The 115,343-nt window shown below is 43.0% G+C and carries 102 protein-coding genes, 13 tRNA genes and 1 riboswitch (2 of these 116 cut by a window edge); of the genes, 82 read left to right on the top strand and 33 right to left on the bottom strand.

What is annotated here, in order from left to right; translation table 11 throughout:
* Together OCV44_RS13625 and greB are read right to left on the bottom strand one after the other, a co-directional pair.
* A protein-coding gene (locus OCV44_RS13625; protein WP_139684783.1) for a Tex family protein crosses the window boundary here: on the bottom strand, nucleotides 1-654 show its 5' end (the start). It extends 1,677 nt beyond the left edge of the window; only the first 654 of its 2,331 coding nucleotides appear in the window; the start codon lies at nucleotides 652-654; the stop codon falls past the left edge of the window.
* A 673-nt stretch (nucleotides 655-1,327) separates the two neighbouring features.
* The gene (greB, locus tag OCV44_RS13620) at nucleotides 1,328-1,810 is read right to left on the bottom strand and encodes a transcription elongation factor GreB (protein WP_010433615.1); all 483 of its coding nucleotides are present in this window, start codon (nucleotides 1,808-1,810) and stop codon (nucleotides 1,328-1,330) included.
* Between the two features lie 178 nt (nucleotides 1,811-1,988).
* Here greB and ompR point away from each other — a divergent pair, with 178 nt between their 5' ends.
* The 3 genes from ompR (at nucleotide 1,989) to OCV44_RS13605 (ending at nucleotide 5,725) form a co-directional block, all read left to right on the top strand.
* Nucleotides 1,989-2,708: an osmolarity response regulator transcription factor OmpR gene (ompR, locus tag OCV44_RS13615; protein ID WP_009848007.1), complete on the top strand. Its 720-nt coding sequence runs from the start codon at nucleotides 1,989-1,991 to the stop codon at nucleotides 2,706-2,708.
* A gap of 146 nt (nucleotides 2,709-2,854) precedes the next feature.
* Nucleotides 2,855-4,150, top strand: a complete 1,296-nt coding sequence (gene envZ, locus OCV44_RS13610) for a two-component system sensor histidine kinase EnvZ (RefSeq protein ID WP_139684782.1) — start codon at nucleotides 2,855-2,857, stop codon at nucleotides 4,148-4,150.
* 252 nt (nucleotides 4,151-4,402) lie between these two features.
* On the top strand, nucleotides 4,403-5,725 hold the full coding sequence (locus tag OCV44_RS13605; protein WP_261900919.1) for an IS4-like element ISVbsp1 family transposase: 1,323 nt from the start codon (nucleotides 4,403-4,405) through the stop codon (nucleotides 5,723-5,725).
* A 68-nt stretch (nucleotides 5,726-5,793) separates the two neighbouring features.
* On the opposite strand, the gene recG is transcribed toward OCV44_RS13605, so the two are convergent.
* From recG to gmk, 4 genes are all read right to left on the bottom strand, one after another.
* Nucleotides 5,794-7,872 (bottom strand): ATP-dependent DNA helicase RecG, encoded by a 2,079-nt coding sequence (gene recG / locus OCV44_RS13600; RefSeq protein WP_139686183.1) that lies wholly within the window; start codon nucleotides 7,870-7,872, stop codon nucleotides 5,794-5,796.
* Between the two features lie 178 nt (nucleotides 7,873-8,050).
* Nucleotides 8,051-10,177, bottom strand: a complete 2,127-nt coding sequence (gene spoT / locus OCV44_RS13595) for a bifunctional GTP diphosphokinase/guanosine-3',5'-bis pyrophosphate 3'-pyrophosphohydrolase (RefSeq protein ID WP_086050254.1) — start codon at nucleotides 10,175-10,177, stop codon at nucleotides 8,051-8,053.
* Nucleotides 10,178-10,236: 59 nt separating this feature from the next.
* Nucleotides 10,237-10,509 (bottom strand): DNA-directed RNA polymerase subunit omega, encoded by a 273-nt coding sequence (gene rpoZ, locus OCV44_RS13590; RefSeq protein WP_009848003.1) that lies wholly within the window; start codon nucleotides 10,507-10,509, stop codon nucleotides 10,237-10,239.
* A gap of 119 nt (nucleotides 10,510-10,628) precedes the next feature.
* Nucleotides 10,629-11,252 (bottom strand): guanylate kinase, encoded by a 624-nt coding sequence (gmk, locus tag OCV44_RS13585; RefSeq protein WP_139686184.1) that lies wholly within the window; start codon nucleotides 11,250-11,252, stop codon nucleotides 10,629-10,631.
* Nucleotides 11,253-11,575: 323 nt separating this feature from the next.
* Nucleotides 11,576-11,675: riboswitch (purine riboswitch) on the top strand.
* Between the two features lie 58 nt (nucleotides 11,676-11,733).
* Here gmk and OCV44_RS13580 point away from each other — a divergent pair.
* From OCV44_RS13580 to OCV44_RS13565, 4 genes are all read left to right on the top strand, one after another.
* On the top strand, nucleotides 11,734-13,104 hold the full coding sequence (locus tag OCV44_RS13580; RefSeq protein WP_065207346.1) for an NCS2 family permease: 1,371 nt from the start codon (nucleotides 11,734-11,736) through the stop codon (nucleotides 13,102-13,104).
* A gap of 208 nt (nucleotides 13,105-13,312) precedes the next feature.
* Nucleotides 13,313-13,738: a phosphate-starvation-inducible protein PsiE gene (locus tag OCV44_RS13575; RefSeq protein ID WP_017079068.1), complete on the top strand. Its 426-nt coding sequence runs from the start codon at nucleotides 13,313-13,315 to the stop codon at nucleotides 13,736-13,738.
* 308 nt (nucleotides 13,739-14,046) lie between these two features.
* A complete protein-coding gene (gene cspE / locus OCV44_RS13570; protein ID WP_004735656.1) occupies nucleotides 14,047-14,259 on the top strand; it encodes a transcription antiterminator/RNA stability regulator CspE in 213 nt (70 codons plus the stop codon).
* Between the two features lie 340 nt (nucleotides 14,260-14,599).
* Nucleotides 14,600-15,793, top strand: coding sequence for an ISL3 family transposase (locus OCV44_RS13565; RefSeq protein ID WP_139686334.1), 1,194 nt, complete (start codon nucleotides 14,600-14,602; stop codon nucleotides 15,791-15,793).
* 110 nt (nucleotides 15,794-15,903) lie between these two features.
* On the opposite strand, the gene OCV44_RS13560 is transcribed toward OCV44_RS13565, so the two are convergent.
* Nucleotides 15,904-16,770: a YicC/YloC family endoribonuclease gene (locus OCV44_RS13560; protein ID WP_009847984.1), complete on the bottom strand. Its 867-nt coding sequence runs from the start codon at nucleotides 16,768-16,770 to the stop codon at nucleotides 15,904-15,906.
* A 283-nt stretch (nucleotides 16,771-17,053) separates the two neighbouring features.
* On the opposite strand from OCV44_RS13560, the gene rph reads away from it, so the two are divergent.
* On the top strand, nucleotides 17,054-17,770 hold the full coding sequence (gene rph / locus OCV44_RS13555) for a ribonuclease PH (RefSeq protein ID WP_139685888.1): 717 nt from the start codon (nucleotides 17,054-17,056) through the stop codon (nucleotides 17,768-17,770).
* Nucleotides 17,771-18,000: 230 nt separating this feature from the next.
* Nucleotides 18,001-18,642, top strand: coding sequence for an orotate phosphoribosyltransferase (gene pyrE, locus OCV44_RS13550; protein ID WP_004735727.1), 642 nt, complete (start codon nucleotides 18,001-18,003; stop codon nucleotides 18,640-18,642).
* Between the two features lie 133 nt (nucleotides 18,643-18,775).
* Here pyrE and lpxL read toward each other — a convergent pair whose 3' ends face one another.
* The 3 genes from lpxL to coaBC form a co-directional block, all read right to left on the bottom strand.
* On the bottom strand, nucleotides 18,776-19,726 hold the full coding sequence (gene lpxL / locus OCV44_RS13545; protein ID WP_139685887.1) for an LpxL/LpxP family Kdo(2)-lipid IV(A) lauroyl/palmitoleoyl acyltransferase: 951 nt from the start codon (nucleotides 19,724-19,726) through the stop codon (nucleotides 18,776-18,778).
* A 22-nt stretch (nucleotides 19,727-19,748) separates the two neighbouring features.
* Nucleotides 19,749-20,339 (bottom strand): nucleoid occlusion factor SlmA, encoded by a 591-nt coding sequence (gene slmA, locus OCV44_RS13540; protein ID WP_017100198.1) that lies wholly within the window; start codon nucleotides 20,337-20,339, stop codon nucleotides 19,749-19,751.
* Nucleotides 20,340-20,477: 138 nt separating this feature from the next.
* Nucleotides 20,478-21,719 carry a bifunctional phosphopantothenoylcysteine decarboxylase/phosphopantothenate--cysteine ligase CoaBC gene (gene coaBC / locus OCV44_RS13535; protein ID WP_139685886.1) on the bottom strand — a complete coding sequence of 414 codons (1,242 nt, stop codon included), beginning with the start codon at nucleotides 21,717-21,719 and terminating at the stop codon, nucleotides 20,478-20,480.
* A gap of 223 nt (nucleotides 21,720-21,942) precedes the next feature.
* Here coaBC and radC point away from each other — a divergent pair, with 223 nt between their 5' ends.
* From radC to OCV44_RS13485, 10 genes are all read left to right on the top strand, one after another.
* Entirely contained in the window at nucleotides 21,943-22,617 is a 675-nt protein-coding gene (radC, locus tag OCV44_RS13530) for a RadC family protein (RefSeq protein WP_012603038.1), read from the top strand.
* A 292-nt stretch (nucleotides 22,618-22,909) separates the two neighbouring features.
* Nucleotides 22,910-23,146, top strand: a complete 237-nt coding sequence (gene rpmB, locus OCV44_RS13525) for a 50S ribosomal protein L28 (RefSeq protein ID WP_004728407.1) — start codon at nucleotides 22,910-22,912, stop codon at nucleotides 23,144-23,146.
* A 13-nt stretch (nucleotides 23,147-23,159) separates the two neighbouring features.
* A complete protein-coding gene (rpmG, locus tag OCV44_RS13520; protein WP_002535344.1) occupies nucleotides 23,160-23,327 on the top strand; it encodes a 50S ribosomal protein L33 in 168 nt (55 codons plus the stop codon).
* A gap of 203 nt (nucleotides 23,328-23,530) precedes the next feature.
* On the top strand, nucleotides 23,531-24,091 hold the full coding sequence (locus tag OCV44_RS13515; RefSeq protein WP_139685885.1) for a hypothetical protein: 561 nt from the start codon (nucleotides 23,531-23,533) through the stop codon (nucleotides 24,089-24,091).
* A gap of 2 nt (nucleotides 24,092-24,093) precedes the next feature.
* A complete protein-coding gene (gene mutM / locus OCV44_RS13510; RefSeq protein ID WP_139685884.1) occupies nucleotides 24,094-24,903 on the top strand; it encodes a bifunctional DNA-formamidopyrimidine glycosylase/DNA-(apurinic or apyrimidinic site) lyase in 810 nt (269 codons plus the stop codon).
* Between the two features lie 208 nt (nucleotides 24,904-25,111).
* On the top strand, nucleotides 25,112-26,062 hold the full coding sequence (locus tag OCV44_RS13505) for a glycosyl transferase family 90 (protein ID WP_139685883.1): 951 nt from the start codon (nucleotides 25,112-25,114) through the stop codon (nucleotides 26,060-26,062).
* The gene (waaF, locus tag OCV44_RS13500; RefSeq protein ID WP_139685882.1) at nucleotides 26,059-27,114 is read left to right on the top strand and encodes a lipopolysaccharide heptosyltransferase II; all 1,056 of its coding nucleotides are present in this window, start codon (nucleotides 26,059-26,061) and stop codon (nucleotides 27,112-27,114) included. The genes OCV44_RS13505 and waaF overlap by 4 nt, the downstream gene beginning before the upstream one ends.
* Nucleotides 27,115-27,127: 13 nt before the next feature.
* On the top strand, nucleotides 27,128-28,447 hold the full coding sequence (gene waaA, locus OCV44_RS13495) for a lipid IV(A) 3-deoxy-D-manno-octulosonic acid transferase (RefSeq protein ID WP_139685881.1): 1,320 nt from the start codon (nucleotides 27,128-27,130) through the stop codon (nucleotides 28,445-28,447).
* Nucleotides 28,444-29,184 carry a glycosyltransferase family 25 protein gene (locus OCV44_RS13490; RefSeq protein ID WP_139685880.1) on the top strand — a complete coding sequence of 247 codons (741 nt, stop codon included), beginning with the start codon at nucleotides 28,444-28,446 and terminating at the stop codon, nucleotides 29,182-29,184. The genes waaA and OCV44_RS13490 overlap by 4 nt, the downstream gene beginning before the upstream one ends.
* A 3-nt stretch (nucleotides 29,185-29,187) precedes the next feature.
* Nucleotides 29,188-30,081 (top strand): hypothetical protein, encoded by an 894-nt coding sequence (locus OCV44_RS13485; RefSeq protein WP_139685879.1) that lies wholly within the window; start codon nucleotides 29,188-29,190, stop codon nucleotides 30,079-30,081.
* Between the two features lies 1 nt (nucleotide 30,082).
* On the opposite strand, the gene OCV44_RS13480 is transcribed toward OCV44_RS13485, so the two are convergent.
* On the bottom strand, nucleotides 30,083-30,805 hold the full coding sequence (locus OCV44_RS13480) for a 3-deoxy-D-manno-octulosonic acid kinase (RefSeq protein ID WP_139685878.1): 723 nt from the start codon (nucleotides 30,803-30,805) through the stop codon (nucleotides 30,083-30,085).
* A gap of 71 nt (nucleotides 30,806-30,876) precedes the next feature.
* Between OCV44_RS13480 and OCV44_RS13475 the strand changes: the two genes are divergently transcribed.
* From OCV44_RS13475 to OCV44_RS13445, 7 genes are read left to right on the top strand one after another with little or no spacing between them, the layout of a single operon-like run.
* Entirely contained in the window at nucleotides 30,877-31,977 is a 1,101-nt protein-coding gene (locus tag OCV44_RS13475; protein ID WP_065678235.1) for a glycosyltransferase family 9 protein, read from the top strand.
* Nucleotides 31,970-33,034 (top strand): glycosyltransferase family 9 protein, encoded by a 1,065-nt coding sequence (locus tag OCV44_RS13470; RefSeq protein ID WP_139685877.1) that lies wholly within the window; start codon nucleotides 31,970-31,972, stop codon nucleotides 33,032-33,034. The genes OCV44_RS13475 and OCV44_RS13470 overlap by 8 nt, the downstream gene beginning before the upstream one ends.
* Nucleotides 33,035-33,043: 9 nt before the next feature.
* Entirely contained in the window at nucleotides 33,044-33,532 is a 489-nt protein-coding gene (gene coaD, locus OCV44_RS13465) for a pantetheine-phosphate adenylyltransferase (protein WP_139685876.1), read from the top strand.
* 18 nt (nucleotides 33,533-33,550) lie between these two features.
* Entirely contained in the window at nucleotides 33,551-34,507 is a 957-nt protein-coding gene (locus OCV44_RS13460; RefSeq protein ID WP_211349774.1) for a glycosyltransferase, read from the top strand.
* Complete coding sequence (locus OCV44_RS13455) at nucleotides 34,497-35,033, top strand: hypothetical protein (protein ID WP_246091817.1); 537 nt, start codon at nucleotides 34,497-34,499, stop codon at nucleotides 35,031-35,033. Before OCV44_RS13460 ends, OCV44_RS13455 begins: the two co-directional genes overlap by 11 nt.
* Entirely contained in the window at nucleotides 34,963-35,388 is a 426-nt protein-coding gene (locus OCV44_RS13450; RefSeq protein ID WP_246091815.1) for a hypothetical protein, read from the top strand. Before OCV44_RS13455 ends, OCV44_RS13450 begins: the two co-directional genes overlap by 71 nt.
* 7 nt (nucleotides 35,389-35,395) lie before the next feature.
* The gene (locus OCV44_RS13445) at nucleotides 35,396-36,070 is read left to right on the top strand and encodes a CatB-related O-acetyltransferase (protein ID WP_139685875.1); all 675 of its coding nucleotides are present in this window, start codon (nucleotides 35,396-35,398) and stop codon (nucleotides 36,068-36,070) included.
* A gap of 61 nt (nucleotides 36,071-36,131) precedes the next feature.
* Here the strand turns inward: OCV44_RS13445 and lpxM are convergent, their stop codons facing one another.
* Together lpxM and rfaD are read right to left on the bottom strand one after the other, a co-directional pair.
* On the bottom strand, nucleotides 36,132-37,085 hold the full coding sequence (gene lpxM / locus OCV44_RS13440; protein ID WP_012603053.1) for a lauroyl-Kdo(2)-lipid IV(A) myristoyltransferase: 954 nt from the start codon (nucleotides 37,083-37,085) through the stop codon (nucleotides 36,132-36,134).
* Between the two features lie 75 nt (nucleotides 37,086-37,160).
* Entirely contained in the window at nucleotides 37,161-38,102 is a 942-nt protein-coding gene (gene rfaD / locus OCV44_RS13435) for an ADP-glyceromanno-heptose 6-epimerase (protein WP_139685874.1), read from the bottom strand.
* Nucleotides 38,103-38,323: 221 nt separating this feature from the next.
* On the opposite strand from rfaD, the gene OCV44_RS13430 reads away from it, so the two are divergent.
* Entirely contained in the window at nucleotides 38,324-38,962 is a 639-nt protein-coding gene (locus tag OCV44_RS13430) for a TetR/AcrR family transcriptional regulator (RefSeq protein WP_086050227.1), read from the top strand.
* A 269-nt stretch (nucleotides 38,963-39,231) separates the two neighbouring features.
* On the opposite strand, the gene OCV44_RS13425 is transcribed toward OCV44_RS13430, so the two are convergent.
* From OCV44_RS13425 to OCV44_RS13405, 5 genes are all read right to left on the bottom strand, one after another.
* Complete coding sequence (locus tag OCV44_RS13425; RefSeq protein ID WP_261900924.1) at nucleotides 39,232-40,383, bottom strand: murein hydrolase activator EnvC family protein; 1,152 nt, start codon at nucleotides 40,381-40,383, stop codon at nucleotides 39,232-39,234.
* A 73-nt stretch (nucleotides 40,384-40,456) separates the two neighbouring features.
* On the bottom strand, nucleotides 40,457-41,278 hold the full coding sequence (cysE, locus tag OCV44_RS13420) for a serine O-acetyltransferase (protein WP_009847961.1): 822 nt from the start codon (nucleotides 41,276-41,278) through the stop codon (nucleotides 40,457-40,459).
* Between the two features lie 262 nt (nucleotides 41,279-41,540).
* A complete protein-coding gene (gpsA, locus tag OCV44_RS13415; RefSeq protein WP_139685872.1) occupies nucleotides 41,541-42,587 on the bottom strand; it encodes an NAD(P)H-dependent glycerol-3-phosphate dehydrogenase in 1,047 nt (348 codons plus the stop codon).
* Between the two features lie 178 nt (nucleotides 42,588-42,765).
* Nucleotides 42,766-43,233 carry a protein-export chaperone SecB gene (gene secB / locus OCV44_RS13410; RefSeq protein ID WP_009847959.1) on the bottom strand — a complete coding sequence of 156 codons (468 nt, stop codon included), beginning with the start codon at nucleotides 43,231-43,233 and terminating at the stop codon, nucleotides 42,766-42,768.
* 99 nt (nucleotides 43,234-43,332) lie between these two features.
* Complete coding sequence (locus tag OCV44_RS13405; protein WP_048612491.1) at nucleotides 43,333-43,767, bottom strand: rhodanese-like domain-containing protein; 435 nt, start codon at nucleotides 43,765-43,767, stop codon at nucleotides 43,333-43,335.
* A gap of 260 nt (nucleotides 43,768-44,027) precedes the next feature.
* Here OCV44_RS13405 and OCV44_RS13400 point away from each other — a divergent pair, with 260 nt between their 5' ends.
* The 22 genes from OCV44_RS13400 (at nucleotide 44,028) to gpmM (ending at nucleotide 71,338) form a co-directional block, all read left to right on the top strand.
* Complete coding sequence (locus OCV44_RS13400) at nucleotides 44,028-44,273, top strand: hypothetical protein (RefSeq protein ID WP_016784037.1); 246 nt, start codon at nucleotides 44,028-44,030, stop codon at nucleotides 44,271-44,273.
* A gap of 131 nt (nucleotides 44,274-44,404) precedes the next feature.
* Nucleotides 44,405-45,109 (top strand): YjbF family lipoprotein, encoded by a 705-nt coding sequence (locus OCV44_RS13395; protein WP_139685871.1) that lies wholly within the window; start codon nucleotides 44,405-44,407, stop codon nucleotides 45,107-45,109.
* Nucleotides 45,110-45,130: 21 nt separating this feature from the next.
* On the top strand, nucleotides 45,131-45,994 hold the full coding sequence (locus OCV44_RS13390; protein ID WP_139685870.1) for a capsule biosynthesis GfcC family protein: 864 nt from the start codon (nucleotides 45,131-45,133) through the stop codon (nucleotides 45,992-45,994).
* Nucleotides 45,994-48,276, top strand: a complete 2,283-nt coding sequence (locus OCV44_RS13385; RefSeq protein WP_139685869.1) for a YjbH domain-containing protein — start codon at nucleotides 45,994-45,996, stop codon at nucleotides 48,274-48,276. The genes OCV44_RS13390 and OCV44_RS13385 overlap by 1 nt, the downstream gene beginning before the upstream one ends.
* Before the next feature lie 450 nt (nucleotides 48,277-48,726).
* Entirely contained in the window at nucleotides 48,727-49,863 is a 1,137-nt protein-coding gene (locus OCV44_RS13380) for a polysaccharide export protein (RefSeq protein WP_139685868.1), read from the top strand.
* A gap of 135 nt (nucleotides 49,864-49,998) precedes the next feature.
* On the top strand, nucleotides 49,999-50,439 hold the full coding sequence (locus OCV44_RS13375; protein ID WP_139685867.1) for a low molecular weight protein-tyrosine-phosphatase: 441 nt from the start codon (nucleotides 49,999-50,001) through the stop codon (nucleotides 50,437-50,439).
* Nucleotides 50,440-50,571: 132 nt separating this feature from the next.
* Nucleotides 50,572-52,752, top strand: coding sequence for a polysaccharide biosynthesis tyrosine autokinase (locus OCV44_RS13370; RefSeq protein ID WP_139685866.1), 2,181 nt, complete (start codon nucleotides 50,572-50,574; stop codon nucleotides 52,750-52,752).
* A gap of 1,943 nt (nucleotides 52,753-54,695) precedes the next feature.
* Nucleotides 54,696-55,916, top strand: a complete 1,221-nt coding sequence (locus OCV44_RS13365) for a lipopolysaccharide biosynthesis protein (RefSeq protein ID WP_139685740.1) — start codon at nucleotides 54,696-54,698, stop codon at nucleotides 55,914-55,916.
* A 1-nt stretch (nucleotide 55,917) separates the two neighbouring features.
* Nucleotides 55,918-57,708: a hypothetical protein gene (locus OCV44_RS13360; RefSeq protein WP_139685739.1), complete on the top strand. Its 1,791-nt coding sequence runs from the start codon at nucleotides 55,918-55,920 to the stop codon at nucleotides 57,706-57,708.
* Entirely contained in the window at nucleotides 57,708-58,922 is a 1,215-nt protein-coding gene (locus tag OCV44_RS13355) for an O-antigen polymerase (protein WP_139685738.1), read from the top strand. Before OCV44_RS13360 ends, OCV44_RS13355 begins: the two co-directional genes overlap by 1 nt.
* Nucleotides 58,916-59,668: a glycosyltransferase family 2 protein gene (locus tag OCV44_RS13350; RefSeq protein ID WP_139685737.1), complete on the top strand. Its 753-nt coding sequence runs from the start codon at nucleotides 58,916-58,918 to the stop codon at nucleotides 59,666-59,668. The genes OCV44_RS13355 and OCV44_RS13350 overlap by 7 nt, the downstream gene beginning before the upstream one ends.
* Nucleotides 59,665-60,249: a DapH/DapD/GlmU-related protein gene (locus tag OCV44_RS13345; protein WP_139685736.1), complete on the top strand. Its 585-nt coding sequence runs from the start codon at nucleotides 59,665-59,667 to the stop codon at nucleotides 60,247-60,249. The genes OCV44_RS13350 and OCV44_RS13345 overlap by 4 nt, the downstream gene beginning before the upstream one ends.
* Entirely contained in the window at nucleotides 60,234-61,355 is a 1,122-nt protein-coding gene (locus tag OCV44_RS13340; RefSeq protein ID WP_139685735.1) for a glycosyltransferase, read from the top strand. Before OCV44_RS13345 ends, OCV44_RS13340 begins: the two co-directional genes overlap by 16 nt.
* A 188-nt stretch (nucleotides 61,356-61,543) precedes the next feature.
* A complete protein-coding gene (gene rfbB, locus OCV44_RS13335) occupies nucleotides 61,544-62,641 on the top strand; it encodes a dTDP-glucose 4,6-dehydratase (protein ID WP_139685734.1) in 1,098 nt (365 codons plus the stop codon).
* The gene (gene rfbA, locus OCV44_RS13330; RefSeq protein ID WP_139685733.1) at nucleotides 62,641-63,528 is read left to right on the top strand and encodes a glucose-1-phosphate thymidylyltransferase RfbA; all 888 of its coding nucleotides are present in this window, start codon (nucleotides 62,641-62,643) and stop codon (nucleotides 63,526-63,528) included. The genes rfbB and rfbA overlap by 1 nt, the downstream gene beginning before the upstream one ends.
* Nucleotides 63,528-64,409, top strand: a complete 882-nt coding sequence (rfbD, locus tag OCV44_RS13325; protein WP_139685732.1) for a dTDP-4-dehydrorhamnose reductase — start codon at nucleotides 63,528-63,530, stop codon at nucleotides 64,407-64,409. The genes rfbA and rfbD overlap by 1 nt, the downstream gene beginning before the upstream one ends.
* Nucleotides 64,410-64,413: 4 nt before the next feature.
* Nucleotides 64,414-64,962 carry a dTDP-4-dehydrorhamnose 3,5-epimerase gene (gene rfbC / locus OCV44_RS13320; protein ID WP_139685731.1) on the top strand — a complete coding sequence of 183 codons (549 nt, stop codon included), beginning with the start codon at nucleotides 64,414-64,416 and terminating at the stop codon, nucleotides 64,960-64,962.
* Nucleotides 64,962-65,873, top strand: coding sequence for a glycosyltransferase (locus tag OCV44_RS13315; protein ID WP_139685730.1), 912 nt, complete (start codon nucleotides 64,962-64,964; stop codon nucleotides 65,871-65,873). Before rfbC ends, OCV44_RS13315 begins: the two co-directional genes overlap by 1 nt.
* Nucleotides 65,866-66,759: an NAD-dependent epimerase/dehydratase family protein gene (locus OCV44_RS13310; protein WP_139685729.1), complete on the top strand. Its 894-nt coding sequence runs from the start codon at nucleotides 65,866-65,868 to the stop codon at nucleotides 66,757-66,759. The genes OCV44_RS13315 and OCV44_RS13310 overlap by 8 nt, the downstream gene beginning before the upstream one ends.
* A gap of 17 nt (nucleotides 66,760-66,776) precedes the next feature.
* Nucleotides 66,777-67,328: a sugar transferase gene (locus tag OCV44_RS13305; protein ID WP_139685728.1), complete on the top strand. Its 552-nt coding sequence runs from the start codon at nucleotides 66,777-66,779 to the stop codon at nucleotides 67,326-67,328.
* A 300-nt stretch (nucleotides 67,329-67,628) separates the two neighbouring features.
* A complete protein-coding gene (locus OCV44_RS13300; RefSeq protein WP_139685727.1) occupies nucleotides 67,629-69,560 on the top strand; it encodes a polysaccharide biosynthesis protein in 1,932 nt (643 codons plus the stop codon).
* Between the two features lie 245 nt (nucleotides 69,561-69,805).
* Entirely contained in the window at nucleotides 69,806-71,338 is a 1,533-nt protein-coding gene (gpmM, locus tag OCV44_RS13295) for a 2,3-bisphosphoglycerate-independent phosphoglycerate mutase (RefSeq protein ID WP_139685726.1), read from the top strand.
* Between the two features lie 306 nt (nucleotides 71,339-71,644).
* Here the strand turns inward: gpmM and OCV44_RS13290 are convergent, their stop codons facing one another.
* Nucleotides 71,645-72,979, bottom strand: a complete 1,335-nt coding sequence (locus tag OCV44_RS13290; RefSeq protein WP_139685725.1) for an MATE family efflux transporter — start codon at nucleotides 72,977-72,979, stop codon at nucleotides 71,645-71,647.
* A 157-nt stretch (nucleotides 72,980-73,136) separates the two neighbouring features.
* On the opposite strand from OCV44_RS13290, the gene OCV44_RS13285 reads away from it, so the two are divergent.
* The 5 genes from OCV44_RS13285 to OCV44_RS13265 all read left to right on the top strand — a co-directional run bounded on the left by OCV44_RS13285 (nucleotide 73,137) and on the right by OCV44_RS13265 (nucleotide 79,123).
* Nucleotides 73,137-74,261: an LPS O-antigen chain length determinant protein WzzB gene (locus OCV44_RS13285; protein ID WP_139685724.1), complete on the top strand. Its 1,125-nt coding sequence runs from the start codon at nucleotides 73,137-73,139 to the stop codon at nucleotides 74,259-74,261.
* Nucleotides 74,262-74,443: 182 nt separating this feature from the next.
* Nucleotides 74,444-74,734 (top strand): co-chaperone GroES, encoded by a 291-nt coding sequence (locus tag OCV44_RS13280; RefSeq protein WP_017097235.1) that lies wholly within the window; start codon nucleotides 74,444-74,446, stop codon nucleotides 74,732-74,734.
* 51 nt (nucleotides 74,735-74,785) lie between these two features.
* On the top strand, nucleotides 74,786-76,432 hold the full coding sequence (groL, locus tag OCV44_RS13275) for a chaperonin GroEL (protein ID WP_017081617.1): 1,647 nt from the start codon (nucleotides 74,786-74,788) through the stop codon (nucleotides 76,430-76,432).
* 426 nt (nucleotides 76,433-76,858) lie between these two features.
* The gene (locus tag OCV44_RS13270) at nucleotides 76,859-77,416 is read left to right on the top strand and encodes a VC2662 family protein (RefSeq protein ID WP_009847923.1); all 558 of its coding nucleotides are present in this window, start codon (nucleotides 76,859-76,861) and stop codon (nucleotides 77,414-77,416) included.
* A gap of 273 nt (nucleotides 77,417-77,689) precedes the next feature.
* The gene (locus OCV44_RS13265; protein WP_139685741.1) at nucleotides 77,690-79,123 is read left to right on the top strand and encodes a sensor domain-containing diguanylate cyclase; all 1,434 of its coding nucleotides are present in this window, start codon (nucleotides 77,690-77,692) and stop codon (nucleotides 79,121-79,123) included.
* A gap of 127 nt (nucleotides 79,124-79,250) precedes the next feature.
* On the opposite strand, the gene OCV44_RS13260 is transcribed toward OCV44_RS13265, so the two are convergent.
* The gene (locus OCV44_RS13260; RefSeq protein WP_139685723.1) at nucleotides 79,251-79,739 is read right to left on the bottom strand and encodes an MgtC/SapB family protein; all 489 of its coding nucleotides are present in this window, start codon (nucleotides 79,737-79,739) and stop codon (nucleotides 79,251-79,253) included.
* A gap of 143 nt (nucleotides 79,740-79,882) precedes the next feature.
* Nucleotides 79,883-80,905: an EF-P beta-lysylation protein EpmB gene (gene epmB / locus OCV44_RS13255; protein WP_139685722.1), complete on the bottom strand. Its 1,023-nt coding sequence runs from the start codon at nucleotides 80,903-80,905 to the stop codon at nucleotides 79,883-79,885.
* 33 nt (nucleotides 80,906-80,938) lie between these two features.
* On the opposite strand from epmB, the gene efp reads away from it, so the two are divergent.
* Nucleotides 80,939-81,505, top strand: a complete 567-nt coding sequence (gene efp / locus OCV44_RS13250) for an elongation factor P (protein WP_009847919.1) — start codon at nucleotides 80,939-80,941, stop codon at nucleotides 81,503-81,505.
* Nucleotides 81,506-81,727: 222 nt separating this feature from the next.
* Here the strand turns inward: efp and frdD are convergent, their stop codons facing one another.
* From frdD to frdA, 4 genes are read right to left on the bottom strand one after another with little or no spacing between them, the layout of a single operon-like run.
* On the bottom strand, nucleotides 81,728-82,105 hold the full coding sequence (gene frdD, locus OCV44_RS13245) for a fumarate reductase subunit FrdD (protein ID WP_009847918.1): 378 nt from the start codon (nucleotides 82,103-82,105) through the stop codon (nucleotides 81,728-81,730).
* 11 nt (nucleotides 82,106-82,116) lie between these two features.
* Entirely contained in the window at nucleotides 82,117-82,500 is a 384-nt protein-coding gene (gene frdC / locus OCV44_RS13240; protein ID WP_017108667.1) for a fumarate reductase subunit FrdC, read from the bottom strand.
* A 1-nt stretch (nucleotide 82,501) separates the two neighbouring features.
* A complete protein-coding gene (locus OCV44_RS13235) occupies nucleotides 82,502-83,266 on the bottom strand; it encodes a succinate dehydrogenase/fumarate reductase iron-sulfur subunit (RefSeq protein ID WP_009847917.1) in 765 nt (254 codons plus the stop codon).
* The gene (frdA, locus tag OCV44_RS13230; protein ID WP_012603097.1) at nucleotides 83,266-85,089 is read right to left on the bottom strand and encodes a fumarate reductase (quinol) flavoprotein subunit; all 1,824 of its coding nucleotides are present in this window, start codon (nucleotides 85,087-85,089) and stop codon (nucleotides 83,266-83,268) included. The genes OCV44_RS13235 and frdA overlap by 1 nt, the downstream gene beginning before the upstream one ends.
* Before the next feature lie 501 nt (nucleotides 85,090-85,590).
* Here frdA and epmA point away from each other — a divergent pair.
* Nucleotides 85,591-86,562 (top strand): elongation factor P--(R)-beta-lysine ligase, encoded by a 972-nt coding sequence (gene epmA / locus OCV44_RS13225; RefSeq protein ID WP_012603098.1) that lies wholly within the window; start codon nucleotides 85,591-85,593, stop codon nucleotides 86,560-86,562.
* A gap of 121 nt (nucleotides 86,563-86,683) precedes the next feature.
* On the opposite strand, the gene OCV44_RS13220 is transcribed toward epmA, so the two are convergent.
* The 5 genes from OCV44_RS13220 to rsgA form a co-directional block, all read right to left on the bottom strand.
* Nucleotides 86,684-87,571 carry a DMT family transporter gene (locus OCV44_RS13220; RefSeq protein WP_139685721.1) on the bottom strand — a complete coding sequence of 296 codons (888 nt, stop codon included), beginning with the start codon at nucleotides 87,569-87,571 and terminating at the stop codon, nucleotides 86,684-86,686.
* A 161-nt stretch (nucleotides 87,572-87,732) separates the two neighbouring features.
* On the bottom strand, nucleotides 87,733-89,613 hold the full coding sequence (locus OCV44_RS13215) for a methyl-accepting chemotaxis protein (RefSeq protein ID WP_139685720.1): 1,881 nt from the start codon (nucleotides 89,611-89,613) through the stop codon (nucleotides 87,733-87,735).
* 291 nt (nucleotides 89,614-89,904) lie between these two features.
* Complete coding sequence (locus OCV44_RS13210) at nucleotides 89,905-91,320, bottom strand: SLC13 family permease (protein ID WP_139685719.1); 1,416 nt, start codon at nucleotides 91,318-91,320, stop codon at nucleotides 89,905-89,907.
* A 321-nt stretch (nucleotides 91,321-91,641) separates the two neighbouring features.
* Entirely contained in the window at nucleotides 91,642-92,553 is a 912-nt protein-coding gene (gene asd / locus OCV44_RS13205; RefSeq protein WP_065113243.1) for an archaetidylserine decarboxylase, read from the bottom strand.
* Nucleotides 92,554-92,678: 125 nt separating this feature from the next.
* Nucleotides 92,679-93,734, bottom strand: coding sequence for a small ribosomal subunit biogenesis GTPase RsgA (gene rsgA, locus OCV44_RS13200; RefSeq protein WP_135383110.1), 1,056 nt, complete (start codon nucleotides 93,732-93,734; stop codon nucleotides 92,679-92,681).
* 150 nt (nucleotides 93,735-93,884) lie between these two features.
* On the opposite strand from rsgA, the gene orn reads away from it, so the two are divergent.
* The 14 genes from orn to OCV44_RS13130 all read left to right on the top strand — a co-directional run bounded on the left by orn (nucleotide 93,885) and on the right by OCV44_RS13130 (nucleotide 96,251).
* Nucleotides 93,885-94,430: an oligoribonuclease gene (gene orn, locus OCV44_RS13195; protein WP_012603103.1), complete on the top strand. Its 546-nt coding sequence runs from the start codon at nucleotides 93,885-93,887 to the stop codon at nucleotides 94,428-94,430.
* 179 nt (nucleotides 94,431-94,609) lie between these two features.
* Nucleotides 94,610-94,685: transfer RNA gene (locus tag OCV44_RS13190), tRNA-Gly, on the top strand.
* Nucleotides 94,686-94,746: 61 nt separating this feature from the next.
* A tRNA-Met gene (locus OCV44_RS13185) sits at nucleotides 94,747-94,823 on the top strand.
* 58 nt (nucleotides 94,824-94,881) lie between these two features.
* A tRNA-Gly gene (locus OCV44_RS13180) sits at nucleotides 94,882-94,957 on the top strand.
* A gap of 85 nt (nucleotides 94,958-95,042) precedes the next feature.
* Nucleotides 95,043-95,119 (top strand) — tRNA-Met (locus OCV44_RS13175).
* A gap of 56 nt (nucleotides 95,120-95,175) precedes the next feature.
* Nucleotides 95,176-95,251, top strand: a tRNA-Gly gene (locus OCV44_RS13170).
* Between the two features lie 36 nt (nucleotides 95,252-95,287).
* Nucleotides 95,288-95,364, top strand: a tRNA-Met gene (locus OCV44_RS13165).
* A 56-nt stretch (nucleotides 95,365-95,420) separates the two neighbouring features.
* A tRNA-Gly gene (locus tag OCV44_RS13160) sits at nucleotides 95,421-95,496 on the top strand.
* A gap of 36 nt (nucleotides 95,497-95,532) precedes the next feature.
* Nucleotides 95,533-95,609: transfer RNA gene (locus OCV44_RS13155), tRNA-Met, on the top strand.
* Nucleotides 95,610-95,667: 58 nt separating this feature from the next.
* Nucleotides 95,668-95,743: transfer RNA gene (locus tag OCV44_RS13150), tRNA-Gly, on the top strand.
* Nucleotides 95,744-95,779: 36 nt separating this feature from the next.
* Nucleotides 95,780-95,856: transfer RNA gene (locus OCV44_RS13145), tRNA-Met, on the top strand.
* A 59-nt stretch (nucleotides 95,857-95,915) separates the two neighbouring features.
* Nucleotides 95,916-95,991: transfer RNA gene (locus OCV44_RS13140), tRNA-Gly, on the top strand.
* A 51-nt stretch (nucleotides 95,992-96,042) separates the two neighbouring features.
* A tRNA-Met gene (locus OCV44_RS13135) sits at nucleotides 96,043-96,119 on the top strand.
* 56 nt (nucleotides 96,120-96,175) lie between these two features.
* Nucleotides 96,176-96,251 (top strand) — tRNA-Gly (locus tag OCV44_RS13130).
* A 632-nt stretch (nucleotides 96,252-96,883) separates the two neighbouring features.
* On the opposite strand, the gene queG is transcribed toward OCV44_RS13130, so the two are convergent.
* Entirely contained in the window at nucleotides 96,884-98,062 is a 1,179-nt protein-coding gene (gene queG, locus OCV44_RS13125) for a tRNA epoxyqueuosine(34) reductase QueG (RefSeq protein ID WP_139685851.1), read from the bottom strand.
* A 247-nt stretch (nucleotides 98,063-98,309) separates the two neighbouring features.
* Between queG and tsaE the strand changes: the two genes are divergently transcribed.
* From tsaE to hflC, 8 genes are all read left to right on the top strand, one after another.
* Nucleotides 98,310-98,774: a tRNA (adenosine(37)-N6)-threonylcarbamoyltransferase complex ATPase subunit type 1 TsaE gene (gene tsaE, locus OCV44_RS13120; RefSeq protein ID WP_004735870.1), complete on the top strand. Its 465-nt coding sequence runs from the start codon at nucleotides 98,310-98,312 to the stop codon at nucleotides 98,772-98,774.
* A complete protein-coding gene (locus OCV44_RS13115; protein ID WP_139685852.1) occupies nucleotides 98,768-100,483 on the top strand; it encodes an N-acetylmuramoyl-L-alanine amidase in 1,716 nt (571 codons plus the stop codon). The genes tsaE and OCV44_RS13115 overlap by 7 nt, the downstream gene beginning before the upstream one ends.
* Before the next feature lie 89 nt (nucleotides 100,484-100,572).
* Nucleotides 100,573-102,780, top strand: coding sequence for a DNA mismatch repair endonuclease MutL (mutL, locus tag OCV44_RS13110; RefSeq protein ID WP_139685853.1), 2,208 nt, complete (start codon nucleotides 100,573-100,575; stop codon nucleotides 102,778-102,780).
* 167 nt (nucleotides 102,781-102,947) lie between these two features.
* A complete protein-coding gene (gene miaA, locus OCV44_RS13105; protein WP_009847880.1) occupies nucleotides 102,948-103,880 on the top strand; it encodes a tRNA (adenosine(37)-N6)-dimethylallyltransferase MiaA in 933 nt (310 codons plus the stop codon).
* A gap of 192 nt (nucleotides 103,881-104,072) precedes the next feature.
* Nucleotides 104,073-104,339, top strand: coding sequence for an RNA chaperone Hfq (gene hfq, locus OCV44_RS13100; RefSeq protein WP_004735866.1), 267 nt, complete (start codon nucleotides 104,073-104,075; stop codon nucleotides 104,337-104,339).
* Nucleotides 104,340-104,383: 44 nt separating this feature from the next.
* Nucleotides 104,384-105,691: a ribosome rescue GTPase HflX gene (hflX, locus tag OCV44_RS13095; protein ID WP_139685854.1), complete on the top strand. Its 1,308-nt coding sequence runs from the start codon at nucleotides 104,384-104,386 to the stop codon at nucleotides 105,689-105,691.
* Between the two features lie 27 nt (nucleotides 105,692-105,718).
* Entirely contained in the window at nucleotides 105,719-106,921 is a 1,203-nt protein-coding gene (hflK, locus tag OCV44_RS13090; protein WP_017103358.1) for an FtsH protease activity modulator HflK, read from the top strand.
* 2 nt (nucleotides 106,922-106,923) lie between these two features.
* On the top strand, nucleotides 106,924-107,901 hold the full coding sequence (hflC, locus tag OCV44_RS13085; protein WP_086050184.1) for a protease modulator HflC: 978 nt from the start codon (nucleotides 106,924-106,926) through the stop codon (nucleotides 107,899-107,901).
* A gap of 151 nt (nucleotides 107,902-108,052) precedes the next feature.
* On the opposite strand, the gene OCV44_RS13080 is transcribed toward hflC, so the two are convergent.
* Nucleotides 108,053-108,241, bottom strand: a complete 189-nt coding sequence (locus OCV44_RS13080) for a DUF2065 domain-containing protein (protein WP_139685855.1) — start codon at nucleotides 108,239-108,241, stop codon at nucleotides 108,053-108,055.
* Nucleotides 108,242-108,413: 172 nt separating this feature from the next.
* Between OCV44_RS13080 and OCV44_RS13075 the strand changes: the two genes are divergently transcribed.
* Together OCV44_RS13075 and motX are read left to right on the top strand one after the other, a co-directional pair.
* On the top strand, nucleotides 108,414-109,730 hold the full coding sequence (locus OCV44_RS13075; protein WP_086050183.1) for an adenylosuccinate synthase: 1,317 nt from the start codon (nucleotides 108,414-108,416) through the stop codon (nucleotides 109,728-109,730).
* A 300-nt stretch (nucleotides 109,731-110,030) separates the two neighbouring features.
* Nucleotides 110,031-110,666 carry a flagellar protein MotX gene (gene motX / locus OCV44_RS13070; protein ID WP_009847886.1) on the top strand — a complete coding sequence of 212 codons (636 nt, stop codon included), beginning with the start codon at nucleotides 110,031-110,033 and terminating at the stop codon, nucleotides 110,664-110,666.
* 153 nt (nucleotides 110,667-110,819) lie between these two features.
* Here motX and OCV44_RS13065 read toward each other — a convergent pair whose 3' ends face one another.
* A complete protein-coding gene (locus tag OCV44_RS13065; RefSeq protein WP_139685856.1) occupies nucleotides 110,820-112,229 on the bottom strand; it encodes an amidohydrolase in 1,410 nt (469 codons plus the stop codon).
* 249 nt (nucleotides 112,230-112,478) lie between these two features.
* On the opposite strand from OCV44_RS13065, the gene rnr reads away from it, so the two are divergent.
* Nucleotides 112,479-114,980: a ribonuclease R gene (rnr, locus tag OCV44_RS13060; RefSeq protein ID WP_139685857.1), complete on the top strand. Its 2,502-nt coding sequence runs from the start codon at nucleotides 112,479-112,481 to the stop codon at nucleotides 114,978-114,980.
* A 159-nt stretch (nucleotides 114,981-115,139) separates the two neighbouring features.
* Nucleotides 115,140-115,343 carry the 5' portion of a 23S rRNA (guanosine(2251)-2'-O)-methyltransferase RlmB gene (rlmB, locus tag OCV44_RS13055; RefSeq protein WP_009847889.1) on the top strand. Its footprint extends 537 nt past the window's final position, so only the first 204 of its 741 coding nucleotides appear in the window; it begins with the start codon at nucleotides 115,140-115,142; its stop codon lies off the right edge, out of view.

Here is a 115,343-nt window from a genome sequence, read left to right as displayed (position 1 = left end):
AGGCACTTTGTTTAGCGTTTCGTTGTGTTCGAAGTAGTCTTTGAACTTTTCGCCAGCTTGCTCTTTACCTGCCACGACACGTGAAACGAGCTCAGAGTTGCGTGTTAGATGTTGGCGAATCTTTTCAAGTAGGTTTGCGTCTTCTGCAATACGCTCCATCACGATTGCACGTGCCCCATCGAGTGCGGCTTTAGTATCAGCAATGCCTTTATCGCTGCTGATGAAGTTAGCTGCTTCGGTTTCAGGATCGTGCTGTGGTTCATTCCATAGTGTATCGGCAAGTGGCTCTAAGCCTGCTTCGATTGCGATTTGACCTTTGGTACGACGCTTTGGTTTGTATGGCAGGTATAAATCTTCAAGGCGCGTCTTGCTGTCGGCTTGAGTGATATCACGCTCCAGTTCTGGCGTGAGCTTGCCTTGGTCTTGAATCGATTTCAGGATCGTTTGGCGACGATCGTCTAGTTCGCGAAGGTATGAAAGGCGACTGTCAAGGTTACGTAGTTGGGTATCGTCTAAGCCACCCGTGACTTCTTTACGGTAGCGGGCAATAAAGGGAACGGTATTACCGTCGTCAATTAGGTTTACTGCGGCGGTGACTTGCTCTGAACGAACATTCAGTTCTTCAGCAATCAGTCGACAGATAGCTTGGCTCATCCGATGAATCTCTTATTTAATATCATGACAAATACATGGGGGTGAGCGTACGCTTTTTCTAGCTTTGACTGTGTAATTATCCTGTCAGAAGTCCAATTTCCGTTTGTGATACCCGCTTTGTGCGAGATCTCTCACACGTGGTGTGCGACTAAGTCACTTTAAATCGATGAAATCGTCTTAAAATAAACCTAAGTTGCTGATTTTATTTAATTGTGTGTTTGTGGGCGTATTTCTCACCTGAAATGTTTTTTGGGACTGTCTAGGAAACTCGCCCAATTACCGTAATATTTAACTTGTCGACAGGGAGTTGGCAGGAACAGGAAAAAGCCTAACGGACTAGGTATCTTCAGGATGAAGATTTGATTACTTAGGATGAGTGGTCAGCAAGGAAGTGATAATCTCTGGATGAGATTCGCCAGTCAGGATGACAGGCTAGAATGGACACCGCTAGGATGGCGATGAACAAAAAGGAAATTGGTTAAAGGATTTAGCCACTATCAAGGAAAGATGCAGGGAGCACCTTATCTCGAAGAGATAAACAGTAGCCGGATTGCTGCGATAGAGACTTAACCCCGTCAGGCGAAAGCCTAGCGGGGTTTTCTTTTATCTGGCGTTTGTGATTTTGCCAGCTTCGAGCTGTTATAGTCGGTTAACTGCGCTTGTCTAGTCAGTTCTAAGCGTTATCTGTGTAGTGAATTGAATTGATAAACCATTCTTTTATGCCTTCCGGGGTCTTCACCTCGAACTCATCGTCGACTTCCTTTTTAAGCAGAGCTCTAGCCATAGGTGAGTCGATAGAGATATAGCCTTTAGCATCGCCGTAGATCTCTTCAGGGCCGACAATACGAAACTTCTTAATTTCCCCATCATCATTCTCAATTTCGACCCAAGCGCCGAAAAATACCTTACCTTCTTGTTGTGGCGAGTAATCCACGATCGTGACATCAGGTAAGAACTTACGCAGGAAACGCACTCGGCGATCTATTTGACGAAGTAAACGCTTGTTGAAAGTGTAATCTGCGTTTTCTGAACGATCTCCAAGGCTTGCAGCCCAAGTGACTATTTTGGTTATTTCTGGACGCTTCTCGTGCCATAAGTGGTCATGTTCTGCTTTGAGCTTGTTATAACCTTCGCGGGTGATAAGTTTGGTTTTCATAAATCTGACTTAATGAAATGATGATCTAAGATAGAATATATAGAAAGGCAACATACGTTAACAATTATTTAGGCGACTTTTTCTCCAATAATGTTACATTTTTAATGTCTTATACCAATATACAATTTACCAAGAATGCTTAACCTTAGGTTTAAGCTTTAATAGGTGGAACCATTACATGCAAGAAAACTACAAAATTTTAGTGGTCGATGACGATGCTCGTTTACGTGCACTGCTAGAACGCTATCTGTCAGAGCAAGGCTTTCAAGTGCGTAGCGTGGCAAACAGTGAGCAGATGGACCGCCTGTTAACCCGTGAAAACTTTCACTTGATGGTATTGGATTTAATGTTGCCGGGCGAAGACGGTCTTTCGATCTGTCGTCGTCTAAGAAACGCAAACAACTCGCTACCTATCTTGATGCTGACTGCAAAGGGTGACGAAGTGGATCGCATTGTGGGTTTGGAAGTGGGTGCAGATGATTACCTGCCAAAACCATTTAACCCACGTGAACTGCTTGCTCGTATCAAAGCGGTAATGCGTCGCCAAGTGATAGAAGCACCGGGCGCGCCAAGCACAGAAGAGTCTGTGGTTGAGTTTGGTGAGTTCCGCCTAAACCTAGGTACACGTGAAATGTTCCGCGGTGAAGAGCCAATGCCTCTTACCTCAGGTGAATTTGCGGTTCTGAAGTCACTGGTCACTAACGCTCGTGAGCCAATGTCTCGCGATAAGCTGATGAACATGGCTCGTGGCCGTGAGTATTCAGCAATGGAACGTTCTATCGATGTTCAGATTTCACGTCTGCGTCGCCTAGTGGAAGAAGACCCAAGTAAGCCTCGTTACATTCAAACGGTGTGGGGCTTGGGTTATGTATTCGTTCCAGATGGCAAAGCTGTGTAATCTAGCTTTGCTCGTTCTGTGATTCAGAATTTTTTATTTACGGGTCATCTCATTAATATGCGATGGCCCGTTTTGTATTCAGCACAAGGGGTTAAAGTTATAGTTCCCACTATATCCCTTTATCACCCCCTCATTTTAGGTCTTCTATGCGCATACGTAGCTCCTTTACTCAGTCGATAGTGCTCTTTTTAACCCTGCTGGTTGCTAGCCAAATATTTTCGTATTACGCGGTGTTTAACTACGCTTTGATGCCGAGTTTGCAGCAGTTTAATAAGATATTGGCACATGAGCTAAACCTAGTATTGGACCAAGGCAGCGATATCGAGATTGATGCGCCACTGCGTCAGCGTGTACTTGAGCAGCTCGGGGTTACGGTTCATGCCAAGGACAGTGAAGCGTCGGGCGAGTACTACCATGCGGTCGCGATAGACCTGATGAGTGAGGAGATGACCAAAGAGCTCGGTTCTGAAACCGAAGTGCGATTGGTTTTAGGCAAAGAAAGTTACGTGTTGTGGATGGACATTGCGCAGTTGCCTAACTCCTTGATTCGTATTCCCCTGTCTGAGCTGCAAGAAGAAGACTTTGCGCCTCTATTTCGTAACAGTTTGATCATGGCGTTGTTGATTGTTGCTGGTGGTTGGCTGTTTATCCGCTTGCAAAATCGGCCGTTGATAGCCCTAGAGAAAGCCGCGCAAGGTGTTGGGCGTGGTGATATTCCACCGCCCTTACCAGTACAAGGTGCACAAGAGATTCGCTCGGTAACTCGAGCCTTTAATCAGATGTCGAAAGGCATTCAAGAACTCGAAGAAGACCGCGCTTTGTTGATGGCAGGTATCAGTCATGATTTACGTACTCCGTTAACGCGTATTCGCTTAGCGACCGAGATGATGTCGCCAGAAGACAGTTACTTAGCGGAAGGGATCATCAGTGATACTGAAGAGTGTAATGAGATCATCAGCCAGTTTATGGACTATTTAAAGCCAGTTGATCGAGATTCATTCCAAGCGGTGTTTGTAGACGATATTGCGCGCGAGGTCTCTAGCTCTGAAGGTGGCTATGAGATCCAGATTGAAACTGATATTCCAGAAACCATGAAACCTGCGATAGGTAACCCGATCGCGATGAAGCGTGCGGTGAGTAACTTGGTGGTAAACGCGTTGCGTTACGGTAATGGTTGGGTCAAGGTATCGACCGGCATGACGGCGGATAACAAACTGGCTTGGGTAACGGTCGAAGATAATGGTCCAGGTATTCCACAAGACCAGATCGGAAAGTTGTTTGAACCGTTTACTCGTGGTGATACTGCCCGAGGCAGTGAAGGGACAGGTTTAGGCTTGGCAATTGTGAAACGTATTGTCAGTCAGCATCAAGGTGCGGTGGTGGTGAATAACCGCAGTGAGGGTGGTTTAAAAGCGCAGATCAGTTTCCCTGTGAAGCCGTAAGCTCAGTTTAATGGTTTGGCGAGTCGGTTGGGTTTCGGCTTAGAGATCCCCGATTCGGTCATTCTTCCCTCTAGTGAGGAACGAACGAATAGGGAATCTCGCTCTTGGCTTATAGGTAAAGACCTTCGAGTATTGAGCTACCATTGATGTCAAAAAGGCTTCCTTGAGGGATAATGCCGATCGTTTAAGAAGACTTGAACGATCTTGCAGTTAGCAGATAATCCCCATCAACAACGTTGATGGGGATTTTTTATGCTTGAACAAGAATTAGCAATGGCACACGAGACCATTGAAGATGCCGACAATTATGAATCTGTCGTCGACGCCATTCAGATTGAGTGGATAGAACAAGCTCTTCTTGAAACCAATAAAGCGAGCATAAGACGACGCCGACTTCCCGCTCAGCAAGCTGTCTGGTTAGTTATTTGGATGGGGCTGCAACGCAACATGTCTATCAAAGAGGTATGCAGTTCATTAGACATTGCACTTCAGCCTAAACCTGAAGATAGCTGGTCTCGTGTTGCACCCAGTGTCCTAACTGATTCACGCCGACGTCTAGATGAGAGTCCGTTAGCGGCTCTGTTTCACACAACGGTAAAGGCTTGGAACGGAGATATCCTTCAACAAGACAAAGACTTAGAGCTTAATGTTCTTGCTGTCGATGGAACAACATTTCGGTGTCAGGATTCCCCAGAGAACGCTGAACAATTTGGGTTCATCTCCAAAAAATTGAAACCTTACCCTCAACTTCGTTTAGTCGCTTTGATGTCAACAGAAACTCGAATGATTATGGGGGCGGCTTTTGATGGTTGTCATGTCGGTGAAACGACCTTAGCTAAGCGCCTATTCAATGACATCCCCGCACACTCATTGACCTTATTTGATCGTTGTTATTTCTCGGCAGACCTTTTGCTGTCCTGGCAAGAGAGTGCGGAAAATGCGCACTGGTTAATGCCTGCAAAACGTAAACTACGCTATGAAGTGTTGGAGAAATATGCGGAGAACGACATGCTTATCTCAATGCCTATCTCTCCTCAAGCTCAACGGCAGAATCCGAATTTACCCGCACGTTGGGAAGCCAGATTAGTCCTATATCAAGAGCCAAAAGGTGAGATAAAAGGTTTTATTACTTCACTTACAGACCCTAGTAAATACTCGCTAGAAAGCCTGCTGCGTATTTATTGGCAACGCTGGGAGATAGAAGAAGGTTATGGTGAAATTAAACAGACTCAACTGCAAAGTCACGTCACTTTACGAAGTCGTTTTTCTGCCGGTGTGAAGCAAGAGCTTTGGGGCGTATTACTTGCCTATAACTTAGTGCGATTAGAGATGGTTAAGATAGCTTCAGAAGCCGGGGTTCGAGCGACTAGGGTCAGTTTTACCGCCGCAATTAACCTTATTGATGCGCAATTACGTTGGTTAGCTTTAAGTCCAGACGGAACTCTACCTGTAAAACTGAAAAGGATGAGAGAAAGTTTGAGTCACTTCATTCTTCCAGATAAAAGAAAGGACCGAACGTTTCCACGTTCAGTCCTCTTTGTCCCAGCCAAATATCCGTTCAGATTCAAGCAGTAATGCTTATCCGAACGGCATTATCCTTGAGGGAAGCCTTTCTACGTTCTGGGCAATGGTATCTTGGCTAATTAAGCCTTAGAGTAAACATCGCGTTCACCCAACCAACGATTGATGATCGCCTTGGCATTATCTGGGTAGCTATCGTGAATATGACGCGCGATACGCTGCACTTCAGGAATTAAACGTTGGTCACGAACTAAGTCGGCAATTTTGAAATCAGCCAAGCCTGTTTGTTTAGTGCCAAGTAGTTCGCCGGGACCACGGATCTCTAAGTCACGCTGAGCAATCACAAAGCCATCGTTACTTTCACGCAGCACACCTAAGCGCTTCTGAGCGGTTTTAGACAGTGGCGAGTGATACAGCAGTACACAATGGCTTGCGACTGAACCACGGCCAACACGGCCTCGTAGTTGGTGCAGTTGTGCTAGGCCAAGACGCTCTGGATTCTCGATGATCATTAAGCTCGAATTAGGCACATCCACACCTACTTCAATCACGGTAGTCGCGACCAACAAATGCAGTTTGTTCTCTTTGAATTCCTGCATCACCGCTTGTTTCTCAGCGGGTTTCATTCGGCCATGAACCAAACCAATTTTTACGTCGGGCAGTTTGCGTTGCAGCTCTTCTGCCGTATCCGCTGCAGCTTGAGCTTCCAGTACTTCCGATTCATCAATCAACGTACACACCCAGTAAGCTTGTTTGCCTTCATTGAGACACGCATTTTTCACACGTTCAACAATGTCATCCCGCTTGGTATCAGGAATCGCGACGGTTTGAATTGGGGTTCGCCCCGGTGGTAACTCATCAATAATCGAGGTTTCGAGGTCGGCGTAGGCCGTCATGGCGAGTGTTCGTGGAATAGGGGTTGCGGTCATCACCAGTTGATGTGGGTAATAACCTTGCTTGGCGCCTTTCTCACGCAGCTCTAAACGCTGGTGGACACCAAATCGGTGTTGCTCATCAATGATCACTAAACCAAGGTTTTTAAATTCTACATGTTCTTGGAACAAGGCATGCGTGCCGACGATCATCTGAGCTTCACCGCTGGCAATACGTGCTAGCTCTGTTTCGCGAGCTTTGCCTTTGAGTTTGCCCGCTAGCCAGCCGACTTGAATGCCCATCGCTTCAAACCAATTGGCAAAGTTAATTGCGTGCTGCTCTGCTAATAGTTCCGTTGGGGCCATCAAAGCGACTTGTTGACCATGTTCGAGTGCGCGAACGGCTGCCAGTGCGGCGACTAAGGTTTTACCTGAACCCACATCACCTTGGACTAAACGCATCATAGGGTGCGGCTTTTCAAGGTCAGCTTCGATCTCTTTGGTCACTCGCGCTTGAGCGTTGGTTGGAGAAAACGGTAGTTGAGCGAGTAGCTTATCTTTGAGTGCATTTACTGGAGGAAAAGGCATCGCTTTGTCTTGCTGCCCTTTACTACGAACAGACAGCATCGACAGATTTTGAGCCAGTAGCTCTTCCATAATCAGGCGTAGCTGCGCAGGGTGTTTACCTTCATCAAACAACTCTAGGTCAATGCCTGGAGGTGGTCTGTGAATGGTATGCAGTGCTTGTGCGAGGGTAATTTGGTGATCGTATAAACCTGATGGTAGCAGCTCATTCACCGCGGCTTTGTCGATCAGCTCTAATGCTTGGTCGGTGAGGTTACGCAGCGTGACTTGTCTTAGCCCTTCGGTGGTTGGGTACACCGGAGTTAGGTTAGCTTCAACATCTGGCTGTTGCTTAGGAGCAAAGAATTTGTAGTCTGGATGGACGATCTCAAGCCCCATATTACCGCGCTTGATCTCACCATAAGCATGCACTTGTTTGCCTTCGGCAAAGTTATTCTTCATACCTGCGGTGAAGTTGAAAAAGCGTAGGGTAATGGTGCCGTTACCATCGCTGATCTTTACCGCCAACATCTTACGTTTACCGAAAATGGTATCGACATGCATTACCTTGCCTTGCACTGCAGCCCATAAGCCCGCGTGCAGTTTTACGATTGGGTAGATACGTGTTCTATCTTCGTAGCGCAAAGGCAGGTGAAAAAGCAGATCTTGTACGTTGTTAAGCCCAACCTTTTCCAGTTTCTCTGCGACTTTAGCGCCGACTCCAGATAAAGAGTTGAGAGGGATAGCAGATAAAAGCTGTGACATAACAAGGCTCATAAACGTAAGAGAGATAATCTATTCAAGCATTTTACTGGATTTTTGTACAGGCAGGAATAGCATGAAGCGAGGGGAATTCTAGGATTGCAGACATAAAAAATCCCCTTAAGCGATAAAGCATTCAGGGGATTTAAATTCTTAGCAAAGCTGCTAACAAGTTCGAACGTTAGTTCTTACGACGTCTTACTTTGAGCGCGTGTGGCATCACACGTAGCTTCTTCATAATACTCGCTAAATGAACACGATCTTTAGTGGTCAACAAGATAGTCACTGTGTACAAGCGTCCGTCACGTTCTTCGGTTGAGATACCGTGAATGTTCGAGCCTGTTTTCGAGATAACGTTAGTTAACTCAGCCAGTGCACCTTGATGGTTCTGCAATTCGACCTGAAGTTCAGCTGTGAACTCTTGGTTGTAATCGTCAGACCATTCAACCGCCATGTATTTATCCGGTTCTTTCTGGTAACCACGAACGTTTGGACACGTTTCACGGTGCACCACAAGACCACGACCTGGAGATACATGGGCTATGATGTGATCATCTGGAATCGGGTGACAACAGTTAGCAAACGTCAGTAGCAGGCCTTCAGCACCACGGATAGGCAATTTCTTCCTCGGCGTATCGCTGTTGTTTACTACTTCAGTCAGTTCGTCAGCATCACCTAATAAACGACGAGCAATAACGATACTCATCAGTTCACCAAGACCAATCGATGCTAGCAAGTCTTCAACGTTTTCTAGGCGTAAGTCTGACAGTACATGTTCGATATTCTCTTGACCGACATCGGCAATAGAGTGTTCACCAAGTGCATGGTTCAGTAGGCGACGGCCAAGGGTAATCGACTCTTCACGACGCATCGTTTTCAGAACCTGACGGATCTTAGTACGCGCACGTGAGGTCACCACGTAGTTGAGCCATGCTGCATTCGGACGTGCGCCCGGAGCACTGATGATCTCAATGGTTTGGCCATTCTTCAGCGACTTGCTGAGTGGGTAAGGGTTCATGTCGACACGAGCCCCTACACACATGTTGCCGACGTCGGTATGTACCGCGTAAGCAAAGTCGACCGCTGTTGCACCTGCTGGAAGTTCGACAATGCGACCTTTCGGCGTGAATACGAAGATCTCATCTGGGAACAGATCGGATTTAACGTTTTCAATGAATTCGAATGAGTTACCTGCGCTTTGTTGCAGTTCAAGTAAGCTCTGCATCCAACGTTGTGCTTTAACCTGCGCGGTTGTCCCGTTGCTACTGCGTGAGCCATTGCCTTTGTAAGACCAGTGTGCCGCGACACCTTTATCTGCCATTTGCTCCATATCTTCCGTACGGATCTGGACCTCAACAGGCACCCCGTGAGGGCCGATCATTGACGTGTGCAGAGATTGGTAGCCGTTGGCTTTTGGTACCGCAATATAGTCTTTCATGCGGCCAGGACGAGGCTTGTACAGGCTGTGAGCCTGACCAAGTACGCGATAGCAAGTATCTGGGGTATCAACCACTACGCGGAAAGCGTAGATGTCCATAATGGTGTGGAAGCGCTGCTCTTTGGTTTTCATCTTGTTATAGATGGAGAACAGGTTCTTTTCACGACCAAGTACGCGAGCAGGTAAACCGACTTCTTCAAGGCGGCCTTCGATTTCGCTATGGATACGTTGGATCATCTCCTTACGGTTACCACGCGCAGCTTTCACTACGTTTTTCAGGACGCGATAACGGTTAGGATAAAGGGCTTCGAAGCCCAGCTCTTCTAGTTCTGTCTTGATGTTATGAATACCAAGACGATGAGCTAGCGGAGAATAAATCTCTAGGGTTTCACGAGCAATACGACGCTTTTTATCAGGACGAAGTGCCCCAAGCGTACGCATGTTGTGAGTACGGTCAGCTAATTTGATCAAGATAACGCGGATGTCTTGCACCATAGCGAGAACCATCTTACGGAAGTTCTCTGCTTGCGCTTCTTTGCGATCACGAAATTTAAGCTTATCCAGCTTAGATACACCATCAACCAATTCAGCAACGGTATTGCCGAATTGAGCTTCTAGCTCCTCTTTTGTAACTTCAGTATCTTCAATTACATCGTGGAGTAGGGCTGCTTGCAGAGTTTCGATATCCAGACGCATTTCTGCCAGGATTCTTGAAACCGCTACAGGGTGGATAATGTATGGTTCACCCGTTGAACGGGTTTGCCCTTCATGGGCGTCTCTCGCTACCACATAAGATTGACGCAGAGCCTCAATTTGAGGCTCTGTTAGGTATTCTTGGGCAACGTCTTTGAGGCTATCGAATAGATACAAATTAAAGGCCCGGAAGGTTAATTAGTTCGAATGACGTTGATTCTATCAGCGAATATGAGCTATCGAGTGTGCGCGATGCTGCTTACTGCTGCAAGTTCAGCCGCTTCTTGCTCTTGTTGCTCTTGACGCTCACGAGCATCTAGTACGTCTTTAGTGATAAGACCTTCTTCGATTTCGCGAAGAGCGATAACCGTTGGCTTATCGTTTTCTTCAGGCACTAGTGAATCTTTGCCGCCAGTTTGCATTTGACGTGCGCGGCGAGCCGCAATAAGAACTAGGTCGAAACGGTTGCCAACTTTTTCAACAGCGTCTTGAACAGTTACGCGTGCCATGAGGACTCCAAATAGTAATTAACTAATAAATTTTAGATGACGAGAAAGTATACAAGTTTAACTAGAGACTTTCTAGCTCACCGTATACTTATCTCAATGGAAAATCCAGGGGATCTAGATTATTCCGCTAATAAAGCAGTAAGCATGCCGCTGTATTTAGCTGCTTGCTTATCTTCTTTTAAGCGCTCCGCACGAATGATTGCTCTGAAGTCCATTAAGGCTGCATCAAAGTCATCATTCACGATCACATAATCGTATTCTGCATAGTGAGAAATCTCTGATTTTGCTTCGCTCATGCGTTTCGCAATAACTTCGTCGCTATCTTGACCGCGAACATTTAAACGACGCTCTAGTTCACCATTTGATGGTGGAAGAATGAAGACACTCTTCGCTTGAGGCATTTGTTCACGGATCTGACGAGCACCTTGCCAGTCGATATCTAGGAATACATCGATACCGCGGTCTAGGTTTTCTTCAATCCAAACGCGTGAAGTACCGTAGTAGTTGCCGAATACTTCAGCGTATTCTAGGAACTCACCTTTACCAATAAGGTCTTCAAAATGATGCTTCTCTACGAAGTGGTAGTGAACACCATTTTCTTCACCAGGGCGCATACCGCGAGTGGTGTGTGAAACAGATACCTTCATTGCGTAGGTTGGATTGGTTTCCAGCATTGCTGAGATCAAGCTCGATTTACCTGCGCCACTAGGTGCAGATACGATGTAAAGAGTACCTATGCCCATCTGTATATTTCCACTGTTGGTTGGATTGAGTGAGGGCGATAACCGACACTATAAAAGATAGCACTGACCTTAATTTTTGTACCGATGGTTACGTCTATAAAGGAATAACGAGTAAAACTAATAGCTGTAACTGGTGAAAATTAGGTCAGAAAAATGGAGGCGAAGAGTAGCATATTTAGATGATTGAGAACAACTGACTTGATCGTTATTTATTCTCAAATGATCCTTTGTCTGATCTTCATATAAATGTAATGACCTATCATGTTCAGTTTTTTATGTGATCTGAACAAAAATTGTTGAAGTTTTAATCTCAATCCTTACAATCCGCGCAAACGATTAAATGCTGTATATATCTAGTGATATGGACTAGATGTTTCTACTACCGAGCCTACCTTGGTGACTACAGTTTTTAGTGTAGAGACCCCTCTATTCTCACAGCATTTGAATCTCAAATTTCTTAATTTATTACATAGGTTTTGTTGTGAATACCGACTCCACCCTGAAAGCCCAGAAAACGTCTGGCTCGCTTGACACCATGTTCAAACTCTCAGAGAGAAAGACCACGATCAGCACTGAGCTATACGCAGGTTTTATTACCTTCTTAGCGATGAGTTATATCTTGGCGGTTAACCCAGCAATTCTGGGTGGCATCCCGGGAATGGACAAAGGGGCAGTATTTACGGCAACAGCTCTTTCTGCGGCTATTGCAACGCTTATCATGGGCATTTGGGGTAACTACCCAGTGATGCTGGCGCCGGGCATGAGCATGAACGGCTTCTTCAAAGGCTTACTGTTAAGTGGTTCTGTGGCAGTACTTTGGAATGAAGCGCTATTCGGCATCTTCCTATCGGGTATCCTTTATCTCGCTTTCTCATTGACCAATATTCGTAAGTCGATGATTGAATCTATTCCTGAAGATTTAAAGCTGGCGATTACCGTGTCTCTCGGTTTGTTCATTGCTTTCTTAGGCCTAAAGAATGCAGGCATCATCGTTTCTAACCCGTTCGTATTGGTTGGCTTAGGTGACATCTCCGATCCACAAGTGGTTATCGCTTATGTGAGTATCTTCATCGCTCTGGGCTGTATGGTTCGTGACATTAAACTAGCAACGTTTATCTCGTTTGTTTCGGCGATTGCATTGACGATTCTAGCTGATGTGTTCTTAGGGACATCAAACGCGCCAATCCCAGATCAATTCGTTTCAATGCCACCAAGTATGGCGGGCAGCTTCGGTGCGATCTTTGATTTCTCAGCTTTCACCCCTGAGAAAATGTTCGACCTACTGTTCATCGTCCTTATCTTCCTGATTGTCGATTTCTTTGATGGCTTAAGTACGATTGTTGGTGTTGGTCGTGATGCGGGTATCATCGACAAAGACGGCAAGGTACCAAACGCGAAATCAGCTTTGGTTGCTGATGCGGGCGGTACGGTGATTGGTTCGATTCTAGGTACTACATCGATTACCGCTTTTTCTGAATCAGGTATTGCTTCTTCTCAAGGAGCGAAAACAGGTTTAGCGGCAGTCATGGTGGCTGGCCTATTCCTAGTGTCTCTATTCCTATACCCAATCTTCTCTATCTTCTCAGCGGCAATGGTCGCGCCTGCGATGGTTGTGGTAGGCATCTACATGGTGGGTCGTCTTGGTCAGATTAACTGGGAAAAGAAAGAGTCACGCATTGCGGCTTTCTTCACCATCATGTTCACCGTTTTAAGCTTCTCACCTGCAAACGGCATGGCGATGGGCTTCATCAGCTACGCATTTACTATGGTTGTGGCAGGTAAGCGCAAAGAAGTTCACCCTCTTATCTACGGCCTGTGTGTGGTGTTCTTAACTTATCTGATTCTGCTATAAGCTTGATAGCGAAGTAACGTTTGTTAATTAGCAGTCGTTAATTAAAAGATAAATAGATGGCTCTGCAGTGAATGTGGGGCCATTTTTGTATCTGTTGCTTGTTTAGCTCACGTTTAATTGATGGTGTTATCCTAAACTTGACAGTACGCGACTTATATTGATGCATGCTATTGTAGAGACTGGATTAATTATTTGTTGAAGAGTGACTATGCCTTCTAACTTACCTAAATCTTTTAGTAAGCCGTTTTTGAAAGTATTCCACATTATGGAAGCGGTATTGCTGGTGGCGATCACGCTCGCGACCTTGTTTGCGATGGTCGAAGAGTTCATGCATGTCTTCGCTGAACGCCGAGTACAACTAACCGATATTCTACTGATGTTTATCTATTTAGAAGTGTTGGCGATGGTTCAGCAGTTTGTGATGAACGGTAAGATCCCAGTGCGATACCCGATCTACATCGCGATGATGGCGATTGCTCGTTACATCACTTTGGGCATGAAAGAACTCGATGCGGTATTGATCGTTTGGTTATCTTTAGCGGCATTTATTTTAGCGGCTGCAACACTTTTGATTCGAGTAGGGCATCACTACTGGCCATATGTGGATCTTCGAACCAAGCAGCCGGATGAGTAATTTTTTAAGATCAGAGCGTTGTAAATGAAGTTCAGCGATGTTGTAGAGCTGAATAGAAGTTGATTGAACAAAAAATAGTCATTTTTTTCAAATAACGCTTTACAACCTGGTCAGGATCACCAAGAATGTGCTTGCTCTGTTTTCAGGGTTATTAAATGAAACATCCAGTTGTAAAGTAAAACCCTTAGTATTGCTTCATTGTTATTCTCAGTGTTTCCCTTGGCTTCATAGATACATTAAATAATTCAAGCTTTCAGCGCATCGCACTTTTGGCGATTAATTTTTTATTTTTATATAAGGGACACATCATGTCTAACAAAACAAACGGCGTAGTAAAATGGTTTAACGAAGAGAAAGGCTTCGGTTTCCTAACTCAAGACAACGGCGGCGCTGACGTATTCGTACACTTCCGTGCAATCGCTTCTGAAGGTTTCAAGACTCTTAAAGAAGGCCAACAAGTGTCTTTCGAAGTAGAGCAAGGCCAAAAAGGTCTTCAAGCTGCAAACGTTGTAGCTCTATAAGATTTTAAGTCGGCGCAGGTTGCAATAGCAACTTGCGTCACTTTCTCTCTCAAACCAGTTTTCCCCTCAGTTTTACCGTAACACTCTTCTCCACTTGCAATACCTCCTCAAAATATTAAAAATCTTTTTGTACATCTGCTCCGTTCTATCTATCGCTGTATCTATCTTTTGTGCTAAGTACATCTCCTGCGTAATAATCTGCTCACTTAGTCATCCTGATTGTCATTACTGTACCCATAAAAAAAGGTTCATCGCGGATTAGCGGGAATTGAAAACAAAAACGGTAGTAAGTGATATGGTTTAGTCGCCAAACAAAAATCATACACAAACTACCGTTTCCATGCAGAATCATACTTTCCTATCTTCATTCTGGGAAGGCTTTCAAATAGTAAAGTCTCACCAGACAGCAACACTTATTACCCTTACTCTTAAACCTAACTCTGAGGCTAAGTGCCTTTGTGGTCTTGAAGCCGAAGCTATCCACGAGTATCAATGGCGTCATGTGAAAGAGGCCATGTTGCTCGGGGTTCCTGTTGAACTTTCTGTTCAAACACGAAGAATTAAGTGTCGTGACTGCGGCATAAAAACAGAGTCTCTACCTTGGTTGGAGCCTTATGCTCGTATAACGAAGCGCCTAAAAAGCTATATAGAGCAGCTACTACCTCTTCTTCCCATTAAGCATATCTCCCAGTTAACGAACGTTCATTGGCATACCATTAAAGAGATAGATAAACGCCGACTTAGAGAAGTGGTACCGCCAGTGAAATGGGAGGGACTAAGGCAACTCGTCATGGACGAGTTCGCCATCTTTAAAGGACATCGATATGCCACAGTCATCGCTGACGCTAAGACTCACCAAGTCATTTGGGTAGGGTTAGGCCGTAGCCGCAAGGACATACGACCGTTCTTCGAGCAGTTAGGCAAGCATGGCAACAATATCGAGGCGGTCGCGATGGACATGAATACGGCTTTTGACCTTGAAGTTCAAGCGCACTGTCCGAATGCAAAAATCGTTTACGATTTGTTCCATGTTGTCGCTAAGTTCGGTCGAGAGGTGATGGATAGAGTCAGAGTCGACCAAGCCAACAAACTCAAGCAAGATAAAAAAGCGAGGCAATGGGTCAAGCGCTCACGCTGGGTACTGTTGAAAAACAGAGGTAACTTAAATGCACGACAAGATAGCTATCTGACTGAAATATTGAATATCAATAAGGACTTGATGACCACTTATATACTCGGAGCCCAACTCAAAGAGCTTTGGTATTGTGAGTCAGAAAGGCACGCTAAGGGGCTCTGGGATGCGTGGTATGAACAGGTACAAGAGAGTGGAATTAAGCCATTGAAAGAGTTCGCACGAAAACTGAGCTCCTATCTTCACGGTATTATCGCATCGGCAAGTTATCCATTAAACACCTGCACACTTGAAGGGATAAACAACAAGATAAAGTTAATCAAGCGAATGGGGTATGGATATCGAGATACAGACTACTTCTTCTTAAAGATAAAAGCGGCTTTCCCCGGAAAGCCGCGATGAACCAAAAAAAAGCCCCTAAAACTAGGAGCTTATCTTGTTCTAATTAACACAGTTAGTTAATCAACACTGATTCAGCTAATGGCTATCCACAGTGTGTTACTGACAAACTGTTATTCAATGTTCTGGATCTGCTCACGCATCTGTTCGATAAGAACCTTAAGCTCTACGCCCGATGCTGTGATGTCTGTACTGATAGACTTAGATGCTAGCGTGTTTGACTCACGGTTGAACTCTTGCATCATGAAGTCAAGCTTACGGCCACAAGCGCCACCTTTCTTCAGTACTACATTTGCTTCTTTCACGTGAGAGTCTAGACGGTCTAGCTCTTCTGCTACGTCTGACTTTTGAGCCAGTAGGATCAGCTCTTGCTCAACACGAGAACCTTCAAGCTCAATTTTCGCATCTTCAAATTTGGTAAGAAGACGCTCACGTTGCCATTCTAGGATCTCAGGCATGCGTGCACGAACTTTAACGACTTCTTCAGTGATAGCATCTAAGCGCTGAACGATGAGCGCTTTCATGTTCTCGCCTTCACGAGCGCGAGCATCAATGAATTCTGCGATGGCATCGTTGAATGCTTCAAGTAGGTCTTTGTTGATGGCATCCATATCTTGCTCTGGCGTTTCCATCACGCCAGGCCAGTTCATGATTTGGAATGGGTTCAAACGGCTGTCTTCACCTGTCATGGTCATTACTTGGTTAGCAGCATTGATTACTTGCTGAGCTAAACCTTCGTTAATGCTTAGCTCACCTTTCGCTGCTGGGTTTGCTTCAAAACGTAGGTTACATTCAACCTTACCGCGAGCTAGACGCTTACGGAAACGCTCACGTAGGATCGGCTCTAAACCACGGAACTGTTCAGGCATACGGAAGTAAGTTTCAAGGTAGCGTTGGTTTACACTACGGATTTCCCATACTGCTGTGCCCCAATCGCCTTTTACTTCTTTGCGCGCGTACGCGGTCATACTATAAATCATCGAATTTTCCTGTCTTTTATCATTCTGAAAATAACGCGCACGCATAGTATCACGATATGGGGTGCTCCCGAAGCTTGTCGCTTTTCCGCGATAAATAGCCTTTCACGGTAAGTACCTTTGAGTCGTAAATCTCTTTAAGTCGTAAGTCGCTTTGAATGGTAAATAGATTTGAAAGATAAACTGCTATATAATCTTGCCCCAATCAAAACTGTCTCACCCCTTTCTTAGGTGATGCACTCTTTCGATAGTAAATCACTTCAGACTGTTAATAAGGTAGATACCAATGCGTCCAAATGACCGCGCTGTAGATCAAATTCGTCCAATTAAAATTACTCGTAACTACACAGCTTATGCTGAAGGTTCTGTATTAGTTGAGTTCGGCAACACTAAAGTTCTATGTAATGCGACGGTAGAAGAAAACGTACCGCGTTGGTTAAAAGGCCAAGGAAAGGGTTGGGTAACCGCTGAATACGGTATGCTGCCACGTGCAACGCACACTCGTAACCGTCGTGAAGCGGCGAGCGGTAAGCAAGGTGGTCGTACGATGGAAATCCAACGTCTGATCGCTCGTAGCCTACGTGCTGTTGTTGACCTGAAAGTAATGGGTGAAATCATGATCACTGTCGATTGTGATGTTATCCAAGCAGACGGCGGTACTCGTACTGCTTCTATCTCAGGTGCAAGCGTAGCAATGGCAGACGCTATCAACAGCCTACTAGCAAGCGGTAAACTGAAAAAGAACCCAATGAAAGGCCACGTAGCGGCAGTTTCAGTGGGCATCGTTGGTGCACAAGCACTGTGTGACCTTGAGTACGTTGAAGACTCAGCAGCCGATACCGACATGAACGTTGTAATGACGGAAGACGGTAAGATGATTGAGATTCAAGGCACCGCAGAAGGCGAACCGTTCAGCCACGAAGAGCTGATGCAGCTTTTAGCCCTGGCGAATAAGGGCATTACCGATATCGTCGAAGCGCAGAAAGCTGCGTTGGCCGAATAGTTTTTAGATAGCTCCCAAATGGGGGCTATTTTTTTATTTTCGTCATAGATAACTCTACACCTGTGTTAGCTACAATTTTTCACCCTAATCACATAGGTTCCCTATGCTCATAGGGCTGAAAAACTTTGCTGCCTTGTTGTAGAGCTATCTATTTAGAAAATACATCATCGTTAGCTTCCGAAGTGATCGGAAGTTAGGAATTGGAAAGTAAATTAATTTAGAGGATGAGCATGAAAGCATATCAACGTGAATTTATTGAATTTGCACTAGAGAAAGAAGTACTTAAGTTTGGTGAGTTTACTTTAAAGTCTGGCCGTAAGAGCCCTTACTTCTTCAATGCTGGATTGTTTAATACAGGTCGCGACCTAGCGCGTTTAGGTCGCTTCTACGCAGCAGCATTGGCTGATTCAGGTATTGAGTTCGATGTACTATTTGGCCCTGCATACAAAGGTATCCCAATCGCAACAACAACAGCGGTTGCACTTGCTGATCACCACGATGTGGACACGCCTTACTGCTTCAACCGTAAAGAAGCAAAGAACCACGGTGAAGGTGGCAACCTAGTCGGTAGCGAACTTGAAGGTCGCATCATGCTAGTGGATGACGTGATCACTGCTGGTACTGCGATCCGTGAGTCGATGGAAATCATCCAAGCAAACGGTGCTGACTTAGCGGGTGTTCTAGTTGCGATTGACCGTCAAGAGAAGGGCAAAGGTGAGTTGTCTGCGATTCAAGAAGTAGAGCGTGACTTCGGTTGTGCAATTATCTCAATCGTTAGCCTGACTGATCTGGTGACTTTCCTTGAAGAGAAAGGCACCGACGCAGCACATCTTGAATCTGTAAAAGCGTACCGCGCTCAATACGGAATCTAATTCGTAAACTGAAGAAGTTGAACCTAATGGTTTAGTGCCTTAGGTTTAGAGCTTAAAAAAGAAAAATGCCCGAGAGATGAAACTCTTTCGGGCATTTTTTTACTTAAATCTTATTGGGCAGAATAAGGCTCGCTTATTTGTAACGAATGCCTTTTTCCGCTTCTGGATCTTCCATGGTCTTGAAGCGCTTGTGTAGCCACATCCATTGTTCTGGGGCTCTTAAGATAATCTTCTCAAGATAGCGGTTCATATACGCTGCTGCCGCTTTTTCATCTTTCTGCGGATAGTTATCTTCGATTGATTCGTCGGCCATGATTTCATATTTGCCGTCGGCATTTCTAAAGCCAGAACCAATAACGACCGCGCATCGACTGGTGTAAGCCAAAATGCTGGTTCCAGTGGTGGTGCTTGCATCCTCTACTGCAAAGAAAGGTACGAATACAGATTTATTGCGACCGTAGTCATGATCAGGGAGATAGAATAGGCGATCTCCGTTACGCAGAACTCGTATCATCTTTTTCACATCTTTACGATCAATAGTCAGATTGCCATTGTGGGTTCGGCCCCAAAACTGAATAAGGTTATATACAGCGTTGTTGTGTGGGCGATACACGCCATATCCATGCTGTCCGAGTACGGCAAAAGCGCGAGCGGTAATTTCAAGATTGAGAGCGTGCACACAACAAAGTAGAACGCCTTTACCGTTTTTGCTATGCGATCTCATTACTGCAGTATCTTTATCAACCAGCAACATCTTAAATCGCCAAGTTGGCCAAAACCAAGTAATGCCGGTTTCAATCAACGCTAATCCAGTATTTTTGAAGTTTTCTTTGACTAGTTGGTCTATTTCTTCTTTGGGCTTTTCAGGAAAGGCCAGCTCCATATTACGAGTTGCAATATCAACCCGTTTTTTACCAAAACGCACGCCTAGTAAGCCAAGTCGCTGCCCTAAGGAGAGCAACACACGGTAAGGTAGCAGGTTAACAATTAGAGCCAACAACCCAAAGCCTAGCCATACGGGCCAGTATTTAGGGTGAAGCAGTAAGAGTGAAAATTCAGGCTTATCATATGTGGTTTTGTTCATATATTTGGCTTAATGCTGATTACTATTCGATTTGTGCACTCAGAAGTGCCCAATACTCTTCAAAGTTCGCTGTCGGTTGATATTTGAAGTCCGAGCGAACAAATCGATTTAAACTTCCTTCAACCTGACCTAACAATTGAGCCGCTAAGATTTTTTCATCAACTGGGAATGACTTCCCTTCACGAAGCTTTCTTTCTCGTAGAATTTGACGAAGTTGTGTCTCAATACGTTCGAAAAGCTGATTGATGCGATCGCGTAGGCGTTCATTTTCAAACATTAGAGCATGACCAGACAAAATTCGAGTCAGGCCTGGGTTACGTTCTGAGAAAACCAAGATAAGTTGTAGCACTAGGCGTATGCGCTCTAGTGTGTCTTTCTCTTCATCTAGAATACGGTTGATTCGAGACATCAACGCTTCTTCAATGAACTCGATCAAGCCTTCAAACATGCGAGCTTTGCTTGGGAAGTGGCGGTATAACGCAGCTTCAGAAACACCAACTTGCTTGGCCAACTTTACCGTTGTGATACGAGAAGCACCTTCGGTCGATTCCAACATTTGTGCTAGAGCTTGCAGGATTTCTTCACGACGGTTTGATTTTCGAGTACCGGCCATCTATTTACTTCCTTTCCTAAAGATGAGGATTGAGTGAAGAAGGATTATAAACACCATTCAATTCTGTTCCTAGTTTTGTAAGACCTAGGTCAACAGAATCGAGAGGTGTCAGCATATTGTCAGAGTAAAATTGTTTATTTATGCATCAATAAGCTGTTGGATCTGATTAAGGATCTGGAAACCAAGAGAGTCTTTGCTATCTAGAGGTAGAGATTTATCGCCACCTTTCCAATAAAGGTGCAACTCATTACTACTACTATTAAAGCCTTGGCCTTCGACAGAGACATCGTTAGCACAAATCATATCGAGGTTCTTTCTTTCCAATTTTCCGCGCGCATACTTCTCGACATCTTGAGTTTCTGCTGCGAAGCCGACAGTAAATGGACGATCTTCAGTCATTGAGGCAACGGAAGCCACAATGTCTGGGTTCTTAACCATTTGAATGGTCATGTCATCTTTACTATCGACTTTTTTAAGCTTCTGGTCTGCAATGGTCTCTGGGCGGTAATCGGCAACCGCAGCGCAGCTGATGAAAATATCATGCTGAGCAGCATTGGCATTCACGGCATCAAACATCTGTTGTGCGCTGTCTACATCAATGCGATTAACCTGATTTGGTGTCGCGAGTGATACAGGGCCACTAATTAGAGTTACCGTAGCACCTTGTTTCGCGGCCGCTTCAGCCAGTGCATAGCCCATCTTGCCCGAGCTGTGGTTAGTAATGTAACGCACAGGGTCGATCGCTTCGCGAGTTGGACCCGCAGTAATTAACACCGAACGGCCAGTCAGAGGTTTAGGTTGGAAGAAGTCTTCACAACGATGGACCAGTTGCATTGGCTCTAACATACGCCCCATACCAACATCGCCACAGGCCTGTTCACCAGCTGCCGGACCCCAGATTTCACATCCACGACGTTTTAGCGTTGCGATGTTCTCTTGAGTTGCAGGGTGGCTGTACATTTGTTGGTTCATTGCTGGGGATACCGCGACTGGCGCATCGGTTGCTAAAACCAAAGTGGTCAGTAGGTCGTTACCCATGCCTGCGGTCATGCGCGCAATAAGGTCTGCGGTTGCGGGTGCTAATAAGACTAGGTCAGCCCATTTCGCCAGTTCGATGTGTCCCATGGAAGCTTCAGCAGCAGGATCAAGTAAACTATCAGACACTGGCCTTCCAGAGACAGCTTGCATGGTGAGAGGAGTAATGAACTCCTTAGCCGCATTAGTCATGACGACTTGTACCTGCGCACCACGTTCGATTAAGCGTCGAGTCAGTTCGGCACATTTATAAGCTGCGATACCACCACTAATGCCAAGTAGGATTTTTTTTCCAGCTAGGCCTTGTTGGTCAGCGTTATCCAGTTGATTAACCAATGTTTGCATGATTCTGTTCCTTAATTTCTCTGGGACTAACGATATCAGAACAAAGGATTAGTGCCTAGAAGCAGAATTGGAACAGGTTTGACACTCATCAAGTTGATGTTATCAAACTTATCAATTACACGGTTTTGCTAGGCATTAGTCTTCTTTATAACGCTATGGAAGCTCTCCGTAGGCAAACGGATTAGGCTGATGGATCGTATTCATCACCCTAGATAGCCTTTATATGCCTATAAGTAAAATGCCTGTTGAGTCGATGCCAAGAGAAAAGTTACTGAGTAGAGGCCCTGACTCCTTAAGTGACGCGGAGTTGTTAGCGATATTTCTTCGAACGGGCACACAAGGAATGAATGTTTTAGAGTTATCGGATAAGTTGATCAAAGATTTTGGTTCGCTTCGCCATCTTTTTTCTGCAACGGAGGCCGAGTTTTGTGCTCATAAAGGGATGGGGCAGGCGAAATATGTCCAGTTACAGGCCGTTTTAGAGATGACGCAACGTTATTTGGCCGAAACTTTATCTCGAGGCGATGCACTCACTAGCCCAAGCCATACCAAGTTGTATCTTTCGAGTATATTGCGCGATCGCCAGCGAGAAGCCTTCTATATATTGTTCCTAGATAACCAAAACAGAGTAATAAAGGATGAAGTGATGTTTGAAGGAACCATCGATGCAGCGTCTGTTTACCCGAGAGAAGTGGTTAAACGGGCACTTCATCATAATGCAGCCGCTTTAATCTTAGCGCACAACCATCCTTCCGGTGTCGCAGAGCCAAGCCAAGCAGATAGGCGAATTACACGTAGATTAACCGACGCATTGGCACTAGTGGACATCCGAATTCTCGACCATTTTGTCGTTGGAGATGGCGAAGTTATCTCTTTTGCAGAGCGCGGATGGATTTGAATCACATTTTAGGTTGTTAGTTGCGTTAAATCTGCTATCATTCCGCCCACATTTTAGAACCTTAAATCAGCTCTGATTACTCAAATAGCTGCCCTGTTCAAAAAAAGATCACGAAATCCTTAAAAAGGATCTGTTCGGGTCTTGAGCAATGCATGTCAAGTTAGTATAATACGCGACCTTTGATAGCCTTGAATGGATTTTCCATTATGGTTTTTACCTCTATTTTCAGAATTGATAGAGAGGTTCGGCCACCAAGGTTGATATCGAGCTGAAACGATTTGGAGAGACATTCATGTCCCGAGTATGTCAAGTAACTGGTAAGCGTCCAGTAACGGGTAACAACCGTTCACACGCACGCAATGCTACCAAGCGTCGTTTTCTGCCGAACCTACAAACTCACCGTTTCTGGGTAGAGAGCGAAAAACGTTTTGTTAAACTACGTCTAACTGCTAAAGGCATGCGTATTATTGATAAGAAAGGCATCGATGCTGTTCTTGTTGATATCCGTGCACGTGGCGAAAACGTTTAAGAGGAATTAAGCAATGGCTAAAGGCATTCGTGAGAAAATCCGTCTAGTATCTTCTGCTGGAACTGGTCACTTCTACACAACTGACAAGAACAAGCGTAACATGCCAGGCAAATTTGAGATCAAAAAGTTTGATCCAGTAGTTCGCCAGCACGTTATGTACAAAGAAGCTAAAATCAAGTAATTGATAGCCCCTTTGTCTCTTCTTTTATAGAAGAATAAATTAAAAACCCAGCTTATAGCTGGGTTTTTTTATATCTAAAATTTAAGTAACTCAATTATTCTTGTTTGATATAGCGTCTGATAGATAGAAAACCGTACAACATAGAAAATATTGCCACTTTCACGATATACTGATTACTCAATAGGTTAGATGAGCAGAATCAGATGAGATATCGTGGACGCCGGTGGAACAACATACTCATGTTCAGTGTGATCGCTTTTATTGGCGTGTTAAACCTTCCAACTTTGATCAAAGCGTACCTTATCGAGCCTGAGCCGCAGGTTGATAGCCCTTATCCTTATCTCCTGAACCCAGCAGCAGAGCTCCAGGCATTGCACTTTGCCAAGTGGTCTGTCATTCAACAAGACAATCAATGGATTTACCAGCTTAAAGGTGAAAGCTTCCCTCAAACCATCAATGCACGAGAGCTGTCACAGAGGTGGCAGGAACTTGTGGGCACCGAAATTGACTCTCAAACCTATACCGACCTCTCACCACAATTGAATACCCCGCATACCATTGAGGTTTGGTATCAAGACCAAGAAGAGCCCCAGCGTATTACCTATTATCAATTGCCGGAGTTCTGGTTGTTAAAAAACTGGAATGATCAGTGGTTGGCGGTGTCTATTGAAGAGAGCTACCTGTTTCCAAGTTTTAGCTCGAAACCTTCATTTAAATCAGACAAGCTATCTATATCAGACAAACCATCTCTATCGGACGATTAACTATGCCTGAATTACCCGAAGTTGAAGTAAGCCGCATGGGGATCTCTCCTCATTTAGTTGGCGAGACGATTAAAACGCTTACCTTTCGTACCTCCAAGCTGCGCTGGGATATCCCACAAGAGCTTAAAAAGCTAGAAGGGCAGGTGATTCGCTCTATCTCACGCCGAGCTAAGTATTTATTGATAGAAACCGATACCGGAACAGCCATTGTTCACCTTGGGATGTCTGGCTCACTGCGCGTGTTAGACGCCGATTTCCCGCCAGCAAAACACGATCACGTGGATCTTAAGTTAACCAATGGCAAGATATTGCGTTACAACGATCCGCGTCGCTTTGGTGCGTGGTTATGGTCGGCGCCTGATGAGATACATACTGTATTACTTGGTTCTGGTCCTGAGCCACTAACTGACGACTTCAACGCAGATTACATTGCTGAGAAAGCAGAAAAGCGTAAGGTTGCCGTCAAACAGTTCATTATGGACAACAAAGTCGTGGTCGGTGTGGGTAATATCTACGCCAATGAAGCTCTGTTTTCTTCACGTATTAATCCTTTGCGCTCTGCAAGTAAGGTTACAAAACAAGAGTGGCTCTTGTTAACCAAAGAGATCAAGCAAGTACTCGCGACGGCTATCAGACAGGGTGGAACAACGCTAAAAGACTTTGCCCAAGCGGATGGAAAACCGGGATATTTTGCTCAAGAGCTGCAGGTTTATGGTAAGGCTGGTGAACAGTGTCCTAACTGTGAAGAGCTGATTCAGGAACTTAAAATAGGGCAAAGAAACACGTTTTATTGCTCTAGCTGTCAGGTATAGATGTGTCCTTCTCAATACAGAAGTTGATATCACTTGAAGCTGTGTCTAGGGCACTTTATCTGATAAAATTACGGGTATTATTGTGGAATTTGTCGTCTTCATTTCTAAAGGCAGAGTCTACCTCTAGAGCTTTGTTGATAATTCCTTACCTATGGCTGCTGACTTTGCCTTCGTTACATTACGCAAAAATAAAATATAAAGAGAAACTATGAAGATATTTTATTATCTAAAACATGCCTTGCTCTCTATCGCACCTCGTTTGTATTTTTCAAAACAGTTTGAAAAGCTGGAAAAGTCATATTCCGGTCAAGCTGACTATATAAAAACCAGAGTAAGTTATTATGTGAAAGGGCTCGTCGACTTTGATAAGGCTAGTCTAAGCTGCGAGATTAGTAATTATTCTCGAAAAGGCTACACATCTTATTTCTTTGATCTTAAAGAGTTTCTTCATTATTTTCCAAAGTATTTTCGTTTCAGTTACTACTTTGGTGATGAAACGCATATAGAGCCAGTTCCAACGTTATTTAAAGCTCGTCCGATTGATGGGAACAATAGTAACTCTGTACTATTTAAATTAGATAAGCGTCGTCATTTCCGATTCGTGGATGATAGCTTAAGTTTTTCTGATAAAAAAAATATGGCCGTATTTCGTGGTGCTGTGACTCAACCACACAGAATTCGTTTTATGGAAACTCTGTATGGTCATCCACTGATGAATGCAGGTCAATCGAATGTTTCAGAGCAGCACCCAGAGTGGCAACAGCCATTTATGACAGTCGAAGAGCAGCTTCAGTACAAATTTATTATTTGCCTTGAAGGGAACGATGTTGCATCAAACTTGAAATGGGCAATGTCTTCGAACTCACTTGTCGTTACTCCAAAAATGAAGTTTGAAACGTGGTTTATGGAAGGCACTCTGCAGCCAGGCATACATTATGTAGAGGTGAAGGATGACTGGTCGGATTTTGAGCAAAAAATTCAATACTATTTAGACAACCCTAAAGAGTCTGAACAGATGATCAAAAATGCGCATAAATACCTTGCTCCTTTCCAGGATGAACAACTAGAAAAATTGGTTTGCATTAAAACACTTCAAGAATATTTTAGACTATCTGGCCAAGCTACTCACGAACACGCTATTAACGAGCAAGACAAATGAAAATTCTGATTATTGGCCCGTCATGGGTTGGAGACATGGTAATGTCTCAAGGCTTATATATTGAGTTGCAAAGACAGTATCCTGACGCAAAAATTGATGTTTTAGCGCCAGCATGGTGTAAGCCTATTTTGGAAAGAATGCCACAAGTTAACCAAGCTCTTGAAATGCCACTAGGGCATGGGCAATTTGATCTGAAATCTCGTTATAGACTCGGAAAATCATTGAGGGAAGTACAGTACGATAAAGCGTACGTATTACCTAACTCCGCGAAATCAGCTTTAATTCCCCTGTTTGCACGCGTTCCTGAACGAGTTGGTTGGAAAGGTGAAATGCGTTTTGGTTTGCTTAATAACGTTAGAACCAATAAAAAAGCGTTTCAATACATGTTAGAGCGATATGTAGCGTTAGCGCACCCTAAAGCTGAAATGACGGGTAGTGGTTGTTTAGGTGAATTGTCATCATTACCTTTTCCAAGCCTACAAGTTGTTGACTCCAGCCAACAAGAAGCTATGGAGCAATTTGGTTTAAACAATCAAAGGCCTGTCCTTGGTTTATGTCCTGGAGCTGAGTTTGGCCCTGCGAAACGTTGGCCTGATAATCACTTTGCAACAGCAGCGACAGCGATGATAAAGCAAGGTTACCAAGTGTGGTTGTTTGGCTCGGCTAAAGATCGTGAAGTAACCCAAAAGATAATCGAACAAGTCCCTGTTAATATGCAGCAGCATTGCTTCAATTTAGCTGGAGATACGAGCTTAATTCAGGCTGTAGACTTGATCGGGGCTTGTCGTACTGTCGTTAGCAATGATTCTGGGCTGATGCATGTGGCCGCCGCGGTGGGCTGTAATGTCGTGGCTGTTTATGGCTCTAGTTCACCTAAATATACGCCTCCGCTAACCAACAAACTGGCAATCATCAATACTGATATTGAGTGCCGACCTTGCTTTGAACGAACTTGTCCCAAGCAGCATCTAAAGTGCCTAACTGAGTTAATGCCGAGTAGAGTCATTAGTGCTATTGAGCAGTTTGATGTTATTTCCCAAGGTAAAATATAAATAAGGTCGTTATATGAGCATCGTCGTTCGTTGGGCCTATACCGCGCTACTTTTCCTTATTAGCCCTATTCTGCTTTGGGGCCTATATCGCTCCAAAGCAAACAAACCGCCTTTTGGTCATCGCTGGAAAGAGCATTTCGGATTTACACCGCCTATTAAGAATAGACAATCGGGTGTGATTTGGATTCATGCCGTTTCAGTAGGGGAAGTGCTGGCGAGTAAGAAGTTAGTTGAACAACTGGCGATACAAAACCCAGATAAAAGAATACTGATCACTACAACAACGAGTACAGGCGCTGAACAGGTAGAAAAGATGAGCGGTTCGATTAGCCACCGTTATATGCCTATTGATTTCAGTTGGTGTGTTCAACGTTTTATCAACCGCATTCAGCCAGACAACATGCTCATTATTGAAACGGAATTATGGCCGAACACCATTAACACCGTTGCTAAAAATGATATTCCGATGATATTAGTCAATGGACGATTATCCGAAAAATCAGCCCGTAATTATCAAAAAATGAGTTCGTTAATTTATCCGACTATCTCTAAGTTAAGTTTAATATTGACGGTACACTCTGATGACAAATCTCGATTTGAGTTGCTAGGTGCGCCGAGCGAAAAAGTCATTGTCACTGGCTCAATTAAGTACGATGTGTCGATTGATAATAATATAATCGCACAAGGTGAACATCTTAAAAGTATTTTGGGACAGGATAGGCCGATTTTCGTCGCCGCGAGCACTCATGCGGGCGAAGATGAACAAATATTTAGAGCTTATCAACAAGCCAAAAGAGAACTGCCTAAATTACTCTTAGTGATAGTACCTCGTCATCCTGAACGGTTTGATTCAGTTGCAGAATTGGCCCAAAACCAAGGCTTAGTTTTGGTTCGTCGAACCGAAGTTGTTGACGAGTTACCACTCGATGTCGATGTCTACCTAGGAGATACGATGGGAGAGCTTATGGTTATGCTTTCTGCGAGTGATCTCGTCTTTATGGGAGGAAGCCTACTTGGAAAGAAAGTAGGCGGGCATAACTTCATCGAACCTGCATTACTTCAAAAATACTGCTTAACAGGGCCGAGCTACTTTAATTTTTCAGATTTAGCGAATCAATTGATCGAGTCAAGCGCACTGTCTGTTGTAGCCGATGAGAATGAGCTTGCTTTACAAATAATCAGTGCATTATCCAAGCCTAAAGAGTTAATTGAAAAAGGGCGAATAGGCTATGGTATAGTTCAACAGAATCAAGGTGCGTTACACAAAACACTCCAATTGATACATCATTCAGCCACCAATAATCAGTCAACCAATATTGAGACATCACCATGATCAAAACTTTTGTTATTCATGTAAGCAAAGGCTACGAAGAACGTAGAAAACATATAGATAAGCACCTGCCAGAAGTAGGCATCACTGATTACGAATATATGTTAGCTGGTGATATCGATGATCTATCTGATGACGTTAGAAATGGTTTCTTTGACGACTCACTGAGGCTCCCTGAGAAATCTTGTTTTTATAAGCACTACTTAGTGATGAAAAAAGTCGTAGAAGAACAAATTCCACAAGTATTAGTGTTAGAAGATGATGCTTTTTTAAATAGCGATTTTATTGAGCAACTAGAAGCTTTCCAAAGCGAGCTTGTTGGTGAAGAAAAGTATCTTGTCAATATTGAAGAGGCGTCGAGTTTAGTACCCACATCAGTAAGAGTACCAAATCAACATCTGTACTTGTGTAAAACGAACAAGCTTACTGGTGGTTTGCTTTACGACCTTAGTTTTGCTCGCGCAATGGTAGAGCATATGGAAAGCAATATAACCGACGCACCTATTGATGGTTATATTGGTAATGAACGAACGACATTAGAGTACAATATTTTTTGGACACACCCACCTTTGGTTCGACAGGGCAGCAAAACCGGTGCATTTGATAGCGAGTTGAGCGGTAGATCCTCAGGGCTTTATGCGACGATTAGAAGTTGGTTTAAAGAGGGATACCGAACTCATGTTCGAAGCCATGTCAGCAGCAAGCATAAAGCACTTTTTAAAAATATTACGAAGTACTAAATTATGAAATCAGAATTGGCTAGAAAACACTTAACATTTGTCATTTATGGCAATGATAGAACTTACTATCAAGGCGCAAGGTTTTGCATTTTGTCTTTTTTAGCCAATTGGGTTGAGGCAAATGGAACTAGGCCTGAAATCTCTGTTCTAGCGGAAGAGCCTGAGCACTTCGCTAATATGCCAATTAAAGTGTTTCCGATATCGCCGGCTCAAAAGGCTGAATGGAGTCTAGACAATACTTATCACTTTAGAATTAAGAACCGCGGCTTAAAATATCTTTGTGATAATTTAGAGTTGAATCCTGAAGATAAACTGCTTTTTCTCGATACAGATACGTACTTTAACGTGCCAACAAATGTTTACTTCGACTCTATATCGGATAAAAACGCGTTACTGTTTTGCTCTGAAGTGAACATCAATACTTTGCCAAGCACCAATGAATACGCACATATTAGAGATAGAGATATAAAGCTTATGGATGGCAGTGTCTACCGCACCAATCCAGACTCAGTTATGTGGGCGTCGGCAGTCATCGGTATCACCGGAAAACACACATCAGCGTTTGATCATGCCGATGTGTTGATTCAAGCGTTACGTCAAGAAGGGTGTGAGGCGCACACTTTAGAGCAGTTTGCGTTATCTGAAGCACTCTCTACACAGGTGAATATTGAACCCGCGAAAGCTTGGCTCAATCATTATTCAACGAGTGGACGAAAAGACTGGGCGAGAACGGTGTTGGAACAGTTCTTTGAAGAACATGGAGATAAACCATTTGAAGAGCAAATACGCTTAGCTAAAGAAGTGTCCTTCAAGCGCCCTCTTGCTGAAGTGATTCGAGGGCATATCTATAAAAAGAAAAAGAAACTTCGTAAGTTATTTGGTTTGAAAGAAGAATAAATCATAGTCTCTCAAGGGTACTCACTTTGTACCCTTGTTCAATTTGTGAAAAATCAAAGTGCTGAGCATCAATCCTTCCCAATCGAACTTCTTTTTCGAATGAGCGCTTAAGTCGCTTTAAATTACTCTCTTTCCAGTTATTACCTGTTTGCGTTACGCATTTATCGAAATCAATAATCCAAACCTTGTCTGCTTTATCAACGAGAATGTTATGGATATTGAGGTCGGTATGATTGACCCCGGCATCGTGCATTTTTCGAATTTGATGCCCAATATCGTTTAAATGGGTATCGGATAGTTTTTTGTTCGACAGTATCTTTACTAGGTCTTCGGCGTCGGAAATCTTTTCAATTAAGATATCGGCCTTGTAAACGACCCCTTCTTGCGAAACTTTCGCAGCAACGGGTGTCGGGACATTAACGTTATGTTTAGCGAGGAGCTCAAGTAATATTAGCTCTTGGTATGCTCGTGAGCTCTCTAACCCCGTAAATAAATAGCTGTCTCGAACGAGTTTTCCAAACAAACCGCCGCGATGATAATGTCGAAGAGCGAAATCGCTTTTTTCTCCCTTAACAAACCATGTTGTTCCTCTACCTTGAGCGTGCCCCAGTATTGCTTGATTCGCCTTCCAATAATCCACAGAAAAAGCCAATTCAACATCTTCGGTGAGTAACTTAGGGTTATACCAGTACGTTGTTTTATGGATTTGCTTTGTTGTAAACATGAATCACTGTCTCGTATTGGGGAGTTTATGGCATACTTGGTAGAACAGTATATCAAACGCCGAACAGATTAATGAACGATTCATGTAGTTACCAAAAAATATTAGTTGTTGCCACTCATTGCATTGGTGATAGTTTGTTGATCTCTGCTTTTACCCATAGTCTGAGAAAAGCGTTTCCGACCGCCATAATAGATGTGTTAGTTAATGCTAGAGGGGAGATGGTTTTTGGTACCAATCCAGACGTTGACTCTTTAGTTGAAATTCCGCCAAGAGCATCCGTTAAGGACTATTACCGGATTTTAAAAACGCATGGTCGATATGATTTAGTCGTCAATGAAATGCTTAATGATAGAACCGCTATCTATAGTTTTATCTTTGGTAAGAAAAGACTTGGTGCAATTGATGAATCGCTTTCTGGCGCCTGGGTTAAAAAGTTAATTTATACTCATTACATTAAAGAACAGCATCGCTTTGAGCATAAAATGAGTCGCGTTGCTCGTATGCTGGATACCATAGATGTTAATTGTATTGCACGGCTTGTGTCTCCCGAAGAGTTATTACCTTCAGCAGTTCAAAAGAGATTGCCATCAAACTACATTGTTGTACATGCGCCATCCTCCAACGAAATTAAGCAGTGGCCAGTCTCGTATTGGGTTGAAGTCATCAATCGTCTGATATCTTCAGGTTATAATATTGTATTATCTGGCGCTAAATTAGAACGAGACGAGACCATTGTTGAACAAATCATTAGCCAAGTTCCTGAATCGAATCAACTGGTCAGTGTTTTGGGGGAATTATCATTAGCTCAAACTTCGGTATTAATAAAACACAGTGATGGTTTTCTTGGACCTGATAGTGGCCCGGGTCACCTCGCATCAGGTTACTCTATCCCAATTGTATCTATTATTAGCGTGGCGCCAGCAAGCATGTGGTCACCTTGGCCATATGAAGAGCCAATTGATGTAACGAACAATTTATACAGCAATGGTGTTAGCTCCCAAAGAGTCGCCAATATTAGACTTGTGCAATCTGAACGTAACTGCGTCCCTTGCTATAAAAACAGATGTCAGATTAGCGATGATGTCTATTCGCCATGCCTTCAAGATATCAAGCCAGATAACGTTGTTTCTGCTGTTCTAGAAATGATGCCATTGGAATCGATCAATGAATAACGCTCTTTCTGCTCCAAAATCTATTTGTATTCTGCGTTTATCTGCCATTGGTGACGTTTGTCATGCCCTTTCTGTGGTGCAACTTATTCAAGCTACCTATCCAGAATGTCAGATCACCTGGGTGATGGGAAAAATCGAAGCTCAATTACTTGGTGATATACCTGGAATTCAAGTTGTCGTGTTTGATAAAAAACGCGGCCTAAAAGGAATGAAAGAAGTATGGGGATCCCTGCGTCCAACTCGGTTTGATTATTTACTGCATATGCAAGTTGCATTAAGAGCCAGCCTGTTAACGATCGGAGTAAAGGCAAAAGTAAAACTTGGTTTTAGTTGGACACGTGCCAAAGAGGGGCAGTGGCTCTTTACCAACCGCAAGCTACCAAAAACGGACGCATCTCATGTGTTGGATAATTTCTCTGAATTTGCTTACTTTTTGGGATGTCCCAAACAGGTGCCGACATGGGATCTTGCTTTGTCTGATGAAGATCAAAGACGATCGATCGAGCTTGCGCATGAGCCGTATATTGTTATTAGCCCTGCCGCGAGTAAAGATGAGAGAAACTGGTTAGTTGAGCGCTATGCCGCTGTCGCCGATCACGCTTATCAGTTAGGCTTCAAAGTAGTTTTTTGTGGTGCTCCAACGGATAGAGAGCGCAATTTAACCGACAATATCTCTCAGCACATGACATCACCTTGTATTAACTTAGTAGGCTCAACCTCGTTAAAGCAGCTTACCGCAGTGATTGGTAAATCCAGTGTTGTGATCGCTCCTGATTCAGGGCCTGCACACATTGCGACGACTCAAGGTGTCCCCGTGATTGGTTTGTATGCGCACAGTAACCCAATGCGAACAGGGCCTTACCATAGTTTAGACAGTGTGGTTTCTGTCTATGAACAGATTGCTGAAGAGCAACACGGTAAAGCGGTTGACGAGCTTCCATGGGGAACCCGAGTAAAAGGAAAAGATCTTATGGCTCTTATTTCTACAGAATCGGTGATTGAGCAGCTAGACCGTGTATTAGGCCGATTGAAAAACAAGAAAACATCCAGTGAATAAAGGAATGTCATGAAAATAGCAATATACCCAGGTACTTTTGATCCAGTGACTAACGGCCATTATGACTTAATTAAACGTGCCGCATGTATGTTTGAAAAACTTGTCATTGGTGTCGCAGAGAGCCCAAGTAAAGCCACCTTATTTAGCTTAGATGAGCGTGTGGCCTTATTGCGAGAAACTTGCCATGAATTACCTAATGTTTCCGTTGAAGGTTTTAGCGGTTTACTGGTTGATTTCGCGACCGAGCAAAACGCCTCAATTTTGGTGCGTGGCTTAAGAACGACAATGGATTTTGAGTATGAATTTGGTTTGACGACAATGTATCGTCGATTAAAACCAGAACTAGAGAGCCTGTTTTTGACACCTTCAGAAGAGTTTGCTTTTTTATCATCAACATTGGTTCGTGAAGTCGCTATTCATGGTGGAAAAATAGAGCAATTTGTTCCAGGGTGTGTTCATCAAGCTGTTGTCGCTAAAGTAAAAGCTTTTAAAAATTAAGTGATTATGAATATTTTAATGTATACAAGAGCCACGTTACCTGTGGTGAATTATGGTGGAACCGAACGAGTCATTTGGGACTTAGTTTATGCTTTGCATCTTGCCGGGCACCGAGTGACGCTGCTCGCTGGCAAAGGCACAAAGTGTGATTGGGCGAGAGTCATCGAGTATCAACCGAATGTACCACTGCAAAGTCAGCTTCCAAATGATATTGATGTTGTACATTTCCACTCTGATCTAGAGCCTATCTCTTATCCCTACATTTTAACGCAGCATGGTAATTCAGACGGCCCTATTGACCCTAATACCGTCTTTGTTTCATCTCAGCATGCAAAAAATCATGGTGCACAAGCTTATGTGTACAATGGCTTGAATTGGGATAACTACCAAAAGCCTAACTTTAACTTGAAACGAGAACGTTTCCATTTTCTTGGTAAAGCGGCGTGGCGAGTTAAAAATGTTCAAGGTGCCATTGATATTACCAAGAAAGCGGGTCAGCAGCTTGATGTCTTGGGCGGTCATCGATTGAACCTAAAAATGGGTTTCAGATTAACGTTAGATCGTCATGTTCGTTTTTTAGGGATGGTGGACGATACCACGAAATCTCAGATCATGACTCAGTCAAAAGGTCTGATATTCCCCGTGACTTGGCATGAACCGTTTGGCTTGGCGATTACAGAGAGTTTGTATTTTGGTTGTCCTGTGTTTGGTACACCCTATGGCTCACTGCCGGAATTAGTTTCTAGTGAGGTAGGCCTTTTATCGAGCTGTGAACAAGATCTCGTAGAAGGGATCTTAAATTCTGACACCTATGAATCTGCTCGTTGTAATGAATACGCGAGAGATCAATTCAATGCCAATGTCATGGCTGCAGCGTATGTTAGTTATTACGAGAAGGTAGTTGAAGGTAGTAAAGCCAATAGTGCATTAGGAAGTATTGTCGAGTCTTTTAAAAGGTTGCCTTATGAACGATAAATTGAAACCGAAACTGGTTTTTGTAGGCTATAAGCAACAGTATGAAAAACTAGAAATTGACGTCCTATCGTCTGATTATGAAAAGCATCATATTTTCCTAAGTAAGTGGCTAGTTAAATTAGTTTCCTTTTTATTTTTCTATAGTAAAAAACATTATCATGAGGCTTATGGAGCGATCATAAGACGAAAAATAAAGGCACTAAATGACTTCGATGTCATATTCACCACCGATTCTCTGAGAGATATAAAGTCGATATCAAAGATTGATGGGAGGAAGGTGATTGTTTTTAGAAATGTCACAGATGGAAGCCTGAACCATCACCTAAAAGGTTTTGAAACATATACTTTTGATGAAGGTGATGCAGAAAAGTATGACTTTAAGCATATTTACCTGCCTATGCCTCAACTAAAAATCATCGATGAGATAGAAAAATCATCTGATTACGATGTTTCTTTTGTCGGCGTGGATAAAGGAAGGAAAGAAAGAAAAGGTTCAGAAAATAAAAGGTGCATTAGATGGTTTTAAGTGCAATTTTATTGTTTTTGACAAGAAACCGTCTTATTCCTATGTTGAATACCTAATTGTGATGCTCAATACCAAATGTGTATTGGAAATGGTTCTTGATGGACAGACGTCTGATACAATGAGGGTGAAAGAAGCGCTATACGCAAGAAAGAAAGTAATCACTAATAATACGAGTCTTTATAACCACCCTTTATACTCAAAAGATAACTTTCTTATATTCGACTCTCTAAGTGAACTTGCCAGTCATATTGAAGGCTTTATTTCTAGCGATTTTGATGAATCAGTTTTGATTAAGCTTGAAGATTACACTGTTGATGGTTTTTATCACAAACTCCTATCTGGTAATGGCGAATAGACTCATTATGAAAAAAATCATACGCAAGATTAAGAAGCTAATATTCATTCGTGATCAAAAAAAACAGAAGAACTTCCTTTCTCGAAAATCAAACTTTACAGACACTCAATTTGAAGGCTGTAACTCTGTAGCAAGCGATTGTGATGTGAATGCTTCATATATTGGCTTCGGTACTTATATTGATACTCATTGTAATATGAACAATGTCAAAATAGGTCGTTTTTGCTCGATTGCTAATAATGTGAAAATTGTCCTAAATAACCACCCGGTTAATGATTACGTGTCGACTCACCCATGCTTTCATCGTGCCGATCATCGATTGATGCAAAAACAAGGGTTGGATTTTAACAAAGGTACTATTTACTCGCATACTAAGTATGTTGAGGAGCATTACCAAGTTGTTGTTGGATCCGATGTTTGGATTGGTGAAGACGTGAAAATATTCCCAGGAGTGGCTATCGGGCATGGTGCAGTGATTGCAACAGGTTCTATTGTGACCAAAGATGTAGAAGCATTCAGTATTGTGGGTGGTGTTCCAGCGAAAGAGATTAAGAAGCGCTTTACTGAAGACGAAAGGGAAGCTCTTTTAATGGAACAGTGGTGGGAATGGCCACTTGAAAAAATCAAAGAGCATCAAGGTGCCTTTATTAATATCAAAGATTTTAAGTTATTGATTAGTTAGAAACTTCTAACTAATCAATCGAGTCTATATGCCTACGTGTAGGTTTATACTCATATGTAGGTTAATACCCCACATATGGGTCTTGTCCATTCCTACGTGTTTTTAACAACTTTAAAATCCACATGTACTGCTCAGGTTTCGGATTAACAAAACCTTCAACGACTTCATTCATTGCCCTAGCGTCTTGATGTTCATCGCCGGATAATTCAATGGGTGCTTTGATTTCAATTTCGTATTTACCCGTCTCAATATTATAGCTGGCGAAGGTTGGAACGATCTTCGCTCGGCTTACTTTTGCTAGTTTTCCAAGTCCGGGCAAGGTTGCTTTTTCAGTCGCAAAGAAATCTGAGAATACACTTTGCTCTGGGCCATGGTCTTGATCTGGCAGGTAATATCCCAAGTAGCCATCTTTGACTGATTTGATAAAAGGCTTAATGCCGCCACTGCGATCATAAACTCGTCCGCCATACTGAACTCTTTGCTTGTGCATGAGCCAATCGGTCAGAGGGTTTTTCTGGCTATTTGCCATCGCAGAAACGGGTAAGCCTCTTGAAGCTAAAAGGATAGCCGGAATGTCGATGCACCAAGAGTGAGGTACGAGCAAAATAGCACTTTGATTGTCTTTTTGTAGCTGTTGTAAGTGTTCTAATCCAATGATTTCTGAGTGTTTTTCAAGCCAACGTTTACTGCGTAATGATATGGCAGGAAAACCAAGTAAAAAGGCGCCAGCAGTTGTTAGGCAATTGGTTAGAATGGTTTCACGCTCTTGAACAGACTTTTCTGGAAAACAAAGCGCGAGGTTTATACGTGCCTTTTGTACTGAGCCACGTTGCTTCTTCGCCATTTTTGTCGCCACGAATTTTGCTATGGCTACTCGAATCGAGTTTGGCAGCAAAGAAATGGGTAGACATAGGCATAGCCCGAGCCAAGTTCCCCAGTGTTTTGGTGATAAAAACGCACTGATGAATTTGGGGTTGTATGCTTTAGGATCGTAGTCGTCGCGTTGAGTTGTCACTGTAAACCTTTAACTGGCGATATATATTGAACAAGCTAACAGTATACCGTTAGCTTGTTTTCGGGAGAGTGTAATCTAGCGATTAACTGACTGCATGTACTCGCTGACGCCTTCAGCAACCGATTTAAATTGAACATCGCAACCGGCATTACGCAACTTAGTTAAATCAGCTTGAGTAAACTCTTGGTAAGCACCTTTCAAATGCTCAGGGAATGGGATAGTTTCAATCTCTCCCTTACCGTGATGTTTAATCACCGCTTTTGCGACTTCTTCAAATGATTCGGCATTACCTGTACCTAGGTTGAAGATACCTGATACGCCATTTTTTAAGAACCACAGGTTTACGGCCGCAACATCACCAACATACACAAAATCACGCTTGAAGGTTTCGCTTCCTGCGAATAATTTCGGGTTTGCACCAGCGTTCATTTGATTGTTTAGGTGGAAAGCGACAGAAGCCATGCTGCCTTTGTGCTGTTCACGTGGACCGTAGACATTGAAGTATCGAAACCCAGTGATTTGAGAAAGCGTTTCGTTGTGTGCGGTTGCATCTGCAGTTAAGCGACGCACATAGTTATCAAATTGCTGTTTTGAATAGCCGTATACGTTTAGCGCGCCTTCGTACTGCGGCTCTTCGATAAAGGTATCGGTTTCACCATAAGTGGCAGCAGAAGAAGCATACAAGAAGGGGATCTCGCGCTCGATACAGTAATGCAGTAACTCTTTAGAGTATTCATAGTTGTTGAGCATCATGTATTTGCCATCCCACTCGGTGGTCGCAGAACATGCACCTTCATGGAAAATAGCCTCAATATGACCGAAATCATCACCAGCCATAACTTGAGTTAGAAAGTCATCACGATCCATGTAATCGGTGATATCTAGGTCAACCAGGTTCTTAAATTTTTTGCCATCTTTTAAGTTGTCGACAACTAGAATATCGTTGTGGCCTGCTTCATTGAGCGCCTTAACAATATTGCTGCCAATCATGCCTGCACCACCAGTTACGATAATCATATTTCTTCCTACTTTTTTGAATACAAACTCACACGAGTATAGCAAGGAACAAACGAAGCGAGCTAGCGGAATAATTCTTTAATTCTAGTGTGATATGGTGATGTTAATTGAGATATTCTATCCATTTTCATCAGAGCTAATTCGACCAGATGTGAACAGGTCGATCTATCTGTTTAGTGGCGATATACTGAACCACTAAACGGATAGGGATACTAATGCTAATGAAAACACGTGACAAAATTGTTTACGCAGCTCTAGAGCTTTTTAATGAGCACGGCGAGCGTAGTATTACGACCAATCATATTGCTGAACACATCGAAATCAGCCCCGGAAACCTCTACTACCACTTCCGCAACAAACAAGAAATTGTACGTGATATCTTTACTCTCTACTCGACAGAGTTACTTGAAAGATTTACTCCGATTCAAGGGCAGCAAGAAAGCCTGACGCTACTAAAAAGCTACTTAGATTCCATCTTCACATTGATGTGGAAGTACCGATTCTTCTATGCGAACCTGCCTGAAATATTGTCTCGTGATGAAAAACTGCACCTTGATTACATGGCCGTTCAAGAAAAGCTGCAAACGAATCTTGTGGATATTATGAGAGCCTTTGTTGAGTTGAACTTGCTCAAAGCAACCGATACAGAAATGAAATCGATGGTGACTTCTCTTCACTTGATCGCATCGGGTTGGTTGGCCTATCAGTCTGCGATGTCTCCAAAAGCTCAAATTACAGAGCAAGTTGTGCATCAAGGAATGCTACAGATGATCGCAACAGTTAAACCGATTGCGACTACTCAAGGTTTTGAGCAGCTAACATTGCTAGAAGATGGTGTGAGAGCGCTGAACTCTAAGTAGGCTGCTCAAAAAAAAGATGTATTTTAAGTAGCTGCATCATTCCCTACAGCGAGAGCGAGGAACGAGCGTGATAGGGAATCTTTTTATGTCAGGGCTCGAAAGATGATTCACGGCAGTATGAGATAGAGATTCCAGATATTTCGTCCCTCAATTCTGGAATGACGAAGTTTTATAAGTGATGACTCCCGGGCTGAGGGGGTATATGTTTCTTTTCCTAGAGCCCACTCTTCATATCATACATCTAGGTTACTCGAATACTGAATCTGTTCTTACCTAACCAACCATCTTTTCGGGTTTTGAGCTTGGCTGTTTCTACGAATTTCGAAGTACAGCGATGGGCGGGTTTGACCACCTGTGTCACCTGCAAGCGCAATAGCCTCACCCGCTTTCACCTTGTCACCTTCTTTCTTTAAAAGCGCTTGGTTAAAGCCATAGAGTGTCATGTCGCCTTTACCGTGGTCCAGCAGTACCACTAAACCATAACCACGCAAATATTCGGCGAATACGACGGTTCCTGAGTAAACAGATTTTACCTGCTGACCGTATTTCGCTTTGATCACCATGCCTTTCCAATTTACTTGGCCAGTTTGGCGTGAGCCGTAGTTATGCAGAACTTTATCTTTGATTGGCCAAGGCAGTTTACCTCTACGTTTGGCTAAGCCGTCCATAGGGACAGCATTGCGTCTCTCTCGTGCGGCTTTTTCTGCTTTCGCTATTTCGGCTTTTAGGCGAGTTTCATTACGTTGAAGTTCGGCTAAGTAATTTTTGTCGCCAGAGATGTTTTTCTTAATACTGCCGACGGTCTTTTTACGCTGTGTTTGGGTCTGCGATAGTTTATTGCGCTTTGCTACCTGTTGATTTAACAGCGTTGCTATTTGTTCTTGCTCAAGTTGGCGTTGCTTATGGCTTTCTTCTAATTCAAGTTGAGTTTGTTCGATCGTTTTGATTGTTGCAGATCGCGCTTTGGCGAGGTGTTGGTAATAGTGACTAATGCGGTCCTCTTCAACGCCAGTATTTAAGATGTGAGAAGAGGCTTTGGCTCTGCTGGTCATGTAGTAAGTTTGAATCAGCTGCTCTAACTTATCGGTATGGGCTTTTTTCTGTGCTGTAAGCGCTTTAATCTTATTATCTAAGCTAGCAACATTAGCATTGGCGGTATTGAGTTGTTTTTTACTTGTTTTAATGGCTTTTTCAAGCAAGGAGATAGAGAGCTCTTGTTGCTTGAGGTTTGCCTGTAAATTGTCGAGCTTCTTCTGTTGTGAGGATAGTGTTTTTTGTTGACGAGATATCTCACTCGACACACCTTTCAGCTCCCCTTTCGATGCGGCAAGTGGCGATGCAGAAAAAAGAACAGCGCAAAGGCTGGCAGATATCAAAAGAACAGTGCTAATTACTTGGACTGGTTTCATCATTATCGTCATGTTGCTCTTATTAGTTTTCAGCATCTGCTCTTAAGTCTTTCGTATCTCGGCTCATCGAACCTAGAATCAGCTCTTATATTCCATCACCATGAATGAAATTTTGCGAGCGACCATTGAAGCCTTGGTCCATATCTAAAGATGGTTTATCTGTTTTCGGTTTTCCGACAATTTTTGCAGGAACGCCTGCGACTGTTGTATGAGGCGGTACGGCTTGTAGAACTACAGAACAAGAACCAATCTTCGCGCCTTCACCCACCTCAATGTTACCGAGTATTTTCGCACCAGCACCAATCATCACGCCTTCACGGATTTTAGGGTGACGATCGCCACCTTCTTTACCCGTACCACCCAACGTAACGTCTTGAAGGATTGACACATCATTTTCAACTACGGCAGTTTCGCCAATCACAATACCTGTCGCGTGGTCGAGCATGATAGCTTTACCGATACGAGCCGCTGGGTGAATATCAACTTGGCAAGCAACTGAAATTTGGTTTTGTAGGTAAGTAGCAAGTGCGATACGCCCTTGTTTCCACAACCAGTTAGCTACTCGGTAACCTTGCAGAGCGTGGTAGCCTTTCAGATAAAGTAGAGGCATCGAGTACATCTCGACCGCAGGATCTCGATTTACCGTCGCGCAGATATCACAAGCAGCAGCATCAATAATCGATTGATCTTGCTTAAATGCTTGCTCAACTACTTCACGGACTGCCATTGCTGGCATTGAAGCTGTCTTTAATTTGTTTGCTAGGATGTAGCTAAGGGCTGCGCCTAAACTTTCATGGTTGATAATAGTGGCATGATAAAAACTCGCAAGCATAGGTTCTTGCTCTGACTGCTGTCGAGCTTCCTTCACTATGCATTGCCAAACTTTTTGCTGTTCACAGTGTTTCATTTTTCCATCCATTCCTTTAAACCAGATACGCGTAGCGAGATGAGAGATATGAAGAGCTTAGAAAAGCCAATTAGCGTAAATGAGATTCCAGATACTTCATTCTTCAATGACGAGCATTATACTAACGTCATCTTCAAGAGTGAGGTACGAGCGAGTTGGAGAACTTTGTTCGGGTCATTTACTTTATGCTATTTGCATCTTGATTACCCGTACCTCTAACTCTCTTCGTATCTCGCTTACTCTAATTTCGTATCTGCTCTTACTATCTTTCTGACTTTTTGTCTCTAGCAAGCAGATCTTGTGCTGCTAGGTGTGCATCTTTCCCTTGATACAACACTTGATAAATCTGTTCAACAATGGGCATTTCAACGCCCATACGTTCTGATAGTAACCAAACTTCTTTGGTGTTGCGATAACCTTCCACTACTTGGCCAATTTCTTCTTGTGCTGTATCTACATCTTTACCTGCGCCAAGTGCCAAACCAAAGCGACGGTTACGTGATTGGTTATCAGTACAGGTTAGCACTAGGTCACCCAATCCAGCCATGCCCATGAAGGTTTCTGGTTGCGCACCAAGAGCTGCGCCTAGTCGACTCATCTCAGCTAGACCGCGAGTGATAAGTGCAGTACGTGCATTGGCACCAAAACCAATACCATCCGACATGCCAGCACCAATGGCGATAACGTTTTTAACCGCGCCACCAAGCTGCATGCCAATAAAATCTGAATTTGCGTACACACGGAACGTTTTGCCACAGTGAATCTTTTCTTGAAGTTGCTCAAGGAATTCTGCATCAGGGGAAGCCACAGAGATTGCCGTTGGCATACCCATCGCTAGCTCTTTGGCGAAGGTAGGTCCTGATAGAACTGCTAACGAGTACCCATCACCAAGCACATCGTGAGCGACATCTTTAAGTAGGCGGCCTGTTTCTGGCTCCAAGCCTTTTGTTGCCCAGCAGATACGAGAACAATCTGTTAAGTGAGGCTTAAGGCTATTTAAAACGATACCAAATACGTGGCTAGGGACGACAACAAGAAGATCACGACTTGCTGTTACTGCCTTCTCAAGATCCGACTCGATGATTAGGCTTTCTGGGAAGTCGATATTCGGTAGAAACTCATTATTTGCGCGCTCGGATTCGAGGCGAGCCATGTGAACAGGATCATGCCCCCACAGAACAACGTTTGCACCGTTACGCGCTAGAGAGATAGCTAAAGAGGTTCCGTAAGAACCTGCGCCAATTACTGTCATGGCGATCTCTTTGCCGTAAGCGTTTGTCGAGATTGTCGGGCGAATTGTTTCTGTCATGCTTCCACCTAAAAATAATGAGGGAAATCGAAGAGTTCTGGAAAAGCTTTCCACTAAAATCAGAGGAGCTTTCAATTTTAGTACAGTGTAAAGAAAAAATGCACATCGCAGAAGTTGCGATGTGCATTTAAAAGCTAACTAGCGCTTGAATCGTTAGAGTTAAGCTCTACTTTGAGACTTAAGCTTGTTCGCCTTCAGCTTGTTGAGCTTGGTTTTGTAGGTAGTTCATGAACAAAGCATCAAAGTTAACAGGTGCTAGGTTCAGTTGTGGGAACGTACCTTTAACCACTAGGCTAGAAATTGTTTCACGAGCGTATGGGAACAGGATGTTCGGGCAGAATGCACCTAGGCAATGAGCTAGTTGGCCAGCTTCCATTTCGCTTGCAGAGAAGATGCCGCCTTGTTGAACTTCACAAAGGAATGCAGTGTCTTCTGCGTTCTTAACTGTAACCGTTAGACGTAGGATTACTTCGTACACGCCTTCGCCAAGCTCACGGCTTTGAGTGTCTAGGTCCAGTTTTACATCTGGGTTCCACTCTTTTTGAAACATGTCTGGAGAGTTTGGCGCTTCGAAAGATACATCTTTTAGGAAGATACGTTGGATTGCGAAGTTCTGTTGTGCGTCTTGTTGTGCTGCTTCAGCCATTTTCTTGTCCTTAAAAATTTATAATTAGGTTTCGTTCGCCATCTCTGTTGAACAAAACCTTAAAGTCATATTCGTTTAGTTAGGTCAGCTTACCTTTAACTACTTTTTACCTTTCACCAAAGGTAGGTTAGCTTCGCTCCAAGCCACTAAGCCGCTTTTCAGCACACTTACATTTTCGAAACCTGCTTTAACCAGTAGGTTAGCGCTTTCTTGAGCAGTTTGACCTGTCTTGCATACTACGATGATTGGGTCTGCTTTGCGGCTTTCAAGGCTACCAAAGCTATTTGCTTTGATATCTGACGGCAAAATGTGAACTGCGTCAGTAATATGGCCCTTTTTGAACTCATCCTTAGTACGAATATCAACCACAACGCCATTTTCACGGTTAATCATGTGTGTGGTTTGCGCAGCAGTGATCTCTTTGTAAGCTGCGTTTGATGTCTTGATAACGTTCGCAATGATGGCAACAACCAAGCCGATCCATACGATGGCTAAAATCATATTCTCTTGAACAAATGGAACTAACTCTTGCATATCTTGAACTCTTATTCGTTATTGGGCGAAAAATTATAGGGTAGGAGTATAGCTATAAAGGGGGGGAGAATACAGAGGAAGCATATTGTTGTGTGTGAGTTAATGTATTAGCGGGGGGTATATACTTATTGTCTATGATTTATCCGTTTACTTGATTGAAGTTATTAATTATGATGCACAAACAGTTACTTAAGCTGAGTGACTGGTAGGGTCTATGTCATTAGTCTCTATTATAAACGTTTATATTATTGGAAATCATTATGAAAAAGATGGCTCTAGCCGCTGCATTAGCAGTTAGCTTCTCAGGTGCTGCATTTGCAGCTGAAACGACAGCAGCAGCGGGTACAGGTTCAGGTACTGGTACAGCAGCAGGCGCTGGCGCATCTGCTGCAGCAGCTGGCACAGCAACAACAGTTGCAGTAGCGACAGCAGCAGTAGCAGCAGCGGCAGCAGTAGCTGTTGCTTCTAACGAAAGCGGCGCAACGACTACAACAACAACTCGATAATTTTTGAGTAATACATGTTTTAGTTAACGTATGTTTAAAACCATTTTGTGTGAAAGCATAAAGTGGTTTTTTTTATATCAGATTTTCATATTGGACATCAGCAACAAGATTGCTAGGAAGCAGAACTCATCATGCTTAAACCTCTAATTATATCTCTTGCTCTTTTTCTTGTTGGTTGTTCTCAGCAGTTTCAAGACGTCAATTCCACTTTTGATGAAGCCTTTTTTGGAAGCTCCGATGTTGAGGTGTCGAAGGAATATATTCAAACCTTGCCTTATTCAAGTATTTATGCGGAAGTGAATGATCAAGGTAAGATCTTCATGGTCTTAGCTTTCGTCGGTGAAAACCCGCAAACGGGCGCAGAACAGTTAAAGTGGATGTCTTCAGACAAAGCGATGATCGTCACTGAAAATGGACGTATCGTACAAACCTTACTGCTTCCTTATGAAAACCTTTCTGGTTTGGCATTCCAACCATTAAATACCTTCTCGTCTGTAAACCGCTCGTCAGCCGATTATTCTTCTACGTTTGATGTGTCTGCCAACCCCGGTGCTCAAAAATGGCAAGCGGTTTACGACTGGCAACCTGATTATCGATTCGGCTATAAAGCGAACATCACCCGAACGTATGAGGGAAATGAAACGGTTGAAACTCCGTTAGCGTCTATCGATACCAAGAAGTTCCAAGAAAAAATTCAATTCCCAATGTTAGAACAAGAGATTACCAATGAATATTGGGTCGACAGCAAAGGCAAAGTGGTAAAAACCATACAGTATTTAGGCCCTGATATGACAAGGCTTGAGTTAACCGTCCTTAAGCATTATCAAAGCAATTAACGAACAGGGTAATGAACTAAAATGATGAATTATATGAATCATGTATCAAAAATGACTGGACGTCGGTTGCTAGGGGGAGGAGCTCTGTTGATGTTGAGTGCGCTGTTCTCTTTGTGCAATGTTAGCTACGCTTCTCCGATTAAGACAACGGTTGAACTTCCCCTTCAAGGTGTCACGCTTGAGTATAAAGCTGACGTTCGAATGCTGCAGGTGTTAGACGATGCGAATTCTAGCTTTAACGCGAACAGTGGTATTGGTTACTTCCCCCTTTCGGCTCAACTGTTTGATAAAGCTAATACTGAAGCTATCGAAGCCAAAAAGCGCAATGTACTGAATCAGCTTGAAGCCTTCGCGATAGAAGAGCCAGAAGCAAACTTAGTGCGCCAACAATTAACTTCTTTCCAATATCTCAATCGAGTTTTTATTGAGTTAGACCGTAATGCCGTTATCTCTCAATCAGATAAGAATCCACTGCTTGTTTCCAGCTCTAATCTAGAACAAAGCCTGAATCTAAAAAAAACATCGGCAACTCAAGCTCGAACTCAACGCTTCTCTCTGTACTTACCACAACGACCAACGTCAATTCAGTTGATGGGGGCAATGAAAGAGTCGGTAACAATGAATCTGATTGAGCATGGAACGTTGAATGATTATCTCGATGCATTTCCGAACGGCTTTATTGGTGAATCCGCAGATAAAAGCGTGGTGTATGTTGTTCAGCCAGATGGCGTGGTGCAAACCATTCAATTTGCGTACTGGAATGAACAGCCGGTTTATTTAGCGCCAGGTGCTATCGTATTTATGGCGTTCTACTCTCTGCCATCGGAATACTCAACGTTGAACCAAGATATTGTCGATTTGCTACGTCATAAGGTTGGCCTGTAATGCTGAAACAGAAATCATTCCCTCTATCGGCAGTGAGCACATCGGTTACCTGCGCCTTGTTAATGGCCAACAGTGGCTTTGTATTTGCTGATACGGTTCGTGGTGAAACAACCATTGGTTCCTCTTCGATTCGATCTGAAAAATCATCATTCGACGACACAGAATACAGAACGTCGCAAATGAACTTTGGTGGTGTCGGCTTAATGCAAATGCCGACAGGACGAATGGCACCAGAAGGCGAGTTCAACTTTAGTGCTTCGTTTAACAATGAATACCATTTTTACAACGTCAGTCTACAGGTGATGCCTTGGCTTGAAACCACCATTCGTTACACACAAGTACAAGATCTGCTTTATAGCGGAGGCGCGGACCAAGATTGTTCTCAAAACTCATTCAGTGGCTGTACCAAATACACAGATAAAGGCATCGACTTTAAACTGCGCTTAATCGAAGAAGGGTATTACTTACCGGAAGTGTCGGTAGGTGTGCGTGATTTTGGTGGTACCGGTTTATTTGATGGCGAGTTTGTCGCAGCCACTAAACGCTTTGGTCCTGTTGATTTTACTTTGGGTATGGCATGGGGATACATGGGTACCAGTGGCAACTTCACCAACCCACTGTGCAAAGCCAGTGACAAGTATTGCGCGCGCCCGTCTGATTTTAAAGGTAATGGTGGCAGTGTCGATTTTGATCGCTGGTTTAAAGGCGATGCAGCGATTTATGGTGGCTTTGAATACCAAACTCCGTATAAACCGTTAACTTTGAAGCTTGAATACGATGGCAATGATTATTCTCAAGACTTCCCTGTAGTACGTGGTGGTGTCGACATGACACAACACACGCCATGGAACGTGGGTGTCGTGTACCGTTTCACCGATTGGGGCTCGGCTAAAGTCAGCTATGAGCGAGGTGATACGCTAACCCTTGGTTTCGATCTCTCTACCAATTTTAATGAAATGTATTCCGTGTGGCGAGATACCGAAACAGCAGACTTGCGCCCGAGTAGTGTCGAGACGGTTGATGACATCGATATGGCGGCTCTTGCAAGCCAACTTGAAACGATCGCTGGTTATGAACAAGCGCAAATCTTGGTCGACGATAACAGCATTGTAGTCAAGGGCTCTCAGGTTAAATATCGAGACAGAGACATCGCCGTTGAACGCGGTGCGACCGTGATCGCGAACGCTGTGCCAAGTTACATTGATACTTACAAAATAATTGAAAACGATAAATCGTTAGAACTCACCGAAACAACGGTAAATGCACAAGCGTTCAAAGCGGCGGCGAACAACAATTATCTTAACGCTCAAACCAGTGATGCTTCACGCACTCACGAATTAGAACACAAGAAATCCGTTATCTATCATGATGGGCGTGAGCGATTCGATGTATCGATTTCACCAAACCTCGCTCAATCGTTCGGTTCGGCTGAAAACTTTTATTTATACAGTTTGGGTTTATACACCAATGCTTCGTTCTGGGCGTTAAACAATGTTGAACTGTCGGGTTCTCTGTACGTTAACTTAGTCGATAACTACGACAAGTTTAATTACGAAATCCCATCAGACGGCACTGACCAAACGCCAAGAGTAAGAACCTTGTTCCGCTCTTACGTTGACGATCCGGTTCGCTTAGATCGCTTGCAACTGACTTGGTTTGAAGATTACGGCAGAGGTATCTATACCCAAGCTTACGGTGGTTACCTAGAGAGCATGTTTGCGGGTGTGGGCGGTGAAGTTCTTTATCGACCATTCAACCAAAACTGGGCCATTGGCGCAAACATGACAGCAATCAGTCAGCGCGACCCAGAAAGCTGGTTTGGCACGTTTGATGAAGAGGTTCAAGTTAACCCAAGTAATAGCGGTCGAACGTACAAAGTGATCGACAAGGGCACGACTGGCTTTATTACCGGTTACTACACTCCACAATGGGATTTCTTGAGCGATACCCTGCTTAAAGTGGGCGTCGGTAAATTCCTTGCTGGTGATATAGGTGCTCGTGTCGACTTCTCTAAGCAGTTCAAGAGTGGTGTTATTGCCGGTGCGTTTGTCAGCTTAACCGACATGACAACTGAAGAGTACGGTGAAGGCAGCTATACCAAAGGCTTCTATGTATCGATTCCGTTTGATCTTGTTACCGTGAAACCAAGCTCAAGCCGCGCAGGCTTTACCTGGTTACCGATCACTCGTGATGGCGGTCAAATGTTGAATAAGCAATACAACTTGTTCGATCAAACTGATGCTCGCTCACCTTGGTTCCAAAGGCCAAGTAGTGTGAAATAAATAGAGTTTAAAAGAGGGGGAGAGCGGCAGGCAACATGCTTCCTAACTAACGACATTCGAGAAGTTAGGTGTTTTTTTGCTTAATCTTATGCAATTCGCTCTATAGTTTTACTTCAAACTCAGTCAATGAGGTTGATTATAAACATAATTAATGGATAATGCATGTGCGGCAAAGTGGGCATATGAAACTAAGCTACTTGGCGTAAGTTCTACAAGCTCCAACTCTGATTTATATCATTTAGTTAGGTTAAATTAACTCACGCAGTGTGATTTCGCGGAATATCAAGGGGCGGTAGCTTTCCTGAACCTTGAGTGTAAAAGCGATGGACCATCAGCTATCAAGCCTTTTGCTTTAATACCTGGAACATTGTGTTAGAGCTAAGATAGCTAAATTTTTATAGGATATCTTTTGGGATATCGCCCACATTTCGTTTCTATGAATTGGTCAACATGAAGATTAATAAAAATCGACTCCTATTAGGGCTTCTTCCTGCATTATTAGCAGGGTGTGCAACTCCAGGAACTCATCTTTCTACAAGCAACAAGAATTTAATTCAGCCTTCAGAGCAACAGCAAGAGTCGGACATTTCTGATGTGGTTAATCTTTATCCACTGACAGCTCAATCTGTATTGAGTTACCGAAGTGAGCTTTTATCCGTTTCACAAGCTAATCCGGCATTAGATGTTGATATCGCAAAGTATGAATACCAAGTGGGTGTCGGTGATATCTTGAATATCACCATTTGGGACCATCCGGAACTGACGATTCCAGCGGGCTCTTACCGCAGTAGTACCGAAGCGGGTAACTGGGTTCATGCTGACGGCACAATTTTCTACCCGTACATTGGTACAGTAGAAGTATCAGGAAAAACCGTTCGCGAAATTCGTTCTGATATATCGCTACGTTTGGCGAAATACATCGAAAGCCCTCAAGTTGATGTCAATGTTGCAGCCTTCCGCTCTAAAAAAACCTACATAACTGGAGAGGTTTCAACGCCAGGTCAGCAACCGATAACCAATATTCCGTTGACCTTATTAGATGCAGTGAACGGTTCCGGCGGTTTGTCTGAAGATGCTGATTGGCGTAATGTTTCATTAACCCGCAATGGCGTGGAAGAAAACCTTTCGCTTTACGGCTTGATGCAACGTGGTGACCTAACGCAAAATCGCTTACTGCAAGCTGGTGATATTGTTCATGTGCCTCGAAATGACAAGCAGAAAGTCTTTGTGATGGGTGAAGTTAAAGAACCTAAACTATTGAAAATTGATAGAGTGGGGATGAGTTTGACTGAAGCTCTCAGTAATGTTGGTGGAATAAATGAACTGACAGCTGACGCAACTGGTGTGTTTGTGATTCGTACTTCTGATGATAAATCAGAACGCATGGCAGATGTTTACCAACTCAATATAGAAGATGCCTCTGCATTGGTGATTGGTACAGAGTTTGATTTAAAACCTTACGATATTGTTTACGTCACGGCCGCACCAATCAGCCGCTGGAACCGTGTTGTCGGGCAGTTGCTACCAACCATTAGCGGATTTAATAATTTAACCGAAGGTGCATTGCGTATCCGTAATTGGCCTTAGGTTAAGGAAGAGTAGTCATCAGGTCACATTTACGTGTGGCCTGATTTTTTATGTTTGCAGATGATTCCAGTTTAACTGCTCGTTTAGTCCCTAAGTTCATTCAGCTTATAAGTCCATTACAATTGGAAGTCAGTTATGTTTGATAAAATTTTAGTCGTATGCGTGGGTAATATTTGTCGTTCTCCGACTGGAGAGCGAATTTTACAAAAATTGCTGCCTAACAAAGAGGTAGCTTCTGCCGGTATCGCTTCTGAACAAAGTCATTTAATTGGGAAACCAGCAGACAATACAGCAATTTTGATTGCCGCTGAAAATGGTGTAGATGTTGAAAACCATCAGTCTCAGCAAGTCACTCCACAGCTTTGCGCTCAGTATGACTTGATCTTGGTGATGGAGAAGGGGCATTTAGAAGCGCTCACTAAAATATCGCCAGAGGCTCGCGGTAAAACTATGTTATTTGGCCAATGGATTGTTCCGAAAGACATCCCTGATCCTTACCGTCAAAGTCGTGAGGCGTTTGAACATGCTTATAGACTAATTGATGAAGCAGCGCATGCTTGGGCAAAAAAACTGTAGATATATTTTACCGTATTTAAATGTCGTGCTCTAAACGTAAACGTGGTCAAGCCACCAACAGCATTAGTAAAAAGAGAAGTACGTGGAGCATAATATATCTTGAATAGCAATAATTTAGGAAGTAGTAATCTGATGACAACACAAACATCTCAGCAATCGCATACGGATAACTCTGATGAGATAGATTTAGGAAAACTGCTTGGTATCCTGCTGGACGCTAAATGGCTAATCATGCTAACCACATTCGCTTTTGCTGTGTTTGGTCTTGCGGTTGCCGTGCTTTCAACACCGATATATAAAGCCGATGCAATAATTCAAATTGAAAAAAAGAGCTCTGGCGGAATTTCATCGATGGTTGGAGATATGGGGGATTTATTCTCTCAAGAATCTTCAGCTACGACAGAAGTAGAGATCATCAAATCTCGTATGATCTTAGGTGAAACAGTTGATAAATTCAATCTTACTACTGTGACCTCTCCGACCTATGTCCCAATCGTCGGTAAGGGTTTTGCACGCGTAACCGGTGATATCAACCATATTGTGGTGAGCCGTTTTACGTTGCCAAGCTATGCGAGCGAATATGCTCACACGATTCAAATTGTAGATGCCGAGCAAGGTACTTACCAACTGGTACGTGACGATGAGCGCGTTATCTTAAAAGGCAAAATGGGTGAACTAGCCACCGCTGACGACTACAGCGTGTTTGTGGTTGGCTTTGAATCGCATAACGACTTTGAATTCTCGATTAGTCAACGTAGCCGACTAGAAGCAATTGAATGGCTGAAGAAATCTTTGTCTCTTTCTGAGCAAGGTAAGCAAACCGGTATTCTGAAGTTAAGCTTTGAAGGCGAAAACAAACAGCAAATTTCTGAGATACTTAACCACATTAGCCAGATCTATTTCTTACAGAATGTGAAGCGTAATTCAGCGGAAGCAGAGAAGAGTCTCTCTTTCTTAGAAAGCTACCTTCCGGGTATCAAATCTGAGTTAAACGGTTATGAAGATGTACTAAACAATTACCGCCAAAAGAACGAATCGATAGACTTGGGCTTAGAAGCACAGTCAACCCTAAAGGTCATGGTAGAGCTTGAAGCACAGTTGAATGAGCTGACTTTCAAGGAGAGCGACATCAGCCAACGCTTCACTAAAGATCACCCGGCTTATAAATCACTGCTTGATAAACGTGAAACCTTATTAGGTGAGCGAGCGCGTCTAAACAAGCAAGTGCAAAAACTACCCAAAACACAACGTGAAGTACTGCGTATGACACGTGATGTTGAAGTAAATCAACAAATTTACATCCAGCTTTTAAACAAGGTCCAAGAGCTAAGTATCATTAAAGCTGGTACGGTCGGTAACGTTCGTATCTTAGATGACGCTCAAGCGTATGCTCACGCTGTAAAACCTAAAAAGCCGCTGATTGTTGTATTAGCAACGCTACTGGGTGGGATGCTAAGTGTTGCGTTAGTGTTAGTGAAAGCAGCGTTCCATCGCGGTGTTGAAAGTCCAGACCAAATTGAAAAAATTGGCCTTCCAGTATATGCAGCCGTTCCCAAATCAGATTTACAAGTAGAGTTAACCAATCGCTTTAAGTTGAAGAAACAGAAAACTAAGGGTACTCAAGCACTACTTGCCGAATCCAACCCTGCCGATCTGTCCATCGAAGCACTACGCGGCCTGCGTACCAGTTTGCACTTTGCGATGCTAGAAGCTAAGAATAACATTCTGATGATTTCAGGTCCTGCGCCGGGTATCGGTAAGTCATTTATCTCAACCAATTTTGCCGCGGTTGCAGCAAAAACAGGCCAAAAGGTGCTGTTGATTGATGCGGATATGCGTAAAGGTTACCTACAACAAAGTTTTGGTTTTAAGTGGGACAACGGTCTTTCGGATTTGCTAAGTAGCAAGCAAGAATTTACTCAATTTATTAAGACTGTGCCAGTGGACAACTTAGATATTATTACTCGAGGCCAAGTGCCACCTAATCCATCTGAATTGTTAATGCATCCACGCTTTGCAGATTTAATGGAGTGGGCGTCAAAAGAGTATGACTTAGTGATTATAGATACCCCTCCGGTACTTGCGGTAACTGACCCTAGTATTGTTGGCGCTTTTGCTGGTACCACATTAATGGTGGCGCGTTTTGGTCTAAATACTATTAAAGAAATTGATGTTGCTCGTAACCGTTTCGAACAATCTGGTATTGAAGTGAAAGGCGTTATCTTCAACGCTATAGAGAAAAAAGCATCAAGCTCTTGTGGCTATGGATATTATAACTACGCATACTCTAATGATAACCCTCAAAGAAGCTAGCTCTAAATAGACTGACTTATGGGAATGGTCTCATCTGAAGCTTTAGAGTGTACGGGCAATGTTATGTGCTTAAATATAGTCACAAGACTTGACACAAATTGGCTTGACCGGTTTTAACAGATTGCAGGATTGCAGGATTGCAGGATTGCAGGATTGCAGGATTGCAGGATTGCAGGATTGCAGGATTGCAGGATTGCAGGATTGCAGGATTGCATACTTTTTCTGTTACTTTCAAGTTAATAAAAAGGAAGCATAATGGCATTAGCAGCGTTTAATGTGTTTGATTATGATGGGATTCGTGCGATCGAAAATAGAAAAATTTAACTTTACCTTCAATTTCCTGCATCAATAGTGAAATACTTTGGTGCAAGAAAGATCTAATCAATGCTCAATCGAGCAGCCGGTGAAAAGCGTTCAATTGTAATTTTTAACTTAGATCATTTTGATGATCTGGAACTGATGAAACAGTGTATTAAGTGTGGTGCGGTTCAGTTATGGATTTCTTTTTACACATAAGTATTGATGATATAGGTAATATAGGGAGCATGGTCGGAGGGCGTCGGATATTGATTGAGGGAAAGCTTGCTCAAGTTACTGGTGTTGAGGACGTCAAGGCTCAGAGCTAGCCTGAAGATGCCCCATAAGAACTAGCATCTTACCGTAAGCGTTTTCACGTTAGTCGGGCTAGTTGTTTCTGTCATGCTTCCACCTAAAAATAATGGGCAAATCAAAGAGTTTAGGAAAATCTTTCAATCTTAGTACAGTGTAAAGAAAAAATGCACATCGCAAAAGTTACGATGTGCATTTAAAACTAGCTATCTAGTAAAAGCTCGGCTTTAAGGATTAGCTAGACTTAAGTTCTATTTTGAAACTTAAGCCTGTTCGTCATCTCTGTCGAAAAAACCTTAAAGTCATATTCGTGTAATTAGACCAGTTACCTTTAACCAAAGATAGATTAACCTCTCTCGAAGCCACAATGCTATGTTCAGGCCGGGGGGAAGCTGCCGCGCATTCTTTGTAGGCTGTATTTGATTTCTTGATAACATTGCAATACTGGTAACAACCAAGTCGATCTATACGGTGGCTAAATCATATTATCTTGAGAAATGGAACTGACTCTTACATCCCCCTGTTTGAATTCGACACACAGCACTCATAAGGCATAGACTAAGTTTAAATATAATTAAAAAAAGTCTAAGCTAATATAGATCTTTAGTTGATTCATGCATTCAGTGTTAACTCATGTCACATTGACTACCCATGAAGCAATGTGACGTGAGTTAGATTCTTAGCTTTGTAAAGAGAAGTGGAATAGGATGGTTTCGAAAGGAGGAGCTAACCCGTTACTTGGTAGGAAGTTGAGTTTAACAACTTACGATATGCAGGTGAGCTCAGTATCGGTAACTTAAGCTGGTTTCATTGTTCAAAAACACGAACAGCCAGTTTTCAACTAAAATTACAATGAAAAACCTAAAGCAATATTCGTCAAAATGTTGGGTAACAATCGAAAATATTAGATAGAGTATATCCCTTCTATTTGCTACTATCTACTGTTTAATCACAATCTTCACTACAGCATATGTTGAACCTTTGCTTTTGGGAGCCAAACTCAAGGGCGGTAGCGTGTCTGAGTACACACGGTAGGTTAACATTAGCGAATCTAATGCTTATGCCAGATGCTTTGAGCTATTTTTGAAAGCAGAATGAAATTCAGGAGTGGCATTCGTGATAGGAAAATGAAGAATAATAGACTGAAAATTTTTACTAACAAAGCGTTGCAATGATGTGTGCTTAATGTTGGGCTTATCCTGAGGTGTATACTTTAACTATGAACGGAAAGAACTTTTGAATAAAATCTTACTAATTAAAGATAACCATCATGATCATGAATGTTTTTGTTATTTAACCTCAGAGTTTGAATTTTTTGTTTTAGAGGTAAATTAATGAAATTTAAATCAATATTCGCTGTGCGGATTTTAGGTCTTTTATTTTCCTTTCTTCTAAATATTTATGTAGCAAGAACATATCCAGGTTCTACTGTAGGGCAATATTTTTATTTGGTTCAAATTGTGACTTTAGTCTCGATAATAGCAAGGTTTGGAAGTGATACTAGTTTGTTGAAACTAGCCCATACGTTCAATTATAAGATTAAAAATGACGTTCTGTTTTTTTCAAGTAAAATATTTGTTTACATAGTATCTTTACATCTTTTTGTTTACTTCTTCTCATTAAGGATATTAGACTTCGATTTTTTTAATGGTTCAGGTTTTACAGTTAGTCAGTTCTTATATATAATAATACCATTTTCAATCACATGTTACTGTTCAGAGTATTTGAGAGGTGTTAATGAACATAATAAAGCTAATTTTTGTCAATTAATACTACCTCCTGCTTTACTGATAATTTTAATATCGAGCACATCAAGTTCATTGATTTACTCTTATACAGTGTCCGTTACTATGGCTTCACTTGTATCTGCTTTTTTTTATTTTAAAACAACTCCCAGCAAACCATCACTAAATAATAATATCTATTCTAGATATAAACAATCACTACCAACTTTTTTCTATATTAGTGTCTTGAATGTGGGTTTGAGTAGTATCGATATTATAGCTTTAGAAGCCTACTCCTCAAGTGAGTCCGTTGCAATTTATGGTGTCGCGATTCGATTGTCTGGACTTGCTGCAATGCTTTTGATAATTGTAAATGGTATTATAGGCCCAACTTTTTCTAAACTATATGAACAGAAAAAAATAAATGAGTTAGTTAAAAATTATCAAAAAATTAGTTTGTGTTTAATGATTGCAGCCTTACTAATGTTGATGTTATCAATATTTTTTGGTGAATGGTTTATTACCATTATATATGGAGAAAGCTATAGAAACTCGTATAGTATTTTCTGTATTCTTGTTTTAGCTCAAGCATTTGCATTAGCAACGGGACCTACTGCTTATTTGTTAATGATGACGGGATATGAAAATTATCATCGTAATATATTGATTGTATCTTTTTTTATTAATCTGATACTTAACTTGTCTCTTATACCTATGTATGAATTGTATGGTGCTGCTGTAGCAACAACATTCTCAATCATTATAAAAAATGGATTAGGCCTATTTGTGGCAAATAAAAAATTTGGCATATTTAAAGTGAAAAGAGTATGAAATGAATGAATTAAATCTTATTATAATTTGGGAAAATGCTAGAGATAAAGAGCTAGATATTATTCAGGATATTGATAGTTCTTTTCGGATCGCTGGTGTTTATTATATACAATGGGATAAAGAAAAATTTGGTCAAAATTTAACTAGGTTTTACGGCGAAAAGCTACCATCAGGTTCTCATAAAGAGAAACATTGTGGAAATGGTGAGTTTGTATTAGTTACTTTTTATGATGAAAACCCTCATTATGAGAGTCGACCAACATCACGTGGAGTGCCAGAAAATGTTAATGTCAATGTTTTTGATAAAAAAGTAAAATACCGAGAATGGACTGGCGGGGGGCATAAGATACACTCTACGAATGGTGAGCATGAAACTAACCATGATCTTGTTTTATTGTTAGGAAAAAGCGTAAAAGAATATAATATTGAACGCCATGATACTATATTTGATTTAAGTCAGAATATAGAGATAATAGATAATAATCTATATGGGGCTGATGGTTGGAGTAGTTTTCAAGAATTATTTTGTTTTTTAAATAAAAGTATTTCTTACTTGGTTTTACGAAACTTTGAAGAGCTACCTGAAAATTATTTGATTAATGATCATGGTGATATTGATTTCTTAACTTCAAATATCAAGGAATTTGCCTATATATCCAATGCTGAGCCATTGAATAATAATTTCCGACCTCAAGCATATTTATTAAAGGTTAATAATGAATATGTAGAGATTGATATCAGAGATAGAAGTGATGGGTATTATGATCCGATTTGGTCTGACAATATCTTAGATTCAGCCATATTAAATGAGAAAGGGATATACATCCCATCAACTGAAAATTTCTTGCCATCTTTAGTCTACCATGCACTTATTCATAAATACTCAATTACTGAGGACTATAATAATAAATTTCTTAGAGAGTTAGGGAATGTTGATTTAATAAGCTATCTAAATAAATTTATGGTCGATAATGATTACAGAAAGACAAAACCACGTGATGTAAGTGTCTATTTTAACGAGAAAAATGCTAAGAAAATCAACTGCGATACATTACCAATTTCTAAGTTGTCTGACATAAAAAGAGTGTTGAGACAGACTAAGTATAATATTAGGTCTTCGATCAGACCTTGTCTTGGAAAAATGTTGCACATTATTCGACAATCTAAAGTTGTTTTACTAACTGCTAAATTATATTTTGATCTAAGATCTAGAGGTTATTCCAGTATAAGGTTTCATGCATTTGAATCGTGGCATAATGAGACGGTTATATTTACAGCGGTAATTAATGATAAGAAGTATTTAATAAAGTCAGGTAAAAACAGTCTTGTTGCGAAAAGAGAATTTATATCTTTGAACTTAGTTAGGGATTCTGGTATTTCACCTAAAGCACTTGCTTTATGTGATATAGATAAGTCTACGAGTTATGTTGTTATGGATTTCTTAGATAATGCAAAACCTATTGATGTCTCATGTAGTAAAGTCGAAGTCGGGATTTTTTTGGAAAAAATCAACAACACACTTATAGACAAGAACATTATCCACCGAGACATAAGACCAGATAATATACTTTACACAAGTGATGATAGATTTTATCTAATTGATTATGGCTGGGCTATTGTCGAGAGTAATAGCTTTGATGATGATAAGTTTACTGCGTTATTAACGAGACTTGGTAGTAAATATCGTTACACATCAGAAGAATGGCGAGATTCATCATCAATAGCACATATGTATAAAGATCTTTTCGGCGGCGACTTGAATTTGATCGATAGTAAAAGTTACCCCAGCTAATGAAATATTTTATTTTTAATCCTTTTTTTATACTAGGTTCAGTACTATTATTTTCAATTTCGACTACATATCTTGGTTGGAGTGAATTGTTTGAAGTAGTGTCTGATGAAACTTTATATATATATATATATTCATCTGTAGCAATGATTGTTCTAGGTGTTTTTTTTCAAAGTAAGATTTCAAACACGTTGAAAAATAATCATAGAACATTCTTTTTTTCTTTCTTATACAGTAGGAATGATAAATATTTAATACTAGCCATTTATCTTTTCTTCTTTATAGAAGTGGTTTTCTCCGGTTATGTTCCTATTCTTTATTACAATTATGAAGATATATTAGAATTGGATTTTGGTGTCCCATTATTACACGGGTTATATGTTTCTTTTGTGAGTTATATTTCTCTTGTTTTTTATCAAAAAAGATTGTCTTGTAAGCTGAAAGGGATTGATAATAGCTACTTTTTGTATGTGATAATGCTTAATTTAATCTTTGTAATGATGGGGAGGCGAGGGATTATAGTCTTTAATGTGTTAGCATACTTATTTATGTATCTTTATTATTATGTTAGCTTTAGACGAAATATATTACCGTTATTTGTTAAACTATTAGTGTTTGTTTCTCTGTTCCTCTATTTGTTTAATTTGATGGGTAATGTTCGACTAGGTAAAGATTCTAATGAATATATCCTCACTGTAGGTAAAGCATCGCAAGAATTTAGAGATTCATATGTTCCAAAAGAGTTTTTTTACGGATATTTGTATATTTCGTCTCCCGTGTCTATCTTCGATGTCAATCGTAATATTAGTGAAACTAGCATTTATGACTTCCTTTTAGATAATATTGTTCCTGACTTTATAGCCAGGCGTGTGAACAACTTTAAAGGAGTTGAAGCAGTTGACGTTAATGGCTTTACTGTTGGCGGGCTATACCTTAAACCTTATAATCATCTTGGGGTTTTAGGGGTTTATGGAATTTTATTGTTTTTCTTCATGTTATCACTTATTGTTTTATACAATGTAATACATATAAGAAAAAGAGCACTAGTATCTTTGATGTTTTTTCTTTCTGTCACGGTTCTATTAAGTTTTCAAAACATACTTAATAGTGGAGGTTTTGTTATGCAAATATATTATTCTATTATTTTTGTTAGCCTTAGTAACGTTAAGTTTGGCGGAAGAACTATACTGCCATTAAAGAAAGGAAATTTATGTTAGATATTAGTTTTTGTATTATTCTCTATAATAAAGACTTAAGTCAAAGTGCTACAATAAGCAGCTTGCAATCAATTTTGCCAACGTTACCTTATTCATCGAGAATCGTAGTTTTTAACAATGGCCCTAATATTCAAATAGATCCCAACCAGGATGGGTTAGATCTGCATAATGTACTAGTGAATGCATCTCTAGCAAAGTTATATAATAAGTTTGTTGATGCGTATGACTCTAAGTTTTACGTTTTTCTCGACGATGACACAATATTGAATTCTGATTACATTCAAGAGTTTTTTAAAGCTAACAGCGAAATTTTTTTTCCTAAAATATACTGTAACGGAGAACTGCATTATCCCTGTTTTGATAGTCGAGGAGTTCAAACTATAACGAGTGGCCTTGTGTTAAACAAACTATTTATTCATAATATTGAAAATGAAAAAGTATTTGATGAAAGGTTTTTACTTTATGGCATAGACACGGCATTCTGTTATCAGATTAATAGGGAAGGTGTTGGTTACGAAGTTAGTGAATCAATATTAGAGCATGACTTGTCACACATATCAGGAGGAGGTAGTGATTTTAGAAATTCTGAAGTATTGTATGCAAACTGTGCATCACTAATTTCTTATTTTAGCTTTAAGTTAGCTCTGCAAATAGCTATCGGAATAGGTAAGCAACTAATGAAAGGAAATTTGAGGGTTTTAAAAAATTCCGTTATATTTTTATTGTTGAGAAGGGTAGTTAGATGAATGTCATTAGTAGTTATAGTTTTTCTTCAATAATTAGACTTGCTTTTAATTTTATTCGAACCAAAATATTTTATCCAAACTTCAGATTGTTGCGTTCCCCGTATTATTTTCGTGGTAAAAAATACATGTCAATTGGCAAGGGTTTTACATCTGGAGTTGGCTTAAGGATTGACTGTCTCAGTTTGACGGGTAAATCTCCTAATTTGATAATTGGCTCAAATTGTCAAGTTAATGATTATGTGCATATTGGTTGTGTCAATTCTGTTATTATTGGTGACAATGTTCTTATTGCGAGTAAGGTCTTCATTACTGATCATAATCATGGTGTCTCAGATTTTTCAGATATCGAATCACCACCGATCCAAAGGTCCTTAAGTTTCGGAGAGGTAAGGATAGGAGACTCTGTTTGGCTTGGTGAAAATGTTACAATTCTTCCAAATGTCAAAATAGGCAAAAATTGTATAATTGGTGCTTCGGCAGTAGTTACTAAATCAATCCCAGATTATAGTATTGCTGTTGGTAACCCAGCCAAAGTGATCAAAAAATACAATATTGAGACCCAAAAATGGGTATTGCTATGAAAATCGTTTTGTCTGGTGTAAACCTAGTTGAAGCAGGTCCGCTAAAAATATTTTCTGAAGCAATCGAGGCATTTGCTATTACGGGTGAAACTATAATCTGTTTGGTCAACAGCAAAGAACTTTTCCCCCACCTAGACTACCCAAATATTGAGTTTTATGAATTTCCAGAAGTTAAAAAGAGTTGGGGACGACGTTTAAAATTTGAGTATTTAGATTCTTATAAGTTAGCTAAGGAGTTAAAACCTGATTGTTGGGTTTCAATGCATGATATGTCACCTAGGTTACCTGAATATGTAACACAATACGTTTATTGTCATAATGCTGCACCTTTCTATACTGCTGGGATATTCGACCTTTATTTTTCACCAAAGTTCTTTCTGTTTTCATTGTTTTATTTTTATCTTTATAGAATAAATTTATTTTCAAATAAAATTATATTTTGTCAGCAAGACTGGATTGTAAATGAATTCAAGAATAAGTATGGGATTAGCAATGTAATTGCAGCAAAGCCTATACTTAATTTAACATTGGATGATGATTTTGATGAGGATTTATTATTGAATATTTCTCGAGATTATTCTGAGCGCGTTAAAGTTTTTTATCCAACTCTTGCTAGAACTTTTAAAAATATAGAACTGATAATAAATGCTGTTAAGCTTTCTCCTAGCTTGGAGAAAAGTTTTGTTTTTTTTATCACGATATCAGAATCTGATTCAGCTTATGCTAAGAGTCTAGTAAACCAAACTAAGCACTTAGACTGTTTTAGGTTTATCGGGTATCAAAGAAGACGTGAAATCAACTCTTATTACAAGTCTTGTGATGTCCTACTATTTCCATCAAAGTTAGAAACTTGGGGGTTACCTATAAGCGAAGCTAAATATTTTAATCTGCCTATTTTAGTAGCAGATATGCCTTATGCGCATGAGACTATCGGCAGTTATGATAAGGTGTGCTTCGTAGACCCAAATGATGCATATCATTTACAAGTTACATTAGAGAAGTTGATACATTCTTTTGACGATGTGTTTGTTTCGGCAAGATACGAAAATAGCAATCAGGTGTTAGACGGTTGGTCGGAGTTAGTTAATGAGGTAATAGATAAGTAAACTGTTGTTTTGATATTTTAGTGAATTACCAAATTTTTTAGGGATGATGATTTTTCAAGGTTGGTGAGTTTAATCTTAAATTGTTTTTTGAGATTAGATTAAAATAGATCGGGTGGGCAATAGGTTGCTAATTAATCCCCAACGAAAATAGTCATATCTTGGATTAAAGTAAAAAAGAGAAAATTATTATGAAAATTCTTGTCACCGGTGGCGCTGGATTTATCGGCTCTGCTGTCATTCGTCATATTATTAAGAATACTTCTGATAGTGTTGTCAACGTTGACAAGCTCACTTACGCAGGTAACTTAGAATCTCTTATAGAAGTGGATTCAAATGAACGTTACGCGTTCGAGAAAGTCGATGTTTGCAACCGAGCAAATCTTGATCGTGTTTTTGCTCAGCACAGACCTAACGCAGTCATGCACCTAGCTGCCGAATCGCATGTTGACCGCTCTATTACTGGGCCTGCTGCATTCATTGAAACTAACATAGTGGGAACATATACGCTGCTAGAAGCGACACGCGAGTATTGGAATAGTCTTGAAGCCAATGAAAAGGCGGAGTTTCGCTTTCACCATATCTCTACTGATGAAGTTTATGGCGATCTTCCACATCCAGATGAAGTTCCAGCAGGGACAGCGCTACCAATGTTCTTGGAGACAACATCTTACGAACCATCAAGTCCATACTCGGTATCAAAAGCTTCGAGTGACCACTTAGTGCGTGCATGGTTACGCACTTACGGCCTGCCTACTATCGTAACCAACTGCTCGAATAACTACGGCCCATATCATTTCCCTGAAAAGCTGATCCCATTAGTTATCCTTAATGCGCTAGAAGGCAAAGATTTACCTATTTACGGTAAAGGTGACCAAATTCGCGATTGGTTGTTTGTTGAAGACCATGCTCGAGCACTCTACAAAGTAGTGACTGAAGGGAAAGTGGGCGAGACGTACAATATTGGCGGCCACAACGAGAAGAGAAACCTCGAAGTTGTGAATACCATTTGCGAAATCTTAGATACTTTAGTGCCTAAAGAGTCAACGTATGCTGAACAAATCACTTACGTTCAAGACCGTCCTGGTCATGATAGGCGTTACGCCATTGATTCAAGCAAAATGCAGCGTGAACTAAATTGGACCCCAGAAGAAACGTTTGAAACGGGCCTTCGTAAGACAGTGCAATGGTATCTAGACAACTCAACATGGTGTCAAAACGTGCAAGATGGTAGTTACCAACGTGAGCGCTTGGGTGTAGAGACAATAGAATCAAGGGTGAAAAAATAATGAAAGGGATTGTTCTAGCTGGTGGCTCTGGCACTCGTTTATATCCGTTGACTCGCGGAGTATCAAAGCAACTCTTACCGATTTACGATAAACCAATGGTGTTTTACCCAATATCGACACTAATGCTCGCTGGGATTAAAGATATTTTGATTATTACCACACCGGAAGACAATGCAGGATTTCAGCGTCTACTCGGTGATGGCTCAGACTTCGGTATTAACCTTGAATATGCGATTCAGCCAAGCCCAGATGGTTTAGCACAGGCGTTTATCATCGGTGAAGAGTTCATTGGTGATGACAGCGTGTGTTTAGTACTCGGCGATAACATCTTCTATGGTCAGTCATTTTCTAAAACACTACAAAGTGCCGCTTCAAGAGACTCGGGCGCGACTGTGTTTGGTTACCAAGTCAAAGATCCAGAGCGCTTTGGTGTGGTCGACTTTGATGAAGACATGAAGGCTGTTTCGATTGAAGAAAAGCCTGAAACACCAAAATCCAATTACGCAGTAACTGGTTTGTATTTCTACGATAATCGCGTGGTGGAAATGGCCAAGCAAGTGAAGCCATCTCATCGTGGTGAGCTAGAAATTACCACGCTCAATGAAATGTACTTAAATGATGGCTCATTAAACGTAGAGTTATTGGGACGTGGTTTTGCTTGGCTAGATACAGGTACGCATGAGAGCCTGCACGAAGCGTCTTCTTTCGTTCAAACGATTGAAAATGTGCAAGGCTTAAAAGTGGCTTGCTTAGAAGAAATCGCGTGGCGCAATGGTTGGCTGAGTGATGGGCAAGTTCTGACTTTAGCTAAACCGATGATGAAAAACGAATATGGACAATACCTGACTCGTTTAGTAAATGAAGCTCAAAAAAAGGCCGTCAGTTAATGCGCATTTTAATTACAGGTTGTCATGGTCAAGTTGGTTCGAGTCTAACTGAGCAGTTAGCGAACTATGAGAATACTGAAGTGTTGGCGCTTGATAGAGAGCATCTTGATATCACTAGTCAAGGTGCTGTCAATGCAGCGGTTGCTGAGTTTAAGCCTAGCATCATTATTAATGCGGCTGCACATACAGCGGTTGATAAGGCTGAAGAGGAAATCGATCTTTCTTACGCGATAAACCGTGATGGTCCTAAGTACTTAGCCCAGGCTGCACAAAGAGTTGATGCGGCCATTTTGCATATCTCGACTGATTATGTCTTTGAAGGCAATAAAGCCGGCGAGTATGTGGAAACGGATATGACAAACCCGCAAGGGGTTTACGGTAAAAGCAAGCTCGCCGGTGAAATCGCCGTGGCACAAGCGTGTGATAAACATGTTATCCTTCGTACTGCATGGGTGTTTGGTGACAACGGCAATAATTTTGTGAAAACCATGCTGCGTTTAGGTGAAAACAGAGACGCATTGAGCATTGTCGGTGACCAGTTTGGTGGGCCGACTTATGCGGGTGACATTGCAAGTGCATTGATTCAAATCGCGAAGTGTATTACTCAAGGTGAAACGGTTGAGTACGGTGTTTACCATTATTCGGGCTTGCCTCATGTCAGTTGGTTTGACTTTGCCGATGCCATTTTTGATGTTGCGGTTGAGCAAGAGGTGCTTGTGAAAAAGCCGAACTTAACGAGCATTCCCACCGACCAATACCCGACACCAGCAAAGCGCCCAAGCAATTCTCGCTTAAGTACCGAGAAAATCACTTTAGGTTTCTCTGTTGAAGCGAGTGATTGGAAGGCTGCTTTAAAAAATATTCAAGCGTATACCGGATAATAAAATGAAAGTAATCGATACTCGCATTCCTGATGTGAAAATTATAGAACCAAGTGTGTTTGGTGATGAGCGCGGTTTCTTTATGGAAACGTGGAACCAAAAGAAATTCGAAGAGGTAGTAACAGGCAAACCGACCCCGTTTGTGCAAGATAATCATTCTAAATCTAAAAAAGGAATTCTGCGTGGTTTGCATTATCAAACAGAAAATACTCAAGGAAAGTTAGTGCGAGTGGTTTCAGGTGAAGTATTCGATGTTGCAGTTGATATTCGAAAAGACTCACCGACTTTTGGCTTATGGGTTGGAGAGTATTTATCTTCGGAAAACAAGCGCCAGTTATGGGTGCCTGAAGGCTTCGCTCATGGTTTTTATGTGACGAGTGACGAAGCCGAGTTCGTGTATAAGTGTACCGATTACTATAACCCAAAGGGCGAACTTTCAATATCTTGGAATGATCCTCAATTAAATGTTGAATGGCCTTTGAATGGTATCTTTCCAATTTTATCCGAAAAGGATCTGAATGGTATAGAGCTTAAACATGCGAGATTATTATAATGCTACCTAAAGTGTGTGTTCTTTGTGCTGTTTATAATGGTGAAGAATACTTACATGAGCAGTTGACATCTATTTTAAAACAAAAAGAGGTCGAGTTAGATATATTTTTAAGTGTGGATAAATCGACTGATAGTTCGCTTAACATTCTAAAAGGCTTTGAGAGGGGAAACTCTAATATTATAATTTTACCTTATGGTGAAACGTACGGCAGTGCTGGTCAAAATTTCTTCAGGCTTTTTAGGGATGTAGATTTTGAAGACTATGATTATATTTCATTATCAGACCAAGATGATATATGGCTGCCTGACAAGTTAATAACGTCAATTTCAGAAATGAAAAAAAACAGCTCTAATGCGTACTCCGGAAACGTGATGGCTTTTTGGGAAAACGGAAAGACAAAATTGATAAAGAAAAATGCGCCTCAAGTTAGCTACGATCATTTATTTGAGTCATCTGGCCCTGGCTGTTCATTTGTTTTAGATAAACAGTTATCCATAGCTATTAAAAATAATTTGATCGAGAATAGTCTGGGTAGTAAAAAGTTATGGATGCATGATTGGTTTATATATAGTTTTGCTAGAACCCAAGGTTATAAATGGTATATAGGAGCACGTCCATTGATGCTGTATAGACAACATGATGCTAACGTCGTAGGTGCTAGTTCTGGTATGGCTGCTCGAATACTGCGAGCGAAAGTTATCCTTAGTAACTCTGCTTTTACTAAAGTGATCGAACAAGCAAATTATCTCGACCTAAAAGCCAAACCAATAGAACTAATCAAAAGCGGGAAGAAATCTGATCTTGTTAAGCTAGCTTTCTATGGGCACAAATGTAGAAGGAAAGCAAACGAGAAGCTTCTATTTTCATTCGCAATATTAGCTATTTTAGTTAAAAGAGTCATCAATGGATAAGATATTGCTAACCGGTGCTAGTGGCTTTATTGGTAGTCATTTCATAAAAAATGAAACTAGATACCGGAAGGTTGTAAGAAGAAAAAGGACTGTTGATAGCAATCAAAATGATATATTTGAAATTACTACATTAGATTCTCAGACTGATTGGGAAGGAGCATTTTGTGATATAAAATCTGTTATCCATTTAGCAGGACCAGCTCACAAACAATTTGAATATGGTTACTACGAGGAAACTATCCTTAAAGGTACAATCAGACTAGCAAAATCTGCGGCAAAGGCAGGGGTTAAACGTTTTGTATTCGTTAGTTCTGTCCTTGTTAATGGGAACTCATCAAGAAAAGGTATTATAAGTGTGGCTTCCCCTATTATACCTGCAAATGATTTTGCTTATTTTAAGCATAAAACTGAAGTGGCTTTACAAGAGATTGGTGATAAATATGACATGGAAATTGTTATTGTTCGACCAACTTTAGTATATGGAAAAGGAGCTCCAGGAAACTTTTCTATGCTACATCGTTTTGTTTCTTTATCAGTATTATCCCCCTTTGGGTGCATAAAGAATAAGCGTAATTTCATATCAGTCTATAATTTGGTTGATTTACTAGAACTTTGTGCCGAACATCCCCGAGCTTCAGGAAAGGTTTTTATAGCATCAGAAGCTCCTTCGATGTCAACCAAGGATTTTATAGATAATATAGCTAAATCTCTAGGGAGAAATATCTATCACATTCCAGTTCCATTGATTTTTTTCAAGGTTTTTGGTTATGTCTTCAATAAAAGTACACTCGTCGAAAATATTGTTGGTAATTTAGAGGTTGACTCAGTTGAAGCAAAGGAAGTTTTAGGTTGGGCGCCCATTTTTGATATTGAAAATTTTTCTTAATTCAAGGATTAGTGTTTATGACTAGGTTTTTTGATGTTGTTATATCTGCGGTAGGGTTAATGATTTTATGGCCGTTACTGTTGATTTTTTTTATTATTGGGTTATTTGATACAGGTAGACCTATTTTCGTGCAGGAGAGAGTTGGTCGAAATAAGAAGCCATTCAAACTTATAAAGTTTCGCACCATGAGTGTCGAAACTAAATCAGTAGCAAGTCACCTAGCAAACAATGCATCAATCACCAAGCTTGGTGATTTCCTTCGTAAAACCAAAATTGATGAGCTGCCACAGCTCATTAATGTATTAAAGGGTGAAATGAGCTTAGTAGGACCTCGCCCTAACTTATTTAATCAAGATGAACTGATTAAAGATCGTGATGCACTAAATGTGTATGATGTTTTACCTGGTGTCACCGGATTAGCTCAAGTACAAAACATTGATATGTCGACTCCGAGGCTACTGGCGGAAACGGACAGAAAAATGATTGATACTCTTACAATTCGAGGTTATTTCAAATATATCATCATGACCGCCACTGGCAGCGGCTCAGGTGATGCTGTGAAAAAGTAAACTAATATGTGATCTATTGGGAGTGATCTTATTCCAGCGTAATTTTTCTTAGGTAATAATTACCTTGGCGCTCTTTTGTGTCTCAGTCTTGAGATGGATGGTCGTTTAAATACTTTTTTGAAGCGTCACAAATGGCCCCAACAGGTTTCATTTTCAGACTATGGGGGCTGTAAATTCAATAAGGAGCATGGCCAATTACCGTAACCATAGGTTGGCTCTGTTAGTGAAAGAGTTCCACCTCGGTATCCTCTTTTTACATTTTCCTTATACATACAAGTTCCAATTAATAGGAATGTTTTTATGCAACGTCTAAATTTTATGTGGCAACTCTCCCGTTTACATAAACGAGTCATCAGCGTGGTTATTGATACTTTTTTTATCCTTTTTTCTTTACATGCAGCGCTGTGGACGAGGTTAGGTGATGTAAGATTTTTGAATGATAGTGATAATTTATTACTGATTGGCTTAACAGTAATATCAACGGTTCTTATTTTTACTAAGATAGGACTATATCGAGCAGTGCTCAGGTATCTTACTTTTCAAGCTCTATTTGTCGTCACTTCAGGAGCAATATTGTCTGCATTAGCACTGGCTGTATTTGCTTATTACCTTCAAGAACCAATCCCTCGTACGGTCCCTATTATTTATGGTGCTTACTTAGCATTATTGTGTGGTGGCTCTCGCCTTGCAGTTAGAAACCTTGTCGCAACTACCTCAAATGACCTTAGGGAAGAGGTTCTGATTTATGGGGCTGGTTCAGGTGGCCGTCAATTGGCTGTTGCTCTTCGAGCGTCAGAGAACTATCGGATTCGAGCGTTTATTGATGAGGACAAGACGCTTATTAATACTATGATTTTGGGCTTACCAGTGATTGAATTAGACAAATCTGAGGCTTTAATCAATAAGTATGCTACGTCAAAGATATTACTTGCTATTCCGAGTGCCTCTCGTGCGCGTCGTAAGCAAGTATTGGACTTATTAGCTCCCTTGCCTGTTGAGATTCAAACGGTGCCAGATATGGCCGATATTGTTTCTGGTAAAGCTAAAATTGATGAGTTAACAGACGTACCAATTGAAGACCTATTAGGACGTGATGCTGTTACTCCCCAGCAAGTTTTGATGGAAGCAAACATCAAAGGCAAAGTTGTAATGGTGACTGGTGCAGGCGGTTCTATTGGCTCAGAGCTGTGCCGTCAAATTCTAAAGCAGCAGCCTAAAACCTTGGTGCTCTTTGAAGTCTCTGAATTTGGCTTATACCAAATTGATCGCGAGCTATCTTTAATTACCGAAAGTGAAGGCTATGATATTGAGATAGTGCCATTACTAGGTTCAGTCCAACGCCCCCACCGTTTATTGACTTCAATGAAGTCTTTTGGTGTTCAGACTGTTTATCATGCAGCAGCGTATAAGCATGTTCCTTTAGTGGAGTATAATGTAGTTGAAGGCGTGCGTAATAATATTTATGGCACCTACTATACGGCTAACGCTGCAATTGAAGCTGGAGTTGAATCTTTTGTTCTGATTTCAACAGACAAAGCTGTACGACCAACGAATGTGATGGGTACAACCAAGCGGATGGCAGAGCTAGGCTTACAGGCATTAGCGCAGCAAGAGAACCAAAAAGAGAACGGTACTCGTTTTTGTATGGTGCGTTTTGGTAATGTGCTTGGTTCTTCAGGTTCAGTGATTCCGTTGTTTAAGAAACAGATTAAAGCAGGTGGCCCGCTCACGGTCACTCATCCAGATATCACTCGCTTCTTTATGACTATTCCTGAAGCAGCGCAACTGGTTATCCAAGCTGGCGCGATGGGTAAAGGTGGAGATGTGTTCGTGCTCGATATGGGCGAATCAGTGAAAATTACAGATCTCGCGGAAAACCTCATTAGACTTTCAGGCCTGTCAGTTAAGAACGAAGAGAATCATCATGGTGATATCGAGATTCAATTTTCAGGTTTACGCCCTGGTGAGAAGTTGTATGAAGAGTTATTGATTGGCGATAATGTCGCGCGTACAGCTCATGAGCGAATCATGACCGCACAAGAGGTGTTCTTGCCGATCGATGAGTATGACACGCTACTTGAATCTTTAGATTTTGCTTGTCACAACCTAGAGCATGATACGATTCGACAATTGCTTCTTGATGCACCTACCGGATTCTCGCCAACGGATGGAATTGGTGATTTGGTTTGGAATGCGAGTCAAATGCAAGAAGAGCTTATTGAAAACCGCTAGATAATAGAGAGCCTCTTAATGCGATTATGGGGCTATTTTTGATTGTGTCGAATGCGTAGCGAGTGCTTGATTATCTAAGTGCTTCGCATAGTCAGTTAAACACAAAATGACGTTTTTTTTCATATTCGTTCATCCTACCTGCGCCCTTTCTTGATCTTCCACTACAGTTTTGACTGTAAACTGTAGTAAAGTTACGCTAATTTGTTTTTATACTGATTTATTTTGAATTGAACGAGGTCAATCCTATGTCAGCTAAGAAGCCAATGGCTCTAGTGATCCTTGACGGTTACGGTTACCGTCAAGACAACCAAGACAACGCTATCGCGAACGCTAATACACCTGTATTAGACGGTCTTATTGCTAACCAACCTAACACGCTAATCTCTGCTTCTGGCTTAGATGTAGGCCTGCCTGATGGCCAAATGGGTAACTCTGAAGTGGGTCACACCAATATCGGTGCGGGTCGCGTGGTATACCAAGATTTAACGCGTATTACTAAATCAATCGCAGACGGCGAGTTCGCTCAAACTGAAGCGCTAGTTAACGCTGTTGATAAAGCAGTTAAAGCAGACAAAGCCGTTCACATCATGGGCCTTATGTCTCCAGGTGGCGTTCACTCTCATGAAGATCACATCTACGCAGCCGTTGAAATGGCAGCAGAACGTGGCGCAGAGAAAATCTACTTACACGCATTCCTAGACGGTCGTGATACGCCGCCACGTAGCGCAGAAAACACACTAGCTCGCTTCCAAGCGCTATTCGCTAAACTGGGCAAAGGCCGTGTGGCTTCGCTTATTGGTCGTTACTACGCAATGGACCGTGATAACAACTGGGATCGCGTTCAAGAATCTTACGACCTATTGACTCAAGCAAAAGCGGAATTCACATTCGACACGGCGGTTGCTGGCCTTGAAGCAGCTTACGCTCGTGACGAAAACGATGAGTTCGTAAAAGCGACTGAAATTAAAGCGGAAGGCGAAGGGTCTGCAGCTATCGTTGATGGCGATGCGGTTATCTTCATGAACTACCGTGCTGACCGTGCGCGTGAAATTACTCGTGCATTCGTACCTAACTTCGACGGTTTTGAGCGTAACGTATTCCCAGCAATCGACTTTGTGATGCTGACTCAATACGCGGCAGACATTCCGCTTCTTTGTGCATTCCCACCGGCCTCCCTAGAGAACACTTACGGTGAATGGCTATCGAAAGAAGGCAAAACGCAGCTACGTATCTCTGAAACAGAGAAATACGCGCACGTGACGTTCTTCTTCAACGGCGGTAAAGAAGACGAGTTTGAAGGTGAAGAGCGTCAGCTTGTTGCTTCTCCAAAAGTAGCGACTTACGACCTACAGCCAGAAATGAGCGCACCAGAGCTAACTGAAAAGCTTGTTGCAGCAATCAAAGGCGGCAAATACGACGCTATCGTGTGTAACTTCCCTAACTGTGACATGGTTGGCCACACTGGCGTTTACGATGCAGCGGTTAAAGCCGTAGAGTCGTTAGATGAATGCCTTGATAAAGTAGTTGAAGCAATCAAAGAAGCCGATGGCCAACTGCTTATCACAGCGGACCACGGTAACGCAGAAATGATGGTAAACCCAGAAACGGGCGGCATCCACACGGCGCACACTAACCTACCAGTTCCACTTATCTACGTAGGCAGCAAAGACGTTGAGTTCAAGGAGGGCGGTAAGCTGTCTGATCTTGCACCAACGATGCTGTCTCTGTCTGGTATTGATATCCCAGCAGAAATGTCAGGTGACGTGATCGTTAAGTAATTGCTGTTTTAGATAAATAGTTTAACTTTCATCGAATACTAGAACGGCTGCACGTAAGTGTGGCCGTTTTTTTTGTATCTGTAGTCTGGGGAATAGATGCGAGATGTGGATGCGGGTAATAGGGATACGAAGAACTTTTAGAGCTTAAAAGCAAATTAAACAAAAGCCTTAATGATTTCGTCGTTCCAGAATTGAGGAACGAAATATCTGGAATATCATGCCATGTATTACTTGTCATATTCGGTGTTCAACATAAAGAGAGTTTCCCTATCACGCTCGTCCCTCGCTGTAGGGAATGATAGAGGGTTATTTGCTAGCTCGAGCCTTCACTCGAAGTGCGAAACAATACCCTGAAACACCGCCGACAATGTTCCCTAAGGCTAAGCCTATGAACAGTCCTTCGACACCATCGATTTGGCTGCCTATCCAAGCGAACGGCAAGGTAAAGACAAACAGGCGCATGAAGCTCCATTGGAAGGCTTTAAGTGGTTGATGCATGGCGTTCATGCCGCTGATCAGCATCATCACAATGCCTTGGAACCCATAGCTAAAGGGCACTACTAGCAGGTAATGCCACAATATGCCTCGCACTGACTCTTCTTGCGAGAACAGGGCGGCCAAAGGAATGCTCAATGGCACCATCATTAAGAAGACCAACCCTTGGAATAATATGGCAAAGCGCATGCTTAGAAACAGGGCCTTAAAACTGCGCTGAGGGTTGTTTGCACCAAAGTTCTGCGCCATGAAAGGCGTAAGAGCCGAAGTAAGAGACATCAACACAATGATAAGAATGGACTCAATACGTTGCGCTGCGCCATACGCCGCCACCGCTTGAGTCCCTTGCTTGGCCAACATCATCATGATGATAGCGCCAGTAAGTGGATTCAGAGCGTTAGACAGAGCGGCTGGTGTTCCTATTTTTAGGATCTGTCGCCAGTCACTGACTATGTTTTTCAGCTTAGGTGGAGCAAGCAGTTTTTCTCGTATGGTTAATACATACAGTGAACCACATAACGCACCAAACCAACTGAAACCACTGGCAATGGCTGCGCCTTGAATCCCCAGCTCAGGGAAAGGCCCATACCCGAAGATGAGTAGCGGATCTAAAACGCCATTTATAAGCCCAGCCAGTAGCATGATTTTGGCGGGTGTTTTGGTATCGCCACTCGCTCGTATAGCACTATTACCTGCCATTGGAATAACAAGTAGTGGAATGGCTAAGTACCAGACTGTCATGTATTCAGATATTAGTGGCATTAATTCAGGTTCTGCCCCCAATAAGGCAAACATAGGTTCAAGCGTTACAAGTCCCAGAGTTGATGCAAAGCCAACAAGAAGCACCGCAAGTAATAACCCATGGCAGGTAAATCTCGCCGCATTTTGTGCGTAGCCTTGACCAAGCAACCGACCGATACACGTCGATAAACCAATACCAATCCCCATGGTGATGCAGTTGATGGAAAAAGTGACTGGAAAGGTAAAGCTCACCGCTGCTAAGGCTTGAGTGCCAAGCAACGAGATAAAGAAAGTATCGACGAGGTTAAACATCAAGATCGCCACCATACCGAAAATAGTCGGTATGGTCATGGTACGCAATGTACTTTCAATGGGAGCGGCTAATAGCCCGTGCTTATCTTGCATGTAAAACGCCGATTGAACTAGAATATGAGTAGAATACAGTGAATTGTGAATAGTCTGAAGATCGCTTTCATAAAGTTTACAAATCACACAATACTAACGGTATACGGTGTGATACGATTCCGCCGTTATCAATTTAGATATTTTTGAGAGATTTACAGTGAAGCAGCACACACAACCACAGCCGTATTCCCAACAAAATCCGCCGATGTATACATCAAATGATGAGATCGATCTTAAAGAGCTTTTTAAGGCTTTGTGGGATGGTAAGCTCATAATAATATTGGTTACGGCTTTGTTTACTGCAAGTTCTATTGGTTTTGCGTTGACATCTCAAGAATGGTGGTCTTCTGAGGCCAAGATTACAAAAGCTGAACTTCAAGATAGAATTATGTATCAGCAGCAAGTGAAACAGTTTCAACCTGCTTTCTCTATTTATCAAGCAAATGGTTCTACCACTGGTAGCGAAGAACTCGATTATTTAGTTGACTCTCAGGTTATATTTCAACGGTTTGTCGATTTATTTAATTCAAGCAATAATAAGCAAGCTTTTTTAGAGCAAAGCGCTGAATTTAAAAATATTAAAGAGAGTCATTTTTCGAATGCTTCTGAAATAACTGAAGATGCTACCCGCAAGCTATACATAGAGTGGTTCGAAAGGATCTCTGCGCTATTAATAGATAAGAAGAACAAAGATGCACCATATGTCCTAAGTGTTCAATCAACAGCGAAAGAAAGTAGTTTTAATTTATTAAAATCTTATATTTCTTTTACCGAGCTTCAAGTTCGTGATGATGTATTTGATCATCTTGAAGCACTTGTTTTCGGTGAGCGTAACGAATTAATTCAGCAAAAAATGGTTCTTGAAAGCAAGGCTAAAAACAGGTTGCGCGCTGAAGTCGAACGAACGCAGTCGGCCTTGGGGATTGCTAAAGCAGCCGGTGTCGAAACTCCTATTTTTAGTGGTAACGCAAGAGATTTTTATGCAATAGAACTTGGCTCAAAAGCTTTGCAAGAAAAAATCAAGGTGTTGGAGTCTGTAAAAAATTTAACGGTTTTAGAGCCTCGCCTCCAACAAATAACAGCTCAGTTAGACATGCTCGACAATATTAAAATCGATCGAACCGTTGATTTTCAAGCATTTCGATATCTAAGTAATGTTGAGCAACCATTAGTCCGAGATAAACCTAAACGAGCTCTAATCGTTGTTCTTGGTATTTTGTTAGGCGGTATGCTAGGGGTTGCGATTGTTCTAATACGCTTTGCGTTTAGAAAAGAAGATTAAATTTCAAATGGCTAGTGTTATCCACTAGCCATTTTTCATTCTACATTTCTTGTTGTTTGAAGTTCTTCACAAAAAGTATCTTTCCCCCCTTGGGATCTTTCACATTGCCCCAACATATTGAGTAACCTCATGCCAATCGTGGCAACTATCAAATTAATGGAAATTATCAGGAGATCTGACCGATGAATATCCGTCCTCTACACGACCGAGTTATCGTTGAGCGCCAAGAAGTTGAATCTAAATCTGCTGGTGGCATCGTTCTAACTGGTTCTGCCGCTGAAAAATCAACTCGCGGTACAATTCTAGCTGTTGGCAAAGGCCGCATTCTAGAAAACGGCTCACTACAACCATTGGACGTTAAAGTTGGCGACACAGTTATCTTTGCAGAAGACCGCGGTACTAGAGCGGAAAAGATCGATGGCAAAGAAGTACTGATAATGTCTGAGTTCAATATCATGGCGATCGTTGAGTAATCCGACCCATAAAATTGAACTGATTGAACAAAGAATTTAAAGGAAATTAAGATGGCTGCTAAAGACGTTAAATTTGGTAACGACGCACGTATTAAAATGCTAGAAGGTGTAAACGTTCTGGCTGACGCAGTAAAAGTAACGCTAGGCCCTAAAGGTCGTAACGTTGTTCTAGACAAATCATTTGGCGCACCAACGATCACTAAAGATGGTGTTTCTGTTGCACGTGAAATCGAACTTGAAGACAAGTTCCAAAACATGGGTGCACAAATGGTTAAAGAAGTGGCTTCGCAAGCGAATGACGCGGCGGGCGACGGAACAACGACTGCTACAGTGTTGGCTCAGTCTATTATCGCTGAAGGCCTAAAAGCAGTTGCTGCTGGCATGAACCCAATGGATCTAAAGCGCGGCATCGACAAAGCGGTTATCGCGGCTGTTGAAGAGCTGAAGAACCTTTCTGTTCCTTGTTCAGACACGAAAGCTATCGCGCAAGTAGGTACTATCTCTGCGAACTCTGATTCGACAGTAGGTAACATCATTGCTGAAGCGATGGAAAAAGTAGGTCGTGATGGCGTTATCACGGTTGAAGAAGGTCAGGCTCTACAAGACGAGCTAGACGTAGTTGAAGGTATGCAGTTCGATCGCGGTTACCTATCTCCTTACTTCATCAACAACCAAGAGGCCGGTTCTGTTGATCTAGAAAGCCCATTTATTCTTCTAATCGACAAGAAAGTGTCGAACATTCGTGAACTTCTTCCGACTCTAGAAGCAGTAGCTAAGGCATCTCGTCCACTTCTTATCATCGCTGAAGATGTAGAAGGCGAAGCACTAGCAACTCTAGTTGTGAACAACATGCGTGGCATCGTTAAAGTGGCTGCGGTTAAAGCACCTGGTTTCGGTGACCGTCGTAAGTCTATGCTGCAAGACATCGCTATCCTAACGGGCGGCACGGTTATCTCTGAAGAGATCGGCCTAGACCTTGAAAAAGTAACGCTAGAAGACCTAGGTCAAGCTAAGCGCATTACGATCACTAAAGAAAACTCAACCATCATCGATGGTGCGGGTAATGAAGAGATGATCAAAGGTCGTGTTTCTCAAATTCGTCAACAAATCGAAGATGCAACGTCTGACTACGACAAAGAAAAACTTCAAGAGCGCGTAGCTAAGCTGGCTGGCGGTGTTGCAGTAATCAAAGTTGGTGCAGCGACTGAAGTTGAGATGAAAGAGAAGAAAGACCGCGTTGAAGACGCACTTCACGCAACTCGCGCTGCTGTTGAAGAAGGTGTGGTTGCTGGTGGTGGTGTTGCACTTATCCGCGCTGCATCTAAAGTTGCTGGCCTTGAAGGTGACAACGAAGAGCAAAACGTAGGTATCCGTGTTGCACTACGTGCAATGGAAGCGCCTATTCGTCAAATCACTAAGAACGCAGGTGATGAAGAGTCTGTTGTTGCTAACAATGTTCGTGCTGGCGAAGGTAACTACGGTTACAACGCGGCTACGGGTGAGTACGGTGACATGATTGCTATGGGTATCCTAGATCCAACTAAGGTAACTCGTTCTGCACTTCAGTTCGCAGCATCAGTTGCTGGTCTTATGATCACAACAGAAGCTATGATCACTGATAAGCCACAAGATTCTGGCCCTGCAATGCCTGATATGGGTGGCATGGGCGGTATGGGTGGCATGGGCGGCATGATGTAATCATCCCCCTTTCTCGTAACAGGGAAAGTCATACATAAGCTTTAGAAAACGGAGACTTCGGTCTCCGTTTTTTATGCTCGTATAATTGTATTCGCCGTTAAAGTGAGATTCCAGATACTTCGTCCCTCGGTTCTGGAATGACGGTTGTTATTGCTTGAGTTGCTTTGTGCTTCGTCATTCCCGACAGCGAGGCACGAGCGTGATAGGGAATCTTTATCGTCTACTTATAGAAACCTGACTGCCGATGGTTACTCTTGCCTCTCATGATATCCTCCGCTCAATATTGCTCTTTATGATTTTGGGTCTTATATTCAATGGTACAGTTATGACATTGATTTAACATGGATAGCTGTTGAGTGAAGGACAATAAATACTTGATCAAATATAGATTGATCAAGTCAACAATAAGTCAGTGGAGACTCCCCAATGAAAAAATTACTTTCAGTACTTGCTGTATCTGCAGCGGTAATGGCACCGGCAGCATTTGCTTCTTCGCCTGTTATGTTTTCAACGATCAATGGTTTCAACGCTCCGGATTCAGATGCGGTTGGCGGTGTACGTCTGGCTCTGCTTCACGGACAAGTCAATGACCTTAAAGGTGTCGACCTTGCGGTTGTTGGTATGTCTGAGACGCAAACCACAACAGGTGTGAACCTTGGTATTTTTGGTGCATCAAAAGTAAACCAAGAAATGACAGGTGCTTCACTAGGTTTCTTTAACTGGAACACAGGTAAAACAACAGGTGTTAACCTAGGTGCTGTTAACATTACTAATGATGTAAAAGGCGCGAACGTGAGTTTCGTAAACTATTCCGAAGGTAACACTATGGTGGATGTTGGCGCTGCGAACCTTTCAGAGGTGTCGACGGTTCAGGTTGGTATCTTCAACAAAACCAATAAAATTGAAGGTGTACAGATTGGCCTGATCAACTGTGCTGATAATGGTTTTTTCCCGTGCTTCCCAATTGTGAATTTTGCTAAGTAAGACGGTAGCCGCGCTGGTTTCAATACTGGTGAGCGATGTTCCTGCCAAGGCTTAAAGCTATCCATGATTGAACCTATCAACGCCTTTACTTCTATGTTTAGGCGTTATTTTACATCTGCTATCTCACTCCTCAAACGTTACTGTAAGCATGTTGTTTTATACTCTTGTTGCGATGCTCTCACTTGTGGGTACAATGTGCGCTAAATTTTCAACGATGACTTATATGCTTTGATTAGTCCCCATACCGTCGATTTTAAAAAGGCTTTCTTAAGTCTGACCGCCAGCTTTTTAGTGGTTTTTAGCTTGTTACTTGTTGATTCAGCGGAAGAGTCAGAAAAGCAGTATGGAATTGAAAACCAAGGCGTGACACGCTCTTTAGCGGAGCTTACACAGATTATTAATGCGCTTGAATATAATATTACCGCACTTTATCCGCTGCATGGAGATGCCTACGTATTCTCACATGAGCAAAAGGTCGAAGGTGATACGTGTTACTTCATTAGTGAAGAGCAAGCTGCCCCTCGATTTGATTTTATGTTCTCTGGCCCAAGTGAGATGTGCGATCTAAAGTCGGAGCTTCATTTGGAAGCTGGCAGGCGCATGTTTATCGCACCCACCATGGCTTACTTTGCGAATACCATTGATACCATCTCTGCGATTTACTTTATCTCCAAAGATAAATTTATTATATCGTCGCCTTCCGATTTCGCCCGTTACATTAAAGGTGACACCTTTGATTCAGTTGTCAATAGTCGCCCTTATTGGGTGAATACGATTCGTTTTGGCTTAGCTCAGGGTCAAGATCAAGTGGTGTATACCGGCGAATACGATGACTACCTAACAGGGAAGAAGGTAGTGACTTTAACCAAAGGTATCTATGTTGATGGTGAGTTTAGAGGAGTACTCGGTGTTGATGGTTACGTCTCTAATCTCGTCTCGAATCCCGTTCATGGATACAAGGTGACGAGCGCAAGAGGAGTAAACAAATATGGACTGTTGGACTTTACCTATTCACGGCCTTTGTATGTCGATGGAGTCAATACTGAGTTATACCTGACTATTGAAGAAGGAAAGAGTGAGCACTTCTTACATTTGCTGGAACTGGAGCGGGTTCAATTACTGATTTTGTTAGCTTTGTACTTTATCTCAACACTGTGGTTGTGGCGGTTTTATACCAAGCAAGAGCACAAGCGATTGAAGAATTTAGCGATGCTCGACCCATTGACTGGTTTATATAATCGGCGTGGTTTTGAAGCTCGGTTGCTGAACCAAAATGAGGAGCCAATTATTGGTGTTGGCGTATTTGATATCGATGATTTCAAAGTGGTGAATGACCAGTATGGTCATAAGGTAGGAGATGAGGTGATTTGCCATGTAGCTCAGTTAATGCTGAACAGCGTTAGGCAGAAAGATATAGTGGCGAGATTTGGTGGTGAAGAGTTTGTTGTCGCGATTACGGGCGAATCATCCGAATTACTTTCATCGATCTTTGAACGCATTAGAAATGACATTAATTTGCAAAGTTATCGATGTCCGATCGGTGACAAGATTAATATCTCAGTATCAGGGGGAGCAACGCTTTATTCACTGAACAAGTTCGACAGCATTGGACACTTGTGGGAAAACCAGAGTATTCGTTCATCAGATGAGCAGCTTTATAAGGCGAAGGCCGCTGGTAAGAATCAAGTGTCTATTCACGTACATTAATTTGTGAACTGCAGTTTAGAGCCTAGTTGTTTGCTAGGCTCCTTTTTATCTAAGGAAAAAGACCCTTAAGATGAAACAGTAGCTAAGGATAAAATGCAGCTAAGGCCAAAAGTCTTCCGACGAGGGGTTACTTTTTCACGCGGACTTTTCTCATCCATTTCTGATGAACACCACGGCGTAAGCTTTGGAAGCTGTTCTCGACCTTGTCGACCCCAAGCAGAATCACTAGCGCCATTAGCGTGATAATAACCGACTGCGAAAGGTGGCCAAGTGCGATCATCATACCTAATGCAGCGAGTACCCAGATAATCGCCGCTGACGTGACACCATGAATCTTTCCATCCAATGTCATCATTACCCCAGCGCCAAGGAAACCCACCCCAGTAATTATCTGACCAAGTACACGAGCTTGATCGAGTGTGTTGGGGGATAGGCTAATCGCCATGGTGAGGAAGAAGTAAGTACCGCTAATGATAAGGATCGATGTCCGTATTCCGACGGGTTTACCGCGTGTTTGCCTTTCGATTCCGATTAGAGAACCACACAACATGCATGCTGCGAGGCCTGCCCAGCTAAAGGGGGCAAGGTTGAGAGCTTGTTCTATAAATTGTAACATATCACCCCTCCTAAGAATTTAGAATAGAGCCGAGTATGCTAATAATAGACCGGACGATCGAACAAAAAATTTTTGTCGTGAAGGTGCATTTAGCAACGTGTTGTCGTTACAGATAAGCTTAGTCGCTTTTTGAAGCTCGCTCGCTATTCAATATGCAGATCGAGTGGCGTCTTGCTGCTGCGTCCGCCAATTTCACGGGTTAACTTAGGTACTAGATAGCCAGAAACCTCAGAGATTAATCCCTTAAAGTGATGTTTCGCTTCTTCATCGGAGATATAGAAATGAGCAGCGCCCTGAACTTTATCAAGTACATGCATGTAGTAAGGTAAAATACCGGCGTCGAATAGCTTTTCACTTAATTTTTTCAATGAATTAGCGCTGTTATTTACGCCTTTTAGCATCACGCCTTGGTTGAGCAGAGTTACCCCACTTTGCTTCAGCTTATGAAAGGCTTGCTTGAGCTCTAAGTTGATTTCATTGGCGTGGTTGATATGGCTGACCATCACCACGTTGAGGCGAGTTTGAGCTAACAATTGGCATAGTTCGTCAGTCACTCGCGCCGGAATCACGACAGGTAATCGGCTGTGAATTCGAACGGTATTCACATGTGGAATTTGTTCGATGGCATTGATCAGCCAATCTAGTTCGCTGTCCTTTGCCATCAGAGGGTCGCCCCCAGATAAGATCACCTCGTTGATCTCGGGATGTTGAGCCACATAATCGAGGCTGGTCTGCCAAACAGACTTCGATCCTTTGTTATCTTGATAAGGGAAATGACGACGGAAGCAGTAGCGACAGTTAATCGCGCAGCCACCTTTCACGATCATTAGCGCGCGGTTTTTGTATTTGTGTAGTAGTCCCGGAATCGCGTTTTCTTGCTCTTCTAAGGGGTCAGCAGAATAGCCTTGGTGCACCTCAAACTCTTCACTTAGCGGTAAAACTTGTCTTAGCAAAGGGTCGTGTGGGTTGCCTTTTTCCATTCGCTCCACAAAGCTAAGAGGAACTCGAAGTGAAAACAGCTCACGTGCTGCGAATCCTTTTTGCCACGGTGTTGGGTCTATTTCCAATGCTTCAAGCAGTTTTGTCGGGTCAGAGATCGCATTCGATAGTTGTTTGAGCCAGTTTTGCTCAACAGATTCGACTTTTCGGGTTATGATATGCGGCATTGAAATTAACTCAAAGATGTGGAAGAGAAAATCATGGCGTCAGTAAGCACCAATGAATTCAAAGGCGGTTTAAAATTCATGTTAGATAACGAGCCTTGCGCAATTATCGACAATGAATACGTTAAGCCAGGTAAAGGCCAAGCGTTTAACCGTGTAAAACTTCGTAAACTGCTGTCAGGCAAAGTGTTAGAGAAAACATTCAAGTCAGGCGAAAGCTTCGAGCTTGCAGATGTTGTTGACGTTGAATTAGGCTACCTATACAACGATGGCGAATTCTACCACTTCATGAACAACGAAACATTTGAGCAAATCGCAGCAGACGTAAAAGCAGTCGCTGATTCAGCAAAATGGTTAGTTGAAAATGACGTTTGTACTCTAACGTTGTGGAATGATAACCCTATCACTGTTACTCCGCCAAACTTTGTTGAGATCGAAGTAACTGAAACCGATCCTGGCCTGAAAGGCGATACACAGGGTACGGGTGGTAAACCTGCAACTCTAGCAACAGGCGCGGTAGTTCGCGTACCTCTATTCATCGCTATCGGTGAAGTTGTTAAAGTTGATACTCGTACTGGTGAATACGTTGGTCGTGTGAAGTAATTTGATTGTGTCCATCTTGTTTAAGGTGGCTCAGTGAAATAGAAAAGGTCGCTTATGAGCGGCCTTTTTTGTATCTGGCGTTTGAGAAAGAGCAGATACGAGTAAACGAGATTCGACAAGCAACAAAAAAGCAGAACAAGATAATCCTGTTCTGCTTTTAGTACTTTCGTTCTTAAACTCTTCGAATCTCAGTTACCCGAATCTAGAATCTGCTCTTAACTGTTAAATCATAAAAATGAAGATAACAGACAGCGCGCTAATAAGGCCTGCAACGAAGTAGCAACCAACTTTACCTGCAACGCCGACGTGGAACTTAAGGTCGTGCATGCCGTGGTGAAGACGGTGCATTGCGTGCCACATTGGCAGTGCTAGTGTACCGATGATGAATAGCGCACCGATAATGCTGGTGGCAAACTCAGAGACACGCTCGTAGCTCATTGCATCCGCATCGATAATGCCCATTGGCACCAAGATACCCAGCACTAGAATCGTGATTGGTGTGATCATCGCGAACCAAGTACCGCCAGCGCCGAATAGGCCCCACCAGATTGGTTCATCAGAACGTTTCGGATTGTGGTTAACATTGTAATTTGTGTTCATAACGAAGCTCCTTACACCACCATCAGAACGATTAAAGAAATAAATGCCACCGCTGCCCACTGGGTCAGTACGATGATTCTTTTATCTACCAATTTGCCTTTAAGACGGATTGGCATTACTTGAGGCATCATGCTGAAGAAGGTCTGAGCGTGCAGTAAGCTGCCAAGCAGTGCCACGATGTTGATACCAACAACGATAGGGTTAGCCATAAAGCTCAACCAACCTTGCCACGCTTCAGGACCTTTCACTAGCGAACCCAAACCGAAGGTTAGGAACAGAGTGAATAGAATCAAAGGCAGTACAGTCGCTTCACGTAGCATGTAGAAGCGGTAGAACGGATGGTTGCTCCACCACGTTCTCTTCATCTCACGAACATAAGGCTTACGATTGCTCATATTATGCCTCCTCTGCTGTTTTTACTTGCGAACCGTCTGGTTTGAACATCGAGATAACGAAGTCCATTGAAGACTCAACTTTGCCTTGGTTTACTGCCGCTGCTGGGTCTACTTTCTTCGGACATACGTCAGAACAGTAACCTACAAACGTACAGCCCCAAGCGCCGTTGTCGCCATTGATAAGCTTCATACGTTCAGCTTTACCATTGTCACGGCTATCTAGGTTGTAGCGGTGAGCAAGAGCAAGTGCCGCAGGGCCAATGAACTCAGGGTTTAGACCAAACTGAGGACACGCTGCGTAACACAAACCACAGTTGATGCAGCCAGCGAACTGTTTGTACTTCGCCATTTGCTCTGGAGTTTGGATGTTAGTGCCGTCTTCTGGCTTGCGGTCGTTACCAATGATGTAAGGCTTGATTGCTTCAAGGCGCTCGATGAACGGCGTCATGTCGACAATCAAATCTTTCTCGATTGGGAAGTTAGCCAAAGGCTCAATCTTGAAGCCATTCGGGTAGTCACGTAAGAAGCTTTTACATGCCAGTTTTGGCACGCCATCAACCATGATGCCGCAAGAACCACAAATCGCCATACGACAAGACCAACGGTAAGACAGGTCTTTATCTAGGTTATCTTTGATGTAACCAATCGCATCAAGTACTGACATGGTTTCATCAAACGGAACTTCAAAGGTTTGAAAGTGAGGCTCTGCATCGTGCTCAGGGTCATAACGCAGGATTTCAATTTTTTGGATTCGATTCGCTGACATTATGCTTGCTCCTCTTCGCTCTTCTTCGCATTCTCTTCTGCCGCTTTTTCAGCTGCAGCGGCTTTCTCGGCTGCTTCACCGTATAGACGAGCTTTAGGTTGAGATTTAGTAATCTTAACGCCGCTGTAGTCGATAGTTGGTGCTGCATCTTCGTTGTAGAAAGATAGAGAATGTTTCAGGAAGTTCACGTCATCACGTTCTGTGCAGTTGTCATCTAGACGTTGGTGTGCACCGCGAGACTCTTTACGAAGGATCGCTGAGTGAACCATCGCTTCGGCAACTTCAAGGCCGTAACCCACTTCGATAGCGTAAAGTAGGTCAGTGTTGAACACTTTGCCTTTGTCTTTAATGCTGATCTTCTTGTAGCGAGCTTTCAGTTCAGTGATTTTGTCGATGGTTTCTTGCATCAAGTCTTCTTGACGGTAGATACCACAACCCGCTTCCATGGTGTGACCCATTTCAGTACGGATGTCAGCCCAGTTCTCATCGCCTTCTTGAGCTAAGATGCCTGCGATGCGATCTTCAACCGCTTTAACTTGCTTAGCGATAGACTCTTCGTTCCAGCCTTTGAATTCAGCTGCACGTTTCACGGCTTGTTCACCCGCTACGCGGCCGAATACTACGAATTCAGCAAGAGAGTTAGAACCTAGGCGGTTTGCGCCGTGTAGGCCAACTGAAGCACATTCACCAACAGCGAATAGGCCTTTGATGCGAGTTTCACAGGTACCGTTAGTTTCAATACCACCCATGGTGTAGTGAACGGTCGGGCGAATTGGGATTGGCTCTTTTGCTGGATCAACGTTTACGTACGCTTTTGCAAGCTCACAGATGAACGGAAGACGCTCTTGCAGGTACTCTTCACCAAGGTGGCGAAGGTCAAGGTGTACGACATCACCAAGCGGGTGCTTGATGGTGTTGCCTTTCTGCTGCTCGTGCCAGAATGCTTGAGAAACTTTGTCACGAGGACCCAGTTCCATGTATTTGTTTTTCGGCTCGCCCACTGGAGTTTCAGGGCCCATGCCGTAATCTTGCAGGTAACGGTAGCCGTTCTTGTTGACGATGATACCGCCTTCACCACGACAACCTTCGGTCATCAAGATGCCAGTGCCTGGTAGGCCTGTCGGGTGGTATTGAACGAACTCCATATCACGCAGTGGTACACCGTGGCGATAAGCCATTGCCATACCGTCGCCAGTTACGATGCCGCCGTTGGTATTACAGTGGTAAACACGACCTGCGCCACCAGTTGCTAGAACAACAGATTTTGCTTTGATGGTAACAAGCTCACCTTCAGACATGTGAATCGCGATTAGGCCTTGTACTTCGCCATCTTCAACGATCAAATCCACCACAAAGTACTCATCAAATCGTTTGATTGTGTCGTACTTCATCGAAGTCTGGAACAGAGTATGAAGCATGTGGAAGCCGGTTTTATCCGCTGCGAACCACGTTCTCTCTACCTTCATACCGCCGAATCGGCGTACGTTTACTTCACCGTTTTCTTTACGACTCCATGGGCAGCCCCATTGTTCCATTTGGATCATTTCGCGAGTCGAGTTTTCAACAAAGTATTCAACAACATCCTGTTCACATAGCCAGTCGCCACCGCCAACAGTATCGTTGAAGTGGTTATCTAGGCTATCTTCGTCTTTAATTACTGCTGCTGAACCGCCTTCTGCTGCTACCGTATGCGAACGCATTGGGTAAACTTTAGAAATCAGTGCTACTTCCAATTCAGGATTAGCTTCAGCTGCTGCTATTGCTGTACGAAGACCAGCGCCGCCTGCGCCGATGACTGCGATATCTGTGGTAATTGTCTTCACAGTTATTCTCCAGTGTGATGCGGAGTATTCCGCTTGTTATTATAAAAAGCTTATTGGTAGTACTTACTAATTGGCAGTACTTACTTATTGAGAGCACTTACTAATCGATAGTAAGTAAACGGCATCAACCGTTTATCACCCCTAAGCCTTAAGTGGTAGGTTCAGTGTAAGAGAGGAAGGTATTCGAAAAGTTGATGCATTTGGGTTTTTAGGTCGGTAGTGCATATGGAGGCATAGAATTTATAGGTTATGTGACTGCAATCACGGCAATCAATTGTTGATAACGATTAGCCCACAGGGCTCGTGTTAACGGCTTGTTGAGTATGATTTTTGTTATCAATGTGGATGTAAAATCTGTATTGATAATTGTATTGTAGAACGTAATTTTCTGGCTTCATTAAAACAACATTTCGCTTTCAAGAATAGAAAGATAGAAGCTTACAAAAGCGATGAAAGGTGGTAATTTTCGTCGTCTAGAATTCAGTAATATGGAACTCAATAATGCACTCTACATGGCAACCGGCCGCAACCATTAAGCAGTTAAAGCAACGTGCTGATATCCTTAATCAAATTCGTCAGTTCTTTGTTGAGCGAAACGTGATGGAAGTAGATACGCCTGCGATGAGCCACGCCACGGTGACGGATGTGCATTTACATACCTTTAAAACTGAATTCGTAGGGCCAGGTTATGCGCACGGCCAGCCACTATTCTTTATGACTAGCCCAGAGTTTCATATGAAACGCTTGTTGGCTGCCGGAAGCGGTTGTATTTACCAAATTTGTAAATCTTTTCGCAATGAAGAAAATGGCCGTTATCACAACCCTGAGTTTACTATGTTGGAGTGGTATCGCGTTGGTTTTGATCATCATGATCTGATGGATGAGATGGATCTGCTGTTACAGCAGGTACTTAAATCAGGCACAGCAGAGCGAATGACTTACCAACAAGCCTTTATTGATGTGTTAGGTGTTTGTCCGCTGGAAGATTCGATGGATACGCTAAAGCAAGCAGCTGCGAAACTAGGGCTCAGCGACATAGCTGACCCCGAGCAAGATCGCGATACGTTATTGCAGCTTCTTTTCAGTATTGGGGTCGAGGCGAAAATAGGTCAGCAGGTGCCTGCGTTTGTGTATGACTTCCCAGCATCGCAAGCAGCGTTAGCTAAGATCAATCCCAATGATTCACGAGTCGCCGATCGCTTTGAGGTGTATTTCAAAGGAATTGAGTTAGCAAACGGCTTCCACGAGTTAGATAAACCGCAAGAACAACTTAAGCGCTTTGAAGATGATAATACCAAACGTATTGAGATGGGCTTATCACCTCAACCGATTGATCATCACTTGATTGAGGCATTAAAAGCGGGCTTACCAGATTGTGCGGGTGTTGCTTTGGGTATCGACCGTCTGATCATGCTGGCGCTGGGCTACGACCATATCGATGATGTGACGGCTTTCCCGTTCCCGCGCTCTTAGCTTTTGTTGTTATTGAGAGTTAATGGTCATTAGCTATTAACCATTAACTCTCAGCTTCTAACTCGCTTCACTAGTTGACCAGAATTCCGGTGCAATTAGCTGACCAAGATACCGGTACCCACTATTTGACCAGAATACCAGTGCCAACCACAGCAACAATGGCACCTATCCAAGCGTAGGCATTTGGTCTCTGCTTGGTGTATAGCCAGAGTATCGGTAACAACATGATGGGTGTGGTTGAAGATAACAGAGCGACCATACCGACATTGCCTTCCTGCAACGCATACAAAATCAACGTCATTCCTACTGCCATCGCTAGAAAACCATTAACCGCGGTAATCGCGAATATCTGCTTATTCATTGGGTTAAGTGCGCGTGAAAGTTTGGCGCCTGTTAAACGAAATGCGGAGTGAGCAAAAAAAGCGGTGATCATTCGAATGGCAGAAGCGGCAACAGGGTCGATACTGGTTTGCATCACGGGTTTGGCAATGATGCCGCCCAATGCTTGGCAGATCGCTGCGGTGATTCCCAGTGCAACACCAATCCACACGGTGCCCTTGATGGTTTCAAGCTGGTTGTTGGCTTGTCCTCGACGACCAAAGAATATCGCAGTTAATACACCACTAAACACCAAAACCGAGCCAATCAGCTCAATAGAGGTCATACTTTCACTAAACAGGAAGTAACCAAGAATCGCCGAGAACACGGCGTGACAAGAGAACAGCAAACCCGCTTGGCGCGGTCCCATTCGGTTCAAACAGGCAAATAGGGCGGTATCACCAATGAAGATGCCTATTAGACCAGACAGCATCATGGGTGTGACTAGATTGGCTTCGACAGTTGACCAACCTCCGGTAAACCAAGCCATACTCGATAAAATGATCGCGGTACAACCCATTCTCCAACGGCTATAGGCGAAAGAACCTAAGTGTTGAGCAGGCTTTACTGACATTAGGCTCGCAATGGCCCAAAGAAAAGCGGCAGCTAGAGCTAACCATTCGAATCCCATCTGAATAACATCCTTGTGTCTGGGATAAATTAGCTCATCAATATGCATCAAACCGAACTGAGAACAAAGTGATTCTTATGAAAGAACCACTTTGTTTCAGTTATTAGTTTATGTCAGCTGTCGCTTGTTGGTGTGGTTCAACTTACTTTGCTTGAGGCGCGCTATACCTTAAAGCGCTCCACGTCTTGGCGCATAGACTCAGCCGCGCTGCTCATTTCATTTGAGCTATTACGACTACTTTCAGCTTGCTGGGCAAGATCGTCGGAGGCATCTTTGATCCCTTGCGTATTACGGCTGATGTCCTCGCTGACCGCGCGTTGCTCTTCTGCAGCACTCGCTATTTGTAGCGCCATGTCGTTGATTTCAGTGATTGCCTGAGTGATCTTAGTCAGGCTGCCATGAGCTTGTTCTGCGAAGCCAACACTGTTCTCTGCCAGTTGAGTGCTGGTGGTCATGCTTTGAACGGCATGTTCGGTATTTTTCTGCAGCGTATCAATCATCACGCGGATTTCTTCGGTCGAGCCATGAGTTCTCTGACTTAACACGCGCACTTCATCGGCGACAACCGCAAACCCACGACCTTGTTCACCCGCTCGAGCGGCTTCAATCGCAGCATTCAATGCCAACAGGTTGGTCTGTTCTGCGATGCCTTGAATGGTGGATAGGATCTGGTTGATGCTTTGAGCATTACTCTCTAATTCACGAATAACATTGGCTGCATCTTCAACTTGAGTTGCGAGGCCAGTAATCGCATCGCGGTTTTGTTGGATAACCTCTTGGCCTTCGTTACAAGCGGTAGCGGATGCCTGAGAAGCGGAGGCGGTTAATTCGGCATGGCTGGCCACTTCAGCCGCGGTGGCGGACATTTCATGAATCGCAGTCGCAATTTGGTTGATGTCGTTTTGTTGATTCTCGACTCGAATCGAAGATTGCGTAGCCAGTTGATTAGCTTTTTCCGCATGGTTGTTTAAGTCGTGACTGTGCTCGATTACACCCTTAAGCATGCTTTGCATTTGGCTCAAGAACTGATTCACGAGCTCGGCCAGTTTGCCAATTTCATCCATGCGCTTGATATCAATACGCTGAGTCAGATCGCCTCTGCCTTGAGCAAGCTGAGTTAGCGCTTCAGACAATGTTTGCAGTGGGTGCAACAGGCGGTTTATCACCATTGTGCTCGCAATCGAAATGACGATGTATAAAACCAAAGAGGTTAGCGTGATGAATTGAATGGCATCAGATACCGCAGAAAACGCCATTTCTTTATCGATAACAATACCCAATGACCAATCGGTATTCGGAACGTTAGCAATGTAGACCATTTTATCGCCTTGACCGGGCCAAGCTAGCGTAGTGATCGTTTGGTCTTTGAGTAGTTGCGACACTTTGTCTGTTGTTAGTTCTGGATTCAAACTGGTCAATGGTTTTTGACTCAGCTCTTCATCACTGTAAGCGACGATGTTGTTATTGCCGTCAACTAAAAATGCAAAGCCATCGTTATCAAGTTTTACATTAAGCACAGTATCAATAATGCTGGTTACGGTTAAGTCTGCTGCGATAACACCCTGTCTTTCACCATTAAATGCTTTAGCGAAACTGATAACAATACTGCCGTCAAAATCTTGATAAGGTTCGGTAATGATGAGTTCGGATGTCGCGTTTGCATCTTTATACCAAGGGCGGGTGCGTGGGTCGTAATCTGCTGGCCAATCCTCACCTTTGTCGCCAAAAGCGATAGTACCGTCGCTGAATCCTGCATAAACAGACAAGAATTGCCCTGCTTGTTTGGTGATCAATAACTCACGATCAGAGTTGCTATTACTTGAAATAGTCGGCTCATTAGCAAGCATCATATCACTGCGAATCGAGAGCCAATCGGCAATGTAATTCGTCGTGCCAACACTTACATTTTTCATATCTTGGTTGAGCGCGACTTCTGTTTCTTGAGTAAGCTGATTAACAGATATCCAAGCTTGAGCGCCACTTACGACGGCGATAATAACCGCGATAGCGATCTGAATTTTGAACTTAATAGTATGTCTCAAGGTTTATCCCTCCTTCTTGGATAAAAGGCTAATGACAGTGACGCGTTGGATGGCGAACGGATGTGTCTCTGCTAGGTGTCTAGTGTCGTTATATTTAAGGTTCGAAACGTGTTGAAAGTCATAATTTAAATATATATATAATTATTTTTAATAAACAGTGAAGTTGAATCACAATTGGTTGCTGCTAAGGTGTTAATTGTTATCAGTATTTATCGTGTTGGTTAAAACCTGGTAGCCCGCCAGCTAGCGAAATCACGATTACTAGCTGGACGGAGGGGAGGAATTGAAGTGCTAGGTGATAATAAACAGCGCGAGGTAGACCATGAGTAAGCCGACAATCCCTAAGATGATACCCATCTTCGCCATATCTTTGCTTTCGATAAGCCCAGTTGAGTAAGCCAACGAGTTTGGTGGTGTCGATACTGGAAGAATCATACCGAGTGATGCCGAGAAGGCGACCACAACCAGCAAGCCTTGTAGGCCACCAATTGCGACTAAGCTTTCCATCGATGCACCGATCGCAGCGGCAATAGGCATTAGTAAGTTGGCAGTCGCGGTGTTCGACATGAAGTTCGCCATTAACCAACACACGATAGACAGCGTTAGTACCACTGCAGTCGGCGAGAGCGATTCATAATCAATCGCGTGTGCGAGTGCAGCGGCTAAGCCTGTTTTATCCAAGCCAATCCCAATCGCAATACCACCCGCAACCAGCCACAACACATCCCAGTTAATCAGCTTGAGTTCTTCTTTGCCCATGATGCCAGTGAGAGTAAAAACAGCCAGTGGAATGATAGAGACCACATAAGTGTTCATGCCATGCAGTTTGGTGGTCATCCACAATAAGATTGTCGCAGCGAAAGTGATGTAAACCACCATCGCTCGCCAGCTCTTTTTAAATTGTCCATCAAGCTTGAGGACCATATTTCTTTCTTTAGAAGGGAAGAGTTTTTGTAGGAGAAACCAAGCGATGGTGAGTTGGATGATCACAAAGGGTAAGCCCATCATCATCCAGCTAAGGAAGTCGATACTGTTCTCGCCAGTTAGGTATTGCAGAGCGATCGCATTGGGTGGTGTACCTATGGGTGTCGCGATACCACCGGTGTTGGCAGCAATTGGAATACACAATACGAGCGCCTTAATCCCCATATCGCCTTTTGGTGCAGACGCCACGATTGGCCCTAGCAGCGCAAGCATCATCACAGTTGTTGCGGTATTTGACATGAACATTGAGAACACCGCGGTGATAAGCATTAAACCCAGCATAATAAAGCGCGGTTCTGTGCCAAATGGTTTGAGCAGCACGCGAGCTAAATTGTTGTCGAGTTCGTATTTGGATGCGGATATCGCAAGAGCAAAGCCACCCATGAAAAGGATGATGATTGGTGACGAAAATGCACCGAAGATGTCGGTATATTTGATTAATTCACCGAGATCGTGTCCTGCTGGTGGGTTTCTAAATAGATGTAAACCCTTGTCGGAAATCATCACCAGTTCAAGCGCAATGATCAGAATTGACGTGGCGAATACCGGAACGGGTTCAAGCACCCACAGTAGAGCTGCTAGTAAGAATATCGCCAACAAGCGGTGTTGAATCAGCGTGAGGTCATTGATAGGTATGGAATCTATTGGCATGAATAACACGCCTAAGGGAATCGCAAAACAAATCAACAGCTTGACCAGAACGCCAATATTGAGTTTAGGCATGTACAAAGACCCCATGAATAAAATATCTTCAAATAGAGTAAGTTATCTGGATTTTTGGTACTTGGAGACGGGTTGTAAAATCGAAAAGTTGTTTAAGGTTTCGACAGTTGTTTTGCTTTTGGTCAATATTTTATCTGGGCAATTAGAGGCAAGAGTGAGAAGCAGCAGGTGGCTGGGCAGGGGCTGAGGATTGAGGTTTGAAAGCTTGGGTTGTTAGAGCTTGAGTAGGAAACGAATTGGTAGAGTTAAGAAAAAGGCGCGTTCTTCTCTGATATAGAAAAAGTAACGCGCCTTTAAAACTAAATGAGTTAACTCAGATCGTTAAGCTTGGTCAGTGTTCTCTGCTGAATCAACAGCTTCAGTCTCAACGTCTTTACCCGCAATGTGCGCGAAAGGAGTGCCTAGAACGGTTTTCTCACCATTTTGCATAGTGTCGTCAAACTTGATTGCATCTTTAGCGAACAGGTTGATAACCGTTGAACCAAGCTTGAAGCGACCCATCTCTTCGCCTTTCTTCAAGATAATAGATTTATCACCTTGTGCTGGGTAATCCCACTTGTAAACCGAGTTACCGCGAGGTGGCGTGATGGTGCCAGCCCATACTTGCTCGATGCTACCTACGATAGTTGCACCAACCAGCACTTGTGCCATTGGGCCAAATTCAGTATCAAAGATACAAACCACACGCTCGTTACGTGCGAATAGGTTTGGAACGTTCTCTGCCGTTAACGGGTTTACTGAGAAAAGATCACCGGGAACGTAGATCATCTGACGCAGTGTGCCGTCGCATGGCATGTGCACACGGTGATAATCACTTGGCGACAAGTAAAGCGTTGCGAATTCACCGTCTTTAAACTCATCGGCTAGTGCTGCATCACCACCAAGCAGCTCACGTGCTGAGTAGTTATGGTTTTTAGCTTGAATCAGTTGACCATCAGTAATTGGGCCAAACTGACTTACACGTGCATCAGCAGGGTGAACAATAACAGAGTCACCTTCTGCGATAGGGCGCATGCCTTCTTTCAATTCACGTACGAAGAATTCATTGAATGTCTTAAAGTGTTTTGGATCGCTATGCAGCGCTTCATCCATGTTCACTTTGTATTGCTTGATGAACCAGTTAATGATCGCTGTCGTTAAACCACCCGCTTTAGCAGACGCCAGTTTACCAACTAAACGAGTCAGGCCATGTTGTGGGATCCAGTACTGTAATCCAACTTTAATCTTATCCATTGTATTAATTTTCCAATGCTAATTGTTTTTCAATTAAATCTGTCGATGACGGTTTAGGGCGCGAGATGTTACTTAAGTTCGCGCCAATTGTCAGTAAATGCACACATTTGTTCACAAAAACGCGATTAGAGATCGGCTTTCTTGCTTCGTGAGTACTGACGGTTATCTTTGTTGTCAGCCATGGTTTCAATAATGCGGTGGTAGCTAGCAAAGCGTAAGCGGCTAATTTTTCCGTCTTCAACGGCTTCACGCAGAAGACATCCTGGGTCGTCATTGTGTTTACAATCGCGGAACTTACAGCCACCTAGGTATGGCTTGAATTCAATGAAAGCATCTGTGACTTCATCGGGTTCTAAATGCCATAGGCCGAATTCACGTACCCCAGGGGAATCGATAAGATCACCACCAGAAGGGAAGTGATACAAACGCGCTGCTGTGGTGGTGTGTTGACCCAGTCCTGAGTTTTCAGAAACTGCACCTTCTTCAATGTCCAATGTTGGCATCAGTGCATTCACTACGCTGGATTTACCTACGCCAGATTGACCAACGAAAATGTTGATACGACCTTTCAGTTCAGCTTCCAACTCTTTGATGCCGTAACCCGACTCTTTACTCACGAACATGACTTTATAGCCGATTTTCTCGTATATCTTCAGTGTTTCGCGGTATTCGCTAATTTGTTGTTCTGTCAGCAAGTCGACTTTATTGAGTACAACTAAAGGGGCGATATTCACCGTTTCAGAGGCGATCAAGTAGCGGTCGATGATATTAAGTGATAGCTCTGGTAGTACAGCTGAAACGATAACCATTTGGTCTACGTTTGCGGCAACCGGTTTTAGGCCGTCATAGTAGTCAGGGCGAGTTAGCATCGATGTTCTAGGCTCAACGGCTTCGACAACACCTGAGATGCCAGCCATTGACTCAAGCCCTGCGCGCCAAGTTACTCGGTCACCAGAAACTAAAGTCTCAATACTACGGCGTAAGTTACAACGGTGAACTTCGTTGGTTTCAAGATCTTCGATATCGGCATGTTGACCAAAGCGCGTAATCACGAGTCCGCTTTTTGTTCCGCCAAGCATGTTCTCGTCCCATTGGATAGAATCTTCTTTCTTGAGTCGCTTGTTCTGGTTGCTACGTACGCGACGTACCTGACCTTTGGTTAACTTCTTTTTTTTAGCCACAATTTTTCACTTAACACATCTAACTTGATGATTGGGAACTCAAACAGGATGTTGCTACTGCCATATGATTTCGATGGCTCTAAAGCTAGTTTGAGTATAGTTATTTGGGTATAGTACCTCTTTTATACATAAACAAATAGGCGATGCCTTATGTCCTTTAGCGATCAGAACCTTATTTGGGTTGATCTCGAGATGACAGGACTTGATCCTGAAACTCATAAAATCATTGAAATTGCGACTATCGTTACTGATAGTGAGCTTAATATCCTGGCTGAAGGACCTGTTTTGGCTATTCACCAACCTCAGAGTGAATTGGACAAGATGGACGAGTGGTGCACAACGACTCACACCGGTAGTGGCCTAGTGAAACGAATTCAAGACAGTACCGTTTCAGAGCAAGATGCCATTCAACAAACGATTGAGTTTCTGGAAAAATGGGTACCAAAAGGTAAGTCACCCATTTGTGGCAACAGCATTGGCCAAGATCGCCGCTTTTTATACAAGCACATGCCAGAGCTGGAAGAGTACTTCCATTACCGCTATGTTGATGTTAGCACCCTGAAAGAGCTGACTCGCCGTTGGAAACCTGAAGTGTTAGATGGTTTTTCTAAGTCGGGAAGCCACCTTGCATTAGACGATATTCGAGAGTCGATTGCTGAGCTGCAGTACTATCGAAAAACGATTATTAACATCTAATCAGATCAAATGTTCACGTTTATCTAACTTTTCAGGGACATAAGAGTTATTTTTTTTGCAAATCTGTGTGCTTTTACAGCAGTTGAGTAAAAACTTGCTGATTTTTGCATTAAGGACTTGCATCACAAAAAAATGCTCTTATAATTCGCAGCCCTGAACGGCGAAAGACGTTTCAGTTTGCGATACTAGCTCAGTTGGTAGAGCGCAACCTTGCCAAGGTTGAGGTCATCGGTTCGAACCCGATGTATCGCTCCAATTTCTTTCTTAGGATTGATGTTGGAAATATAGAGTCATTAACTCAAACAATGCATCCGGACGCGGGATGGAGCAGTTTGGTAGCTCGTCGGGCTCATAACCCGAAGGTCGTCGGTTCAAATCCGGCTCCCGCAACCACATTACAGTTGAACGTTGATTTGATGCTTTTAGCAGAAAAGATAAACGGTTAGCTTATGCGATACTAGCTCAGTTGGTAGAGCGCAACCTTGCCAAGGTTGAGGTCATCGGTTCGAACCCGATGTATCGCTCCAAATTCTATTCTTAGAAGCTGTCTCTTTGAGAAAGTGCTCAGAATGAAAATGGTTTAGTCTCATTGTCTTAAACAATGCATCCGGACGCGGGATGGAGCAGTTTGGTAGCTCGTCGGGCTCATAACCCGAAGGTCGTCGGTTCAAATCCGGCTCCCGCAACCACATTACAGTTAGGCGCCATTTATTGTCAAAGGCAGTAAGAGCAGCGATTAACTAATGCGATACTAGCTCAGTTGGTAGAGCGCAACCTTGCCAAGGTTGAGGTCATCGGTTCGAACCCGATGTATCGCTCCAATTTAAAGCCTCATTGTCTTAAACAATGCATCCGGACGCGGGATGGAGCAGTTTGGTAGCTCGTCGGGCTCATAACCCGAAGGTCGTCGGTTCAAATCCGGCTCCCGCAACCACATTACAGTTAGGCGCCATTTATTGCCAAAGGCAGTAAGAGCAGCGATTAACTAATGCGATACTAGCTCAGTTGGTAGAGCGCAACCTTGCCAAGGTTGAGGTCATCGGTTCGAACCCGATGTATCGCTCCAATTTAAAGCCTCATTGTCTTAAACAATGCATCCGGACGCGGGATGGAGCAGTTTGGTAGCTCGTCGGGCTCATAACCCGAAGGTCGTCGGTTCAAATCCGGCTCCCGCAACCACATTACAGTTGAACGTTGGTTTGATGCTTCTTAGCAGACAGATGAACGGTTAGCTTATGCGATACTAGCTCAGTTGGTAGAGCGCAACCTTGCCAAGGTTGAGGTCATCGGTTCGAACCCGATGTATCGCTCCAATTTAAAGCCTCATTGTCTTAAACAATGCATCCGGACGCGGGATGGAGCAGTTTGGTAGCTCGTCGGGCTCATAACCCGAAGGTCGTCGGTTCAAATCCGGCTCCCGCAACCACATTACAGTTGAACGTTGGTTTGATGCTTTTGAGCAAAAAAGATGAACGGTTAGCTTATGCGATACTAGCTCAGTTGGTAGAGCGCAACCTTGCCAAGGTTGAGGTCATCGGTTCGAACCCGATGTATCGCTCCAAATTCTCTCTTTTTAGAGAACAGAGTCATTAACTCAAATAATGCATCCGGACGCGGGATGGAGCAGTTTGGTAGCTCGTCGGGCTCATAACCCGAAGGTCGTCGGTTCAAATCCGGCTCCCGCAACCACATTACAGTTAAGCGCCATTTATTACCCAAGGTAGTAAGAGCAGCGATTAACTAATGCGATACTAGCTCAGTTGGTAGAGCGCAACCTTGCCAAGGTTGAGGTCATCGGTTCGAACCCGATGTATCGCTCCAGCTTTCTTCTAAAAAGCTATTAAGACTCTTTAAACCACCGTGTTTTTCTTTAGATCACAGAGTTTAAAGACGACCTTAAGGGTCACGCTCTTTCTTTAATGCTGCGAAGCATAATCCCCCCAAAAAGCAAATAATCCTCCATCATGGTGGATATTTTTTTGTCTTAAATATTTCTTAGCAACTGGAATGCTAGTAAACATCAGGTCTCTGAAGCAGATACTTGAGGTTTTTCATATCTATAAACAGACTTATCCACAAAATACTAGGTGTGGATAACTTGGTTGATAAAGTTATTTCAGTCTTAATTCTTTACATATCCCTAAAAGATCTTTCTTGTTTTCAATATATTAGCTGAATTGCGGCGATCGTAACTTGTTGTTTTTTATCAAGTTGAATGGTTATCCTGAATTTAATAAAAGATCGTTAACTTGTTGTTTTTTGATCTTAATCATTTATCGGTACTGTGTTTAACTTTGCGAGGGTGTCGGAAGTTTACGAGAGTTCTGAATTTTTTCCACATTGTTAGAATTGAGAACAAGGTCAAACATTGTTCGAGAATTATGTGCAACGAGTTGTGTTGTATTGTGGGCAGTTGGTGTGGATTGACCTGCCAATCGTTGATGCCCCATGGGCTAGGCGTCTCTTGGTAGCCCTTTCTCAACGATGCGTATCAGCCTGTGCTTTTTGGTGAGGATTTTGCTGCTATTTTTTTGCACACAGTTATTTTTCTGCGTAGCGCTATCTTCTTGCACACTGCTAAAGTTAGGTAACTGTTGTAGTTGTTTATTTAAAGCCCACTCAATATGCACATCCAGCATTTCATTTTTGCCTCGATGAGATTCCAGTGTTTCAACAATGCGTTGTTGAAATGGCGCATTGCCCATAGCAACAAATATATTGCGTAACCATTGGGTGTGTCCTATACGTCTTATCGCTGAGCCTTCCATCTTCTTTAGGAAGGTAGCTTCATCCCAACTTGAAAGTGAAACTAGGTCTGCCTCTCGGAAGTCTTCTCTGCGGTGGAAGTCTGTTTGCTCAGTGATTTCGGCATGGCGGTTCCACGGGCAAACTAACTGACAGTCATCGCAGCCGTAAATACGATTACCAATTGCGTCTCTAAACTCTTCCGGGATCACACCATCATATTCAATGGTTAAGTACGAGATACATTTTCGGGCATCTACTACGCCATCAGCAATAATGGCGCCAGTTGGGCAAGAGGTGATACATGCGGTGCATTTTCCGCACTCATCGACACTGGGTTCATCTGTTGGAAGAGGAATGTTAACTAACAATTCTCCTAGGAAGAACCAAGAGCCTGCATCTTTATCAAGAATTAACGAGTGTTTACCTGTCCAGCCTAGCCCTGCTTTTTGAGCGAGTGGCCGTTCCAAAATCGGCGCTGAATCGACGAAAGGGCGTGAATCTAAACCTTCGACTTCCTTTTCAATTCTTTGTCCCAGCTTTTTCAATTGGTTACGGAACAATTTGTGATAGTCGCGGCCTAAAGAATAACGGCTGATGTAGCCTTGAGTGGTATCGCTTAGGTTAGAGGCGAACTGAGCTTCTGGTGGTAGGTAATTCATTCGGGCGCTGATCACTCGAATGGTGCCTGGGTGAAGTTCATTGGGACGAGCACGCATCATCCCATGTCGAGCCATCCAATCCATTTCGCCGTGGTTGCCAGCATCTAGCCATGCTTGAAGAGGGGCTTCATGTTCACTTAAATCAACATCGCAGATGCCAACTTTTTGAAAGCCTAGTTCTTTTCCCCAGATTTTAATTTTTTCAGCAAGATGGTCTAGATTCATGGCTTCATTCTTAATTCTTATTTTCTCTGTTTTACAATTAGAGATAAGGCTAATTAAAATTAGGTTCGGCAAAAATGGGGGCGGATCTTAACGGATCTTAGTGGTATTGACCAGAACAGACGTGTTTTGATCAGTATTTTTCATAGAACTTACACTTGAGTGCTTGTCTCCCAAAAGCATCACGGTTTACTATTCTTGTTCTTTTGATTTTTATATAGTCAACGATCGATTTTTAGAGAACGTATTCATGAGCACTAAACAATTTACTTTGAAAGATGAACAAGCAACGATTCAATTAGGAACGGAGCTTTCTAATCTTTGCTCACAGCAGACAACTATTTATCTGCATGGTGATCTTGGCGCAGGTAAAACGACCTTCAGTCGTGGTTTTGTAAAAGCACTTGGCCATCAAGGAAATGTAAAGAGCCCAACGTATACTCTAGTTGAACCTTATCAACTTGCCGATTGGCAGGTGTACCATTTTGATCTTTATCGCCTAGCTGATCCTGAAGAGTTAGAGTTTATGGGGATTCGTGACTACTTCACGCCAGATGCTATCTGTTTGGTTGAATGGCCAGAGAAAGGCTATGGAATGCTACCAGAAGCAGATTTGGACATTGATATCCGTTACCAAGACGATCACCGCATTGTTTCTTTAACCGCTAACAGTGAATACGGACAGCGCTTACTTAGTCAGTTGGAGTTATGTTGATTTCTAGACGCCTTATTTCAGCAGTAGCCATGATGGCTGCTGTTTTTTCTATACTGTTTTCTTCACTTGTTTCTGCAAACTCACTAAAGAGTTTAAGGGTTTGGCCTTCTCCAGAAGAAACTCGTGTGGTTATCGATTTAAAATCAGAAGCGGATTTCAGCTATTTCACCCTGAGTAGCCCGAGTCGCTTGGTTGTTGATTTAAAAAAGACCAACCTTGCAACTAAGTTACCGGTCGTGGTGAAAGACAGCCCCGTTCTATCTAAGATTCGTAAAAGCTCACCGCCAGACAAAAACACCTATCGCTTGGTTTTTGAGTTAAAGAAGTCGTCTAAAGCAGAGTTGTTTAAACTCAGTCCGACTCCTGGTGGTCAGTACGGACATCGCTTGGTGATCGACTTGCCTCATGGTGCGGCAAGTAAAGGCAAAGCAACATCAACGCCGAGTAAGCCAACAGTGAGTAAGAACCTCAATCAAGTTAAGCGTCAGCGTGATGTTCTGATTGTGATTGACCCAGGCCACGGTGGTGAAGATCCTGGTTCCATTGGCCCATCTCGTAAATATGAGAAGAATGCGACTCTTAGTATTTCGAAAAAGATCGCTGCGCAGTTAAATGCAGTTCCAGGAATCAAAACGCGTTTAACACGTAATGCTGATTACTTTGTAAACCTGAACAGACGTGTTGCAATTGCTCGTGAGAACGAAGCACACCTCTTGATCTCTATTCACGCCGATGCCTTTACGACGCCTCAACCAAGAGGTGGTTCGGTGTTCGTGTTGAATACTCGACGGGCAAATACTGAGATTTCCCGTTGGATTGAGAACAAAGAGAAACAGTCAGAGTTGCTGGGCGGCAGCGGTGCTGCGTTTACTGGCAATATTGCAGATAAAAACGTCAACCAAACCCTGCTTGATTTGCAGTTTAGCCACTCTCAAAAAGAGGGTTATAAACTGGCAACGACCATTCTCTCTGAAATGGGTAAGGTCGCAAAACTGCATAACAGTAAGCCGATTAACACCAGCTTGGCAGTGTTACGTTCACCACAAATTCCATCGGTACTTGTAGAAACAGGCTTTATTTCGAATCCGACCGAAGAGAAGCTTCTTTTCCAACGTTCGCATCAAGACAAACTTGCGCGAGCTGTGACCAAAGCGGTCGTTAAATATTTGAAAGCGAATCCACCTGAAGGGATTATTATTTCTAACGCGGGGGCATCTTCTAACTCTATCAGTCAGCACAAAGTACAGCGTGGTGAATCATTGTCTGTGATTGCGAAGAAGTACGGCACGTCTACACAAGCATTAGTGAAGTTGAATGGTTTGAAGTCGACGAGCTTAGCGGTAGGGCAAACTTTAAAAATCCCAAGCTCGGGTTCACAAGCGGCGACCACAACAAGCCGTAAAACGGTGACACACACGGTTAAGTCTGGAGAGTACTTAGGCAAAATCGCTAGCCGTTACAAAGTGTCGGTAGCAAGCATTAAACGTGAGAACCGCTTGAAATCAGAAACCGTGAGAGTAGGCCAAAAGTTACGTATTACGGTTGAAGTAAAAGATATACCTCTACGTAAACATAAAGTTGCAAGAGGCGATTATCTTGGCAAGATTGCTTCGAAATATGGCGTGAGCGTCAACAGTATTCGTCAAGCAAACAAACTACGTTCCGATGAGTTGGCCATTGGCCAAGTGCTGATTATTCCGCACAAATAGTTGGCTAGTGTTGAAGTAATGTTTAGAACATAGAAGTAATCTCAAACGCGAGAAGTGCTTCTATAAATGGCAGTAAGGTAGCTATACATATGACGATCAAAATACTGCCAGCTCGGTTAGCTAACCAAATCGCAGCGGGCGAAGTGGTAGAAAGACCTGCTTCTGTTGTGAAAGAGTTGGTTGAGAACAGTTTGGATTCTGGTGCGACACGTATCGATATCGATATCGAGAAAGGTGGCGCTAAGATGATCCGCGTTCGTGACAACGGCAAGGGCATTATTAAAGATGAGCTTGCCTTGGCATTAAGCCGTCATGCTACCTCTAAAATTCATACTCTTGATGACCTTGAAGCGATCGTCAGCCTAGGTTTCCGAGGTGAAGCATTGGCGAGTATTAGCTCTGTTGCGCGCCTGACTATGACTTCACGCCCAACGACTCAGGATCAAGCTTGGGCTGCACATAGTGAAGGTCGTGATATGCAGGTGAAACTGCAGCCAGCAGCGCATCCCATTGGCACCTCGGTTGAGGTATTGGATCTGTTCTTCAATACTCCGGCACGACGTAAATTCTTACGCACCGAGAAAACTGAATTCACGCATATCGATGAGCTGCTTAAACGCATTGCATTGAGCCGTTTTGATGTGACGATTAACCTTCGTCATAACGGTAAAATGATTCGTCAGTACCGCGCTGCAAAAACACAAGTTCAAGCCGAAAAGCGCATCGCAGCAGTATGTGGCAATCCTTTTGTTCGCCATATGCTTAAGATCGAACTTGAGCATCAAGGCTTAAAACTTCATGGCTGGATCACCACGCCTGAAGGAGCAAGACAACAAAGCGATCTGCAATACTGTTATGTGAATGGTCGTATGATGCGTGACAAGCTGATCAATCATGCGATTCGTCAAAGCTACGAAACTAGCTTGCGCCCCGACCAATTCGCGACGTATGTGTTGTTCATTGAGCTAGACCCACATCAGGTGGACGTTAATGTTCATCCTGCAAAACATGAAGTGCGTTTTCATCAAGCCCGCCTTGTACACGACTTTATCTATCAAGCGTTGAGTGATGGCTTAGCCCAAAGCAAACAAATTGATGCAGCACCGATCAAGCAGTCTGCGTTTCATCAGTCAGAAGTGATGCATCATCAGCAAGATAGCTCGAATTCGGGTATCGGAGAGATTGCCAGTTTCTCAGAGCCTGAAAGCATAATGCCGAGCAGTTCAGAACAACCTCAAGTATCTGATAGTGAAAGATATGCTATTGAGCAAACGCCAGCCTACCCAAGAAAAGCCGAATCTGAGCAGGTTTATGATAACCCTCAGCACAGCGTTAATGATGGTGGGCAGCGTTATAGCTCATCAGCTAACCGAGGTTCATCGTCTAGCAGAGGCTCGTCGGATCGCGAAACCAGTTTTACAGGCTCGCCTCGCCAAGAGTGGATAGAGTCTCGACCTGAACCTAAAAAAGAAAAAGAGCCGCACCAACATCATGGTGAGCCTGCTCCATCTAAGCGAGAAGTGAAGGCCTATAAAGAGCTTCTGAAAACGCCAGATTTTGATGATCAAGTTATAGATCCATCATCTCCTCAAGAGCATGTGGCATCAGTAGAAACCAGAGACAACTTAGAAAATATAGACAACATAGCAAATAAAGAAGCTAAGCCAGCTCAACAGAATCTAGTCCATTTAAAGCCAAGAGCACCTGTGACGGACTTAGGCAAAGCAGTCTCGGTAGTGGAACGCCAATATTTGGTAATGGGAAACAAAAACGGCAGCGTATTGGTGTCTCTAGCCAAAGCGGAATTGCTACGTGTGATTGGCCAACTTGATACTCGAGAAGGGGCGTTAAAAAGCCAGCCGCTGTTGGTGCCTTTATCAATCAAATTAGGTGCTGATTTAGTCGGTGTCGCTAAGGCGCTAAGTCCAATGCTGTCTGTGCTTGGTATCGAGCTTAAAGCTAGGAATAACGAAGCGATAATGGTGATGGGAGTGCCTTCTCCTTTGAGGCAGCAAAACTTACAAATTTTGATCCCAGATCTGTTATCGTACGCGGCTTCAATAAACGCTCAGGCCTCGGAAACTCAAGGCCATAGCTTTTCTAGCGATACGTTACCATTACTGGTTAACTGGATCGGGATTCAGACAGCACAAGTAAAAAACGACTACACTTTATCTGAAGCGGTTCAACTAGTTGGGGAACTTGAGCAACTTTGGCATGGTCTACTTCCATTAGATGATCCCGAATTTGTTAATCCTATCGACTTTTCTGCAACCATCGCTGCTTTTATGGCTTAGTTTGCAGGTGAATTTTCACAGCTGAGTTTTAGATAAATTAAGCTTATTTACGGCTTCGGCTGTTTACGATTTAACTGTTGCGATGAGGCTTTTCTTAGTAGACAAGTGTATCGCGACATGAAGCCTTTTAATTAAGTGCTCTAACAGAGAAATAAATACAAAATATCATGACTGAAAAATTACCTTTAGCGTTGTTTTTAATGGGCCCAACGGCATCAGGAAAAACAGATTTAGCTATCCGCTTGCGTCAGAAATACCCGGTAGAGATCATCAGTGTCGATTCGGCGCTAATCTACAAAGACATGGATATTGGTACTGCTAAGCCGGATGCAGGAGAGCTCGCGCTCGCGCCTCATCGCTTGATTGATATTCTCGATCCAAGCGAAGCGTATTCTGCGGCTGACTTTCGTCGTGATGCGATCAGTGAAATGAATAAGATTGTAGCGGAAGGTAAAATCCCGTTACTTGTTGGTGGCACAATGCTTTACTACAAGGCATTGTTGGAAGGTTTATCGCCACTACCCGCCGCGGATCAAGAGATTCGTAAGCAGATTGAAGCGGAGTCTATTGAACAGGGTTGGCAGGCATTGCACGATCAATTAAGAGAGATAGATCCCGTATCCGCTGAAAGAATACACCCAAATGATCCACAAAGGCTTTCAAGGGCATTGGAAGTTTACCGAATTTCGGGTAAAACATTAACAGAGCTAACTCAAACGAAAGGCGATAGCCTGCCATTTCGTGTAAAACAATTTGCAATAGCTCCCAAGGAAAGGAAAGAACTCCATCGCCGCATTGAGCTGCGTTTCGAGAAGATGATAGAAGCGGGATTTGAAGATGAAATGAAAGCGTTGTACGCCAGAGAAGATCTTCACCCTGAACTGCCATCGATCCGATGCGTTGGTTATAGGCAGATGTGGGATTATTTAGATGGGAATTGCGATTTAGACGAAGCGGTTTTCCGTGGTGTCTGCGCAACCCGTCAATTGGCCAAGCGACAAATCACCTGGTTACGCAGTTGGGATGATTTAACTTGGTTGGATAGCGAAAACATTGAACAGGCGTTAGAAACTCTTTCAGATGCAATAGCATCTGATTAGTATTGCTGTGTATAATGTGATCGCTTTTGCGTGAATATACTCTGGAAAGGATCAGTTGTTGAGGCTTTTAAAAATCACAGCCTTTCAATAACAACGGAGTTTTTTTATTCGTTTAGCTCAGATGCAAAGGCCGCACCTTTTTGTGCACCACTAGCTAAATAATTACAACAAAATATAAATAAGGAAAATAAAATGGCTAAGGGGCAATCGCTACAAGACCCATTCCTAAATGCACTCCGTCGTGAGCGCATTCCAGTCTCTATCTATCTTGTTAACGGCATCAAGCTGCAAGGTCAGATCGAGTCTTTCGATCAATTCGTGATCTTATTGAAGAACACAGTAAACCAAATGGTTTACAAGCATGCGATTTCTACTGTGGTTCCTGCTCGTGCAGTGAGTCACCACAGCGGCGAGCAACAACGCGCGCCATCTGATCGTCCTGAGAAGACTGAAGATTAATCGTTCAATTGATACAGCTTGCGCTGTAATAAGGAGTTGGTTGCTTGTTTGACCGTTATGAATCCGGCGAGCGAGCCGTACTTGTTCATATCAACTTCACGCAAGAGGGAGAATGGGAAGACCTGAGCGAATGTGAAATGCTGGTCTCCTCAGCGGGGGTAGAAACGCTACAAGTGATTACTGGTAGCCGACAATCCCCACTCCCTAAATACTACGTTGGAGAAGGTAAAGCCCTAGAAATCGCACAAGCTGTTCAGCTAACCGGTGCTGAAATTGTGATTTTTAACCACTCCCTCTCTCCTGCCCAAGAGCGAAACCTCGAGCAATTGTGTAAATGTCGTGTGATTGATCGCACGGGTTTGATCTTAGATATCTTTGCACAACGTGCGCGAACTCATGAAGGTAAGCTACAAGTTGAGCTCGCTCAGCTTCGTCATATCTCTACTCGATTGATTCGTGGTTGGACTCACCTTGAAAGGCAGAAAGGTGGTATTGGTCTTCGTGGTCCAGGTGAAACTCAACTGGAAACCGATCGACGTTTGTTGCGTGACCGTATAAAGGCAATATTACGTCGTTTAGCGAAAGTCGCTAAGCAGCGTGAACAAGGACGACGTGCTCGTAATCGAGCTGAAATCCCAACAATTTCTTTGGTTGGTTATACCAACGCGGGGAAATCAACACTTTTCAATCGCATCACAAGTGCTGGTGTTTATGCGGCAGACCAACTGTTTGCAACCCTAGACCCAACACTACGTAAGATTGAATTGGCAGATGTCGGGCCTGCAATTCTCGCAGATACCGTAGGTTTTATCCGTCATCTACCACACGACTTGGTCGCTGCGTTCAAGGCTACGTTACAAGAGACGCAGGAAGCTGACATTTTGTTACATGTTGTTGATGCCAGTGATGACCGCTTTCGTGAGAACATTCAGGCTGTTCATGAAGTATTAGAAGAAATCGATGCTCATGAAGTGCCAACCCTTGTAGTCATGAACAAAATTGACTGCATGGAAGACCAAAAACCTCGAATTGAAAGAGACGAAGAGGGCGCACCACGCGCTGTTTGGGTTTCTGCAATGGAAGGAGAAGGGATTGAACTGCTGTTTGAAGCTTTAACCGAGCGTTTAGCGAGTCAGATGGTTCAATTCCGGTTGTGTATTCCACATCAGCATCAAGGTCGTATTCGTAGCTTATTCTTCGAGATGAAATGTATTCAACAGGAAGAGTATGATGAAAATGGTAACTTGTTGATAGATATCCGAATGCAACAAATAGATTGGTCTAAACTTGAAAAAAGAGAAGGGGCGCTCTTAGGTGGCTTTATCGTTACCAAAGAGACTGCTACAGTATAACGTCATATCAAATGATGGAGCTTTCTAATGGCGTGGAATGAGCCTGGAAATAACAACAACGGCGATAATAACGGCCGCGATAACGACCCTTGGGGTAAGAACAATAATCGCGGCGGCCGAGATCAAGGACCGCCAGACTTAGACGAAGTGTTTAGTAAACTAAGTCAAAAGTTAGGTGGCAAGTTTGGTAAAAAGGGTGGCAATGGTAACGGGCCATCTATTGGTGGTGGCGGTGCGATTGGCTTTGGTGTCATTGCTGTCATTGCGATTGCTATCTGGTTCTTCGCTGGTTTCTACACCGTTGGCGAAGCAGAAAGAGCAGTAGTACTTCGATTGGGTCAATTCGACCGTATCGAAGAGCCTGGTCTTAACTGGCACCCACGCTTCATCGATGAAATCAAAGATGAGCAACTAGTAAACGTTCAAGCGATTCGTTCTCTACGTGCTGCTGGCACCATGCTAACGAAAGATGAAAACGTTGTGACCGTTGAAATGGGGGTTCAATACCGTGTTTCTGACCCATACAAGTACTTGTATCGTGTAACGAATGCAGACGACAGTTTACGCCAAGCAACCGATTCTGCGCTTCGTGCAGTAATTGGTGACTCACTAATGGATAGTATCCTGACAAGTGGTCGTCAACAGATTCGTCAAAGCACTCAAGAAACGTTGAACCGTATTATTGATAGCTACGACATGGGTATTCTGATTGTTGACGTGAACTTCCAGTCAGCACGTCCACCTGAGCAAGTGAAAGATGCATTTGATGATGCTATCGCGGCTCGTGAGGATGAAGAGCGTTTCGAGCGTGAAGCTGAAGCTTACCGAAATGACATTCTTCCAAAAGCAACAGGTCGTGCTGAGCGTTTGAAGAAAGAAGCGGTGGGTTACTCAGAGCGTACAGTTAATGGTGCTCTAGGTCAGGTCGCTCAGTTCGAGAAACTTCTACCTGAATACCAAGCAGCTCCTGAAGTAACACGTAACCGTATGTACCTAGATACAATGGAAAAAGTATACTCAAGCACATCGAAAGTCCTGATTGATTCTGAATCAAGCGGTAACTTGCTATACCTACCAATTGATAAGCTAGGCGCACAAGGTGGTTCTCAGTCGGGCACTCGCCCTGCAAAAGCATCATCAACTTACGATCAAATTGAGTTAGAAACTCAAGCGGATCCAAAGTCTAGCACTCAAACTCGTTCAGACAGTTCACGCCAAGGGAGATACTAATAATGCGTAAATTAATGATCCCTGTATTAGTTGTGACGATTGCCCTTCTATTGATGTCACTATTTGTGATTCAAGAAGGCGAACGTGGCATGGTAATTCGTTTTGGTCGAGTTCTCGATGACAACGGCGTATCACGAATCTATGAACCAGGCCTGCACTTTAAACTGCCTATGTTTGATCGCGTAAAAGTACTTGATGCTCGTATTCAAACGATGGATGGTCGTTCTGACCGTTTCGTAACATCAGAGAAAAAAGACGTTCTAATTGATACCTACGCAAAATGGCGTATTGCTGATTTTGGACGTTTTTACCTGAGTACTGGCGGCGGTAATATCATGACGGCAGAAGCACTTCTTGAGCGTAAAGTGACAGATGTTCTTCGTTCTGAAATTGGTTCTCGTGAAATTAAGCAGATCGTGTCAGGCCCTCGTAATAAGGACATCCTGCCAGACTCTGCTGATAGCGAAGTCGTCACAACGGTAGCGGCTGCAGAAGCACTAGAAGTTGATGGCGAACGCGATAAGATCATGGAAAACGTTTTGTCTGGAACGGCAGAAAGTGCGATGGCTGATTTAGGTGTTGAAGTTGTTGATTTCCGAATGAAGAAGATTAACCTTCCTGACGAAATCAGTGAATCTATCTACCGCCGTATGCGTGCAGAACGTGAGTCGGTTGCTCGTAGACACCGTTCACAAGGTCGTGAGAAAGCAGAAGTTATCCGTGCTCAAGCTGAGCTAGAAGTGGCAACAGTTCTTGCTGAAGCTGACCGTACAGCTCGAATCACTCGTGGTGATGCTGATGCAGAAGCAGCGAAGATCTATTCTGATGTGTACAGTAAAGATCCTGAGTTCTATGGCTTCATGCGTTCACTGCAAGCTTATGAGACATCATTTAGCGATAAGAGCGACATTCTAGTACTGGATCCGAAGACTGACTTCTTCCAATACATGAATCAAGCAAGCGGCGCTCCAGCAAAATAAGCTGATGCGTTAATTCATTAGATTAGCGAAGTACCTAAAAATCAAAAGGCTCCCATAATGGGAGTCTTTTTGTTTTCTATTCGTTGAAGATTGCAGGTTGACCATTGAATCTTCGAGGGAGGTCGTAGTGACAGCTCCGTACTTTAGAAACCTAATGGTAGGTCATGAAAGCGATAACAGCACCAGCAACCACAAGGCAGCCGCCAATACGGCGCAGTTGAGCGTCTGGCTGTTGGCTTAATTGAGCAACCATGTTTCTCCAGCCATTGGGTGCAATCAAGGGTCCAAGCCCTTCTACGATAAGAACAAGCCCGATTGCGAGCCAGATAGAATTAGACATGGTTCTGCCTTTTGTCTTTGAAAACACAATGATATCAGTATCTTTGTACATCTGCCCTCAGTGATTGCTGGTTTATTTTTGTACAGCGTTAACGTTTATGAACAAAAAGTGACTGCAAGAAGTGTGATTCAGTGCTAGAATCCATTTTTAATTAGCAACAGAAATTGGAAAGATGGGAAATAACGTAGTCGTTCTAGGCACCCAATGGGGTGATGAAGGTAAAGGTAAAATCGTTGACCTTTTAACTGAAGATGCAAAATACGTGGTTCGCTACCAAGGCGGTCACAATGCAGGTCACACACTTGTAATTGACGGTGAAAAAACCGTTCTTCACTTAATTCCATCAGGCATCCTACGTAATAACGTTAAATGTGTTATTGGTAACGGTGTAGTATTATCGCCTGACGCACTTCTAAAAGAAATGAAGCCTCTTGAAGATCGCGGTATTCCAGTACGTGAACGTCTTTTCATCTCTGAAGCTTGTCCTCTAATTCTTCCGTACCATATTGCTATCGACAACGCGCGTGAAATCGCTCGTGGCGCTAAAGCTATCGGTACAACAGGTCGTGGTATCGGTCCTGCTTACGAAGATAAAGTTGCTCGTCGCGGTCTACGCGTTGGCGACCTTTTCGATAAAGAAGCATTCGCTGAGAAGCTAAAAGAAGTTATGGAATTCCACAACTTCCAACTAGAGCACTTCTACAAAGCTGAAACAGTAAGCTACGAAGAAGTACTTGAGCAAGCGATGAGCTACGCAGACATGTTAACTGCGATGGTTATCGACGTAACTGACGAACTAGACGCAGCACGTAAGCGCGGCGACAAGATCATGTTTGAAGGTGCTCAAGGTACGCTACTAGATATCGACCACGGTACTTACCCATACGTAACGTCTTCTAACACTACTGCTGGTGGTGTTGCTGCAGGTTCTGGTTTCGGTCCTCGTCACATCGGTTACATCCTTGGTATTACTAAGGCTTACTGTACTCGTGTTGGTTCAGGTCCATTCCCAACTGAGCTATACGATGGCCTTGATAAGCAAGACCCAGTTGGTAAGCACCTAGGCGATGTTGGTCACGAGTTTGGCGCAACGACTGGTCGTCTACGTCGTACTGGTTGGTTCGATGCTGTCGCTATGCGTCGTGCAATCCAAATCAACTCTCTATCTGGTATCTGTCTAACTAAATTAGACGTTCTAGATGGCCTAGAAGAACTAAAAATCTGTACTGGTTACAAGATGAAAGATGGTTCTATCCTAGAAGTTTCTCCAATGGCTGCTGAGTCATTCGAAGAAGCGACGCCAATCTACGAAACAATGCCTGGTTGGTCTGAAAACACATTTGGTGCTAAATCTATCGACGCGCTTCCACAAGCTGCTCTAGATTACATCAAGCGTATCGAAGACCTAACTGGCGTTCCAATTGATATCGTATCAACTGGCCCAGATCGTAACGAAACTATCATCAAGGTTCACCCATACGGCGCATAATGCCCGCTGAGTGATTACCACAGCACAAAACGTACTGTGATAATGAAATAGTTTTCTAAAAGCCGACTTTATTAAGTCGGCTTTTTAATACCTGTAATTTAGGGGCTAAGCTTTGAATGGTGATCTTTTGAACGCCATATGGCAAAATATTGCCCATTAGCGGCAAGTTTTGTCTAAAGCCGTCAAGGTTATTGCCGATACAGATATCATGGAAAGTGAAGTTCACCCTATTTTGGTGCGTGCAGAAATCGTCTGCTGCCCTCAATAGATAACTTTAACGACAGATAATAGAGTGCAGGTATGAAGCTACGAATTGTAGCAGCTTCATTGATAGTGGCGCTGAGCTCACCCTTGAGTCATGCAGATTTGGCTGATGTGGGAGAGCCCGTTCCAATATATACTGAAGCTGAACTGATTAATTTAATCGAGAATAATCAACACCTAGAGCGAGTGAAAGCTGATAAGTGCCAGTTAGTTGAAGATATCGTTGCTCGTGCAACGCGTATTAGCTTGCCTTCTTATGAGTTTTTATACGGTGATATGTTGGCTTGGGGTGTGTGTGTTCCGCAAGATGTAGAGCTTGGTCTTTACTATATGGAAAACGCGGCACATCAAGGCTTACCGGCGGCACTAGAGCAGCTAGGACGTTATTATTCTCTTGGCACTTTGGTGCAACAAGACAAAGAGCGTGCGATCCCGTATTTACGTGAAGCCGCCTCGATGGGTAACTTAAGTGCAAGCATCCACTTAGCAGAACTCTTGTTACGTGACTATGGCAGCCCGTTGGATTATGAAGATGCTTACCGTTGGTTATATAACTCGGTGACAGCGGATCAAAGGCAACATAAGCGTATTACTGTGCTTCGAAGCGGTTTAGAGCGGAGAATGCCAGACAATATTATCGCTCGAGCAAAGCGTCGAGATGTCTTCTGGTAAGATCGAATAGTGGATTAGAGTTAATGATTAACAACTGCACTCGTTAATCATCTGTCTTGATATAGAAAGATCGATATAAAAAGGCCTCATAGGTAAATACCCATGAGGCCTTTTTTGATCTGAACGGAAAGCCGTTTATTTCATTCGATGACGTTACTGAACAACTTCACCAGATTCAATTACCGTCTTACGAACGACTTTGGTGAAATCGAGTGCTTCTTGGCGAATTTGTTCTTCATCGACCGTTAGCATGTCGCGATCTTGCATTATGATCTTGCCATCAACGATGGTGTGACGAACATTACCCGAGTTAGCTGAGTAAACTAATGCTGAGTATGGGTTGTACACAGGAACCATGTTTGGCGCCTTGGTGTCGATCACTATGATGTCGGCAAGCTTGCCTGCTTCAAGAGAGCCGATCTTATCTTCCATGTGTAGCGCTTTTGCTGCGCCCATTGTCGCCATGTCGATCACTTTGATCGGCGGCATTGCAGCACGATCTTTATTAACTAGTTTGTGAACCTTAGCGACTTGGTTGAACTCATCAATGGTGCTCAATGTGTTACCAGACATTGGGCCATCAGTACCTAAACCGATACGTACATTTTCGTCATACATCTTAAGCGCAGGTGACACGCCTTTTGCTGACTTGATGTTGGCACTCATGTTGTGAGCCACGCCCATATCTGATTTTTTCACTAGCTCGATATCATGATCGTCTACTAGGATCATGTGTGCGCCAACTAAGTTTTTGTTTAGTGCACCAATGCTGTCCATGTATTGAACCGGAGATAAACCTTCAGCTCGTTTTGCAATTTTTTCTTCTTCACGATGAGATTCAGCTAAGTGAATCATTACTGGAACATCAAGTTCTAGAGAAAGCTTTGCTACTTTTTGAAGGACTTCTGTTGTGTTGGTGTAAGGGGCGTGAGGAGCAAATGCAGGCGTAATACGCGGGTGATCTTTATATTCTTCAATGAAGTTTAAAGCGTATTTAATACCTTCTTCCGCGTTTGCTGCATCAGCGACTGGGAATTTGATTACTGTTTCGCCTAATACTGCACGCATACCAATTTTATCAACAGTTTTAGCGACTTCGTCTTCAAAATAGTACATATCAGCGTAAGTGGTTACGCCACCTTTTACCATCTCAACGTTACCAAGGTTAGCGCCTATACGAACCATATCGCGAGATACTAACTTAGCTTCAAGTGGGAAGATGTAGCGGTGCAAGCGATCAGGCACATCATCGGCCAACGAACGGAAAACCGTCATCGATACGTGAGTGTGAGTATTGATGAGACCTGGCATTACGATATCGCCATCAACGTCTAGCACTTGTTTAGCTTGGTACTGCTTCTCTAGCGAAGCATCGCCAACCGCAATGATTTTGTTGTCTTTGACGACAACAGTGCCGCTCTCGTAAACCGTTTTGTCTTGGTCCATGGTTAGAACCATAGCATCGGTTATCATCAGGTCAGCTTTTTCCATTGCTGAACTCGCAAATGGAAATAGAGCTAGGCTTGCCATCGCTGAAGCCAATAGGGTGCGTTTTAGTTTCATATCAATACTCAGAACAGGTGTTGTTAAAGTGTGAGGATAATAGTGTATTTCATTCATGGCGCAAACGTTTGTTTTATCGTTTGCTTGAAATTTTGATGATAGTCCGCGTCTATGAAGTGATGTTTCACAAAGTGAAGATATGTATCAATCTTAGGTTATTTTAGGCTTTTCCAAAGCATATCTGTAGCTTACCTCTAGCATCAGATATACTAGGGGTAATATACCTTCCTTGCTTAAGCAGGCCCGCCTATGTCAAAAAACACACCAATGTCAGAAAACACGACAGCGACAACCACTGTTGATCCTTTTGCCGACCGAGAGTCGAAAAATTACGAAAACCCTGTACCAAGCCGTGAGTTCATTATTTCGTTTCTAACAGACGCGAATATTCCTATGAACCGCAATGATCTATTCGAAGCTTTGGGTTTGGCTGGAGAGGAACAATATGAAGGGCTGCGTCGTCGTTTACGTGCAATGGAACGTGATGGACAGCTTATCTTTACTCGTCGTCAGTGTTACGCATTGCCTGAGAAGATGGAATTGATTAAAGGCTTTGTGATTGGTCATAAAGACGGTCATGGTTGGGTACGCCCAGACGGCAGTGTGGGTAAAGACAATGATATCGTGCTGCCGCATCATCAGATGAAAACCATCATGCACGGTGATTACGTATTGGTTCAGCCTACTGACAACAGTAAGCGTGGCCGTCGTGAAGGCCGTTTGGTTCGTGTGCTTGAAGAGCGTAAAACGCCACTTGTTGGTCGCTTCTTCCTAGAGTACGGCCATTCTTATGTGGTTGCTGATGATTCGCGTATTAGTCACGACATCCAGATCCCGACTGAGCATAAAGGCGGTGCTCGAATGGGTAATGTGGTTGTGATTGAAATTACGGACCGTGGTGGTCGTTCTCGTAACATGATGGGTAAAGTGACCGAAGTTCTTGGTGAGAATATGGCTCCGGGTATGGAAACGCAGATCGCGATTCGTACTCACCAGATCCCACAAGAGTGGCCTGAAGCGGTAGATAAGCAAATCGTAAACCTCGGTGAGCATGTTCCTGAAGAAGCAAAAGAAGGACGTGTTGATCTACGCAAACTCCCATTGGTTACGATTGATGGCGAAGATGCGCGAGACTTCGATGATGCGGTTTACTGTGAAGCGAAGAAAGGCGGCGGCTGGCGTCTATGGGTAGCGATTGCTGACGTAAGTTACTACGTTCGCCCAGAGACAGCGCTAGACAAAGAAGCGATTAACCGTGGTAACTCGGTATACTTCCCGTCACAAGTTGTCCCAATGCTGCCAGAAGTCCTTTCTAACGGCTTATGTTCACTGAACCCTCAAGTCGACCGTTTATGTATGGTGTGTGAGATGACTATCTCAGACAAAGGTAAACTGTCGGGCTATAAACACTACGAAGCTGTCATGAATTCTCATGCTCGTCTTACTTACAACAAAGTAGGCGCGATCTTAGATGGCAATGAAGAACTTCGTGAGCGTTACGAACCAGAAGTGCCGCATCTTGAAGAGCTTCATAAGATGTACAAGGTGCTTAAGAAAACGCGTGACGAACGTGGTGCGATTGAATTTGAAACGGTAGAAACTAAGTTTATCTTCAATGCGGATCGTAAGATTGACCGTATTGAACCAGTAATCCGTAACGATGCACACAAGATCATCGAAGAGTGTATGATTCTTGCGAATATCGCATCGGCATCTTACGTAGAAAAAGCGAAAGAGCCTGCTCTATACCGTGTTCACGATACTCCGGGTGAAGAGCGCTTAATGGGCTTCAAGAGCTTCTTAAGTGAGTTAGGTTTAACGCTGGAAGGTGGTTTGTCTCCATCTCCGGTCGATTATGCACAACTGATGCAACAGATTAACGAACGTGAAGACCGTGAGTTAATCCAAACTATGTTGCTGCGCTCAATGAAGCAAGCGGTATACAACGCGGATAACGCGGGTCACTTTGGTCTAGCTCTTAAGCGCTATGCTCACTTTACCTCGCCAATTCGTCGTTACCCAGATTTACTATTGCACCGTGCAATTAAGTACCTTATTGCGAAAGAAGAAGGTCGTAACAGCGAGCGTTGGACGCCAACCGGTGGTTACCACTACACTTTCGATGATATGGACTTCTACGGCGAACAGTGTTCAATGACTGAGCGTCGTGCTGATGATGCTACGCGTGAAGTGAACGACTGGCTGAAATGTGAATACATGCAAGACCATGTTGGCGAAGTGATGGATGGCGTGATTGCCAACGTGACTGGCTTCGGTTTCTTTGTGCGTCTAACTGAACTGCACATCGATGGTCTGGTACATATTTCTGCGCTAGCGAATGACTACTACCAATTTGATGCTGTTGGTCAGCGTCTAGTGGGTGAAAGCTCAGGTAATATCTACCGCTTGGGTGATTCGGTTAAAGTGAAGGTTTCTGCGGTTAACTTAGAAACTCGTCAAATCGACTTTGATTTAGAAGACACAGATCGTCAGCCGCGTGGTAAAGGTAAAACAGCCAAGAAGCGTGCTGCTGAAGCGATGAAAAAGGCGAAAAGCAAGAAGCGTTCAGCGGTGAAGAGCAATAAGCCGGGTGTACCTGCAACGCCTTTACTTGAACCAACTAAACGACCTGATGGAAGTAGCGAAAGCTCAGCTAAGAAGAAAAAGCCAGCGAATAAAACGGGTGCTGCTAAAGCTCGTGCGAAGAAAAAGCGCGCAGCAAGCCGTAAGCCAAAGGCTGATAAGTCTTAAGCTATCGTCATTACAGTGACGAGTAGCGCTTAAACGTCTAACGAATTTAAATGCGAGAGTATCAGGCGGAAGATGCATGCTCTCGAAATAAACAATACAGAGATGGGGTCATCGGGTTTGATGACACTCACCTCTGAGCAATAAGAGTAACCAGAGACAATGAGTAACGAATTTATTTACGGTATTCACGCGGTGAAAGCCGTACTAGAAAAAGATCCAGCGCGTTTTATCGAAGCCTATGTACTGAAAGGGCGTCAAGACGATCGCCTTCTTCCGTTGCTGAATCAATTGCAGCAATTTGGCGTGTCGATTCAACAAATGGGTCGTAAGCCGCTTGATGAAAAAGCACAAGGTGCGAATCAC

Origin of the sequence: Vibrio tasmaniensis (assembly GCF_024347635.1) — a bacterium.
GTDB lineage: Bacteria > Pseudomonadota > Gammaproteobacteria > Enterobacterales > Vibrionaceae > Vibrio > Vibrio tasmaniensis.
The sequence above is the reverse complement of the archived record's forward strand: the minus strand, read 5'-3'. Positions and strand labels throughout refer to the sequence as shown.

Bases quoted from the DNA above. Each gene is read 5' to 3' on its own strand.
- greB (WP_010433615.1), bottom strand. From the start codon at position 1,810: ATGAAAACCAAACTTATCACCCGCGAAGGTTATAACAAGCTCAAAGCA.
- ompR (WP_009848007.1), top strand. From the start codon at position 1,989: ATGCAAGAAAACTACAAAATTTTAGTGGTCGATGACGATGCTCGTTTA.
- envZ (WP_139684782.1), top strand. From the start codon at position 2,855: ATGCGCATACGTAGCTCCTTTACTCAGTCGATAGTGCTCTTTTTAACC.
- OCV44_RS13605 (WP_261900919.1), top strand. From the start codon at position 4,403: ATGCTTGAACAAGAATTAGCAATGGCACACGAGACCATTGAAGATGCC.
- recG (WP_139686183.1), bottom strand. From the start codon at position 7,872: ATGTCACAGCTTTTATCTGCTATCCCTCTCAACTCTTTATCTGGAGTC.
- rpoZ (WP_009848003.1), bottom strand. From the start codon at position 10,509: ATGGCACGCGTAACTGTTCAAGACGCTGTTGAAAAAGTTGGCAACCGT.
- gmk (WP_139686184.1), bottom strand. From the start codon at position 11,252: ATGGGCATAGGTACTCTTTACATCGTATCTGCACCTAGTGGCGCAGGT.
- OCV44_RS13575 (WP_017079068.1), top strand. From the start codon at position 13,313: ATGCCTTCTAACTTACCTAAATCTTTTAGTAAGCCGTTTTTGAAAGTA.
- cspE (WP_004735656.1), top strand. From the start codon at position 14,047: ATGTCTAACAAAACAAACGGCGTAGTAAAATGGTTTAACGAAGAGAAA.
- OCV44_RS13565 (WP_139686334.1), top strand. From the start codon at position 14,600: ATGCAGAATCATACTTTCCTATCTTCATTCTGGGAAGGCTTTCAAATA.
- OCV44_RS13560 (WP_009847984.1), bottom strand. From the start codon at position 16,770: ATGATTTATAGTATGACCGCGTACGCGCGCAAAGAAGTAAAAGGCGAT.
- rph (WP_139685888.1), top strand. From the start codon at position 17,054: ATGCGTCCAAATGACCGCGCTGTAGATCAAATTCGTCCAATTAAAATT.
- pyrE (WP_004735727.1), top strand. From the start codon at position 18,001: ATGAAAGCATATCAACGTGAATTTATTGAATTTGCACTAGAGAAAGAA.
- lpxL (WP_139685887.1), bottom strand. From the start codon at position 19,726: ATGAACAAAACCACATATGATAAGCCTGAATTTTCACTCTTACTGCTT.
- slmA (WP_017100198.1), bottom strand. From the start codon at position 20,339: ATGGCCGGTACTCGAAAATCAAACCGTCGTGAAGAAATCCTGCAAGCT.
- coaBC (WP_139685886.1), bottom strand. From the start codon at position 21,719: ATGCAAACATTGGTTAATCAACTGGATAACGCTGACCAACAAGGCCTA.
- radC (WP_012603038.1), top strand. From the start codon at position 21,943: ATGCCTATAAGTAAAATGCCTGTTGAGTCGATGCCAAGAGAAAAGTTA.
- rpmB (WP_004728407.1), top strand. From the start codon at position 22,910: ATGTCCCGAGTATGTCAAGTAACTGGTAAGCGTCCAGTAACGGGTAAC.
- rpmG (WP_002535344.1), top strand. From the start codon at position 23,160: ATGGCTAAAGGCATTCGTGAGAAAATCCGTCTAGTATCTTCTGCTGGA.
- OCV44_RS13515 (WP_139685885.1), top strand. From the start codon at position 23,531: ATGAGATATCGTGGACGCCGGTGGAACAACATACTCATGTTCAGTGTG.
- mutM (WP_139685884.1), top strand. From the start codon at position 24,094: ATGCCTGAATTACCCGAAGTTGAAGTAAGCCGCATGGGGATCTCTCCT.
- OCV44_RS13505 (WP_139685883.1), top strand. From the start codon at position 25,112: ATGAAGATATTTTATTATCTAAAACATGCCTTGCTCTCTATCGCACCT.
- waaF (WP_139685882.1), top strand. From the start codon at position 26,059: ATGAAAATTCTGATTATTGGCCCGTCATGGGTTGGAGACATGGTAATG.
- waaA (WP_139685881.1), top strand. From the start codon at position 27,128: ATGAGCATCGTCGTTCGTTGGGCCTATACCGCGCTACTTTTCCTTATT.
- OCV44_RS13490 (WP_139685880.1), top strand. From the start codon at position 28,444: ATGATCAAAACTTTTGTTATTCATGTAAGCAAAGGCTACGAAGAACGT.
- OCV44_RS13485 (WP_139685879.1), top strand. From the start codon at position 29,188: ATGAAATCAGAATTGGCTAGAAAACACTTAACATTTGTCATTTATGGC.
- OCV44_RS13480 (WP_139685878.1), bottom strand. From the start codon at position 30,805: ATGTTTACAACAAAGCAAATCCATAAAACAACGTACTGGTATAACCCT.
- OCV44_RS13475 (WP_065678235.1), top strand. From the start codon at position 30,877: ATGAACGATTCATGTAGTTACCAAAAAATATTAGTTGTTGCCACTCAT.
- OCV44_RS13470 (WP_139685877.1), top strand. From the start codon at position 31,970: ATGAATAACGCTCTTTCTGCTCCAAAATCTATTTGTATTCTGCGTTTA.
- coaD (WP_139685876.1), top strand. From the start codon at position 33,044: ATGAAAATAGCAATATACCCAGGTACTTTTGATCCAGTGACTAACGGC.
- OCV44_RS13460 (WP_211349774.1), top strand. From the start codon at position 33,551: ATGTATACAAGAGCCACGTTACCTGTGGTGAATTATGGTGGAACCGAA.
- OCV44_RS13455 (WP_246091817.1), top strand. From the start codon at position 34,497: ATGAACGATAAATTGAAACCGAAACTGGTTTTTGTAGGCTATAAGCAA.
- OCV44_RS13445 (WP_139685875.1), top strand. From the start codon at position 35,396: ATGAAAAAAATCATACGCAAGATTAAGAAGCTAATATTCATTCGTGAT.
- rfaD (WP_139685874.1), bottom strand. From the start codon at position 38,102: ATGATTATCGTAACTGGTGGTGCAGGCATGATTGGCAGCAATATTGTT.
- OCV44_RS13430 (WP_086050227.1), top strand. From the start codon at position 38,324: ATGAAAACACGTGACAAAATTGTTTACGCAGCTCTAGAGCTTTTTAAT.
- OCV44_RS13425 (WP_261900924.1), bottom strand. From the start codon at position 40,383: ATGACGATAATGATGAAACCAGTCCAAGTAATTAGCACTGTTCTTTTG.
- cysE (WP_009847961.1), bottom strand. From the start codon at position 41,278: ATGAAACACTGTGAACAGCAAAAAGTTTGGCAATGCATAGTGAAGGAA.
- gpsA (WP_139685872.1), bottom strand. From the start codon at position 42,587: ATGACAGAAACAATTCGCCCGACAATCTCGACAAACGCTTACGGCAAA.
- secB (WP_009847959.1), bottom strand. From the start codon at position 43,233: ATGGCTGAAGCAGCACAACAAGACGCACAACAGAACTTCGCAATCCAA.
- OCV44_RS13405 (WP_048612491.1), bottom strand. From the start codon at position 43,767: ATGCAAGAGTTAGTTCCATTTGTTCAAGAGAATATGATTTTAGCCATC.
- OCV44_RS13400 (WP_016784037.1), top strand. From the start codon at position 44,028: ATGAAAAAGATGGCTCTAGCCGCTGCATTAGCAGTTAGCTTCTCAGGT.
- OCV44_RS13395 (WP_139685871.1), top strand. From the start codon at position 44,405: ATGCTTAAACCTCTAATTATATCTCTTGCTCTTTTTCTTGTTGGTTGT.
- OCV44_RS13390 (WP_139685870.1), top strand. From the start codon at position 45,131: ATGATGAATTATATGAATCATGTATCAAAAATGACTGGACGTCGGTTG.
- OCV44_RS13385 (WP_139685869.1), top strand. From the start codon at position 45,994: ATGCTGAAACAGAAATCATTCCCTCTATCGGCAGTGAGCACATCGGTT.
- OCV44_RS13380 (WP_139685868.1), top strand. From the start codon at position 48,727: ATGAAGATTAATAAAAATCGACTCCTATTAGGGCTTCTTCCTGCATTA.
- OCV44_RS13375 (WP_139685867.1), top strand. From the start codon at position 49,999: ATGTTTGATAAAATTTTAGTCGTATGCGTGGGTAATATTTGTCGTTCT.
- OCV44_RS13370 (WP_139685866.1), top strand. From the start codon at position 50,572: ATGACAACACAAACATCTCAGCAATCGCATACGGATAACTCTGATGAG.
- OCV44_RS13365 (WP_139685740.1), top strand. From the start codon at position 54,696: ATGAAATTTAAATCAATATTCGCTGTGCGGATTTTAGGTCTTTTATTT.
- OCV44_RS13360 (WP_139685739.1), top strand. From the start codon at position 55,918: ATGAATGAATTAAATCTTATTATAATTTGGGAAAATGCTAGAGATAAA.
- OCV44_RS13355 (WP_139685738.1), top strand. From the start codon at position 57,708: ATGAAATATTTTATTTTTAATCCTTTTTTTATACTAGGTTCAGTACTA.
- OCV44_RS13350 (WP_139685737.1), top strand. From the start codon at position 58,916: ATGTTAGATATTAGTTTTTGTATTATTCTCTATAATAAAGACTTAAGT.
- OCV44_RS13345 (WP_139685736.1), top strand. From the start codon at position 59,665: ATGAATGTCATTAGTAGTTATAGTTTTTCTTCAATAATTAGACTTGCT.
- OCV44_RS13340 (WP_139685735.1), top strand. From the start codon at position 60,234: ATGGGTATTGCTATGAAAATCGTTTTGTCTGGTGTAAACCTAGTTGAA.
- rfbB (WP_139685734.1), top strand. From the start codon at position 61,544: ATGAAAATTCTTGTCACCGGTGGCGCTGGATTTATCGGCTCTGCTGTC.
- rfbA (WP_139685733.1), top strand. From the start codon at position 62,641: ATGAAAGGGATTGTTCTAGCTGGTGGCTCTGGCACTCGTTTATATCCG.
- rfbD (WP_139685732.1), top strand. From the start codon at position 63,528: ATGCGCATTTTAATTACAGGTTGTCATGGTCAAGTTGGTTCGAGTCTA.
- rfbC (WP_139685731.1), top strand. From the start codon at position 64,414: ATGAAAGTAATCGATACTCGCATTCCTGATGTGAAAATTATAGAACCA.
- OCV44_RS13315 (WP_139685730.1), top strand. From the start codon at position 64,962: ATGCTACCTAAAGTGTGTGTTCTTTGTGCTGTTTATAATGGTGAAGAA.
- OCV44_RS13310 (WP_139685729.1), top strand. From the start codon at position 65,866: ATGGATAAGATATTGCTAACCGGTGCTAGTGGCTTTATTGGTAGTCAT.
- OCV44_RS13305 (WP_139685728.1), top strand. From the start codon at position 66,777: ATGACTAGGTTTTTTGATGTTGTTATATCTGCGGTAGGGTTAATGATT.
- OCV44_RS13300 (WP_139685727.1), top strand. From the start codon at position 67,629: ATGCAACGTCTAAATTTTATGTGGCAACTCTCCCGTTTACATAAACGA.
- gpmM (WP_139685726.1), top strand. From the start codon at position 69,806: ATGTCAGCTAAGAAGCCAATGGCTCTAGTGATCCTTGACGGTTACGGT.
- OCV44_RS13290 (WP_139685725.1), bottom strand. From the start codon at position 72,979: ATGCAAGATAAGCACGGGCTATTAGCCGCTCCCATTGAAAGTACATTG.
- OCV44_RS13280 (WP_017097235.1), top strand. From the start codon at position 74,444: ATGAATATCCGTCCTCTACACGACCGAGTTATCGTTGAGCGCCAAGAA.
- groL (WP_017081617.1), top strand. From the start codon at position 74,786: ATGGCTGCTAAAGACGTTAAATTTGGTAACGACGCACGTATTAAAATG.
- OCV44_RS13270 (WP_009847923.1), top strand. From the start codon at position 76,859: ATGAAAAAATTACTTTCAGTACTTGCTGTATCTGCAGCGGTAATGGCA.
- OCV44_RS13260 (WP_139685723.1), bottom strand. From the start codon at position 79,739: ATGTTACAATTTATAGAACAAGCTCTCAACCTTGCCCCCTTTAGCTGG.
- epmB (WP_139685722.1), bottom strand. From the start codon at position 80,905: ATGCCGCATATCATAACCCGAAAAGTCGAATCTGTTGAGCAAAACTGG.
- efp (WP_009847919.1), top strand. From the start codon at position 80,939: ATGGCGTCAGTAAGCACCAATGAATTCAAAGGCGGTTTAAAATTCATG.
- frdD (WP_009847918.1), bottom strand. From the start codon at position 82,105: ATGAACACAAATTACAATGTTAACCACAATCCGAAACGTTCTGATGAA.
- frdC (WP_017108667.1), bottom strand. From the start codon at position 82,500: ATGAGCAATCGTAAGCCTTATGTTCGTGAGATGAAGAGAACGTGGTGG.
- OCV44_RS13235 (WP_009847917.1), bottom strand. From the start codon at position 83,266: ATGTCAGCGAATCGAATCCAAAAAATTGAAATCCTGCGTTATGACCCT.
- epmA (WP_012603098.1), top strand. From the start codon at position 85,591: ATGCACTCTACATGGCAACCGGCCGCAACCATTAAGCAGTTAAAGCAA.
- OCV44_RS13220 (WP_139685721.1), bottom strand. From the start codon at position 87,571: ATGGGATTCGAATGGTTAGCTCTAGCTGCCGCTTTTCTTTGGGCCATT.
- OCV44_RS13210 (WP_139685719.1), bottom strand. From the start codon at position 91,320: ATGCCTAAACTCAATATTGGCGTTCTGGTCAAGCTGTTGATTTGTTTT.
- asd (WP_065113243.1), bottom strand. From the start codon at position 92,553: ATGGATAAGATTAAAGTTGGATTACAGTACTGGATCCCACAACATGGC.
- orn (WP_012603103.1), top strand. From the start codon at position 93,885: ATGTCCTTTAGCGATCAGAACCTTATTTGGGTTGATCTCGAGATGACA.
- queG (WP_139685851.1), bottom strand. From the start codon at position 98,062: ATGAATCTAGACCATCTTGCTGAAAAAATTAAAATCTGGGGAAAAGAA.
- tsaE (WP_004735870.1), top strand. From the start codon at position 98,310: ATGAGCACTAAACAATTTACTTTGAAAGATGAACAAGCAACGATTCAA.
- OCV44_RS13115 (WP_139685852.1), top strand. From the start codon at position 98,768: ATGTTGATTTCTAGACGCCTTATTTCAGCAGTAGCCATGATGGCTGCT.
- mutL (WP_139685853.1), top strand. From the start codon at position 100,573: ATGACGATCAAAATACTGCCAGCTCGGTTAGCTAACCAAATCGCAGCG.
- miaA (WP_009847880.1), top strand. From the start codon at position 102,948: ATGACTGAAAAATTACCTTTAGCGTTGTTTTTAATGGGCCCAACGGCA.
- hfq (WP_004735866.1), top strand. From the start codon at position 104,073: ATGGCTAAGGGGCAATCGCTACAAGACCCATTCCTAAATGCACTCCGT.
- hflK (WP_017103358.1), top strand. From the start codon at position 105,719: ATGGCGTGGAATGAGCCTGGAAATAACAACAACGGCGATAATAACGGC.
- hflC (WP_086050184.1), top strand. From the start codon at position 106,924: ATGCGTAAATTAATGATCCCTGTATTAGTTGTGACGATTGCCCTTCTA.
- OCV44_RS13080 (WP_139685855.1), bottom strand. From the start codon at position 108,241: ATGTCTAATTCTATCTGGCTCGCAATCGGGCTTGTTCTTATCGTAGAA.
- OCV44_RS13075 (WP_086050183.1), top strand. From the start codon at position 108,414: ATGGGAAATAACGTAGTCGTTCTAGGCACCCAATGGGGTGATGAAGGT.
- motX (WP_009847886.1), top strand. From the start codon at position 110,031: ATGAAGCTACGAATTGTAGCAGCTTCATTGATAGTGGCGCTGAGCTCA.
- OCV44_RS13065 (WP_139685856.1), bottom strand. From the start codon at position 112,229: ATGAAACTAAAACGCACCCTATTGGCTTCAGCGATGGCAAGCCTAGCT.
- rnr (WP_139685857.1), top strand. From the start codon at position 112,479: ATGTCAAAAAACACACCAATGTCAGAAAACACGACAGCGACAACCACT.